The 103016-nt window shown below is 51.7% G+C and carries 99 protein-coding genes; 55 read left to right on the forward strand and 44 right to left on the reverse strand.

Going from position 1 to position 103016, the window contains the following annotated elements:
• Positions 1 to 570: 570 nt before the first annotated feature.
• From ACO0LN_RS23525 to ACO0LN_RS23555, 7 genes are all read left to right on the forward strand, one after another.
• Positions 571 to 1275 carry a SapC family protein gene (locus tag ACO0LN_RS23525; protein ID WP_422950020.1) on the forward strand — a complete coding sequence of 235 codons (705 nt, stop codon included), beginning with the start codon at positions 571 to 573 and terminating at the stop codon, positions 1273 to 1275.
• An 85-nt stretch (positions 1276 to 1360) separates the two neighbouring features.
• Positions 1361 to 1954 carry a class I SAM-dependent methyltransferase gene (locus ACO0LN_RS23530; RefSeq protein WP_422978040.1) on the forward strand — a complete coding sequence of 198 codons (594 nt, stop codon included), beginning with the start codon at positions 1361 to 1363 and terminating at the stop codon, positions 1952 to 1954.
• A gap of 30 nt (positions 1955 to 1984) precedes the next feature.
• Positions 1985 to 3622, forward strand: a complete 1638-nt coding sequence (locus ACO0LN_RS23535) for a tetratricopeptide repeat protein (protein ID WP_422978042.1) — start codon at positions 1985 to 1987, stop codon at positions 3620 to 3622.
• A gap of 101 nt (positions 3623 to 3723) precedes the next feature.
• Positions 3724 to 5031, forward strand: coding sequence for a glycosyltransferase family 4 protein (locus ACO0LN_RS23540; RefSeq protein WP_422978044.1), 1308 nt, complete (start codon positions 3724 to 3726; stop codon positions 5029 to 5031).
• A gap of 742 nt (positions 5032 to 5773) precedes the next feature.
• Positions 5774 to 7570, forward strand: coding sequence for a type I secretion system permease/ATPase (locus ACO0LN_RS23545; protein ID WP_422978046.1), 1797 nt, complete (start codon positions 5774 to 5776; stop codon positions 7568 to 7570).
• A 2-nt stretch (positions 7571 to 7572) separates the two neighbouring features.
• Positions 7573 to 8928: an HlyD family type I secretion periplasmic adaptor subunit gene (locus ACO0LN_RS23550; protein ID WP_422978048.1), complete on the forward strand. Its 1356-nt coding sequence runs from the start codon at positions 7573 to 7575 to the stop codon at positions 8926 to 8928.
• A gap of 2 nt (positions 8929 to 8930) precedes the next feature.
• Positions 8931 to 10298, forward strand: coding sequence for a TolC family outer membrane protein (locus ACO0LN_RS23555; protein WP_422978050.1), 1368 nt, complete (start codon positions 8931 to 8933; stop codon positions 10296 to 10298).
• 131 nt (positions 10299 to 10429) lie between these two features.
• On the opposite strand, the gene gatB is transcribed toward ACO0LN_RS23555, so the two are convergent.
• The 3 genes from gatB to gatC all read right to left on the reverse strand — a co-directional run bounded on the left by gatB (position 10430) and on the right by gatC (position 13766).
• On the reverse strand, positions 10430 to 11905 hold the full coding sequence (gene gatB / locus ACO0LN_RS23560) for an Asp-tRNA(Asn)/Glu-tRNA(Gln) amidotransferase subunit GatB (protein WP_422978203.1): 1476 nt from the start codon (positions 11903 to 11905) through the stop codon (positions 10430 to 10432).
• An 89-nt stretch (positions 11906 to 11994) separates the two neighbouring features.
• Complete coding sequence (gene gatA, locus ACO0LN_RS23565) at positions 11995 to 13449, reverse strand: Asp-tRNA(Asn)/Glu-tRNA(Gln) amidotransferase subunit GatA (protein ID WP_422978051.1); 1455 nt, start codon at positions 13447 to 13449, stop codon at positions 11995 to 11997.
• 14 nt (positions 13450 to 13463) lie between these two features.
• Complete coding sequence (gene gatC, locus ACO0LN_RS23570) at positions 13464 to 13766, reverse strand: Asp-tRNA(Asn)/Glu-tRNA(Gln) amidotransferase subunit GatC (RefSeq protein ID WP_422978053.1); 303 nt, start codon at positions 13764 to 13766, stop codon at positions 13464 to 13466.
• Between the two features lie 280 nt (positions 13767 to 14046).
• Between gatC and ACO0LN_RS23575 the strand changes: the two genes are divergently transcribed.
• From ACO0LN_RS23575 to ACO0LN_RS23600, 6 genes are all read left to right on the forward strand, one after another.
• Positions 14047 to 15090, forward strand: a complete 1044-nt coding sequence (locus ACO0LN_RS23575; RefSeq protein ID WP_162061166.1) for a rod shape-determining protein — start codon at positions 14047 to 14049, stop codon at positions 15088 to 15090.
• A gap of 166 nt (positions 15091 to 15256) precedes the next feature.
• A complete protein-coding gene (mreC, locus tag ACO0LN_RS23580; RefSeq protein ID WP_422978055.1) occupies positions 15257 to 16303 on the forward strand; it encodes a rod shape-determining protein MreC in 1047 nt (348 codons plus the stop codon).
• Positions 16300 to 16818, forward strand: a complete 519-nt coding sequence (gene mreD, locus ACO0LN_RS23585) for a rod shape-determining protein MreD (protein ID WP_162061164.1) — start codon at positions 16300 to 16302, stop codon at positions 16816 to 16818. Before mreC ends, mreD begins: the two co-directional genes overlap by 4 nt.
• Before the next feature lie 89 nt (positions 16819 to 16907).
• A complete protein-coding gene (mrdA, locus tag ACO0LN_RS23590; protein WP_422978057.1) occupies positions 16908 to 18911 on the forward strand; it encodes a penicillin-binding protein 2 in 2004 nt (667 codons plus the stop codon).
• On the forward strand, positions 18908 to 20026 hold the full coding sequence (rodA, locus tag ACO0LN_RS23595; RefSeq protein WP_162061162.1) for a rod shape-determining protein RodA: 1119 nt from the start codon (positions 18908 to 18910) through the stop codon (positions 20024 to 20026). The genes mrdA and rodA overlap by 4 nt, the downstream gene beginning before the upstream one ends.
• Entirely contained in the window at positions 20023 to 21213 is a 1191-nt protein-coding gene (locus ACO0LN_RS23600; protein ID WP_422978059.1) for a septal ring lytic transglycosylase RlpA family protein, read from the forward strand. The genes rodA and ACO0LN_RS23600 overlap by 4 nt, the downstream gene beginning before the upstream one ends.
• Before the next feature lie 23 nt (positions 21214 to 21236).
• Here ACO0LN_RS23600 and rsmI read toward each other — a convergent pair whose 3' ends face one another.
• Positions 21237 to 22151 (reverse strand): 16S rRNA (cytidine(1402)-2'-O)-methyltransferase, encoded by a 915-nt coding sequence (gene rsmI / locus ACO0LN_RS23605; RefSeq protein ID WP_422978061.1) that lies wholly within the window; start codon positions 22149 to 22151, stop codon positions 21237 to 21239.
• A gap of 59 nt (positions 22152 to 22210) precedes the next feature.
• Here rsmI and ACO0LN_RS23610 point away from each other — a divergent pair, with 59 nt between their 5' ends.
• The 5 genes from ACO0LN_RS23610 (at position 22211) to ACO0LN_RS23630 (ending at position 25264) form a co-directional block, all read left to right on the forward strand.
• Positions 22211 to 22609, forward strand: a complete 399-nt coding sequence (locus ACO0LN_RS23610) for a YraN family protein (protein WP_422978063.1) — start codon at positions 22211 to 22213, stop codon at positions 22607 to 22609.
• Between the two features lie 222 nt (positions 22610 to 22831).
• Entirely contained in the window at positions 22832 to 23428 is a 597-nt protein-coding gene (locus ACO0LN_RS23615; RefSeq protein WP_422978065.1) for a phosphoheptose isomerase, read from the forward strand.
• Positions 23421 to 24074, forward strand: coding sequence for a BON domain-containing protein (locus ACO0LN_RS23620; RefSeq protein ID WP_422978067.1), 654 nt, complete (start codon positions 23421 to 23423; stop codon positions 24072 to 24074). Before ACO0LN_RS23615 ends, ACO0LN_RS23620 begins: the two co-directional genes overlap by 8 nt.
• 55 nt (positions 24075 to 24129) lie before the next feature.
• Positions 24130 to 24726, forward strand: a complete 597-nt coding sequence (locus ACO0LN_RS23625; protein ID WP_422978069.1) for a LemA family protein — start codon at positions 24130 to 24132, stop codon at positions 24724 to 24726.
• Positions 24727 to 24754: 28 nt separating this feature from the next.
• Entirely contained in the window at positions 24755 to 25264 is a 510-nt protein-coding gene (locus ACO0LN_RS23630; RefSeq protein WP_422978071.1) for a DinB family protein, read from the forward strand.
• A gap of 23 nt (positions 25265 to 25287) precedes the next feature.
• On the opposite strand, the gene ACO0LN_RS23635 is transcribed toward ACO0LN_RS23630, so the two are convergent.
• From ACO0LN_RS23635 to ACO0LN_RS23655, 5 genes are all read right to left on the reverse strand, one after another.
• A complete protein-coding gene (locus ACO0LN_RS23635; protein WP_422978073.1) occupies positions 25288 to 25713 on the reverse strand; it encodes a BLUF domain-containing protein in 426 nt (141 codons plus the stop codon).
• Positions 25714 to 25725: 12 nt separating this feature from the next.
• A complete protein-coding gene (gene folE, locus ACO0LN_RS23640) occupies positions 25726 to 26433 on the reverse strand; it encodes a GTP cyclohydrolase I (protein WP_422978075.1) in 708 nt (235 codons plus the stop codon).
• Between the two features lie 81 nt (positions 26434 to 26514).
• Positions 26515 to 26736 (reverse strand): cysteine-rich CWC family protein, encoded by a 222-nt coding sequence (locus ACO0LN_RS23645; RefSeq protein ID WP_422978077.1) that lies wholly within the window; start codon positions 26734 to 26736, stop codon positions 26515 to 26517.
• Positions 26733 to 26963: a zf-HC2 domain-containing protein gene (locus ACO0LN_RS23650; protein ID WP_422978079.1), complete on the reverse strand. Its 231-nt coding sequence runs from the start codon at positions 26961 to 26963 to the stop codon at positions 26733 to 26735. The genes ACO0LN_RS23645 and ACO0LN_RS23650 overlap by 4 nt, the downstream gene beginning before the upstream one ends.
• Positions 26964 to 26973: 10 nt before the next feature.
• On the reverse strand, positions 26974 to 27558 hold the full coding sequence (locus tag ACO0LN_RS23655; RefSeq protein WP_162043763.1) for a sigma-70 family RNA polymerase sigma factor: 585 nt from the start codon (positions 27556 to 27558) through the stop codon (positions 26974 to 26976).
• A gap of 100 nt (positions 27559 to 27658) precedes the next feature.
• Between ACO0LN_RS23655 and argB the strand changes: the two genes are divergently transcribed.
• The 5 genes from argB (at position 27659) to ACO0LN_RS23680 (ending at position 31359) form a co-directional block, all read left to right on the forward strand.
• Positions 27659 to 28591 carry an acetylglutamate kinase gene (argB, locus tag ACO0LN_RS23660; protein ID WP_422950043.1) on the forward strand — a complete coding sequence of 311 codons (933 nt, stop codon included), beginning with the start codon at positions 27659 to 27661 and terminating at the stop codon, positions 28589 to 28591.
• Positions 28592 to 28624: 33 nt separating this feature from the next.
• The gene (locus tag ACO0LN_RS23665; RefSeq protein ID WP_422978081.1) at positions 28625 to 29323 is read left to right on the forward strand and encodes a pyrimidine 5'-nucleotidase; all 699 of its coding nucleotides are present in this window, start codon (positions 28625 to 28627) and stop codon (positions 29321 to 29323) included.
• 121 nt (positions 29324 to 29444) lie between these two features.
• A complete protein-coding gene (gene slmA / locus ACO0LN_RS23670; protein ID WP_422950045.1) occupies positions 29445 to 30020 on the forward strand; it encodes a nucleoid occlusion factor SlmA in 576 nt (191 codons plus the stop codon).
• 81 nt (positions 30021 to 30101) lie between these two features.
• Positions 30102 to 30875, forward strand: coding sequence for a helix-turn-helix transcriptional regulator (locus ACO0LN_RS23675; protein ID WP_422978083.1), 774 nt, complete (start codon positions 30102 to 30104; stop codon positions 30873 to 30875).
• 40 nt (positions 30876 to 30915) lie between these two features.
• Positions 30916 to 31359, forward strand: coding sequence for a DUF962 domain-containing protein (locus tag ACO0LN_RS23680; protein ID WP_422978085.1), 444 nt, complete (start codon positions 30916 to 30918; stop codon positions 31357 to 31359).
• Between the two features lie 36 nt (positions 31360 to 31395).
• On the opposite strand, the gene ACO0LN_RS23685 is transcribed toward ACO0LN_RS23680, so the two are convergent.
• A complete protein-coding gene (locus tag ACO0LN_RS23685; protein ID WP_422978087.1) occupies positions 31396 to 32679 on the reverse strand; it encodes a diguanylate cyclase domain-containing protein in 1284 nt (427 codons plus the stop codon).
• Positions 32680 to 33126: 447 nt separating this feature from the next.
• On the opposite strand from ACO0LN_RS23685, the gene pabB reads away from it, so the two are divergent.
• From pabB to ACO0LN_RS23720, 7 genes are all read left to right on the forward strand, one after another.
• Positions 33127 to 34998, forward strand: a complete 1872-nt coding sequence (gene pabB / locus ACO0LN_RS23690) for an aminodeoxychorismate synthase component I (RefSeq protein WP_422978089.1) — start codon at positions 33127 to 33129, stop codon at positions 34996 to 34998.
• 247 nt (positions 34999 to 35245) lie between these two features.
• The gene (locus tag ACO0LN_RS23695) at positions 35246 to 36409 is read left to right on the forward strand and encodes an ABC transporter substrate-binding protein (protein WP_422978091.1); all 1164 of its coding nucleotides are present in this window, start codon (positions 35246 to 35248) and stop codon (positions 36407 to 36409) included.
• 100 nt (positions 36410 to 36509) lie between these two features.
• A complete protein-coding gene (locus tag ACO0LN_RS23700; protein WP_422978093.1) occupies positions 36510 to 37559 on the forward strand; it encodes a branched-chain amino acid ABC transporter permease in 1050 nt (349 codons plus the stop codon).
• Complete coding sequence (locus tag ACO0LN_RS23705) at positions 37559 to 39388, forward strand: ABC transporter permease subunit (RefSeq protein ID WP_422978095.1); 1830 nt, start codon at positions 37559 to 37561, stop codon at positions 39386 to 39388. The genes ACO0LN_RS23700 and ACO0LN_RS23705 overlap by 1 nt, the downstream gene beginning before the upstream one ends.
• Positions 39388 to 40191, forward strand: coding sequence for an ABC transporter ATP-binding protein (locus tag ACO0LN_RS23710; RefSeq protein WP_422978097.1), 804 nt, complete (start codon positions 39388 to 39390; stop codon positions 40189 to 40191). The genes ACO0LN_RS23705 and ACO0LN_RS23710 overlap by 1 nt, the downstream gene beginning before the upstream one ends.
• Before the next feature lie 23 nt (positions 40192 to 40214).
• Positions 40215 to 40580 carry a hypothetical protein gene (locus ACO0LN_RS23715; protein WP_422978099.1) on the forward strand — a complete coding sequence of 122 codons (366 nt, stop codon included), beginning with the start codon at positions 40215 to 40217 and terminating at the stop codon, positions 40578 to 40580.
• Positions 40581 to 40632: 52 nt separating this feature from the next.
• Positions 40633 to 41025 (forward strand): VOC family protein, encoded by a 393-nt coding sequence (locus ACO0LN_RS23720; protein ID WP_422978101.1) that lies wholly within the window; start codon positions 40633 to 40635, stop codon positions 41023 to 41025.
• Between the two features lie 3 nt (positions 41026 to 41028).
• Here ACO0LN_RS23720 and ACO0LN_RS23725 read toward each other — a convergent pair whose 3' ends face one another.
• From ACO0LN_RS23725 to gpmA, 7 genes are all read right to left on the reverse strand, one after another.
• The gene (locus ACO0LN_RS23725; RefSeq protein ID WP_422978103.1) at positions 41029 to 43218 is read right to left on the reverse strand and encodes a S41 family peptidase; all 2190 of its coding nucleotides are present in this window, start codon (positions 43216 to 43218) and stop codon (positions 41029 to 41031) included.
• A 182-nt stretch (positions 43219 to 43400) separates the two neighbouring features.
• Positions 43401 to 44195 (reverse strand): spermidine synthase, encoded by a 795-nt coding sequence (locus tag ACO0LN_RS23730; RefSeq protein ID WP_422978105.1) that lies wholly within the window; start codon positions 44193 to 44195, stop codon positions 43401 to 43403.
• Between the two features lie 9 nt (positions 44196 to 44204).
• Positions 44205 to 44849: a glutathione S-transferase family protein gene (locus ACO0LN_RS23735; RefSeq protein ID WP_422978107.1), complete on the reverse strand. Its 645-nt coding sequence runs from the start codon at positions 44847 to 44849 to the stop codon at positions 44205 to 44207.
• A 69-nt stretch (positions 44850 to 44918) separates the two neighbouring features.
• Positions 44919 to 45677 carry a HesA/MoeB/ThiF family protein gene (locus tag ACO0LN_RS23740; protein WP_422978109.1) on the reverse strand — a complete coding sequence of 253 codons (759 nt, stop codon included), beginning with the start codon at positions 45675 to 45677 and terminating at the stop codon, positions 44919 to 44921.
• 56 nt (positions 45678 to 45733) lie between these two features.
• Complete coding sequence (locus ACO0LN_RS23745) at positions 45734 to 47254, reverse strand: S41 family peptidase (protein ID WP_422978111.1); 1521 nt, start codon at positions 47252 to 47254, stop codon at positions 45734 to 45736.
• Between the two features lie 14 nt (positions 47255 to 47268).
• The gene (locus ACO0LN_RS23750; RefSeq protein ID WP_422978113.1) at positions 47269 to 48612 is read right to left on the reverse strand and encodes a murein hydrolase activator EnvC family protein; all 1344 of its coding nucleotides are present in this window, start codon (positions 48610 to 48612) and stop codon (positions 47269 to 47271) included.
• Positions 48613 to 48622: 10 nt separating this feature from the next.
• Positions 48623 to 49369 (reverse strand): 2,3-diphosphoglycerate-dependent phosphoglycerate mutase, encoded by a 747-nt coding sequence (gpmA, locus tag ACO0LN_RS23755; RefSeq protein ID WP_422978115.1) that lies wholly within the window; start codon positions 49367 to 49369, stop codon positions 48623 to 48625.
• A 97-nt stretch (positions 49370 to 49466) separates the two neighbouring features.
• On the opposite strand from gpmA, the gene ACO0LN_RS23760 reads away from it, so the two are divergent.
• From ACO0LN_RS23760 to ACO0LN_RS23780, 5 genes are all read left to right on the forward strand, one after another.
• The gene (locus ACO0LN_RS23760; RefSeq protein WP_162043741.1) at positions 49467 to 49874 is read left to right on the forward strand and encodes a rhodanese-like domain-containing protein; all 408 of its coding nucleotides are present in this window, start codon (positions 49467 to 49469) and stop codon (positions 49872 to 49874) included.
• A 14-nt stretch (positions 49875 to 49888) separates the two neighbouring features.
• On the forward strand, positions 49889 to 50155 hold the full coding sequence (grxC, locus tag ACO0LN_RS23765; RefSeq protein ID WP_162061134.1) for a glutaredoxin 3: 267 nt from the start codon (positions 49889 to 49891) through the stop codon (positions 50153 to 50155).
• A gap of 163 nt (positions 50156 to 50318) precedes the next feature.
• Positions 50319 to 50795, forward strand: a complete 477-nt coding sequence (secB, locus tag ACO0LN_RS23770; RefSeq protein WP_422950062.1) for a protein-export chaperone SecB — start codon at positions 50319 to 50321, stop codon at positions 50793 to 50795.
• Between the two features lie 60 nt (positions 50796 to 50855).
• Positions 50856 to 51305, forward strand: coding sequence for an SH3 domain-containing protein (locus ACO0LN_RS23775; RefSeq protein WP_422978117.1), 450 nt, complete (start codon positions 50856 to 50858; stop codon positions 51303 to 51305).
• A 109-nt stretch (positions 51306 to 51414) separates the two neighbouring features.
• Positions 51415 to 52413, forward strand: a complete 999-nt coding sequence (locus ACO0LN_RS23780; RefSeq protein WP_422978119.1) for an NAD(P)H-dependent glycerol-3-phosphate dehydrogenase — start codon at positions 51415 to 51417, stop codon at positions 52411 to 52413.
• 43 nt (positions 52414 to 52456) lie between these two features.
• On the opposite strand, the gene ACO0LN_RS23785 is transcribed toward ACO0LN_RS23780, so the two are convergent.
• From ACO0LN_RS23785 to ACO0LN_RS23835, 11 genes are all read right to left on the reverse strand, one after another.
• The gene (locus tag ACO0LN_RS23785; RefSeq protein ID WP_422978121.1) at positions 52457 to 52636 is read right to left on the reverse strand and encodes a hypothetical protein; all 180 of its coding nucleotides are present in this window, start codon (positions 52634 to 52636) and stop codon (positions 52457 to 52459) included.
• A 221-nt stretch (positions 52637 to 52857) separates the two neighbouring features.
• The gene (locus tag ACO0LN_RS23790; protein ID WP_422978123.1) at positions 52858 to 53367 is read right to left on the reverse strand and encodes a GAF domain-containing protein; all 510 of its coding nucleotides are present in this window, start codon (positions 53365 to 53367) and stop codon (positions 52858 to 52860) included.
• 18 nt (positions 53368 to 53385) lie between these two features.
• Entirely contained in the window at positions 53386 to 53601 is a 216-nt protein-coding gene (locus ACO0LN_RS23795) for a hypothetical protein (protein ID WP_422978125.1), read from the reverse strand.
• A 38-nt stretch (positions 53602 to 53639) separates the two neighbouring features.
• Entirely contained in the window at positions 53640 to 54977 is a 1338-nt protein-coding gene (gene hslU, locus ACO0LN_RS23800) for an ATP-dependent protease ATPase subunit HslU (protein WP_422978127.1), read from the reverse strand.
• Between the two features lie 13 nt (positions 54978 to 54990).
• Positions 54991 to 55527, reverse strand: a complete 537-nt coding sequence (gene hslV / locus ACO0LN_RS23805; RefSeq protein WP_162043733.1) for an ATP-dependent protease subunit HslV — start codon at positions 55525 to 55527, stop codon at positions 54991 to 54993.
• Positions 55528 to 55706: 179 nt separating this feature from the next.
• Positions 55707 to 57098, reverse strand: coding sequence for a hypothetical protein (locus ACO0LN_RS23810; protein ID WP_422950069.1), 1392 nt, complete (start codon positions 57096 to 57098; stop codon positions 55707 to 55709).
• 296 nt (positions 57099 to 57394) lie between these two features.
• Positions 57395 to 59434: a TonB-dependent receptor gene (locus ACO0LN_RS23815; protein ID WP_422978129.1), complete on the reverse strand. Its 2040-nt coding sequence runs from the start codon at positions 59432 to 59434 to the stop codon at positions 57395 to 57397.
• A 123-nt stretch (positions 59435 to 59557) separates the two neighbouring features.
• Entirely contained in the window at positions 59558 to 59956 is a 399-nt protein-coding gene (locus ACO0LN_RS23820; RefSeq protein WP_422978131.1) for a hypothetical protein, read from the reverse strand.
• A gap of 248 nt (positions 59957 to 60204) precedes the next feature.
• Positions 60205 to 60609, reverse strand: a complete 405-nt coding sequence (gene dksA / locus ACO0LN_RS23825; protein ID WP_110256573.1) for an RNA polymerase-binding protein DksA — start codon at positions 60607 to 60609, stop codon at positions 60205 to 60207.
• A gap of 206 nt (positions 60610 to 60815) precedes the next feature.
• The gene (locus tag ACO0LN_RS23830; protein ID WP_422978133.1) at positions 60816 to 61919 is read right to left on the reverse strand and encodes a CobW family GTP-binding protein; all 1104 of its coding nucleotides are present in this window, start codon (positions 61917 to 61919) and stop codon (positions 60816 to 60818) included.
• Positions 61920 to 62151: 232 nt separating this feature from the next.
• Positions 62152 to 62652: a Fur family transcriptional regulator gene (locus ACO0LN_RS23835; RefSeq protein WP_422950073.1), complete on the reverse strand. Its 501-nt coding sequence runs from the start codon at positions 62650 to 62652 to the stop codon at positions 62152 to 62154.
• Positions 62653 to 63061: 409 nt separating this feature from the next.
• Between ACO0LN_RS23835 and ACO0LN_RS23840 the strand changes: the two genes are divergently transcribed.
• Together ACO0LN_RS23840 and ACO0LN_RS23845 are read left to right on the forward strand one after the other, a co-directional pair.
• Entirely contained in the window at positions 63062 to 65038 is a 1977-nt protein-coding gene (locus tag ACO0LN_RS23840) for a PhoX family protein (protein WP_422978135.1), read from the forward strand.
• Positions 65039 to 65214: 176 nt separating this feature from the next.
• A complete protein-coding gene (locus ACO0LN_RS23845) occupies positions 65215 to 66276 on the forward strand; it encodes an OmpA family protein (protein ID WP_422978137.1) in 1062 nt (353 codons plus the stop codon).
• Positions 66277 to 66288: 12 nt separating this feature from the next.
• Here the strand turns inward: ACO0LN_RS23845 and xerC are convergent, their stop codons facing one another.
• From xerC to ACO0LN_RS23865, 4 genes are read right to left on the reverse strand one after another with little or no spacing between them, the layout of a single operon-like run.
• Positions 66289 to 67218 carry a tyrosine recombinase XerC gene (xerC, locus tag ACO0LN_RS23850; RefSeq protein WP_422978139.1) on the reverse strand — a complete coding sequence of 310 codons (930 nt, stop codon included), beginning with the start codon at positions 67216 to 67218 and terminating at the stop codon, positions 66289 to 66291.
• Between the two features lie 11 nt (positions 67219 to 67229).
• Positions 67230 to 67889 (reverse strand): DUF484 family protein, encoded by a 660-nt coding sequence (locus ACO0LN_RS23855; RefSeq protein ID WP_422978141.1) that lies wholly within the window; start codon positions 67887 to 67889, stop codon positions 67230 to 67232.
• A complete protein-coding gene (gene dapF / locus ACO0LN_RS23860) occupies positions 67889 to 68749 on the reverse strand; it encodes a diaminopimelate epimerase (RefSeq protein WP_422978143.1) in 861 nt (286 codons plus the stop codon). Before dapF ends, ACO0LN_RS23855 begins: the two co-directional genes overlap by 1 nt.
• A 46-nt stretch (positions 68750 to 68795) precedes the next feature.
• The gene (locus tag ACO0LN_RS23865; RefSeq protein WP_422978145.1) at positions 68796 to 71126 is read right to left on the reverse strand and encodes a methyl-accepting chemotaxis protein; all 2331 of its coding nucleotides are present in this window, start codon (positions 71124 to 71126) and stop codon (positions 68796 to 68798) included.
• 391 nt (positions 71127 to 71517) lie between these two features.
• On the opposite strand from ACO0LN_RS23865, the gene ACO0LN_RS23870 reads away from it, so the two are divergent.
• On the forward strand, positions 71518 to 75102 hold the full coding sequence (locus ACO0LN_RS23870; RefSeq protein WP_422978147.1) for an indolepyruvate ferredoxin oxidoreductase family protein: 3585 nt from the start codon (positions 71518 to 71520) through the stop codon (positions 75100 to 75102).
• 153 nt (positions 75103 to 75255) lie between these two features.
• Positions 75256 to 75627: a DUF423 domain-containing protein gene (locus tag ACO0LN_RS23875; RefSeq protein WP_422978149.1), complete on the forward strand. Its 372-nt coding sequence runs from the start codon at positions 75256 to 75258 to the stop codon at positions 75625 to 75627.
• Here the strand turns inward: ACO0LN_RS23875 and ACO0LN_RS23880 are convergent.
• A complete protein-coding gene (locus tag ACO0LN_RS23880; protein WP_422978151.1) occupies positions 75624 to 76967 on the reverse strand; it encodes a reverse transcriptase family protein in 1344 nt (447 codons plus the stop codon). The genes ACO0LN_RS23875 and ACO0LN_RS23880 overlap by 4 nt on opposite strands.
• 255 nt (positions 76968 to 77222) lie before the next feature.
• The gene (locus tag ACO0LN_RS23885) at positions 77223 to 77834 is read right to left on the reverse strand and encodes a glutathione S-transferase family protein (RefSeq protein WP_422978153.1); all 612 of its coding nucleotides are present in this window, start codon (positions 77832 to 77834) and stop codon (positions 77223 to 77225) included.
• Positions 77835 to 78025: 191 nt separating this feature from the next.
• On the opposite strand from ACO0LN_RS23885, the gene ACO0LN_RS23890 reads away from it, so the two are divergent.
• A complete protein-coding gene (locus tag ACO0LN_RS23890) occupies positions 78026 to 79741 on the forward strand; it encodes an alkaline phosphatase D family protein (RefSeq protein ID WP_422978155.1) in 1716 nt (571 codons plus the stop codon).
• Between the two features lie 50 nt (positions 79742 to 79791).
• Here the strand turns inward: ACO0LN_RS23890 and ACO0LN_RS23895 are convergent, their stop codons facing one another.
• On the reverse strand, positions 79792 to 80253 hold the full coding sequence (locus tag ACO0LN_RS23895) for a GNAT family N-acetyltransferase (protein ID WP_422978157.1): 462 nt from the start codon (positions 80251 to 80253) through the stop codon (positions 79792 to 79794).
• Between the two features lie 217 nt (positions 80254 to 80470).
• Between ACO0LN_RS23895 and ACO0LN_RS23900 the strand changes: the two genes are divergently transcribed.
• Both ACO0LN_RS23900 and ACO0LN_RS23905 read left to right on the forward strand, forming a co-directional pair.
• Positions 80471 to 81931: a hypothetical protein gene (locus ACO0LN_RS23900; protein WP_422978159.1), complete on the forward strand. Its 1461-nt coding sequence runs from the start codon at positions 80471 to 80473 to the stop codon at positions 81929 to 81931.
• Positions 81932 to 82069: 138 nt separating this feature from the next.
• Complete coding sequence (locus tag ACO0LN_RS23905) at positions 82070 to 82921, forward strand: EamA family transporter (RefSeq protein WP_422978161.1); 852 nt, start codon at positions 82070 to 82072, stop codon at positions 82919 to 82921.
• A 5-nt stretch (positions 82922 to 82926) separates the two neighbouring features.
• Here ACO0LN_RS23905 and ACO0LN_RS23910 read toward each other — a convergent pair whose 3' ends face one another.
• Complete coding sequence (locus ACO0LN_RS23910) at positions 82927 to 83490, reverse strand: YceI family protein (RefSeq protein ID WP_422978163.1); 564 nt, start codon at positions 83488 to 83490, stop codon at positions 82927 to 82929.
• Positions 83491 to 83565: 75 nt separating this feature from the next.
• Complete coding sequence (locus ACO0LN_RS23915; RefSeq protein ID WP_422978165.1) at positions 83566 to 84360, reverse strand: class I SAM-dependent methyltransferase; 795 nt, start codon at positions 84358 to 84360, stop codon at positions 83566 to 83568.
• Between the two features lie 186 nt (positions 84361 to 84546).
• Between ACO0LN_RS23915 and ACO0LN_RS23920 the strand changes: the two genes are divergently transcribed.
• Both ACO0LN_RS23920 and ACO0LN_RS23925 read left to right on the forward strand, forming a co-directional pair.
• On the forward strand, positions 84547 to 84750 hold the full coding sequence (locus ACO0LN_RS23920) for a DUF4124 domain-containing protein (protein ID WP_422978167.1): 204 nt from the start codon (positions 84547 to 84549) through the stop codon (positions 84748 to 84750).
• 66 nt (positions 84751 to 84816) lie between these two features.
• Positions 84817 to 85578 (forward strand): head GIN domain-containing protein, encoded by a 762-nt coding sequence (locus ACO0LN_RS23925; protein WP_422978169.1) that lies wholly within the window; start codon positions 84817 to 84819, stop codon positions 85576 to 85578.
• A 49-nt stretch (positions 85579 to 85627) separates the two neighbouring features.
• Here ACO0LN_RS23925 and ACO0LN_RS23930 read toward each other — a convergent pair whose 3' ends face one another.
• From ACO0LN_RS23930 to ACO0LN_RS23945, 4 genes are read right to left on the reverse strand one after another with little or no spacing between them, the layout of a single operon-like run.
• Positions 85628 to 86338 (reverse strand): YoaK family protein, encoded by a 711-nt coding sequence (locus tag ACO0LN_RS23930; RefSeq protein WP_422978171.1) that lies wholly within the window; start codon positions 86336 to 86338, stop codon positions 85628 to 85630.
• A gap of 43 nt (positions 86339 to 86381) precedes the next feature.
• Entirely contained in the window at positions 86382 to 86792 is a 411-nt protein-coding gene (locus ACO0LN_RS23935) for a hypothetical protein (RefSeq protein ID WP_422978172.1), read from the reverse strand.
• A complete protein-coding gene (locus ACO0LN_RS23940; RefSeq protein WP_422978174.1) occupies positions 86789 to 88666 on the reverse strand; it encodes an amidohydrolase in 1878 nt (625 codons plus the stop codon). Before ACO0LN_RS23940 ends, ACO0LN_RS23935 begins: the two co-directional genes overlap by 4 nt.
• A 59-nt stretch (positions 88667 to 88725) precedes the next feature.
• Complete coding sequence (locus ACO0LN_RS23945) at positions 88726 to 89382, reverse strand: hydrolase (protein WP_422978175.1); 657 nt, start codon at positions 89380 to 89382, stop codon at positions 88726 to 88728.
• A 141-nt stretch (positions 89383 to 89523) separates the two neighbouring features.
• Between ACO0LN_RS23945 and ACO0LN_RS23950 the strand changes: the two genes are divergently transcribed.
• On the forward strand, positions 89524 to 90432 hold the full coding sequence (locus ACO0LN_RS23950; protein WP_422978177.1) for a LysR substrate-binding domain-containing protein: 909 nt from the start codon (positions 89524 to 89526) through the stop codon (positions 90430 to 90432).
• Here the strand turns inward: ACO0LN_RS23950 and ACO0LN_RS23955 are convergent.
• Genes ACO0LN_RS23955 through ACO0LN_RS23965 form a run of 3 tightly spaced genes read right to left on the reverse strand, consistent with a single transcriptional unit; the run spans position 90429 to position 92443 of the window.
• Positions 90429 to 91301 (reverse strand): AraC family transcriptional regulator, encoded by an 873-nt coding sequence (locus ACO0LN_RS23955; RefSeq protein WP_422978179.1) that lies wholly within the window; start codon positions 91299 to 91301, stop codon positions 90429 to 90431. The two genes, ACO0LN_RS23950 and ACO0LN_RS23955, sit on opposite strands and share 4 nt — an antisense overlap.
• Positions 91302 to 91327: 26 nt before the next feature.
• Positions 91328 to 91798: a GyrI-like domain-containing protein gene (locus tag ACO0LN_RS23960; protein ID WP_422978181.1), complete on the reverse strand. Its 471-nt coding sequence runs from the start codon at positions 91796 to 91798 to the stop codon at positions 91328 to 91330.
• Positions 91799 to 91831: 33 nt separating this feature from the next.
• Entirely contained in the window at positions 91832 to 92443 is a 612-nt protein-coding gene (locus ACO0LN_RS23965) for a GyrI-like domain-containing protein (RefSeq protein WP_422978183.1), read from the reverse strand.
• A 99-nt stretch (positions 92444 to 92542) separates the two neighbouring features.
• Between ACO0LN_RS23965 and ACO0LN_RS23970 the strand changes: the two genes are divergently transcribed.
• From ACO0LN_RS23970 to ACO0LN_RS24015, 10 genes are all read left to right on the forward strand, one after another.
• Positions 92543 to 93085, forward strand: coding sequence for a GNAT family N-acetyltransferase (locus ACO0LN_RS23970; RefSeq protein WP_422978185.1), 543 nt, complete (start codon positions 92543 to 92545; stop codon positions 93083 to 93085).
• 239 nt (positions 93086 to 93324) lie between these two features.
• On the forward strand, positions 93325 to 94059 hold the full coding sequence (locus tag ACO0LN_RS23975) for a hypothetical protein (protein WP_422978187.1): 735 nt from the start codon (positions 93325 to 93327) through the stop codon (positions 94057 to 94059).
• A 70-nt stretch (positions 94060 to 94129) separates the two neighbouring features.
• Positions 94130 to 95827, forward strand: coding sequence for an OmpA family protein (locus tag ACO0LN_RS23980; RefSeq protein WP_422978189.1), 1698 nt, complete (start codon positions 94130 to 94132; stop codon positions 95825 to 95827).
• Positions 95828 to 95832: 5 nt separating this feature from the next.
• Positions 95833 to 96630: an ABC transporter permease gene (locus ACO0LN_RS23985; RefSeq protein WP_162061095.1), complete on the forward strand. Its 798-nt coding sequence runs from the start codon at positions 95833 to 95835 to the stop codon at positions 96628 to 96630.
• Positions 96612 to 97526 (forward strand): ABC transporter ATP-binding protein, encoded by a 915-nt coding sequence (locus ACO0LN_RS23990; RefSeq protein ID WP_422978191.1) that lies wholly within the window; start codon positions 96612 to 96614, stop codon positions 97524 to 97526. Before ACO0LN_RS23985 ends, ACO0LN_RS23990 begins: the two co-directional genes overlap by 19 nt.
• 35 nt (positions 97527 to 97561) lie before the next feature.
• Positions 97562 to 98455, forward strand: a complete 894-nt coding sequence (locus tag ACO0LN_RS23995; protein WP_422978193.1) for a hypothetical protein — start codon at positions 97562 to 97564, stop codon at positions 98453 to 98455.
• A 33-nt stretch (positions 98456 to 98488) separates the two neighbouring features.
• Positions 98489 to 99346, forward strand: a complete 858-nt coding sequence (locus tag ACO0LN_RS24000; RefSeq protein ID WP_422978195.1) for a hypothetical protein — start codon at positions 98489 to 98491, stop codon at positions 99344 to 99346.
• Positions 99347 to 99434: 88 nt separating this feature from the next.
• Positions 99435 to 100151 carry a PspA/IM30 family protein gene (locus ACO0LN_RS24005; RefSeq protein ID WP_422978197.1) on the forward strand — a complete coding sequence of 239 codons (717 nt, stop codon included), beginning with the start codon at positions 99435 to 99437 and terminating at the stop codon, positions 100149 to 100151.
• A gap of 74 nt (positions 100152 to 100225) precedes the next feature.
• Positions 100226 to 102055: an ATP-binding protein gene (locus ACO0LN_RS24010; protein ID WP_422978199.1), complete on the forward strand. Its 1830-nt coding sequence runs from the start codon at positions 100226 to 100228 to the stop codon at positions 102053 to 102055.
• 26 nt (positions 102056 to 102081) lie between these two features.
• Positions 102082 to 102531: a TerB family tellurite resistance protein gene (locus ACO0LN_RS24015; protein WP_422978201.1), complete on the forward strand. Its 450-nt coding sequence runs from the start codon at positions 102082 to 102084 to the stop codon at positions 102529 to 102531.
• The last annotated feature ends 485 nt before the right edge of the window (positions 102532 to 103016 follow it).

Below are 103016 nucleotides of genomic sequence, written 5' to 3' on the forward strand. Positions count from 1 at the left end.
TTCGCCAGCTCTTTGGCCAGCGCCTGCAGTTTGCTTCTTTCCATTGCGTTTGTCGTCATTTTGGCAATTCCTCATTATAGGAGCTTCATCTGCCAGAATTACTTACACACTTTTATTTACAGGCTCCAGAACATGGATTTAGGTCTTTGCAATGTTTGCCACAGACCATCAGAATGGAAAATCTGCAGGCCATTCCAGGCTATCTGCTGATATGGCGTAAGCGTTAGCATTGGCGACTGGGCTGTTATGATGTCATTACCGCTCTGGAAAAAATCAGGCATTGACCGTTTCTATTAATAAAGTCGCACCCGCAACCCTGGTCTGCTTTGATTTTGCAGCACGCATCTCCCCGAAACTGCCTGTATGCTGAAAAAAGCGCCATCGCTTTAAGCTGCTGATACAATACTGCACTTGATTTTGACCAAAACGTCTTCATTTCAATGTAAGTAGTCGCTTTTTGCGTGTTTTGATCAAAATAAATACTGATTTGCGATTTAATGTCATCTAAGCCTGGCGCTTAACCCATGCCGTCAATGGAAATGGGCTTTTTCTAGTTATTGGAGTTTTACTATGTTTCAAAATGCTCAAACCCTGGACAAGAACCTGCATGCCTCTTTGCGCTTTCAACCAGCTGCTGACTTTGCTTTTGCCCGTAGTCTGACGACTGCCCCACTGGCACCGACAGAAATTCCTGAGGCAGCACAGTTTTATCCAGTCTTGTTCTCACAATCCGGCTTGCTCAATCCGATTGCCGTGCTGGGTTTGAGAGAACGCAACGTATTCCTGAATGAAAAAAATCAATGGACTGAGGCCTATGTACCAGTTCATGTACGTCGCTACCCGTTCATCCTGGGCCGTATTGGTGATACTGATGACTATGTGCTGGCTGCTGATATGGATGCGCCACAGTTCAACACCAAAGAGGGTGAACTGGTGTTTACAGACAAAGCAGAATTCAATCCTAGCTTTGGTAAGGTACTGGAACTGCTGAACAGCTATGAGAAAAACCTGCGTGAAGGCCGCGTCATTCTGAATGAATTGGAAACCACAGGCGTATTGGTTGCCAAAGACCTCAACTTCCGTGAAGGCGATGAAGTTCACCTGATCGGTGGCTTCCGTATTGTCGATCGTGAAAAAGTCCTGGCACTTGATGATGCAACACTGGCGCGTTGGGTGCGTAGTGGTTTGATGTCCCTGCTGGAATTGCACTGGGCGTCTTTCCGTCACCTGCCTAAAGTGGCGCTGGCTTCTTCACGTCCAGATCAGGTACAGTAATCTGTATTTGACTTGATATAGAGTGTGAATGGAAAATGGGGCCTGTGCCCCATTTTCTTTGGGATCAAACGACAAGGTGAATGCTTTGAAATTATTACACGTAGGCTGCGGCCCTCAAAACAAGTCAGGCACCACGCCTTTTTTTCAGTCAGATGATTGGCAGGAAATACGCTTTGATATTGATCCTACCGTCAATCCTGACATACAAGGCACGTTGACGGATATGAGTGCCGTTGAAACAGCCTCTATCGATGCGGTATATTCTTCGCATAATATTGAACATCTGTATCCGCATGAAGTACCACTGGCTCTCAAGGAAATCTTGCGTGTCTTGAAAGACGATGGGATATTTGTAGTGACCTGCCCCGACTTGATTTCTGTCTGCAAGTTGGTCGTCGAAGATAAATTGCTTGACCCAGCCTATGTATCACCAGCAGGTCCGATTTCTCCCCTTGATATCTTGTATGGTCATCGTGCTTCCATGGAAAGAGGTAATCTGTTTATGGCGCACCGATGTGGCTTTACCCAAAAAGTACTGATGAATACTCTGGCAGGGTCCGGTTTTAAGACGGTTGTAGCAGCAGCTAGGCCATCCGCTTTTGATTTATGGGCGGTGGGGACAAAAAATGCGAGAACTGAGGAAGAAGTCAGGGGTCTGGTAATGGCGCAGCTGAAATAATACTTGCTGTAGCAAATGTATAAAAAGAAAATGCCAGGTAATTCACGACAGGTGAAATCTGTTGCAGGAAGTACTGCGGCAGAAGCCGAAGCGGCACAATTAATGCAAAAGGCCTTGGTGCTGCATCAGACTGGAAAACTGGCTGATGCTGCCGTCTTGTATCAACAGATACTTCAGATTAACGCCAGGCATTTCGACGCTTTGCAATTTCTGGGCATGATCAAGCGTAGTACGGGTGCTCTGCAAGAGGCGCTTGATCTACTGACTTTGGCAGCCTCCATCAAGCCAGCCAATACCATCATACATGCCTCACTCGGCAATGTTTTAATGGACCTTGAGCGCCACGCTGATGCCATTGTCAGTTATGACCGTTTCTTGTCGGCCACGCCCGACTTTGCCGAAGTTCTCAACAATAAGGCGAATGCATTAAGTGCCTTGGGACGCGAAGCAGAGGCCATGTCATGTTACGAGCATGTGCTGCGCCAACAGCCAGATTTTTCTGATGCGCATTTTAACCGCGGTAATCTGTACATGGACATGCGCCAGTATGCGCAGGCCCTGGCTGACTATGAACATGTGCTGCGTAGTCATCCTGGTCATTTTCAATCCTGGAATAATCGTGGTAACGCGCTGCTGAAACTGGAAAGACTGCCTGAGGCGAGGCAAAGTTACCAGCAGGGATTAAGCATCGCCCCCGACAATCCAGAATTGCACGCTTGCCTGGCTCACGCCTATAAAATCACTGGCCAGTTAAATGAGGCGGTTCAGCATTATGCCAAAGTGCTGGAACTGACCACGACCGGTTTTCCCAGACAAAATGCCGCATTACAATTGGCGATCCTGCACTATGTCTTTGGTAACCAGGCGAATGTAGATGCTTTGTTGCAAGTGGCAAAGGACATGCTGGGCAATGCGCTGATTAAAGACAAGGGTTCTTTGATTTACTGCGCCTTCATGTTGAAAATCCAATTATGGTGGCAGATGTACAGGCAGCAGGTACAAAACCCGCAAGCGCAAGGCACGCTGTATGTCATAGGTGAGAGTCACATCTTGTCGGCCCATAATCTGCTGGTCACTTATCAGGGTCAACATCTGCAATGCAAAGGGCTATGGATAGAAGGCTGTACACAATGGCAAATCGGTAAAGTCGAAACCAATCATTACCAGCAACTAATGCAGCATTATCTGCAGGCCTTGCCTGTCGCATCCAGCGTATTGATTACCGTAGGCGAAATTGATTGCCGCATTGATAGCGGCATCCTGAAAGCCAGTAAAAAAACTGCAAACACCGACACTACTGATGCCCACAACGCCCCCAACATCAGCCTGGCGCAGCGGGTGCAGGATGTCATAGTGGCCTTCCTGGATTTTATTGTTGCCTATGCGCGGCCGCGCCAGCTAAAGCTCATCATCAGCGGTGTTCCTGCCTATTTAATCAATGAAAATGGCTATACGGCAGACCAGTTGCAGGAATTTGGTCAGTTTTTGACATTGTTCAATACCAGTCTGAAGCAGCAGGTAGCAGAGCGGGGTCTGGATTTTCTCGATGTGTTTACCCTGACCGATGGCGGTGGTGGTAAATCGAATCAGCAATGGCATATAGACGAGCATCATTTACGTCCGGACGGCATTATTGAAGCATTCTCCCGTCATTTGCTCACTTCCTGAGATTTGTCTGCAGCATGAGTGCATCGGCACGACTCTGTGCTGCCGAATAGCGTTTATACTGTAGCAATTTACGAAGTTCGTATTCCTACTCAATTTGCGCTATGAAAATCCTGTTCGTTCACCAAAATTTTCCAGGTCAGTTTGTCCATCTTGCGCCAGCCTTGGCTGCAGACCCGGCGAATGAAGTTGTCGCACTGACCATGCAAAAGGCTGCTCCGGCGCTGTGGAATGGCGTCAAGGTATTCTCATACCAGGTTGCACGTGGCACCAGTGCTGAAACCCATCCCTGGCTGGCCGATAGCGAACCCAAGGTCATCCGTGGTGAGGCTGCCATGCGTGCCGCATTGCAGTTGCGTGAGCAGGGTTTTGTGCCTGACGTGATTATCGCCCATCCAGGCTGGGGTGAAAGTCTGTTCCTCAAAAAAGTATGGCCCACGGCCAAGCTTGGTATCTATGCAGAATTCTTTTATCACGCACAAGGAGCGGATGTCGGGTTTGATCCTGAGTTCTCTTCCAATGCGATTGAGCAAGCCTGCAAGATACAACTCAAGAATATCAATAACCTGCTGCATATAGAAATGGCGGATGCTGCCATATCTCCTACGCACTGGCAGGCAAGCACCTTCCCCAGCGCCTTCCGTGAGCGCATCAGCGTTATTCATGACGGCATCAATACGGATATGGTCGCTCCCAACCCCGGTGTTGCCCTGGCTCTGGGTGGGGGATTGAAGTTGACGCGTGATGATGAAGTGATCACCTTCGTCAACCGCAATCTCGAACCATATCGCGGCTATCATATTTTCATGCGTGCCTTGCCGCAGATACTGGCACAGCGCCCCAATGCCCACGTACTGATGGTGGGTGGGGATGATGTCAGTTACGGTGCCAAGTCTGAAACCGGGAGGTCCTGGAAAGAGATCTTCCTCAGCGAAGTCAGTCCGCAACTACCGGAAAGCGCGCGCGAACGCATACATTTCCTGGGGAATATCCCTTACCAGCATTTTATTCCCTTGCTGCAATTGTCGCGTGTTCATGTCTATCTGACTTATCCCTTCGTCTTGTCATGGAGCCTGCTTGAGGCCATGAGCGCAGGATGCGCCATCGTCGCGTCGAATACCCAGCCTTTGAGAGAGGCCATACGTCACAATGAAACGGGCAGGCTGGTCGATTTTTTTGATGTGGCTGCACTAAGCCAGGAAGTCTGTGATTTATTGGATCAACCAGAAGAAAGGCAGCGTCTGGGTGAAAATGCCCGTCGTTTTGCCTGTGAATTTTATGACCTGCAAAAAGTGTGTTTGCCAGCGCAAATAGAATGGGTTTATGGTCTGGTTGAAGACACAAAAGTTAACCTAAAAAGTGAGATATCTGCACAAGCGCTGGTAAACACGGTAGTAATTGAGTTAAAATAATATCGTAGCCAGCAAGACCATTAAGAACTCGGCGCCCCGCAACGGATATTGCGGGGCGTTTTTTTTCGCATACCACTTCGTGCGCTCGGCTTTACGCATTCTTATTTAAGCATTCTTACTTAAGCATTCCTAAACTTCTGTAGTGCACATCCCTGTTTAGCCTCAAAACACGACCACTCTGCACAAGGTTCCAATGCTGGTAAGGCTTCACCAAGTGAGAATCCTGGCTACGTCACAGCAAATTGCAGCATTTCAAGTGAGATATATTCATTCAATAAGCTTCAACGAAGTGCCGGATGTGCATATCTGATTGTAAATCAACAGCATTTTATGTTTAAAAAGCATGTCAATTGAGCATGCAATGCAATTGGCAAAAATTTTTGCGATACCGATATATGGGGAGTATTCCGGGAATATCAATAGCGCCGCAGAGAGTATATGGAGATTTTTGATATACAGGAGGGGGTATGCGAAATATATCGGCTTCGATACACGAAACACGTTTTAAAAGCGTAAAACTTGTGTTACGCTTTCGAAAAATGTGATGTACGTCACATTTAATTGAGTTGTGAACAGGGATAATGCCGCCTTGCCCTAAAAATGCCGATGAACTCCTCCTCCAAAGAGATTACTCATCAAGCGGCCACCTATTATATTGCGATGTTTTTAGCACTTCAGTGTGCAAAGAATACAAATGATCTCGAAACTAAAACTTCCACAAACTGAAATTGCACAGGTTCTGATGACCTTTAAAAGTGCCTTCAGAACCGTTGGCATCTTCAGTGCCATCATCAATCTGTTGATGTTAGCACCTTCCCTGTATATGTTACAGGTTTACGATCGTGTTTTGCAAAGCCGCAACGAAATCACTCTGTTGATGTTGACATTGTTGATGCTGGGTGCGTATGCCTTGATGAGTGCACTTGAATATATCCGTAGTTTTGTATTGATACGTCTGGGCGCCAAGCTCGACATGCAAATGAACAAGCGTATCTACACTGCTGCATTTGAACAAAACCTTAAGCGTGGTGGCGGTAATGCCGGCCAGGCTTTGCAGGATTTGACGCAAATCCGTCAGTTTCTCACAGGTGCGGGCTTGTTTGCCTTCTTTGATGCACCATGGTTCCCGTTCTATCTGGCCGTGATCTTCATGTTTGACACTTACCTCGGCTTGTTTGCGCTGGCTGCGGTGATCGTCATGGTGATCCTGGCGTACGCCAATGAAGTGGTTTCCAAAAAACCTTTGACTGAAGCCAATACCATGGCCATCGTCTCCAGCAATCTGGCGACGAATAATCTGCGCAATGCCGAAGTTATTGAAGCCATGGGCATGTTGCCTAACCTGATGTCGCGCTGGTTCAAGTTGCATGGCCGCTTCCTGCAATTGCAGGCAGAAGCGAGCGAGAAGTCAGGCATTATCACTGCTTTGAGTAAATTTGTACGTGTCTCAGTACAGTCACTGGTGCTCGGTTTTGGTGCCTTGCTGGTGATTGAAGGCAAGATGTCGCCTGGTATGATGATTGCTGGCTCCATCCTGTTGGGTAAGGCAACTGGTCCTATCGATCAACTGATCGGTGTATGGAAACAATGGAGCACAGTTAAAGGTGCCTATGGTCGTTTGAATGAATTGTTGGCATCCAATCCACCACGTCAGGCTGGTATGGACTTGCCTAAACCGCTGGGTGCTTTGTCTGTTGAAGGCGTGACTGCAGCACCTCCGGGCTCTACTGTTGTTGTTGTCAAAGGCTTGTCCATGGCTTTGCAACCAGGTGACGTGCTGGGCGTGATCGGCCCATCAGGTTCCGGTAAATCCACACTGGCACGTTTGCTGGTAGGCGTCTGGCCAGCTGCGGTTGGTAAAGTGCGTCTCGATGGCGCTGATATCTACCAATGGAACAAAGATCAACTCGGACCAAATATTGGTTACCTGCCACAAGACATAGAATTGTTTGGCGGCACAGTAGCAGAAAACATTGCACGCTTTGGTGAAGTTGATTCTGAAAAAGTCATTATGGCTGCCAAGCGCGCCGGTGTGCATGAAATGATTTTGCATTTCCCTCAAGGATACGACACCCGTTTGGGTGATGGCGGTGCCGGTCTGTCTGGTGGCCAAAAGCAGCGTATCGGTCTGGCCCGTGCCATGTATGACGATCCATCCCTGCTGGTACTCGATGAACCAAATTCCAATCTGGATGATATCGGCGAACAGGCTCTGGTCGTTGCTGTGAATGATTTGCGTCAACGTGGCAAAACTATCGTGTTGATCACTCACCGTACGACGATTCTGGGTGCCACCACCAAGCTCTTGTTGTTACGCGATGGTGTAGCCCAGGCCTTTGGTCCGCGTGATCAGGTATTGGCCGCGCTGAATCAGGCAAATCAACAACAGGCACAGCAGATGCAACAAGCTCAGCAAGCTGCGGCAGCACAACAGGCTGCCCAACAAGCACAAGCTCAGGGCGGTCTGCAAGCAGCAGCTACAGAGCCACCAGCAGATACGCAGCAAAGAATTAATGCTACAGCTGCACAAGAGGAATAATCATGAAAAATGCATTGGTCAAAAAAGGTGATGTCACGGACGTGGCAACTCACAACGTAGAAATACTCGAAGTCAATACAGATGCACGCGGCTACTCCCGTCTGGGCTGGATCATCATCCTGATCGGCGTGGTCGGCTTCTTGCTGTGGGCATTCACGGCAAAGCTCGATAAGGGCGTACCCATGAGCGGTAACGTGGCCGTGGCCTCCAGCCGTAAAGTCATACAGCATCAGACTGGTGGTACGGTTGATGAAATCCTGGTCAAGGATGGCGATGTCGTTAAAGCAGGTCAAACCTTGCTGAAAATGAACTCTGTCAGTGCCAAGTCAAATGCAGAAATCACCAGGGTACAATTGTTTACAGCCCAGGCGGTAGAAGCAAGATTGCTGGCTGAACGCGTAGGTGCAAAGTCCATCAGTTTTCCCAAGGAACTGGATGAGGCAAAAAGCGATCCTCGCGTTGCTAACGTCATTTCGCTGCAACAGCAACTGTTCACTACACGTCAGATTTCCATACAAAGTGAGCTGGGTGCGGTGGATGAAAACATCGCTGGCTTGAAATCGCAACACAAAGGCCTGGAAGAATCCATGGTCAGCAAAAAGCAACAGCAACAGTTCCTCAAGGAACAACTTGATGGCATGCGTGACCTGGCCAAGGAAGGCTATATTGCCCGCAATCGTCTGCTGGATCTGGAACGTACTTATGCGCAGGTGAACGGCAGCATCTCTGAAGACCTGGGTAATATGGGCCGTGTCTCACGCCAGATCATGGAAATGGGCTTGCGTAAGTCACAGCGTCAGCAAGACTATCAAAAAGAAATCCGCACACAATTGTCCGATGTCCAGAAAGAAGCAGAAGCCTTGCAAAACCGCCTGACTGCACTGGATTTTGATCTGAACAATGTCGCAGTGAAAGCACCTGTGTCAGGCACCGTGGTAGGCCTGAATGTATTCACCAAAGGTGCGGTTGTGCCTAGCGGTTTCAAATTGATGGAACTGGTTCCGCAGGATGATGCGCTGATCGTCGAAGCCAGCTTGCCAGTCAACCTGGTAGATAAAGTGCATGCCGGTTTGAAAACAGAATTGATTTTCTCTGCCTTCAATACCAATACCACGCCGCATATCCCAGGCATCATTACACAGGTATCCGCTGATCGTACGGTCGATGAAAGAACCGGCCAGGCCTTCTATAAAGTCCGTGCAGAAGTAGCACCTGAAGGCAAAAAAATGATTGCCAACCTGAACATCCGTCCTGGTATGCCTGTTGAAATGTTTGTCAGCACCGGTGGCCGCACCATGATGAACTACCTGTTGAAACCAGTGATTGACCGTGCCCATTCTGCAATGACTGAGGATTAATGATGAAAAAATCATGGAAGCGCCTTAATCTGATCGCAGCTGCCTGTGGCATCCTGGTGATGTCGGCAGGCCAGGCTCAGGCCATGGGCCTGTTGCAGGCCTATGAAGCTGCATTGATCAATGATCCGACTTACCGTGCTGCAGTTTCAGAGAATATCGCGGGTAAGGAATACCGTAATATCGGTCGAGCCGGTTTATTGCCAACCATACAGTATGCTTATGGAACAGGTAAAAACCGCGCAGAAATCACCTCGCCGGCGACCAACTTTTTGGGTCAGCCAACTGGCGGTGTGGCGGTCAGTAATTACGATTACACCAGTATCACCAATTCTGTTTCCTTGCGTCAGGTACTGTTCAGTCTGGATACGGCAGCGCGTTACAAGCAAGGCATAGCGCAGACCAACTATAGCGATGCTATCTTTTCTGCACGTAGCAAAGACTTGATTATCCGCCTGACAACTGCTTATGCAGATGTCAAATTCTCTGAAGATCAGGTAGATTTGTTCCGTGCCCAAAGAGATGCTTATGCCGAACAGAAACGCATCAATGAGCGCATGTTTGAAAAAGGCGAAGGTACCAAGACCGACATGCTGGAAACCCAGGCAAAGCTTGATGTTGCCGAGGCTCAGGTGATAGAAGCGCAAGATAATTTACTGAATGCAAAGAATGCTTTTTCTGCCATCATTGGCAGTGAAGTAAATCAGCTTGATGGCTTGCGCCCAGAGTTTACCGTGATGCCTGTTGCCCTCTCCAGTTTTGAAGAATGGATGACGATCGCAATAGAAAGCAATCCTGAAATTGCAGCCGCCAAATATTCTGTCGAAGCTGCGGAGCTGGAGATCAGCAAAAGTAAAGCAGGCCATACACCAAGGCTGGATCTGAATGTTGGTTACAACCGTGGTTTGTCTGACAGTATCACGACACGTACTCAAGATCAAACGATCAAGAGCATAGGCGTACAATTGGTGATACCGATTTATTCTGGTGGTTATGTCACCGCAATCAGTAATCAGGCCATCGCCAACCGCGACAAAGCCAAGGCTGATCTGGACGCAACCAAGAACAGGATTTCGATAGAATTGCGTAAGCAATTTAATGCGATACAAACCAGTTTGACAAAAATCAGTGCATTGCAGAAGTCAGTTAATTCCGCGACTTTGCTGGTTGAAGCAACCAAGCAAAGTGTCAAGGGTGGTGTGCGTATTAATCTTGACGTGCTCGGTTCCGAGCAACAACTGGTCGCCGCCAAACGTGACCTGGCGCAGGCCAAGTACAATTACCTGATCAGCTACCTCAAACTGCGCGTCACTGCAGGTAATATCAGTGTGGATGATGTACAGACAGTAGCTGCTTACTTTGCGCCGAACTGATATCGATGGAGAATGCTGTCGGGAATTGAAGCAGACACCAAGCCAGGCACTAAAAGCCAGACATTAAATCAGCAGGTATAAAAAAACGGCACATCTTTACAGATGTGCCGTTTTTTATTTTCAGACGGGAATTAACCAGCCAGTTTTTTCTTCAGCAATTCATTGACCTGAGCCGGGTTACCCTTGCCCTTGGTTGCCTTCATCGCCTGGCCAACAAGAGAGTTGAATGCCTTCTCTTTACCAGCGCGGTATTCATCAACAGACTGTTGGTTCGCGGCCATGACTTCGTCGATGATTTTTTCCAGCGCGCCAACGTCAGAAATTTGCTTCAGACCTTTGGCGTCAATCACCTGATCTGCCAGATTTACAGCTGCAGATGGTGCCTGCCACATCGCTGCAAACACTTCCTTGGCAATCTTGTTGGAAATCGTGCCATCAGCAATGCGCTGTAACAATACGGCGAGCTGAGCAGCGGTGACCGGAATAGCGCTGATATCCAGGCCTTCACGGTTCAGTGTCGCTGACACATCACCCATCATCCAGTTTGCAGCGGGTTTGGCTTGTGCGGTACCAGCGGCAGTCACCACCGCTTCAAAATAAGTAGCCATGCCTTTGGACTGCGTCAGGATGGTCGCATCATATTCAGTCAAGCCCAATTGCTCGATGAAACGCTGGCGCATCGCAGATGGCAGCTCAGGCATGGTGGCGCGAACTTGCTCTACCCATTCGCGGCTGATTTTCAACGGCGGCAAATCAGGGTCGGGGAAGTAGCGATAATCCATCGAATCTTCCTTGCTGCGCATCGAGCGGGTCTCTTTTTTGTCCGGATCATACAGGCGAGTTTCCTGGATGATAGGGCGACCTTCTTCAATTTCGTTGATCTGACGACGGACTTCAATATTGATCGCTTCTTCCAGGAAACGGAAAGAGTTCAGATTCTTGATTTCGCAACGTGTGCCAAATTCTTTTTGACCGACAGGACGCACAGAAACGTTGGCATCGCAACGGAAAGAACCTTCCTGCATATTGCCATCGCAGATATCCAGCCAGGTCACCAGCGAGTGCAGGGCTTTTGCATAGCCAACGGCCTCAGCAGCACTGCGCATCACAGGTTCAGTGACAATTTCCAGCAAGGGCGTGCCTGCACGGTTCAGGTCTATGCCTGTCATGCCCTGGGCTGCGCCATGGGTGGATTTGCCAGCGTCTTCTTCGAGATGAGCGCGTGTCAGTTGTATATTCCTGAACTCAGTCTTGCCATCTTTTTCAAACACGCAAGGCACGAAGCCGCCCTGTACTACCGGGATCTCAAACTGGCTGATTTGATAGCCTTTGGGCAGGTCAGGGTAGAAATAATTCTTACGGGCGAAGATGGATTCAGGCGCAACCACGGCACCGACGGCCAGGCCAAACTGTATGGCTTTTTCTACCGCACCTTTATTCATGACCGGCAACACGCCAGGCAGGGCCAGATCAACCGGGCTTGCCTGGGTATTGGGTTCGGCACCAAATTGTATTGAAGAGCCGCTGAAAATTTTTGAGTTGGTCTTGAGTTGCGCATGCGTCTCAAAACCGATAACGACTTCCCATTGCATAATATTCCTCGTTATATCTTTGTTTATTGCCTCTGCTTTTTTATCGAAAGCAGCACATCAATTCCATGTCCATGATCTTTCATTCCCTGCCAGAGGGAAGAGACTCATGCCGGTGTGCGTGTATGCCAGTCTGTCGCTTGCTGGAACTGGTGGGCCACATTCAGCAATTTCGCTTCATCATAATAATTGCCGATGATTTGCAAACCTACCGGGCGTTTCGCATTCTTTTCACCTTGGCCAAAACCACAAGGGATGGACATGCCTGGCAAGCCTGCCAGGCTGGTCGAGAGTGTGAAAATATCAGCCAGATAGTTGGCTACCGGATCATCCGCTTTCGAGCCCAGGTCCCATGCCACGGTTGGCGCCACCGGCCCCATGATGACATCGCATTTCTCGAAAGCTGCTGCAAAGTCCTGGGCGATCAGACGGCGGATTCTTTGTGCCTGCAAATAATAGGCATCGTAGTAACCGTGTGACAGTACATAGGCACCAACCAGGATACGGCGCTTGACTTCAGCACCAAAACCTTCGGCTCGCGACTTCTTGTACATTTCTTCCAGTCCATCGTAATTGGCTGCACGATGACCATAACGCACGCCATCAAAGCGGCTCAGATTGGAGGAGGCTTCTGCCGGTGCAATCACATAATACACAGGGATGGACAATTCGGTTTTTGGCAGGGAAATTTCTACCAGTGTCGCACCCAGCTTTTCATATTCAGCCAGCGCAGCACGTACGGCTTGTTCTACGTCGGCAGCCAGACCAGCAGAGAAAAATTCCTTGGGTACGCCTATGCGCAGACCTTGCAAAGATTTGTTCAGGTCACGGTTGAAATCTTCTTTCTTGCGTTCGAGAGAAGTCGAATCTTTCTCATCAAAACCTGTCATCGCATTCAGCAAAATGCCGCAGTCTTCTGCTGTCTGGGCAATAGGGCCACCCTGATCCAGTGAAGACGCAAAAGCGATCATGCCGTAACGCGATACACTGCCATAAGTTGGCTTGATACCGGTGACGCCGCAAAACGATGCCGGTTGGCGGATAGAGCCGCCAGTGTCAGTAGCCGTCACTGCCGGTGCCAGTCGCGCTGCAATCGCGGCTGCCGAACCGCCAGAAGAACCACCAGGTACGGCAGTCTTGTCCCAAGGGTTTTTCACCGCACCAAAATAAGAATTTTCATTCGATGAACCCATGGCGAATTCATCGCAATTCAATTTGCCCAGGGTGACGGTACCAGCCTTGTTGAATAGCTCAACCACGGTGGCGTCGAAAGGGCTGACATAATTTTCCAGCATGCGTGAGCCTGCTGTAGAGCGCCAGTCGCGTGTCACGAAAATATCTTTATGGGCGATAGGTACGCCCGTCAATACACTGGCATCACCAGTGGCCAGACGTGCATCGGCTGCGGCAGCCTGTTGCAAAGTCCATTCAGGATTCACATGCAGGAAGGCATTCAGGTCACTGGCAGCAATCCGGTTCAGATAATGCTGGGCAAGTTCGGTGGCGGAAACCTGCTTGCTTTGCAGCAGGGCGGATAATTGCGAAATTGTCTTGGTATGCATGAGGACTCTATTGCTTAATCAATAACCTGAGGTACGAGGTAAAGGCCATCTTGTGTCGCTGGCGCTGGCTTTTGATAATCTTCGCGATGATTGCTTTCAGTAACCACGTCTTCGCGCAGGCGCAAAGCCATTTCTGGCAATAGGGCGGCGATAGGGTGACTCAGAGGCGCCACACCCGTGGTATCGACGGCTTTCAACTGCTCGACCAGCGAGAAAATACCGTTCAGTTTCTCGAGTGTGGAAACTTCTTCTTCGGTCGAGGTTTTTAATTTTGCCAAATTGGCAATTCTTTTCACATCTTCAAGTGTCAGTGACATAGTTCAGGGGCGCATTTTTACGCGAAAAAGAGTGTCAAAAAATACATAATTCGACATACCACCAAAAGCATAATTTAGGTGTTGGTATCGAATAAATTTAAACAGATTATAAGGTAGAATGGCGGGTTAATGCCCTAAATGGCTTGCTAAATCCCCTAACATGCTTGGATTGCGAGATGGCTGCTCAGTTTTTACTGGAATCAGTCAGGGTTAAAAATTCGGTAGCGCAACCCGGCAGAGCGGGTTGAGCCCACAATCAGTTAAATACAGGACAATATACATGTTTGGTTTTTTACGTAGTTATTTTTCAAATGATCTGGCGATCGATCTGGGAACAGCCAATACGCTGATTTATGTACGTGGGCAGGGTATCGTGCTTGATGAACCATCCGTAGTAGCGATCCGCCAAGAAGGCGGCCCTAACGGCAAGAAAACTATCCAGGCAGTAGGTAAAGAAGCCAAGCAGATGCTGGGCAAGGTACCTGGTAATATTGAAGCCATCCGCCCAATGAAAGATGGTGTCATTGCCGACTTTACCGTCACCGAGCAAATGCTCAAGCAATTCATCCGCATGGTGCATGACACCAAGTTCTTCAAACCATCCCCGCGCATCATCATTTGCGTCCCTTGCGGTTCTACTCAGGTAGAACGCCGTGCGATTCGTGAATCTGCTTTGGGCGCCGGTGCTTCTCAGGTGTATTTGATTGAAGAACCGATGGCTGCGGCAATAGGCGCTGGTTTGCCAGTGTCTGAAGCGACCGGTTCCATGGTGGTCGATATCGGTGGTGGTACGACAGAAGTCGGTATCATTTCCCTTGGTGGCATGGTCTATAAGGGTTCTGTCCGCGTCGGTGGTGACAAGTTTGACGAAGCGATTGTCAACTACATCCGCCGCAACTACGGCATGCTGATCGGCGAGCAAACTGCTGAAGCCATCAAAAAAGCCATCGGCTCTGCTTTCCCGGGTTCTGAAGTCAAGGAAATGGAAGTCAAGGGACGCAACCTGTCCGAAGGCATACCACGTTCATTCACGATTTCCAGCAATGAAATTCTGGAAGCGCTGACAGATCCGCTGAACAACATCGTTTCTGCCGTCAAAAACGCGCTGGAACAAACGCCACCAGAGCTGGGTGCCGACATTGCTGAAAAAGGCATGATGTTGACCGGTGGTGGCGCGCTCCTGCGCGACCTTGACCGTTTGTTGATGGAAGAAACCGGTTTGCCTGTCATCGTTGCAGAAGACCCGCTGACTTGCGTAGTCCGTGGCTCTGGCATGGCGCTGGAGCGTATGGATAAGCTGGGTTCGATTTTCTCTTACGAATAATAAGACCGGGTACCATCGTGGGAAAACAGTCAGCGCCGATGTTGGCTGTACTTCCCGTATTTGATGAAGCTGCATCTTCCTGGCTACTGATGCGCAGGAAGCATAGCTGATTTGATTGCACATTAAAATGCTTGTTGCGCTGTTCATTGAGAAACACCGGTAAAGTATGGATTACAGCCCGCCACCACTCTTCAAGCAAGGCGCTTCTGCGCGCGTGAGGGTGGTTTTCTTTGCCGTCCTGGCGATTTTTCTATTAGTTGTTGATTCCCGTCTGAAGTCTCTGACTCTGGTCAGGCAAATCCTCGGCAGCGTGCTGTATCCGGTGCAGATGGTCGCCGTCATGCCACGTGATACCGTCAAGCGTGCTTCTGATTATTTTGTGTCGGTCGCGACACTGGAAAAAGAAAACACGCAATTGAAGCACCAGCAGACCCAGAATGCCGATACCCTGCAGCAAACCGGGCACTTGATGGCAGAAAACACCCATCTGCGCAAATTGCTGGACGCACGTGAGCGTCTGCAAGTCAAGTCTGTCATGGCAGAGATCATCTACGATGCCCGTGACCCTGCCAGCCGCAAGGTCATCATAGACCGTGGTATCAAGCATGGCCTGACCTTGTCCCAGCCAGTGATTGATGACAAAGGTGTGGTCGGCCAGGTGACCCGGGTATTCCCGCTGACAGCAGAAGTGACCTTGCTGACCGATAAAAACCAGGCCATCCCCGTGCAAATCCTGCGGAATGGCTTGCGCAGCGTAGCTTATGGCCGCGGCCAGTCCAGCTATCTGGACATGCGACTGACCACCAATGCCGATATCCAGAATGGCGATCAACTGGTGACTTCAGGTATCGATGGTATCTATCCGCCAGGTCTGGCAGTTGCCAAGGTAGTACAGGTAGAAAATAAGGCCAATACCACCTTTGAAAGCATTTTGTGCGTGCCGACTGCGGGCATAGACCGCAACAAGCAGTTACTGGTCTTGCTGGTATCTGCAGATAATTTGTCGCGCCCGGATACCGAAGATGTGCGTGCCAAGAAAGAAAAAATCAATCGCAAGGTAACCCGTGAAGCGGCAGCACCTACATCTGATACCAAACCTGTCGATCAGCCCATGAAAGATTTGCCGGTCAAAGACGGCGCTGTGAAAGAAACTCCGCTCAAAGATGCGCCAGCCAAGGATGCACCTGCAACTGCAAGGGAGCCCAAAACATGAATAGCCCGCACTACATCTTATTGCCGGTCAATCCGCTATTTATCGCCATCAGTTTCGCCGTCGCTTTCTTCCTCAATTTCTTGCCATGGGGTGGCTGGATAGGTGTACCTGATTTTGTTGCCCTGGTATTGGTATTCTGGACCATACATCAGCCGCGCAAGGTCGGTATAGGTGTGGCGTTTGCCATGGGGCTGCTGATGGATGTGCATGACTCCATCTACATGGGTGAGAATGCACTGGCTTATACCCTGTTATCGTATTTTGCCATCATGATACACAGGCGTGTGCTGTGGTTCCATCCACTGACACAAACCCTGCATGTGTTTCCCCTGTTTTTGTTTGCACAGCTGGTGCAGCTTGCTGTACGCATGCTGGTGGCACCAGATGCGCATTTTCCGGGTTGGGCTTATTTTACCGTCAGCCTGGTGACGACTGTGTTGTGGCCGTTTGCAACTTTGCTCTTGCTGGCACCACAAAGACGCGCCAAAGATAAAGACCACACCCGTCCTATCTGAGTCCGCTGTATTTCTGATTGCTGACTGTTGTCTGTTGTTTGACCTGATTAGTCTGCTTCATCTGCGCCACCTGCTTCACTTTTTTCACTATGACAGAACTTAAAAATACGGAACGCGAACTGCATTATTTCCGCATGCGCCTGATTTTCATCGGCGTATTCGTATTTCTGTGTTTTGCTGCACTGATTACGCGCTTTGTCTGGCTGCAAATCATCAAGCATAATGATTATGCCTTGCTGGCAGATGAAAACCGCATAGACATCGTCCCGGTTGTTCCTAACCGTGGGCTGATCACCGACCGGAATGGAGTCGTCCTGGCACGTAATTATTCTGCCTATACGCTGGAAATCACGCCCTCAAAAATCAGCAAGGACATGGATGTTCTGATTGATGAGCTGGCGGTGCTGGTGGATATACAGCCCAAGCACCGCAAGCGTTTTCGCAAGTTGCTGGAAGACTCCAAAAGTTTTGAAAGTCTGCCTATCCGTACCCGGCTTACGGACGATGAGGTTGCCAGATTCACAGCCCAGCGTTTCCGTTTTCCTGGTGTCGATATCCAGGCTCGCTTGTTCCGTCAATATCCGCAGGGCGATTCAGCTTCTCATGTGATTGGCTACATAGGTCGTATCAGCCCCAAGGATGCCGAGATCATTGATGAAATGGACGATGCTGCCAACTACAATGGCACCGACTACATAGGTAAGGAAGGCCTGGAAAAAAGCTACGAAAAAATCTTGCACGGCAGCACAGGTTTTGAAGAAGTGGAAGTCGCAGCAGGTGGCAGGGCTGTGCGTGTGCTGTCCCGTACGCCACCAACTTCAGGCAAGAACCTGATCCTGTCGGTCGATATAGAACTGCAAAAAGTCATAGAAGAAGCCTTTGGCGACAGGCGCGGTGCGCTGGTCGCCATCGAACCTGAGACCGGTGACGTGCTGGCTTTTGTGTCAAAACCTACCTATGATCCCAACCTGTTTGTCGAGGGCATAGACCAGCAAAGCTGGAATGAACTCAATACGTCTGAAGACAAACCCCTGTTAAACCGGCCATTGACAGGTGCGTATCCACCAGGCTCCACCTACAAGCCTTTCATGGCGCTGGCTGCATTGCAGTTGGGTAAACGTACTCCTTCCCAGGCAATTGCTGATCCTGGTTATTTTACTTTTGGTAACCATACCTTCAAGGACGATAAAGCGGGCGGGCATGGCATGGTCGATATGTACCGTTCCATCGTGCAGTCCTGCGATACGTATTACTACATGCTGGCCAATGACCTGACGGTAGATGTCATGCATGATTTCATGAAACCTTTCGGCTTTGGCCAAATCACCGGTATCGACCTGGAGCATGAGCGATCAGGCTTGTTACCATCGACTTCCTGGAAGCGCGAAGCCTTCAAGAAAAAACCGGCACAACAGCGCTGGGTATTGGGTGACACCATTTCTCTGGGGATTGGTCAGGGACAAAATACTTTCACTCCTTTGCAAATGGCGCACGCCATGGCGACACTGGCAAATAACGGCATCATCATGAAACCGCATCTGGTCAAGATGACAGAAGATCCGCAAACCAGGCAAAGGGTGTTGACCGTTCCCAAAGAGACGGCCCGCATTCCCCTTAAACAGGAAAATATAGATTTCATCAAAAATGCCATGGTCGGCGTCACCAAAGAGGGTACTTCTGCCAGGGTGTTCCAGGGAACTGAATATGTTTCTGGTGGCAAGACAGGTACAGCGCAGGTGGTGGGTATTAAAAAAGGCGAAAAATATAATGCCAAGAACATGGCTGCGCGCCATCTTGATCACTCTCTGTATACTGCCTTCGCCCCGGCTGACCATCCCAAAATAGCGATCGCCATTATTGTAGAGAACGGCGGCTTTGGTGCCGAGGCGGCTGCGCCCATCGTGCGCAAGGCACTTGACTATTACTTGCTGGGCAAGCGTCCGCAAGACAAGGGCAGCAAGGATCAGGTACCACCACAACCCAAGCCGCAAAGCGACATGACCCTGTACCGCTCTGATGCTGAAGTCAAGGCACCGGCTGAGCCTGATCCAGGTCCCAAGCCTGGTGGCGAAACTACAGGCAATAAGGATTGAAAATGCAAAAGAATAGTATTAACTGGCATTTTATCCGCTCGCACATCTTTGTCTTTGATGCGACCCTGGCAATACTGGTATTCCTGATCATGTCGATCGGTATCATGACCCTGTATTCTGCGGGCATGGATTTTCCTGGGCGTGTTGAAGGCCAGATCAGGAATATCATGGTGTCTTTCTTCATCATGTGGGTCATGGCGAATATCCCGCCGCAGACCCTGATGCGCTTTGCCATACCGATTTACACCTTTGGTGTTGCTTTGCTGATTGCCGTTGCCCTGTTTGGCCTGGTAAAAAAAGGTTCACGCCGCTGGCTGCATGTGGGTATAGACATGCAACCCTCAGAGATGATGAAAATCGCCACGCCGCTCATGCTGGCCTGGTATTTCCAGAAGCGCGAAGGTGCCTTGCGCTGGCGTGATTTTGTGATTGGTGCCGTGATTCTTGGCATACCCGCAGCACTGATCGCCAAGCAGCCTGATCTGGGTACGGCCATGCTGGTTACTGCGGCAGGTTTTACCGTGGTTTTCCTGGCTGGCTTGTCCTGGAAGTTTCTGATTTCATTGATCACAGCGGCGGCGATTATTATCCCTACTGTAGTCTGGCCATACATGTTGCATGACTACCAGCGTGACAGGGTATTGACCATGCTGGACCCTAATCGTGATCCCCTGGGCAAGGGCTTCCACATCATCCAATCGACCATCGCGGTTGGCTCCGGTGGCTTGCATGGCAAGGGTTATATGAAAGGGACGCAGGCCCATTTGGAATTCATCCCCGAACATACGACAGATTTTATCTTTGCCGTATTCTCTGAAGAATTTGGTTTTGTCGGTAATGTGATATTGGTTACCCTGTACTTTTTATTGATACTGCGCTGTCTGGTGATTGCCGCTAATGCGCCCACGCTATTCTCCCGTTTGATGGCTGGTGCCGTGACTATGATATTCTTTACCTATGCCTTTGTGAACATGGGCATGGTCATAGGCATAGTCCCCGTCGTCGGGGTGCCTTTGCCTTTCATGAGTTACGGCGGCACTGCACTGGTGACGCTGGGTATGGGATTAGGGATAATGATGAGCGTACAGCGTAACCGAAAACTGGTGCAGACATGACATCGCGCATGTCGGTCATGCGCGCCCGTTATGGTCACCTGCCATTGCTGGCAGCCAGCGCAGTATTACTGGCTGCATGCGGCAGTGCACCGAAGAATAACGTCATTACTGCTGATAACCCGCGTCCTGCCGGCGGCACAAAATCCAGTCCGTCTCAGACAGCAGCCTTGCCCAAGGCAAATTCTGGCAAAGGCGCCTATTACAAGGATGACGGCCCTGGTGACAACATACCCGAGGGCCTGGAAAATACAGTAGATCCCATTCCCACACTGGAAAATTATTCGCGCTCTGGTAACAAGCCCTATGTAGTATTTGGCAAAACCTATACGCCTATCGCTGACAGCACTACACCATTTGTGCAGCGTGGTGTCGGCAGCTGGTATGGCAAAAAATTCCACGGGCAAAAGACTTCATCCGGTGAGCTGTATGACATGTACAAGATCACTGCTGCCCATCCCATCCTGCCTATACCTTCTTATGCGCGGGTCACGAATATCAGCAACGGCAAGCAAATCATCGTCCGCATCAATGACCGCGGGCCCTTCCATGCCAGCCGTATTATTGACCTGTCTTACACCGCAGCACTGAAGCTTGATGTCATAGGCAAAGGTAGCAGCCAGATCGAAGTTGAGCGTCTGCTACCTGCTGACATAGAGAGAATGGCCGAGAACCGCAAAAATCAACCCTCTCAACCTTCGCAGGCCGCCCAAGCTATCCAGCCTGTGCAAGTCGCAAGGCAGGACACAGCCATCGCGGTCACCACTCCAGTACCTGCCCGAGAATTGCCTGTTGTGCGAACCAATCCCGTCGCGACCATGAGCATGGAAGAATTGCTGGCATCCCAGGACAGCAAGCCAGTAGAAAAATTTACCCCGCCGGTGGCTGCTACTGGCACGGTCAGTACATCAGCTAATGCATCAGCTAATTCAGCAGGCAATACCACAGCGTCGGCAACTCCTGGCTACTACATACAATTCGGTGCTTATGCAATACGTGCGAATGCAGAAGCCATCATGAACCATCTCAAAGGCAGGGCGACCAGCCAGTTGCCAGGTTTTGATATTGTCCAGCAAGGCAGCTTGTATCGCCTGGTCAGTGGCCCCTTTGCCAACCGTACAGAGGCTGCTGCGGCAATCTCCCAGGCTGGCGATCTTGGTGTAGGCAAACCCCTGGTCGTGCAGCGCTAGTGAATTGTTGCAGTTACCAAGGTTTATTCTTCGTCTGCCTGCTTCATTTCCAGCGCCATTTGGTAAAGAGCATTTTTCTTTTGCCCGGTCAGTTGCGCTGCCAGACTAGCTGCCTGCTTGACTGAACATTCTTCCAGCAAAATTTGCAAGACCCGGCGCGCTTCGAGCTCCTGATCATCTACTGCGGCTGCGGCGGCTTCGACGAGTATCACGTATTCGCCTTTTTCCCTGTGGCTGTCCGCCGCCAGCCAGGTCTCTGCTTCAGCCAGGCTACAGCGATGGATTTCTTCAAACAGTTTGCTGACTTCACGCGCCAGCACGATACGGCGAGCGTCACCAAATACTGCCCGCATGGCGGCTACCGCTTCGATGATACGGTGCGGTGCCTCATAAAAAATCAGACTGGCTGGTATGGCTTGTACTTCCCGCAAGATACTGTCGCGTTGCCCGGCCTTGGCTGGCAAGAAGCCGACAAAATAAAAACGATCATGGATAAGGCCGCTGGCTGACAGGGCGCTAATGGCAGCCGAGGCACCCGGTAAAGGTGTGACCGGCAAGCCTGCCAGTTTGACGGCATCAACGATCTTGGCACCCGGGTCTGACACACCGGGCGTACCGGCATCAGACACCAGTGCGATGCGCTCGCCAGCCTGCAGGCGTGCCAGTATTTTTTCTGCCACTTCGCGCTCATTATGCTGGTGAGCTGCGATCAGGGGTTTGCTGATACCATAGCGCGATAGTAATTGGGCAGTATTGCGGGTATCTTCGCAGGCAATCGCATCTGCCAGCGACAGCAGGTGCAGGGCACGCAGGGAGATATCGGCGACATTTCCTATGGGGGTGGCGACTACATATAAGGTCGCTGCCGGATAATTTTGCCGGGTGACTGCCTCGATCACGGTCGCACTCGTGAACAGTGCCTTGTCGGTGGTGCTCATGCCTGTTCCTTTATGTAGTATGCAAATTAAGCAAATGAATTAGCCGAGATTGTACGCCAATGAGACTAGCAAAGACCGCAGAAACGCCAGATAGCAAATCGGGAGCTGACCAGCGTACCAGCCGCCGCCGTACCGGTGACGAGGCAGAAAGCCTGGCAATGCTGTATTTGCAAAAAGCTGGCTTGAAACTGATACAACAAAACTTTTTATGCAAAGGTGGCGAAATAGACCTCATCATGCAGGATGGTGCTGTGCTGGTCTTCGTGGAAGTCAGAAAGCGTAGCTCAATGCAGTTTGGTGGTGCCATTGCCAGCGTCACACCAGCCAAACAAAGGCGCATGGTGCATGCTGCGCAGGTCTATTTGTTAGCAAAAAAGACCCAACCCGCTTGTCGTTTTGATCTGGTGGCCATAGATGGTGAGCAGATCAACTGGCTAAAGAATATTATCGTCGCTTGAGAATATGACAGGATAGGAGACTGGAATAGTGAAAGCTGAAGTGAAGGGCGCGTGCCCGGCGTACCAGGGCAAGGCGCAAAGCGGATTGATAGCGGGCTATCGAGAGCATTTGCAACGCAGCCATGGTCGGTGCGCACGTGACAGGCACTCTGCTTTCACTGTTACAGTCCACTAGTGCCCCGCCTGCCGTATAATCTGACGCAATCATACTAAGTAAGCATTATGACAAATCAACGCATATTGGCGCACTTCCAGGAAAGTGCAGAATTAAAGATGCGGGCTGGCACAGAGCTGGCCCAGCCTATTTCAGAAGCGGTGGAACTCATGTTCTCGGCGCTGTCTAATGGTAACAAGATACTCGCCTGCGGGAATGGCGGTTCTGCGGCTGACTGCCAGCACTTTGCTGCTGAGCTGGTAGGACGCTTTGAGCGCGAGCGCCTGCCTTTACCGGCAATGGCACTGACGACAGATACATCGATTTTGACTGCAGTCGCCAATGACTATAGTTTTAATGAAGTATTTTCCAAGCAGGTACAGGCGTTTGGGCAGTCTGGCGATATCTTGCTGGCCTTATCCACGTCAGGCAATTCGCTGAGCGTGGTGAATGCCATCAACACTGCACTTGAGCGGGATATGCGCGTCGTGGCGCTGACCGGCAAGGGCGGCGGAGAAATTACGAATATCCTGACTGAGGCCGATGTCCATATCTGCGTACCGCATGACAGGACAGCGCGCATACAGGAAGTGCATTTATTAACCATACATTGTTTGTGTGACGGCATTGATGCCGCATTATTCGGAGGGGATGCTGATGATTAAGAAATCCTGGAGCAAGCTGGGCAAATCTGCTGCAGCCATAAGTTTCAGCTGTGTTGCGGCCTTGAGTTTGCAAGGCTGCGTGGAAATGGTCGTAGGCAGTGCTGTAGTAGGTACTTTTGCAGCAACTGACCGCCGTACCTTTGGTGCACAAACCGAGGACAAGGCCATCGTCATCAAAGGCGAAACCCGTATCTCCCGTTTGCTGGATAAGAATGGTCATGTGAATGTTAATGCATTTAACCGCCGCGTCCTCTTGACAGGTGAAGTGATCGATGAAAATGCCAAATCAGCCGCCGAGCGTGAAATGCGTGCCGTTGAAGGTGTAACTGCGGTCACCAATGAACTGATCATAGGGCCAGTCTCCAATTACACAGCCCGTTCAAATGACACCCTGCTGACTACCAAGGTCAAAGCGACCTTTGTCGATGCCAAGGAAGTTTCAGCGAACGCCTTCAAAGTCGTGACCGAAGCCGGTGTCGTCTTTTTGATGGGACGTGTCACCCAGCGTGAAGGCAACCATGCCGCTGACCTGGCCAGCAGCATCAGTGGCGTGCGCAAGGTCGTCAAGGTATTTGAATATATTACAGAAGAAGAATTGAAGACTTACCAGACCACACCAAATAAAAATCCTCCCAACGACAATTAAACCAGCATGACCGGCAATCTGATATTTGGCCGGTCTTGTTTTTTCTGGAGACATCATGATTGCAATGATCGTGTTGGCGGTCATCTTCGCAATACTGGCATTCTGGGTGCTGGGCATACAAAAACGCCTGCTGAATTCTCGCAGGCGCATCAAATATGCATTTTCGCAAATGGATATACAGTTCAAACGCCGCTATGAACTGATACCCAACCTGGTGGAGATTGCCAAAGGCTATATGAAGCATGAGCGCGAAGCGCTGGAGGCCATCATCACCGCGCTCAATGAGGCTGTGTCGGCCAATGCCATGGCTTGTATTCATCCCCTGGTTGGCATTGCGATACTGCATCTGGCCGCGACGGAAGACAGACTGACCGTGACATTAGGCAGGATGTTCGCGATTGCCGAAGCCTGCCCCGATTTGCAAGCCAATGAAAACATGCAAAGGCTGAGCACGGAATTGAATGATGCTGAAAACAAGCTCATCTTCGCTCGCCAGGCCTACAATGATTGCGTGGTGCAATATAACCAGAGCATGGAGCATTTCCCCGGCCCAGCCATTGCCAATATCTTCGGTTTCCATGCGGCAGAATTAATGCAGGTGGCAGAATCTGATGGCGGCCTGGTAGCGCAGCTTGCTGTTGCATCTGTGTAGTGACCAGTAACAAAGGAGATCCGCGACTATGGATAGTATTCTTGTTTCACTCTTCAGTTACAAGGCCTGGGCCAATGTGGAAATGCACGCCGCCCTTGCCAGATTTGATGCCCAGCGACACCCTGATCAATTCCAGGCCATGTTGCACACGCTGGATCATGTCAACGTCGTGGACAGGATATTCAAGGGGCATCTGAGCGGAACGGGGGCTGCTGGTTTTACATCGACTAATTCCGAAACAATACCGGATTTATCTGCATTGCGCGAGATCGTCAGTGCGACCGATAACTGGTACCTCGATTTTGTATCCGGCCTCAGCACCGAGCGTCTGAAACAGCGCCTGCAATTTAGCTTTACTGACGGCGACAAGGGCACCATGTCGTGCGAAGAGATGTTGCTGCATGTGATTACCCACGGTGGTTATCACCGTGGTTGCGTGGGGCAGATTCTGGAAGACATGGGCATCAGTTCTCCCCCTGATTCCCTGACAAAGTTTTTGCACAGGCATGAGCCTGAGCGGCGCCTTCATCATTTATAAACCGGGGCTGGGGCACATCTGGATCAGGTGCGTCCAACGATAGACGCTGTCGCCATCAGTTCGTCGATCAGGGCCAGCAATATCTTGCCAGACATGCGGTGTGGGTCGAGCACAGGCAAAGGAGAATACTTCAGCAAAATCGAAGGATTGATCTTGCCCATGTTTGCCTGTCCCATGGTCCAGCCCGCATAGCGGCGCTCCAGGATTTCTTCATAATCGAGCAAGATCACGTCTGTATGCCGGGCATCCCGCAGGATGTGGCTGTACAGGGTATTGACAGCTTCGCGGCCACCTTCCAGTACCTGCATGAAGACCTGGTCGCTATGGCAAAGTACGCCGGTGATGCCGTGCTGCGGATTGTGCTGACGTGACTGGCTGACGATGGATTGCACGATGTCACACATTTTTTCATCGATGACACGGCTGGCGTAAAGTAAGCGTACTAGCATGGCAAGTCCTGGTTAGCGTTTGATCAGGGATAAGAATTCACGGCGCAGGTTCGCGTCCTTCAAAAAGGAGCCATGCATCACACTGTTAATCATGGCTGTCTCCATGTCTTTGACACCACGCCAATGCATGCAAAAATGGTCAGCTTCCATGACGACTGCCAGGCCATCTGGTTGCATTTTTTCTTGCAGGGTATCGGCCAGTTGTACTACGGCTTCTTCCTGTATCTGTGGACGGCTCATGACCCATTCAGCAATGCGCGCATATTTCGACAGGCCGATCAGGTTTGAATGTTCATTCGGCATGACACCTATCCAAACCTTGCCAATGATAGGGCATAGATGATGTGAGCAGGCGCTACGTACCGTGATCGGACCGATGATCATCAATTCATTGAGATGCGAGGCATTCGGAAATTCGGTGACCGGAGGCATAGGCACATAACGGCCCTTGAATACTTCCTGTATGAACATCTTGGCGACGCGGCGTCCAGTATCCTGGGTGTTATGGTCACTCTCGGTGTCGATCACTAGGCTTTCCAGCACGGCACGCAGTTTTTCCTCGACTTCTGCCTGCAGTTCATCCAACTCGCCTGCTTCGATGAAACGGGCGATGTTGTCATTCGCGTGAAAACGAGTCTTGCTGGCCGTGATGCGTTCACGTATGCGCTGCGAGACAGGGATATTGACAGCTTTATAAGCTAAGGGCGTATCGTTAGACATGCTGAAAACCGGGATGTAAAAAGTCTATGGTAACTGAATTGTCAAATTGGCGTTGCGGGTAGCTTCTCCATGCATTGTTGCCTAAGCCTCAGGCTGCACATTGTTACGCTGGTATTCTGCTTCACGTTCTGCCTTCCACTGTGGCAGGCAATGCGGACAAAAGCAACTGGCATCCATCTTCAACTCACCGTCAGGTAATTTTTTAAATGCAATCTGGGGCAGGGCCGTACACCAGCATGCCTGGCCGGTATTGTCTGCCATTGTGCAGGTAAACACAGCCTGACAACGGGGACAAACGCTCATGTTGCACTACCTGTGCCACCAGTATTATCAGTTTCTGTGGGCAAACCTTCGCTGGCAGTCTGTTTCATCGCCTTGCGCAAGAATGACATTTGCCCATTAAAGCCGGTACAGGCGCGGCAAATTGCCAGGTGCATTTTTAACTGGGTGCGCTCAGACAGGCTGAGCGGACGGTCCAAACCCTCAGAAATAAGCTGATGTGCTTGTTTGCAAACAATAAAGACACTCATATTAAGACACTCATATTTTTTCTCCTGATGACACTCTGCCAAACCAGTTCAGGTCCAGGCATTCACGCAGGCGTAATCGCGCACGATAGAGCACCACCCATAGATTAGACGTACTCAGCTCCAATTCCTTACAAATTTCTTCAGTTTCCAGTTCCAGCCATTCCCGCATCATGAAGACACGGGCAGTTTTGGCGGGCAGGTTTTCCAGGCAAACTTCCAGCACGCGGAAAAAATCTTTTTGTTGCAATGTTGCTTCAGGCGCACCCCAGGCGGTTGGCATACCTATCACGTGGCCGTTGGCATTAAATAAACTGTCTATCAAATCGTCTTCAGATTCATCATCCTTGATTTCCAGCGGTTTTTCTTTTTTCAGTGAGCGCAGGTGGTCGATGATCTTGAATTTCAAAATGCCTGTCACATAGGTGCGTAGCGAAGAATTACCGGCAAAACTATCCGGCTTTTCGAGTACGGCCAGCAAGGTCTCCTGCACGGCATCTTCTGCCGCACACTCATTGCGCAGTTGTAATTGTGCAAAGCGATACAGGCCGGGGCGCAGGTTTTCCAGTTGTTGATGTAAATCTGTAATCGATGTCATAAGTCTGGTGACTGAATTGGAAAAGCTTTCGCTGCAAATCCTGTAAAATTCAGGCTTGATGAAATAACCCACTATCATACCTTCAGGATATACCGTCATTATGAGCGATTTGAACGCAAACACGACAGAAGAACTTGCACCGGAAGACCGGTTGGCAGGTGTGGAACCAGCCATCAAGGCGGAAATTCTGGCGGAAGCCCTGCCTTACATCCGTAAATTCCATGGCAAAACCATCGTTGTCAAATACGGTGGCAATGCCATGACAGAAGAACGCCTGAAGCACGGCTTTGCCCGTGATGTCATTTTGCTCAAACTGGTCGGCATGAACCCGGTCGTGGTTCATGGTGGCGGCCCGCAAATTGATAATGCGCTCAAGAAAATGGGCAAGCAGGGTACCTTTATTCAGGGTATGCGCATCACCGATGAAGAAACCATGGAAGTCGTTGAATGGGTACTCGGTGGTGAAGTCCAGCAAGATATCGTCATGCTGATCAACCACTACGGTGGCCAGGCAGTAGGCCTGACCGGTAAAGACGGCGGCCTGATCCGCGCCCGCAAGATGATGATGCCTGACCGTGAAAATCCGGGTGCCATGCTCGACATCGGTTATGTTGGTGAAATTGATGCCATCAACCCGGCGGTTGTCAAAGCACTCCAGGATGATGCTTTCATCCCTATTATTTCCCCTATCGGTTTTGGTTCAGATGGTCAGGCGTACAACATCAATGCCGATCTGGTCGCAGGCAAGATTGCCGAAATCCTGAAAGCTGAAAAGCTCATCATGATGACGAATATCCCTGGCGTGCTTGATAAACAAGGCAATCTGGTGACCGATTTGTCGGCCCGTGAAATCGATGAAATGTTTGCCGACGGTACTATCTCTGGCGGCATGTTGCCAAAAATTTCATCCGCACTCGATGCTGCCAAGTCCGGCGTGAATACCGTGCATATCATTGATGGCCGTATTGAGCATTCGCTGTTGCTGGAAGTGTTGACCGAACAAGCCTTCGGTACCATGATACGCAGCCATTGATGAATCAATATCAGCTGGTGGAGCGCCTGCCTCATGCGTAGGCGCTCAAAGCCCTTGTGGCTGTTTGATCTGGACAATACGCTGCACAATGCCTCACATGCGATTTTCCCTGTCATCAGCCAGAACATGAATGCCTTCCTGGCACGAGTGCTGGGGGAAGATGGCAAGCCGGCAGATGCCGAGCGGGTAAATTCCATCCGTCAGCAATACTATGCCCGCTATGGCGTCACCATGCTGGGCATGGTCAGGCACCATGGCGTCAGGGCAGATGAGTTTTTGCAAGAGGTCCATCATTTTGATGACCTCAGCGCGATGATCAGGTATGAGCGCGGTTTGAAAAAACTGTTGCGCCGCCTGCCAGGTAAAAAGATTTTGCTGACCAATGCACCGCGCGTGTATTCAGGCCGGGTACTCAGGCACATGGGTTTGCACAAGCATTTTGATGCGCATATCCCGGTGGAGGCCATGCGCGTGCATGGGCAAATGCAACCCAAGCCTTCGCGCCCTTATCTGCGCAAGCTGCTGGCAACTTATGGCAAACAGGCAAGAGACTGTATTTTGGTAGAAGATAGTGTGGAGAATTTGCTTGCTGCAAAGCAAGAAGGTCTGCGCACTGCCTGGGTCACAGGCTATACTCCTGCCCATCAGCGTAAAAGAGCTGCTGCCTGTGCCGACGTCAAAGTAAAATCCGTCCTACAACTCGTCCGTCACATCCATCGTCTGCGCGCCTGAGCTCACGCAGTGTAGCAAAATGTGAAGGGGGATTGCGTACTGGGCGGCTGGTCTTTAGAATCTCGCCCCAGCGCGACTGAATTGCCTGCTCTCCTTTTTTGAATTCACTTATTTAACACCTATGGCCAGCACCAAACCCGGCGAACGTAAATTACAGATACTCCAGACGCTGGCGGCGATGCTTGAGCATCCCAAAGGTGAAAAGGTCACGACCGCTGCCTTGGCCGCCAAAGTAGCCGTGTCTGAGGCCGCGCTGTACCGTCATTTCGCCAGCAAGGCGCAAATGTTTGAAGGCCTGATTGAATTCATCGAGTCTTCCATCTTTGGCCTGATCAACCAGATCAATGAAAGCCAGGAAGATGGCATGGTGCAAGCCCAGTCCATCATCAACATGCTGCTCAATTTTGCCGAGCGTAATCCCGGCATGACCCGCGTGCTGATTGGTGATGCCCTGGTGAACGAAGATGAACGCCTGCAATTGCGCATGAACCAACTCGCTGAAAGACTGGAGATGGCTTTCCGCCAGTCTTTGCGCCTGGCTGCCAGCCAGGGGCATTTTGCTGAAGAAGAAGCGCAAGCCCGCGCCAGTCTCTTGTGCAGTTTTGTCATGGGACGCTGGTTGCGCTTTGCCAAGACCGGTTTCAAATTGCTGCCGACTGAACAGGCAAACATGCACATTGCTTTGCTGTTGCGCTAATCATCAAGTCTGATTGCACTTCATCGCTAGCTGACGCATCATAGCCCTTGTTTGATTCACACAAGATGCCGACTGCCATTGATGAAGCTGCCCCAGCAACCCGGACGTTTATTTTTATGGCGCGGAGCCGCCCTGGTGGTGTCACCCGGCATAGATTCGTCCCTGCATACCCATTTTGCACTGCAACTGACTTATGGCCTGGAGCGGCCATTCCGTGTCCGCCTGCAGGCAGATCATGACTGGACAGAAACCCGCAGTGCCAGCTTTGCGCCGCATGATGCTCATCAGATAGACAGCGATGGTGGCATGCTGGCGCATCTGTTCCTGGAGATGCCGGAGGCAGTGAAGTGGGGTGGGACGGATTTGCAGGCGGCATTCGGCGCCCTGCCAGAATTTCAGGTGCTGGCGGCCAGTCTGGCCGACAACCGCCATCAGTCTCTGGACATGGCAGCAGCCCTGCATATACGCCAAATCTGGCAAGCCTGTGCATTGCCAAACAGCCAGAACAACAGCTCGCTTGATAGCCGTATTCTCAGCGCACTGGATGCGATTTCTGCCAGCCATGGCGCAGATTGTAGTGGCGAGAGCCTGGCCACACTCGTGCATTTATCTGAAAGCCGCTTCACCCATTTATTTCGCCAGCAAACCGGCATGTCGCTGTCACGCTATCTGCTATGGTCGCGCATGGTGGATGCCGTAGCGGCGGTTGCGCAGGGCAATAACATGACAGCGGCTGCGCATGCGTCCGGCTTTGCCGATCTGGCGCACATGAGTCGTACCTTTCGCAGCATGATGGGGGTAGCACCCTCAGAATTGCACAGGATGGCGATTGCGTTCAAGCAGGATGTCATTTGATGGATTACTCTGGGGGTATAACAATATCCGGGAGACCCTCATGCAACAAACAAACCAAAGACAGATAGAGCAACTACTGGCGAAATATAGCGAAAGCCATTTGAACCCCACCAATGAACTGATCCACTTTGTCTGTGTGCCCGTGATCGTACTGTCTTTCCTTGGCCTGATCTGGGCTGTGCACCCTATGGCGGCACTTGCTGTTACAGTCATCTCGCTGATTTATTACACGACACTCTCGGTGCCGTTTGCCGTAGGCATGCTGGGCATGTCGGGTACGATGCTGTGGATACTCTCGCAACTGCCACAACACCTGATGTGGCAAATTTCACTCGGTATTTTTGTGGTCGCCTGGATAGGCCAGTTCATCGGCCACAAGATAGAGGGCAAGAAACCATCTTTCTTTGATGACCTGCGCTATTTGCTGATAGGCCCCTTGTTTGTCCTCAGCTTTTTATACCGTCGCCTGCATATCGCGTATTGAGCATCCGATCAGCATCAACTCAGCATCAGATGAGCATCAGATGCTGAGTTGCACCGCCTGAGAAGTCTTGGGCAAGTCTTTGTTGTACAGGCGCCAGGTATTGCGGCCAGCGGCCTTGGCGGCTTTCAGTGCAATATCAGCATGATGCAAAAATAGCCGCTGCTCTTTGGCATGCAGGGGGCAGCAGGCTACGCCTACACTGGCGCTCAGCAAGATTTGCTGGCCGCGCAAGGTCATAGGCTGGTTGATAGCCTTGACCAGCCGGTCTGCCAGTTGTTCTACTACTTCCAGGCTACCCACATTGGGCATGATGGCAGCAAATTCATCGCCATCGACACGGCAAAGCGTATCAGTACTGCGCAAGACACCGCACAGTCGGTTGGCCATGGTCGCCAGGATCAGGTCACCGGCATCGTAGCCAAAGCTTTCGCTAAGCCCCTTGAAGTGGTCCAGGTCGATAAACATCAGGGCAGCTATTTCATTATTGGTGACAGCATCTTCGAGACAATTGCTGAGCAATCTGTGGAAGTAATGGCGGTTAGGCAGCTTGGTCAGACTGTCATGATTATTCAAAATGGCCAGGCGGCTATCGGCTTCGCGCCTTTCCCTGGCTTCGCTTTGCATATCGTTTTCCCAGGCTTCCATCCTTGCCAGCATGAGATTGAAATGCATGTTCAGGCTGCCCAGTTCATGCTCAGGGTCTTGCGGTGCACGCAGACTGTAATCGCCCAGTGTTGCCACTTTTTCAGCAATGACGCTTAATTCCATGATGGGTTGCATGGAGCGCAATTGCTTATTCGTCAGCCAGTAGGCTGCCAGTACAGTGATAAACACCGACAGAAAAGCCGCAATCAGCAAGAACAGCAGGATATGCTGGTACAGCGGCCAAGTACTGATTTGCAACTGTACCTGACCTATCACCGTGGTGCCGCTCAGCACCGGGCTGATCGCGTTGAAACTGCCGGGGTGAAAATCCACCGTATGGTGCCGCAGCAAAGTCGTGGCTTCTACGCCACTGGTCTTGATCAACTGGCCCTGGGGATTCCAGGCCAGTATGGGCTGGCCATGCCTGTCATAGACATTGGCAGTTTGCATGTCTGGCGTATTGGTGGCATTCAGCAACAGGCTTTGCAATTGCCGCATGTCATTGGCGATCATCGCATCTGCCATATTGCTGGCGAGGATGTCAGACTTATACAGGGCTTCTGAACGCAGGTTTCTTTGCAAAAGATAAGCAGACAGTACCAGTCCCAAGATCAGGGCAGCCAACATCGCCAGCGCGATTGCCTGCAAATTCTTGCGAAAAATGCGTTTTGCCATTGGTAACCTGAAGTAAGTGTTTTGCATGAGAAATATTGCGAATTGCCCTTTGGGAAGTACTGCTGTAGTGAATATCAGCGACTATACCTATGTGCCAGAATCATGTCATAAAAAAGTGCCATGGCACCAGAACTCATTTCATAAATGGGGGTGAGTGCGAACAAGACGATTTGGAATGCAGTGCAAGGCCTAAGGTGTGTACCCTGTACAGCTAAGGCTCCTGCCTTAGCAAAGGTTGCAACGCTGCAAAGCGCCCAAATCGTCAGTTCCCGGAGGGTTTGCCTCATAACGCGCGCTGGACTGCGTTATAAGGCAAACGCATCTCATCCTTAATTATGAAATGAGTTCTATACTTCTTTCTTGATTGGCGTCTTTGTGCATCGCTTTATGCAGAAGCAGGCATCTGCGGGTAAACTGCGGCACATCTTTATGTTAGTTTGAATCCGCGTGTCAGATTTTTCCAACAATCCTGTCCTGCCATTTCCTCTGCCCCGGGCCGGGGAATGCTTTGCCCTGCTTGATGATGCTCACGCAGAGCAGGCACAATCGCGCTACTACCATGACCTGCAGGCCGTACTGACATGCAGTACGGCGCAACAGTGGCCCGCCTTATGGCGTGATGCAGAGCAGGCTTTGCAACAGGGCAGTTTTGCGCTGGCATTGTTGTCGTATGAAAGCGGCGCGCAATTGCAAGGTATTGCTGAGCACACTACAGCCGCTGTGTCGCGCATACTCCTGTTCCGGCAATGTCATATTTTGGATAGCCAGCAAGTCACTGCTTTTTTGCAAGCGCAAGAAGCACCGCAAACCATTGCCGGAATAGCAGGTATACAGCCCAGTGTCGATGCCAACCAGTTTGAAAATGGCATAGCCAGGGTCAGGGAATATATCGCTGCCGGTGATACTTACCAGGTCAACTACACATACCGTCTGCATTTTGACAGCTACGGCCCACCCGCCGCACTCTACAGCCGCTTGCGCCAGCGCCAGCCCGTGCCTTACGGTGCGCTGATCTGCTTGCCTGATGGCGAGGCAGTCGTTTCGTTGTCACCAGAATTATTCGTGCGCCAGCAACAGGGTAAATTGCTTGCCCGCCCCATGAAGGGCACGGCAGCGGCAACTGGCGATGCAGAGCAAGACCAGCGTCTGGCGGCAGAACTTGCTGCCGACAGCAAGAACCGCGCAGAAAATCTCATGATCGTTGATTTGCTGCGTAACGACCTCGGGCGCATCGCCAAAACCGGCACGGTCAGGGTGCCCAAATTATTTGAGGTCAAGCGCTTTTCCAGCGTGCTGCAAATGACTTCTACTGTCGAAGCCGATTTGCAGCAAGACCTGAATCTGGAACAGATACTGACGGCCCTGTTCCCCTGTGGCTCGATTACCGGCGCACCCAAGCACCGCACCATGCAGATCATCCGTGAACTGGAGACAGAGCCGCGTGGTCTGTATACCGGTGCCATAGGCTGGTTCGATCCGCCAGCAGAGCCAGGTACATTGGGCGACTTTTGCCTGTCTGTACCTATACGTACTCTGCAACTGCAAGCTCCTGTTAATAATGCAGAGCCAGTCTTGCGCCGTGGTGTGCTGGGAGTAGGCGCCGGCATCGTATATGACAGTGTGGCCCAGGACGAATATGCAGAATGCCATTTAAAGGCACGTTTTCTGACCGGACTGCCACCTCAGTTTGAACTGTTTGAAACCATGTACGCAACACAGGAAGAAGGTTGTCGCCATCAATCACGGCATCTGCAGCGCCTGCAGGCATCGGCACAGTATTTTGGCTTTGTCTGGGACCAGCAGCAGATCAGACTGGCATTGCAGCAAACATGCGATGCCCTGCCTGCCAGCCTGCCACACAGGTTGCGCCTGGCACTGAAGCCGGATGGCAAACTTGAGGTGCGAACAGCGCTGCTGAGCAGCATGCCAGAACAGCCCAAGGTCATGCTGGCGACAACTGCCAGTGATAGCCGCAATCTGTTCCTGCGCCATAAGAGCAGCTTGCGCCAGCAATATGACCAGGCCTGGCAGGCAGCAGAGCAACAGGGCGCATTTGATATGTTGTTTTTTAACGAAAAAGGGCATTTGACCGAAGGCGGGCGCAGTACAGTCTTGCTGAAACTCAATGGCAAATGGCTGACACCGCCACTCGAAGATGGTGTCTTACCCGGCATCATGCGGGCGATATTGCTGGAAGACAGGCGTTATCAACTGACTGAGCAAGTCCTGACGCTGCCAGACCTGCAGGCCGCAGAGCAAATCATGTTGTGCAATTCCCTGCGTGGTGCTTTTGTTGTTGATTTGATTAAAATGGATTAACTAAGTGCATGCAAGACTTGTTTTTCTGGCAAGAAAGCTGACATGACTTGCCTATCTGAAGTATAAAGATAAACTCCGCTCACAAATTTGGTCTGGAAAATTGATCCAGCTTAAATATTGTGCCTGCACGAAGGAAAGGTTACACTGGAAAAAAATTAACCGACCAAGCGGTCGGCAAATTGCATTCTTATTCATATTGTTTGGTAATGATTAATATTGCAGATAATCGCAAAACAGGAGACTACCCATGAAGAAACGGTTTTTACTGGCGGCCTTGCCGGCCATGTTATCGCTGGTACTGGCAACAAATGCTTATGCGCAGATCAAGGTTGGCGTCAATGTGTCGGCCACCGGCCCCGCCGCTTCTCTGGGCATCCCTGAAAAAAATACCTTCGCCCTGCTGCCCAAGGAAATCGCCGGCAAGAAGGTGGAATACATCGTACTGGATGACGCCTCTGATACCACGACCGCTGTCAAGAATGCCCGCAAGCTGATAGCCGAAGACAAGGTTGATATCCTCATCGGTTCTACCATCACGCCTAATTCCCTGGCCATGGTCGATGTGGCAGCAGAAAATGAAACGCCAATGATTTCGATGGCGGCTTCTTCGGCGATTATTTCGCCTATTGATTCCAAGCGTTACTGGGTATTTAAAACGCCGCAAAATGATTCACATATGTCCACGGCGATCACCGGGCACATGAACGATGCCGGCGTCAAGACTGTTGCATTTATTGGCTTTGCCGATGCCTATGGCGAAGGCTGGTACAAAGAATTTTCCAAGATTGCTGAATTGCGCAAGCTCAAAGTGGTTGCTAACGAGCGCTTTGCCCGCAGTGATACTTCAGTCACTGGCCAGATCCTCAAAATCCTGGCGACCAATCCTGATGCAGTCTTGATTGCCGGTGCCGGTACACCAGCAGCCCTGCCACAAAAGACTTTGAAAGAACGCGGCTACAAGGGCAAGATTTACCAGACCCACGGTGTTGCCAATAACGACTTCCTGCGCGTCTGCGGCAAGGATTGCGAAGGCACCTGGTTGCCAGCAGGCCCACTGCTGGTGGCTGAGCAATTATCCAATGATAATCCAGTCAAAAAATCTGCCATGCGCTATGTCAAAGCGTATGAAAAAGAATATGGCGCAGGTTCTGTCTCCACCTTTGGCGGCCATGCCTGGGATGCCAGTCTGTTGCTGGAATCTGCCGCGACTGTGGCGTTGAAAAAAGCCCAGCCAGGTAGCAAGGAGTTCCGCGCAGCCTTGCGTACCGCGCTGGAAAATACTGTCAACTTGCCGGTCTCGCACGGTATCGTCAATATGACGGATACTGATCATCTTGGTTTTGACCAGCGTTCCCGCGTCATGGTGCAAATCGTCAATGGCAAATGGAAATTGATCGGTCAGGCTAACTGATGTATTGATGAAGTAATCAAGGGAGCTGCGGCTCCCTTTTTGTTCGGCCCAAAGTACTGAGGGCCATGCTTGAACTAGTAAGCAAGAAAGTCAGGTTTACATGGATTTTTCAATTGCCGCCATCCTCGCTCAGGACGGTATTACCAGTGGCGCCATCTATGCCTTGCTGGCATTGGCGCTGGTGCTGGTGTTTTCCGTCACACGGATTATCTTCATACCGCAAGGTGAGTTTGTCGCCTTTGGTGCACTCAGTCTGGCTGCCATACAGTCTGGCAAGTTCCCGCATTCTGCCAGCCTGTTACTCGCTTTTGGCTTGCTATGCCTGGGCAAGGAAATTTATGCGCAACTGCGCAGCAAGCAAGCTGTGAATGCCAGGGCCCTGGCTTTATCGGCTGGCAAGCTGTTGCTGTTTCCACTGGCTGTCTGGCTGCTGGCACGCAATGTCAACGCGCAGGAATGGCCCTTGTTCGCCCAGGTCCTATTGGCACTGGCGATAGTCGTGCCCATGGGGCCCATGATTTACCGGCTGGCTTACCAACCTCTGGCGGAAGCCAGTACTCTGGTCTTGCTCATCGTTTCTGTTGGTGTGCACTTTGCGTTGACTGGCATGGGCCTGGTCATGTTCGGTGCTGAAGGTTCACGCACCACCGCTTTCAGTGACGCCCGCTTTGAACTTGGTGCCATGCAGATATCTGGCCAGAGTCTGGTAGTGATTGCTGTCTCTGCTCTGTTGATCGCTGCGCTGTATTTTTATTTTGAACGCAGCCTGTCTGGCAAGGCTTTGCGTGCTACTGCCGTCAATCGCCTCGGTGCGCAACTGGTCGGCATAGGTACCACGCAAGCTGGCCGTCTGGCATTCACCCTGGCCGCAGCCATAGGTGCCTTGTGCGGTGTCTTGATCGCACCGATGACTACGGTGTATTACGACGGCGGCTTTTTGATTGGCCTCAAAGGTTTCGTTGGCGCCATCGTCGGTGGTCTGGTGTCTTATCCGGTGGCAGCAGCGGGTGCCTTGCTGGTGGGCTTGCTGGAATCGTATTCATCTTTCTGGGCCAGTGCCTATAAGGAGGTTATCGTATTTACCCTGATTATCCCGGTCTTGCTATGGCGTTCACTCTCCAGCAAACATACTGATGAGGATGAAGAATAATGAAAGCACTCCTCACCAACGGCATCAGACACGGTAAATGGATATTGCTTGCGCTGGTCTTGCTATTCCCCCTGGTGCCGGTACCTGAATTCTGGATCACTCTGGCCAACTACATCGGCCTGTATGCGATCGTCGCGCTGGGCCTGGTTTTGCTGACCGGGGTAGGCGGCATGACCTCTTTTGGCCAGGCAGCTTTTGTTGGCCTCGGCGCTTACTCCACAGCTTATCTGAGTACGGCCCTCGGTTATTCACCGTGGCTGGGTTTGCTGGCTGGCCTGGTGCTGACCATGGTGGCAGCACTGGCGATAGGCCTGATTACCATGCGCCTGTCCGGCCACTATCTGCCACTGGGGACTATTGCTTGGGGTCTGTCACTGTTCTTCCTGTTTGGTAACCTGGAATTTCTCGGCAAATATGATGGCCTGAATGGCATACCTCCCATAGAAATCGTGGGACTTAAACTCGATACAGGCCGCAGCATGTTTGGCCTGATCTGGGTGATATTGTTGCTGTCTATCGTTGCGGTACAAAACCTGCTGCAATCACGTCCTGGCCGTGCCATACGCGCACTCAAGGGTGGTGGTGTCATGGCAGAAGCCATGGGTGTCAATACGGCGCGCATGAAGGTCATCATCTTCGTCATCGCTGCCATGCTGGCGAGTGTTTCCGGCTGGCTGTACGCGCACTTGCAACGCGCCGTTAATCCCACACCATTTGGCTTGAATGCCGGTATTGAATACCTGTTCATGGCCGTGGTTGGCGGTGCTGGTCATGTCTGGGGTGCCTTGTTGGGCTCAGCCCTGCTGACGCTGCTGAAAGACAAACTGCAAAGCATCTTGCCTGCATTGCTGGGGGCGAATGGCAATTTTGAAGTCATTGTGTTTGGTGTCCTGCTGGTCTTGCTGTTGCAACGCGCGCGTGATGGTGTCTGGCCATATTTGGCCAGCTGGAGCAAGCGCCTGTTTGCCAAATGGTTGCCAGAAGATAAGGGCATACAGGTCGCAGCAGATGCCGCCGTATTGCCAGTACGTGCCAAACCGGCAGCCGATACCGTCATCCTCGAAATCGACAAGGCGCGCAAGCAATTTGGTGGTCTGGTTGCTGTCAATGACATGCAGTTCACCGTAAGCGCAGGCCAGATCGTCGGCCTGATAGGCCCGAATGGTGCGGGCAAATCGACGATGTTCAACTTAGTCACCGGTGTCTTGCCTTTGACCAGTGGTGCCGTGCGTTTTTACCGTGATGGCACATTGCAGGATATCGCCAACCTGCCTTCGCGTGAAATCGTCAAGCTGGGCATAGGCCGCAGCTTCCAGCATGTACGCCTGCTGGCCAGCATGACGGTACTCGAAAACGTCGCGATAGGTGCACATCTGCGCGCCAAGGGTGGTGACGTCATGGAAGTCATTGCCAGTATCTTGCGCCGTGACAGCAAGGTAGAAAATTCCCTGCTGGCCGAGGCAAAAAGGCAGTTGGAACGGGTAGGTCTGGCACATCTGATCAATGAAGAAGCAGGCAGCCTGGCCCTAGGCCAGCAACGCATACTGGAAATCGCCAGAGCCTTGTGTTGTGATCCTAGTTTACTGTTGCTGGATGAACCCGCCGCCGGTTTGCGTTATAAGGAAAAACAGGAGCTGGCAGAACTCTTGCGCAAGCTGCGTTCAGAGGGCATGAGTATCCTGCTGGTTGAGCATGACATGGATTTCGTCATGAATTTGACGGATCAACTGGTGGTCATGGAATTCGGCACCAAGATTGCCGAAGGCTTGCCGCAAGACGTACAACAACATCCGGCTGTGCTGGAAGCTTATCTGGGTGGGATAGATTGATGACGATTACAAATTCTGCAGACACCACGCCAGTCATCCTGGCGACGGCATCCTTGTCTGAACCGGCCTTATTGCAAACCAAGGACCTGCAAGTATTCTATGGCAAGGTCGAGGCTTTACAGCCTGCCAATATACGTGTCGGTGTCGGGCAAATCGTTACCGTCATCGGCCCGAATGGTGCGGGAAAATCGACGATGCTCAATGCCATCGCCGGTGCCCTGCCTGCCAGTGGCAGCATGCGCGGTCAGATATTATTGGCTGATAAAAACCTCGCCAGCGTTAGCATAGAAAACCGCGTTGCCCAGGGCATGTCACTGGTGCCAGAAAAACGCGAGCTGTTCGCCAGCATGAAGGTCGAAGACAATCTTTTGCTGGGCAGTTACCGCCGCTACCAGGCCGGTGAAAAAAATTATGCTGACCAGCTCGATGTCGTCTTCGATCTGTTCCCGCGCTTGAAAGAAAGACGCACTCAGGAAGCGGGTACATTGTCAGGCGGTGAACGCCAGATGCTGGCAGTAGGCCGCGCTCTCATGGCCAAGCCGCAATTGCTGATGCTCGATGAGCCCAGCCTCGGCCTGGCACCACTGATCGTCAAGGAGATTTTCCATATCATCCAGCGTCTCAAGCAAACCGGCGTCGCGATTTTACTGGTAGAACAAAACGCCCGCGCCGCCTTGCAGGTGGCTGACTATGCCTACGTGCTGGAAACCGGGCAGATTGCGCTGGAAGGGGATGCCGCAGAATTGGCGAATGACCAGCGCGTGATAGATACATACTTAGGTCTTGCCAAGAAAAATCATTGATGCGGCTGTGTTAGACTTTTGGTATGAGAGTATTAATTACAGGTGCCACTCAATGGGATAGCGCGGCCGCAATACGCCGTGAATTGGCTCATCTTTCGCTAGACACCATCATCGTCACAGGTGATACGCCCGGCATAGATGCCCACGCCAAAGTAGTCGCATCGGAATTTGGTTTTGCTATCGAGGCCATGAAAAAGACCAATGCCGATTACCGGGCTTTTCCTGGCGAGGGATGGAAGGGCTTGAATGTCAGGATGCTGGCCACAGGTATAGACCTGGTGCTGGCATTTCATGCTGACTATGGCAAGCCAGATTGTGCCCGTGGTACGCAGCATGTCGTAGAACTTGCTCATCAGGCGCAGATACCGGTCCAGATTTTCACACAATAAGTGACACGGTTAGTGTCACAATAAACGACACAATAAGCGCGAAGGAAAAACCATGATCTCCCATGTGTTCATAGGTATCCACGATTTCGACAAGTCCTATGCGTTTTATTCTGCACTGATGACTGAGCTCGGCCTGGTTCTTAAATTCAAGGATGCCGCAGAACCCTGGGCAGGCTGGATGGCTGCTGACCAGCCACGCCCGCTATTTGTCATCGGCAAACCCTACAATGGCGAAGCAGCCCAGCATGGCAATGGCCAGATGGTGGCCTTGCTGGCGGCATCACGCACTATCGTGCAGCAAGCCCATCAAGCAGCGCTGGCAAATGGTGGCACTTGCGAAGGCCCACCGGGCCTGCGCCAGCACTATCATCCCGATTACTATGGCGCCTACTTCCGCGATCCTGATGGCAACAAGCTTTGTGTGTGCTGCCATCATGCCGAGTAGCTCTTACTCGCCCGTCTCTAAAAAGCGCATCGCTCTTTCCAGCACTTCATCTTTTCCTGATCTTATGCCAGCCAGCGTAGGGGCGACCTTGATATCTGGTTGTATTCCTGTGCGTTGCAACTGACGGCCATCGGCATGTCGCACGTCATGACCAGAAAAAGCAAAATATAAGGCCCCCGGCAAATACGCGCCGGTAATGTCACCATTGGCACCAGCGCTATGCGTGCCTATAAAGGTCAACGGTGCGACTGACTCTAAGATCAAACCCGTATGTTCGGCTGCGCTTTGGGTTTCTTCATTGATCAGCATAACCAGTTTGCCATGATACAAGTCTGGTGCTTTTGTATTGATGGTTTGTTCAAAGCTATAGTGACCACCACTCTGGTCACCTTCAAAAGCCGAGACCATAGGACGGCGGAACTGGGCCACTACACGTGCCTGCTTCACATTCAGCCTGGGAGCTATTTTCCATACTGAGCCACGTGGATAGCCTCGCATGTCGAGTATCAAGGCCTTGCTGTCTTTGATGGCCTCAAACATGGGGTTGACGTTGGACCCTTCTAGCTGGTCCAGGTCCACATAGGCAATATCTTGGTTGAGCATTTTAAATGCTGGCGCGGTATTTTCAGGAGCTTCAGTATCATTAAAGCGTGGCAGATGTAGCTCGCGCTGATTGCCTGCGCTATCTGCGATGAGCAAGCTTGCCACACTTTTTTCCTGTCCTGCCAACAGGTCGTAAAGTGCATTCCTGATTTTGGTTTCCTGATTCGATGCAGAGATGGTCTTGGCGAGCTGTTCAATTTTATCCGCGACAGTTACGCCATCTACCTTGAGGATGATGTCGCCCACATGCAAGTCAGGGTTTTGCAACAGACGTGTGTCGTTAATCTTATTGATGACCACTTGCCCATCTATCATGAGCAGATGCATGGGCAGCCAGGCCTTGCCAAGATATTCCGTACTGATGCGGTTTCTGACATAGACATGGCTATCCTGGAGATGGCTGGCCATCTCAGCCATCGTCAAGGCATATTCCAGGGCGTTGTTGACTTCAGCAATACGCTTCAGATAGATGGGTAACTGGTCTGACCATGCTTGGTCCATCAAATGCTTATAGGGGAAGAAAGTCTCGGCAATCGCCCATAATTTAATGACCGCCAATTGTCGCCAGGCCAGGTCAGGATAGCGCATTTCACGATAGGGGAGCTCCAGCGTCCTTACGGCCACGCCAGAACTCGCTTGATAGTGTATCGCCGCACCGGATTTGCGCTTGCTATGGAGCAGGGCCAGGGCTTTGCCGATGCTGGTACTGGTTTTGGCGGTTGATGTATCTGGCGCTATCTCTGCATCGGCAGCAAAGCCGGTAGTGCCATCGGCATGGACCAGTTCTGCATTGCTGTATATGACTTTGACTTCGCCAGCGATGATATGACGTTTGGTAGGGATAAACCAGCCCGGTGTAGCCTTGCCTTGCGCCAGTATCCAGGCTTTACCGGTTTTTTGCAGGGCCAGTACAGCAGGTGGAACTAGGCTGGCCTGGTTAATCATGAACACCATGGGCAGTGCTTTAGCAGGCTGAGCCAGAGGCTGGATGATCTCAGCCTCCATGGTTTGGAAAGCTGAAAAATAACCGCCGCTGTTCATACCCTTTTGCGGAGCAAAGCCCGAGTGCACGCGTACCCTTTCAGTCGGCAGTATCAGTGGTGCAGCAATCCAGTGTGCCAGCAGGGCATTCAGATTTTCAGCCTCATACCAGCCAGACTCTGCAGGCCGCAAATCGATGATCAGACCCTTGGCCCGGCTTTTGATAGCGTCCCTGGCTTGCGATAGCTTTGCATGCTCAGGATGATCGCTGCTCATGATCTGCACTTGATGCAGATGCAGCAGGGCGATATCCCCATGCAGCCATTCCAGCATATCCTGATTTGCTGGCACTATCAGTTGATTTACTTGATCCGCCGTAACATGCTCATCTACTATGGAAATGTCTACCGCTGGGTCATGCAGGGCAAGCATCATAGTGGCAAGGGCATCACGCAATTCATGTTTGGACTGCGCAGCCTGCACCTTGGGCAAGGCAGCGACCAAGGCTTTATCCCAGTCTACATTACCTTTGGTCAGCGCAGGGTGGCGCCATTTTACGTCGCGCCATAGTTGCGCAAGATCACGCAAGCGTGTTTCTTGCGGATCCATGGTTTGCGCATGCACAGGCAGGCAAAAAAATTGCAGGGCACATACAAATAAAGCGAAAAAACGAGCGTAGCCCTTCGCCGTAAAAATTAAACGCATAGAAAAATGGTGTTGAAAAAGATGGGGTGTGAGATGAAATTAATGACGATAAAGCCGGGCGCAAATGCGCACCGGATTATTGCACATTATGCATGCTCCATCATCCATTCTTTCAAACCATTCACCCATTTCGCTGCAGGTAATTTACAGGCCAGGCGTATTGCCGTTGCGCGTTCATACAAGTCTTCAAAATCCACTGAAGGGGCTTGTTTGAAGGCGATGGCAACGGTGTTTGCATCATGTACCAATGGTAGCCAGACGACGGCATCGAAAGCCTCTTGCAAGGCAGCGATATTGGCATTGCAGTTGGCGCGGTAATTTTGTGGATTGCCAAACAGGTTCACAGTCAGCATGCCATCTTCGCTGAGACAATTGGCACAGGCTTGGTAGAACGCGGCGCTGCCGAGTGCCGGGGCTTCGGCGGCGGCGTCATACAAATCAATTTGCAAGATATCTGCCTGACCATGGTTGGCGCTGTCGTTGACATAGTCCAGCGCATTCATGCACAGCACTTGCAGGCGTTCATCATTGACCGGTAATTTGAAATGCTGGTGGCAGCTAGCGATGACCCTGGGGTTCAGTTCTATCGCAGTGACCCTGGCCTGTGGAAAATTACGGTAGCAAAACTTGGTCAGCGCGGCTGCACCCAGGCCCAGTTGTACAACGTGTTGCGGTTTATATTTGAACAGCATCCACATCATCATTTGCTGCACATATTCCAGTTCTATCTGGTCAGGCATGGCCGTGCGCATGGCACCCTGTATCGCATCAGAAGACAGATGCAGGGTGCGTACACCAAGGTGCTCGGCGATGGTGACCTCGGGCAAGTCCATGGTCGCTGCCTGAGTCGCCTTGTACAGATTAAGAGCAGTCTTTTGCATGCTGGGGAATTATGTACTGGTTTTAGGCCAGGTTTCCAGGCCTTCGATTTCTACCATCTTTTGCCAGCTCGGGCGGGCGATAATCAGTTGCGCGAGTTTGTTCAGGGCTGGCCATTGCGTTGCCGGACGTGGCATATTGCGTGACCAGCGCATCAGCATGGTCAATTGCAAATCTGCGCCGGAAAAAGTCTCGCCGAGCAGATAGGGGCCATTCTTGCTCAGGTGCAGGTCAAGCTGATCCCAGATGGCAGCGATACGTTTTTGCAAGGCCGCTTTGCTGGCTTCACTATGCTCTGCAATACCCAGTTCGGCCGGATAAAACCAGGCACGGAAGGCCGATTGCAGGCTGCCACTGATGAAGACTATCCATTGCCGCCACAGATCGCGTTCAACGGTGCCAGCGGCAGGTGCGAGGCCAGCTTGCGGGTGGCGTTCTGCCAGCAACATCAGCAAGGCGGCGGATTCCAGATAAGGGCGGTTATCGATGACCAGCGTAGGCACGACACCATTCGGATTCAGGCGCAGATAATCGGGATCTTTTTGCTGGTTCTTTTCTACATCGACGAGTTTCAATTCATGGGCAGCACCAATTTCCAGTAGTGCCAGATGAACGACCATGCTGGCGGTGCCAGGGCAATAGTAAAGAGAGTACATACAGTCCTTGATGAATTTTGAAGTGTAGTTATGAGGTGTAGTTTTAAGCTGCAGTTGTAAAGCACAGGTTTAATCCGGATGAGCTTGCCCGCAAACTGAGCATTGCATATTTTTGCTGATGCCTATGCTATTCCATTCCATGCGCAAGGCATCCAGCAACAACAGGCGGCCTGACAATGGCTGGCCTATGCCCATGATGACTTTCAGGGCTTCGGCGGCCTGCATGCTGCCTATGATGCCTACCAGCGGTGAAAATACGCCCATGCTGGAACACAACACTTCTTCAAAAGGCTGGTCAGGCGGGAACAGGCAGGCATAACAGGGCGAAGCCTCGTCACGGCTGTCAAACACGCTGATCTGCCCATCAAAACTGATGGCCGCGCCAGATATCAGCGGTACTGCAAATTTGACGCAGGCCGCATTCACGGCATGGCGGGTAGCGAAATTGTCGCAACAGTCGAGCACGATGCTGGCCTGGCTGACCAGTTCTTCCAGCCGGGCATTGGCAGCCCGCTCTTGCAGGGCAATGATATTTATTTCTGGGTTGATGGATTCCAGCGTGTGTTTGCCTGAGCCAACCTTGGCCATGCCCACGGCTGCCGTGGTATGCATGATCTGTCTTTGCAGATTGGTCAGATCGACGCTGTCATTATCGACCAGAGTGATTGTGCCCACACCGGCGCTGGCCAGGTACATGGCCGCAGGTGAACCCAGACCACCAGCACCGATGATGAGTGCATGTGCTTCCGTGATTTTTTGCTGACCCTCTATACCTATCTGGTCCAGCAAGATGTGACGGGAATAGCGTAAGAGTTGCTGATCGTTCATCGTCGTAAAAAAGGCCGCTGTTGAGGTGAGCGGCCTTTTTATTCAAGTTTCAGGGTTTATTTTTTCTTGCTATCTGTTTTGTGCTCGGTCTTGTGATCAGCTTTGTCAGTTTTAGCTGGCTTGTCAGCTTCTTTACTGCTGTCTTTGCCTTCCTTGCCTTCTTTATCAATAATCTTGGCTTCGGTAACCTTGACTGGCAGACCTTTCAGGTGGTTCAGGGCCTGGGCCAGCTGGAAGTCTTCGGCACCGCCGTATTCCAGAGGCTTGCTCTTTTTCGCCAGCGCGATCAGGCGTTGCTCTTCTTCGGCTTCATCGACTTTAGGACGGGCGACTTCTTTTTCCTTGTCGTTTGTCAGATGTTTTTGCAAGTCAGCTTCACGCGCACGCAAGCCATTGAAACCATCGCCATCTGCTGTTTCTTCGACGTTCAGGTCAGGGACTATGCCTTTGGCCTGGATGGAGCGGCCATTCGGTGTGTAGTAGCGCGCAGTGGTCAATTTGACGGCAAAGTCTGGATTGCTGCTATTGAACGGGAAGCGGATGATCGATTGCACCGACCCCTTGCCAAAACTTTGCGTGCCCAGGATGGTCGCACGTTTATAGTCTTGCAAGGCACCCGCCACGATTTCTGAGGCAGATGCAGAGCCGGTGTTGATCAGCACGACCATTGGTACTTTTTTGATTGCTTCCGGCAATTTGCTCAGAGGGTCGCTCAGCGTTGCCCTGTCGTAGTCCTGGCGGCGGGCAAAATAAGTTACTTTTTGATCTGCCATCTGACCATTGGTGGATACCACCGGTACTTCCTTGGGCAGGAAGGCGGCAGACACGCCGATAGCACTATCAAGCACACCACCCGGGTCATTGCGCAAATCGAGTACCAGTCCCTTCAAATTCGGGTCTTGTGCATACAGGCCCTGGATTTTCTTGGACATGTCGTCGGTGGTTGGTACCTGGAACTGAGAAACCCTGATCCATGCATAGCCAGGCTCGACTATTTTTGCCTTGACGCTTTGCTGCTTGATCAGTTCACGGGTAATCGTGACGACGATGGGTTTTTCTTCGCTCTTGCGGTAAATCGTCAGCGTGATCTTGGTATGCGGTTCGCCGCGCATTTTTTTAACGGCTTCATCCAGTGTCAGGCCTTTGACTGGCTCAGAATCAAGCTTGGTAATCAAGTCGCCGGATTTCAGATTCGCGCGGTAGGCAGGAGAGTCCTCAATAGGGGAAATGATTTTCACATAGCCGTCTTCCATGCCGACTTCTATGCCCAGGCCGACAAACTTGCCCTGCGTGCTTTCATTCAGTTCCTTGTAGGCTTTCTTGTCCAGATAGACTGAATGCGGGTCGAGGGAACCGACCATGCCGGAGATGGCATCCTTGATCAGTTTTTTGTCTTCGACTGGCTCGACATAGGCAGATTTGATCAATCCGAATACGTTAGTCAGGTCTTTTAGCTCGTCGAAAGGAAGTGTCTCCGCAGTGCCTTTTTGTGCCACTGCAGAAAACTGCATGGACACTGCCACACCGGCAATCATGCCGAGTCCAATTAAACCGAAATTCTTGAATTTGCTGCCCATGATTCACCTAATGCCTATTTAGAGATCCAGTTGAGAGGATCAAATACACGTCCTTGATGACGTACTTCAAAGTATAAACCTGATTCTTCATTACCGCCGCTGTTTCCGGCACTGGCAATGACATCACCTGTTTTTACCACATCGCCGACATGCTTCAATACTGCCTGATTATTGCCATACAGGCTCCAGTAGCTGCCGCCATGATCAACAATCACCATATTCCCATAGCCCTTCCACCAATCGGCAAAAATCACTTTGCCCGGGGCGATGGTCTTGATTTCTGCACCTTCATTCGCCTTGATGAACATGCCTTTCCAGCTGGGGCCATCAGCGCGTTTGCTACCAAACCGGGCAAGAATTTCACCTTTCACCGGCAAGCGTAATTGCCCTTTCAGCTTGTCAAATTCACCTGCAGGTGGGGTAGCCACCTTGGCTTGCCTGGGTGGTTCGTCATCATCAATCGCATTAGGGTTGGTGATTTTCGCTGGTTTCTTGCCCTGTGCCGCCTGTCTTGCTCTTTCTTTCTGTGCTGCTGCAATTCTTTCCTGGCGTTGTTTTTCTTCCAATGCCGCTTTGGCCGCATCTGCCTTGGCTTGCTCTTCAATCAGTTTATTTAATTGTGAGACCAGATTGGAGAGCCTTTGTTCATCTTTTTCGAGACTATCAGCCTGTTTTTTTTGTATATATAATTTTTCTGCCAACTGACTTACCAATGTGGCATGTCGTTTTTTCTCTTTTTCCAGTGCCAGCTTATGGCTTTTTTCTTCATCAGCTATTTCGTCGAGTTCTGCCTTGGCTTCTTTCGCTTCTTCGGCATTTTTTTCCACAGCTTGAAGACTGATGCGCAAACCATCTATCAGTTTGGCCTGGGTTTGCGAGACATAACTCATGTACTGCAGTTCGCGGTTGATACGGTTGGGGTTGTCACCCGACAGCAGCAATTTGATGCGATCACTGTCGCCGCGCATGTACTGGCGGCGTAAAAAATTCGAGAGTTGTGTTTTTTGTTTTTCAACTTTATCAGTCAGGGCTTGCTGCTGCTCTGTCAGTTGTTTGACTTTGGCTTCAGTCTGCGCCTGTTCGGCCTGCAAGTCGCGCAGGGAACGGTTGGCTTCAGAAATGGATTTTTCTGATTCGGCCATCGCATCGCTGGCATTGTCCTTGGCCGTTTCAGTTTTATTGATATCGTTTTTCAAGGACTTCAGGCGGTTTTGCAACTCCGCCCGGTCTGCTTCTGCCTTGTTTTTCTGCTGGGCGCGCGCATTGCTGGCGGCCATGGCAGACGTTGCTGTGCCTGCCAGAGTCAGGCACAGCAAACTTGCAATTAAAAACGGTGAAGACTTGTTGTTAAATGGCATTCAATACTTATTATTTGGACTTGCCCTGGCTGGCCACAGCTTGCAAGGCTACGGCGATAGCTTCCTGGTCACCCAGATAATAATGTTTAATTGGCTTCAGGTCGGCATCAAGTTCATATACCAGTGGCTGGCCATTCGGGATGTTCAGGTTGACAATGTCGTCATCACTGATACCGTCGAGCATCTTGATCAGGGCGCGCAGGCTGTTGCCATGGGCAGAGATCAGGATGCGTTTGCCAGCGCGTATGGCTGGTGCAATGCTGTCGTCCCAGGCTGGCATGACGCGGGCAACCGTGTCTTTCAGGCATTCTGTCAGCGGTATCTGGCTGCGATCCAGACCTGCATAGCGCGGGTCGTTGAAGGAAGTGCGGTCATCATCTTCTGCCAGCGGCATAGGTGGCGTGTCGTAGCTGCGGCGCCATACCAGCACTTGCTCGTCGCCATATTTGGCTGCGGTTTCTGCCTTGTTCAAGCCTTGCAGCGCGCCGTAATGACGTTCATTCAGACGCCAGTCATGGATCACTGGCAACCACATCAAGTCCATTTCATCGAGTGTGCCCCACAGTGTACGAACTGCGCGCTTGAGTACCGAGGTATAGGCCAGGTCAAAAGTAAAACCGGCTTCTTTCAATAACTTGCCAGCCTGGGTGGCTTCAGCCACGCCTTTTGCTGTCAGATCGACATCAGTCCAGCCGGTAAAACGGTTGTCCAGATTCCAGGTAGATTCGCCGTGGCGCATTAAAACGATTTTGTACATAGTGTGCGAGAAGTAGGGATGAGTGATTTAGTATGCGATTGCGGCATCTATTTTATAATGACGCGCTTCTGATAACCATTTTTACTACTGGAATCCTGTGAATTTCATTCTTACCAACTACAATTATGTGTGGTTAGCCCTTGCCCTGATTAGCGGCGGCGCATTGTTAATACCTGCCTTACAAAGACGTGGTGCCAAGGTATCGCATTTTCAAGCCACACAATACATGAATCAGGGCAAGACCCTGGTGCTGGATGTGCGCAGCGCTGAGGAATTTGCCGCCGGACATTTGCCAAATGCCAAACATATCCCGCTGCCAGAGCTGAATGACCGTCTGAAAGAGATAGAAAAATCAAAAAGCAATGTGGTTATTACTGTGTGTGCTTCAGGTGTTCGTTCTTCCAGCGCCGCCGGTTTGCTCAGCAAAGCCGGTTTTACCCAGGTATTCAGCCTTGACGGTGGTATAGATTCCTGGAAGTCGCAAGGCTTGCCAACAGTAAAGTAAAGCAGGAGAGCATCATGAAAGCCCATGTAGTCATGTATACCACCGCCGTGTGCCCCTATTGCACGATGGCAGAACGCCTGTTGAAATCCAAGGGTGTCGAAGAGATAGAAAAAATCCGTGTCGATCTGGAACCCGGTGTGCGCGAAGCGATGATGAAAAAGACCGGTCGCCGCACCGTGCCGCAAATCTATGTAGATGACACTCATGTGGGTGGCTTTGATGACCTGTCTGCCCTCGACAGGGCGGGTAAACTTGATCCTTTGCTGAATCCGGTTGATTAAAAGCAGGTTTTTGCCGGATTTTCTACGGGTTTTGCAGCAAAATTGCTGTTTTTGCAGACTACTTGCTACAATAGCGCGCTGCGATCTTGAAATGGCTGGAAACGGCCCTATCTGCCAGTCTCGCTGTTCATTATTAATCTTTTAGAATTTTAGAAAGTTTCACATGTCTGACGAAAATCTGCAGCCCGTATTCCAAATTCAACGCGTTTATCTGAAAGATTTGTCGCTTGAACAGCCAAATTCCCCAGCTATTTTCCTGGAACAAGAAGCTCCAGGCATCGAGGTTTCTGTCGATGTAGGCTCTGAAAAACTGGCTGATGGCATCTACGAAGCCACAGTCACAGTGACTGTTACTGCAAAAGTCGGCGAAAAAGTTGCTTTCCTGGTTGAAGGCAAGCAAGCTGGTATTTTCGAAGCGCGCAATATCCCTGAAGATCAGCTCGATCCTCTGCTGGGTATCGGCTGCCCTAATATCGTTTATCCATACCTGCGTTCCAACGTAGCAGATGCGATCACACGTGCTGGCTTCCCTCCTATCCATCTGTCAGAAATCAATTTCGAAGCGTTCTACGCGCAACGTCTGACACTGGCTGCTGAACAGGCCAATGCCACTACTGAAGCGCCTACGACTATTCAGTAATCCTCTTCATGATGATGGGCTTGGTTCGGTTTTGGCCGGATCTGCCTGATGAAAGCAAACATGCGACGTCTGCTGATGCCTGTGCCCCTGTTGTTATTGACGCTGCTTGCGAGTAGTGCGGCGCAGGCTTTGGAATTTCGTTCCGTCGGCGCTTCGCCAGTCATCCTGTACGATGCCCCGTCTGCCAAAGGTGCGAAGCTGGCAGTGGCTCCGCGTGGCATGCCGCTGGAAGTGGTATTTACTTCTGGCACATGGAGCAAGGTAAGAGATGTCAGCGGTGAAATGAGCTGGGTTGAATCCAAGGATTTGATCACCCGCCGCAGTCTGGTAGTACGGGCCGCAAATGCCAAGATCAGGGCAGCGGCAGACGAATCTGCCCCGCTGGTCTTTAGTGCCGACAAGCATGTCTTGCTGGAAATGGCCGAGCCTGCTGCTGGTGGTTGGGTCAAAGTGAAACACCGTGACGGCCAGTTAGGCTTTGTCAAAATCAATGAAGTCTGGGGCTTGTAGTGTCCGGGCTGAATATATAGGCAGATGACAGTTTGCAAAAAAGGACAGCCCGCTGTCCTTTTTTTACATCTACCCCGGTTATTAAAATAAGCAGGAGTCAGGGACAAGCATGAATATCAGCGTATTGGGCGCAGGTGCCTGGGGCACTGCCATGGCAATTGCCTTTGCTGCAAAAAACAATGTTTTGCTGTGGGGGCGTAATCAGGCTGCGATGTCTGCCATGCAGGCAGACAGGCAAAATAATGATTATTTAAGTGGTTTCCCTTTTCCTGACAACTTGCAGGTGACGGCAGATTTTGCCGCTGCCATGGCACATGCCGCTGGCGATGACGACTTGCTGGTAATTGCCACCTCAGTCTCTGGCTTGCGCCCCACTCTGGAAGCCTGCCGTGCTTACCAGCCCAGGAACATCATCTGGCTATGCAAGGGCTTTGAAGAATCCACGCAGCTTTTGCCACACCAGGTGGCAGAGCAGGTGCTTGGACAGGACACTGCCTTCGGTGCCTTGTCTGGCCCCTCGTTTGCACAGGAAGTAGCCAAAGGCTTGCCTTGTGCATTGACGATTGCCTCAAAGTCCAATGAACTCAGCAGCCTGGTGGTACAGGCCCTGCATGTGAATGCCATGCGGGTGTATTCCAGTGACGACGTGGTAGGTGTTGAAGTCGGTGGTGCAGTCAAAAATATTCTGGCGATTGCGACTGGCGTGGCCGATGGCCTGGGTCTGGGCCTGAATGCGCGGGCTGCGCTGATCACCCGTGGCCTGGCAGAAATCAGCCGTCTGGGCGTTGCTCTTGGGGGACGTTCAGAAACCCTGATGGGCCTGACAGGTGTAGGCGATTTGATACTCACCTGTACCGGTGATTTATCGCGCAACCGCAAGGTTGGCCTGGCGCTGGCCCAGGGTAAATCCCTGGACGTCATTGTGCATGAACTCGGCCATGTTGCAGAAGGCGTGCGTTGTGCGCAGGCAGTACGGGCGCTGGCTCAGCAACTGGGCATACAGATGCCGATTACCGATGCGGTGTCAGGTGTCTTGTTTGACGGGATTTCATTACAGGAAATGATCAGCCGCTTGCTGGCCAGGGATGCGAAGCAGGAAACGCATTAGTAGTGTTATTAGAAATGCCATCAGTAAACGCATTAACAGCATCTCAGTAGCGCCGCCTGTATTCGGGCGAGTGCAGGACGCGAGTGATGACTGTATCAGGCACATGGTGCCTGCGCAAGAAGTGCATGGCCTTGGTCAGCCCCAGTACTTCAAGATAGTGGATGCCGAGATCGACCATGAAGCGCGTCATCACATCACGCCTGCGCAAAGGCTGCTTGTGCATGTGTAGCATTTTCCGGCGTCTGCATCCTGCCATGATGCCATCTCCCTGGGTCTTCTGAATTTTGCTCAATTTCAATGAACTCAGTGTAGAGCGACAAAGACCGGGCAAAGACAGAAATTAGGCAGTTTTGACATAGCTTAACAAAAAAGACCATGGTAGCCATGGTCTTTGTCTGCCACTCGCCACATTCTTGCTGATTTCACAGGGCACTGGTATTGCTATTATTTAAAATCTGTCGCAGCCGTAAAGATGGCGAGCAGGTTCTCAAGACCCAACTGGTCTTCTGCATCGAAGCGTTTCAGGCGCGGGCTGTCGATATCAAACACACCATAAATCTCGCCGTCCTTGATCAAAGGGATGACTATTTCAGAGTTGGATGCTGAATCACAGGCGATGTGTCCCGGAAATGCATGTACGTCTTCCACCAGCACGGTACGTCGTTCTGCTGCGGCCGTACCGCATACCCCGCGTTTGAATGGAATGCGGGTGCAGGCGACCTTACCCTGGAATGGGCCCAACAGCAGGTCATTCGGGAATTCTGCATCTGGCTTGCTGGCCGGTGCGCACAGGTAAAATCCAGCCCAATTCAAATCTGTGATGCTGCTGTAAATGAAGGCAGAAAACTGCGCGGCATTGGTGATCAGATTGCGTTCACCTTCGAGTACGCTGGCCAACTGGCGCGCCAGCATGGGGTAATCGGGTTTGTCGCTGGCAGCCGGAGTGCTAAACATGGGTGTATTCCTGAAGGTTTAATTTTCTTGTTGTTCGTCTGTACTGCTTGCGGTGTTTGCCGCAGCAGTAGCAGGCAGTGACAGAGATTTGGTATTTCTTTTCGCAGTCAGGTAATCAGGCAAGACTTTCCTTACCTGATTAGCGCTGCCTTTGGCCGAGGTCCGGGTCGGGATTTGAGAGGGCTCAACGCGAAACTGCATGCGTTGTCGTGTTGCCAGCGCCTTGTTAGCCATCTTGAATCCCAGATTGCAAATTTAAACTAAGACTAAAATTACAGCACGTAGCGTGACAGATCTTCATTGACTGACAAGGCTTCCAGACGTTCATTGACGTAGGCAGCATCGATAGTGACAGTCTTGCCGCTATTCTGGTGAGCATCGAAAGAAATCTCTTCCAGCAGCTTTTCCATGACCGTATATAGACGGCGGGCGCCGATGTTTTCTGTCGTTTCATTGACAGAATAAGCGATGCCAGCCAGGCGCTCAACGCCTTCAGGCGTGAAGTCTATCTGCACGTCTTCGGTTGCCAGCAAGGCCTGGTATTGACGTGTCAGGCAGGCATCGGTGCCTGTCAGGATACGTTCAAAATCAGCGATGGACAAAGATTCCAGCTCCACGCGGATAGGGAAACGGCCCTGCAACTCAGGTATCAGGTCGGACGGCTTGGCCAGATGGAAAGCGCCAGACGCAATGAACAGGATATGGTCAGTCTTGACCATGCCATACTTGGTATTGACGGTTGTACCTTCTACCAGTGGCAGCAAGTCACGCTGTACACCAGCGCGTGAGACTTCTGCACCGCCAGTTTCTGAACGTGAGGCGATCTTGTCAATTTCATCGAGAAAGACGATGCCGTTTTGCTCTACATTGCGGATCGCATCCTGTTTCAGTTCTTCTTCATTGACGAGTTTGCCCGCTTCTTCTTCAATCAGGAACTTCATCGCTTCCTTGATTTTCAGCTTGCGTGATTTCTTGCGGCCATTACCCATGCCCGAGAACATGGTCTTGATCTGCTCGGTCATTTCTTCCATGCCCGGCGGTGCCATGATTTCCATGTGGGTGACGCCTTCGGCCACTTCGATTTCAACTTCCTTGTCATCGAGTGCACCTTCACGCAGGCGCTTGCGGAAAGTCTGGCGGGTGGTGTTGTCTGGCGTTGCAGCTTCGGTTTCAGTAGGCTGGAAACCAAAGTCGCGCGCCGGTGGCAACAGGATATCGAGTATGCGGTCTTCAGCCGCATCCTCCGCACGGGCACGTACCTTGCGGGTGGCTGTCTCGCGGGTTTGCTTGATGCCGATATCGACGAGGTCACGGATGATGGTATCAACATCGCGGCCTACATAACCAACTTCAGTAAATTTGGTCGCTTCGATTTTGATAAAGGGTGCATCTGCCAGTTTGGCCAGGCGACGGGCGATCTCGGTTTTACCTACGCCTGTCGGGCCTATCATCAGGATATTCTTGGGTGTGATTTCATGGCGCAGTGGTTCCTGCACCTGTTGACGGCGCCAGCGGTTACGCAGGGCGATGGCGACGGCGCGCTTGGCCTTGGACTGGCCAACTACATGTTTATCGAGTTCAGAGACGATCTCTTGCGGGGTCATGTTCATTGCGTATTCCAATTCATTCCAGTGTTTCTATGGTGTGCGACAAGTTGGTATAAATGCACAACTCACCAGCAATAGTCAGGGATTTCTTGACGATGTCGACAGGTGACAAATCGGTATTTTCAAACAGGGCAATCGCGGCAGACTGGGCGAAAGTGCCGCCAGAGCCGATTGCGCCTATACCCTGGTTGGGTTCCAGTACGTCACCATTGCCGGTGATGACCAGTGTCGTATCCTTGTCCGCGACCAGCAACATGGCTTCCAGGCGGCGCAACATGCGGTCGGTGCGCCAGTCCTTGGCCAGTTCTACCGATGCGCGCATCAGGTGACCCTGGTGCTTTTCCAGCTTGGATTCAAAACGTTCTATTAATGTAAAAGCGTCAGCCGTGCCGCCAGCAAAACCGGCCAGCACCTTGTTGTGATACAGCTTGCGTACCTTGCGTGCAGTGCCCTTCATGACGATATTGCCCAGTGTCACCTGACCGTCGCCGCCCAGGGCAACAAGGTTGCCGCGTCGCACCGTCAAGATCGTGGTGCCGTGAAATTGTTCCATATGAACCTCAAAAAATAATGCCATTCCTGCACGCGAACATGGATCATGAACGGGCAGTATAAGCAGGCCAAATTGCCTGATTCGTAGAAAATGGGGTGTTTTTTCTGAATTGCAAGCGTGAACAAACCACGTGTATATATGACAGCAAATGGGCGGGCAAAAGCCCACCTTGCTGCAGTTTAGTGCTTGCGGGGGATAATGCTGGCGATGTTTTTCAGGCCCATGGCATTGAACAACATCATGACCAGATAATTGACGCCTTCAAAGCGTATATTCATGCCGGCTTTGCTGGCGATAGGCGCCAGGCCATTCAATAATTGTGCAGACGCACCGAATTCCACACGTTCAAGACGGGTGCAATCAAGAATCAGCGGATTGTGCTGTTCTGCCTGCATGGCAATATTGGAAATCAGGAATTCTGTCTTGCCTTCAACCACTTTGGGCATCATGTAGCGGTCAGATGCTTCTTCCTGCGCCGGAGCTTCAGGCAGGGCGCTGGTGACATTGTTCTTTGGCGCTTCAAACGATGGCGGCGACACTTCGAAAGTAATACAGTAATCCATACTGACTTCTTCGAAGGCTTGCTCAAAATGCAGTAATTGCAGGATTTCAAGCAACAAAAGCCATGGTGCCTCAGTTTCGTCGCGGCGGCCTACCAGCAAGATACTGCGGATTTTATCCGCCAGGTCTTTGGCGCCCACCAGTAACAGGTCATGGCCGGATTTCTTCAAACCCTTGAGGGCGCGCAATAACAAGCCGCAACCTATGGGATCAACTTCCTTGACGCGGGAAAAATCCAGGCGCAGGCTTTTACTCTTGCCTGCCGCTATCTGCAATTTCTCGAGTGATTTGATGGTAGTGCTATCAAGCTTGGCCGGGAAGCTGACATTCGCTACGGTGGTGTCGCCCTGGGCTTCAGCATCATTATCATTGGCAGTCTGGTTTTCTGGCCACAGTGGCGGCGAGGTTTCAAACTTGTTGGCGTAATCAAGCGACAGGCTTTCAAACTTGTGCTGGTCGTTCGTGATGCGGTACAGGTCAAACAGCATTTGCCAGCCAATTTCCGTGGCGCCACCGAGTTCATGGTTATGCACGGCAGACGCCAGCATCTGTTCAGCAACTTCATTCTGGCCACTGGCAAACAGGATGGCTGCTTCTTCCAGTACAGGCACGGTTTCGCTGTAGGCGAGGGCAGAGGCCGACATTTCCGAGTTTTGCCCTAACAGATAATCTGTAGGCATCATCATCGGCAATGTGGTCTGGAATTCTACCGGCGGCGCTTTTCTTTCCAGCGGCTGGGTGGGGGCACCCAAATCGGTTTTGGTAATGGTCGGTGGACGGGTCTTGACGATGTCACGCGACATTTCAAATTCTATGGCGTCAATTTTTCTCTCGGTAGCACGGGCGATATGGCGCTGAGCAATAATCGAATTGCTAAAAACCTCACTGTCCTGGAAACCGCCAATGACGGTATTACCATTCTTGGAGCGCGTCTTTCTCGAAGAAGATTTCTCGGTGGAGCGATCTTCTTGCTTGACACCTTTTTTACCGAAAAGAGAAAAAATCCCCACTTTGTTCCCAAATAAGAATAGAAGCGCTGACCACCCGGTAGCGAATTTGACGAGTGCTTAGTATATTCTGATTTCCGTTCCAATGGTTGACTGGGCTCAACTAGTCCAGACAGTTTTTCTTGAAATGTTCTTTTAATTGCTACGCAAGATCTGTGAAAACCTTGCAAAAAAGCAGCTTTTTTGCAGGAAATGGGGGCGGATGCCGCCTCCCATACCTACAGCTTATGAATTAATAACCTAAACGTCAATTACATCTGCTTACATTTTTCTTGCAATTCTTAGCTGATTTTTTAACATTAAAAGCTGACACGCAGTCCTGCCAGCACATTTCTGCCGGGCTGAGGCAGGGTTTCTTTCAAAACTGAAGTAGAAAGACGGATATCCTGATTCAGCAAATTCTTTGCCATCAGGAACCAGGTCAGCTGCATGTTCTGATAAGGATGGGTATAAGTCAGGCTGGTATCGACCTTGGTATACGCTGGTGTAACAAAACCTTCAAAACTGGCCAGCCTGTCCTGGCGCAAGGCATGCAAGACATCCACGCCAGCACGCCATGCACCAGTGCGGTAGCCAATGTCAAAACCGGTACGTGTGGCTGGTTGTAATGGCAGGTTGCCCATATTGTCAAGACTGCCACGAGAGTAATCGGCAAAAGCGCGGCCCGACCAGCCTTCACCCAGCAGGTTGTAACTGATCTCGGCTTCACCGCCACGTATGGTGGCAGATGCCTGCGACCAGTTGCGCAGCGTAAATTCTGCATCAGCATCAGGGATACCTGCTTCATCAACCTTGATGCCATTGGTATGGCCGTAGATGTAATTATTGACCTTGTTCAGGAAGGCATTGATCTTCCAGCGCAGCAGACCATGGGTTTTTTGTATGCTGAACTCCAGATTGCGCGAGGCTTCTTTTTTTATGTCGGCATTGCCAATATCAAAAGTCGCAGTCGATTCATGTGGCCCGGCGGAATACAATTCTTCTGTCGCCGGGGCACGTTGCGCCCATGACAGGCTCAGGCCTGCGCCATAAGATTTGTCGAATTGCCACAAACCACCGACAGAAGCCGAGAATAAATTGAATTCACGCGCCTTCAGGCCAGTGCTTGCATCCGGTGTGCGCTTCACATTTTCAAAGCGCATACCTGTGCTGGCCATGACATCGGCAATCTGTTTTTGCTCGACAAAGAACAGGGCAACTGAATTGGACTTGGTACTTGGCACCGTATCAGCGCGGCCAGTCGTTGCAGACAAGGCAGAAAACTTCACCTGTTCAGTCTGCAGGCCCCAGCTACCTTGCCAGCCCGCCCAGGATGGGTGAGACAACAAAATACGGCTTTCCAGCATCTGGTTTTTGAAGTCAGTAACGGGTGTACCGTCCTCGGCTTTTTCTGTGTGCTTATAGTCGGTGGCGCTGAATTTGTATTTGAGCGTATCGAAACCAGACAATGGTGAATTGAGCAAGCCATCAATGTCGAGACGGTTTTGCTTCAAATCGATGAAGGAACGTTCTGCCGTTGGAATACCATAGTGGTCATTAAGGGTTTGGACTGCAGCACCGACATAGCCCCAGGGCTGGATGACAGACGCGCCCAAAGCCAGCGAAGATTCACGGGTAAAGCTGGATGGCACACGGCCACTGCCTGAGGCGGGGTCGCTCAAAGAGATATTGCCTGGTATTTTATAATTGCCCGTTTCGCGGCTGGCACCGTCTGCATGCAGGCCGATCACGCCGCTGGAACCATCCAGCGAGAATGACAGACTCTTTTCTGAATTGACACTGCCGAAGCGAACTTCGCCTTCACCCGTCATTTTCTTGTTCAGGATAGTCGGTATGCGGTTGTCGATGACATTCACGAGGCCACCAATCGCACCACTGCCGTATAGTAAGGCAGCAGGGCCACGCAAAACTTCTATCTGTTGGGCAGTTGCGCTTTCACTGGCGACTGCATGATCATTCGACAGGCTGGATACGTCCGCCACACCCATGCCATTTTGCAGGATTTTGACACGCGGGCCTTCCAGACCACGGATGATGGGGCGGGATGCGCCAGCACCAAAACCGGATGCAGATACGCCGAGTTCAGCTCCCAGGGTGTCGCCCAATGAGGTGCCGATCTTGGCCCTTAGCTCTGGTCCTGACAATATCTTGGCTGGAGTGAGCACTTGCATATTCTCATCCGAGCTGATCGGGTTGGAAGTGACGGTCACTGTATTGATGGTGCCAGATGCAGAATCGCTGGTGGAGCTTGTCTGGGCATATGCCTGAGAGGCGGGTGTCAGTACAGGCGTCAAAAGTGCCAGCACTGCGCTGGTGATCAGAGTGCGTTGAAAAACCATGTTATTTCCTGTTTGCAATGTAAACCAAAGGGTGGCACGCAAAGAGCGGCGACCTTCCTGATGTAAAAAATACATCAGGAAAATATGATAGCCAGAGCACCACACAGGGTGTTCTGGCGCTGGTCAGGCAAACAGGGAAGGTGGGGCGCGGGAAGAGAAAGGAACTTGCAGCAGGGCATGCCAGCTCAGCATCGCAGGGCTGGGGCCAACGACAGCCTTGCCAGCCAGCAGTTTTATGGCATCTGGTATATGTTGCAGGAATTCAGCGGCACTGACAGCATCGTACAAGGCACAGGAGTGCAGGGTATTGCCATTCTCATCCTGGCTGCCAGACTGAAAAAGGAAGGTCCCCAGTTGTGCACTTTGCTGCAAGCCACCAGTAACTATCTGGCTGCTGGCGCCATCTGCATGTGAGATACGATGTGCGAGCCCCAGCCATTGCGTAAATAACAGCGCAGGCAGCAGAACACACAGCAACCATTGCTTGCTGTTTTTCATGCTGGTCTGGGTGGGGCGTAACATCTTGGGATTACTTCCAGTTAATACCGGGTCAAATTCAAGTCAAAAAATTAATCAATATCTGTAGCAAAAAACCGACAATACACCCGTATTATGACAGCAGGATGGCATGGTCTTGCATGACTTGGAAACAATTATCTGATAAAAGTTCAATTGAATGCAACATGGTTGCATTCAATTCCAATAAAAAAGCGCGCAGTTGCCACCGCACGCTTTTGCGAATCAGAAGCGCAGGACATTGATGCTAAAGCTCAGTCACCGTACAGCTTTTGTTTCATTTCACGTCTTTGCTGTGCTTCCAGCGACAGAGTCGCTGTTGGACGCGCCAGCAGGCGTGGTACGCCAATTGGTTCACCGGTTTCTTCGCACCAGCCGTAATCGCCTTCATCAATACTATTGATGGATTGCTGTACTTTTTTCAGCAATTTGCGTTCACGATCGCGGGTGCGCAATTCCAGCGCATGTTCTTCCTCTATCGTGGCACGGTCTGCCGGGTCTGGTACTAATACGGTTTCACGAAGATGCTCGGTGGTTTCGTCGGCGTTCTTCAATAAATCCTTCTCAAGCTGCTGCAAACGGGCCTTGAAAAATGCCAGTTGTGCAGCGTTCATATAGTCCTTCTCGCCCATCTTGAGGATTTCTTCCTCGGTGAGCAGAGCTTCGGGTGCGCTGACTGTAGCAGTCGATTTAGATGATTTAGTTGCCACTTCGCTAACTTTCGATACGACGGGTTAATACATAGAACAAATCTGAAACAACATTTGTCCCAGACAATTATCCTCCCCTTATTGATAAAGTAAATGACATTTGCATGAATGCCACTTGCACGACAGACAAGGTCTGACTTCAATAGCCCGCTAGTTTATACCAAACAATGCTCCAAACCTTGAATAAATATGTCTTTAGGTAGATTTTTGCCAATAAATACCATCTTGCTTTCACGCAATTCGTTTTCTCCCCACTTGGCACCCACATCAGTTCCCATGATTTGATGCACACCCTGAAAAATGACTTTGCGGTCTGCGCCTTCCATCAGTAATACGCCTTTATAGCGCAACATGCGCGGGCCAAAGACTTGCACCAGGCCACCGAGGAATTCATCAAGCTGCCCGGTGTTGAAGGGGCGCGTGCTCTTGAACACAAAGGCGGCGATATCGTCAGAATGATGGGCGTGATGGTGGTTGTGTACATGCGGGGCTTGGTCACCGTGCTCAGCATGTTCTGTATGTTCGTTATGATGATGGTGTTCATGCGTGCAATCTGCATCGCAAGCTTCATGATCGTGATCGTGCTCATGTTCTGCTTCTTCAGCACGCAGGAAGTCGGGGTCGAGATCAAGCTTGGCATTCAGGTTGAAGCCTTTCAGGTCCAGCACTTCGCTGATGGCAACCTTGCCAAAATCGACTGCCGCGATGGGCGCACGCGGGTTCATGCGGGTCAGGCGGGCGCGCAATGCGGCTACTGCTTCGGCATCAACCAGATCAGTTTTCGATAACAGGATTTTGTCGGCAAAGCCAACCTGGCGCTGGGCTTCTTCATGTTCATCGAGTTGCTGCATGCCATGGCGGGCATCAACCACCGTGACCACCGCATCGAGCATGTAATATGTGCCGACTTCTTCATCGACAAAAAAAGTCTGTGCTACCGGGCCAGGGTTGGCCAGGCCTGTGGTTTCTATGATCACGCGGTCAAAACTCAGTTTGCCTTCATTCTTTTGCTGTATCAGCTTGCTCAACGCGACGATCAGGTCGCCGCGCACCGTGCAGCAGACGCAACCATTATTCATTTCCACGATTTGCTCGTTGCTGTCCTGCACCAGAATTTCATTGTCTATGTTTTCCTGGCCAAATTCATTCTCGATAACGGCAATCTTGTGACCGTGATCTTCCTGCAGGATACGGTTCAGCAGCGTGGTTTTACCTGCACCCAGAAAACCGGTCAGGATAGTGGTAGGGATTAGTGCCATGATTTTCTCTAATACTTAACAAGTTCTTGTACTGTTTAGGAATTACGAAAAATTGTCCCAGCAAGGCCGTTGCTTCAAGAAACATCCCTTGCAAGGGATGTTCGTTACGTCGGCGGACAACATGTTGTCCGAAATCCCGACTTCACCGCAGCGACGAAGACAGTACCTTAGTACAAGGTCTTGTAAACTGCAGGAGCTGCAACGCAGCTGGGGCGATTTTTCGTAGTTCCTCCTATTTAGCGCAGTCGGCGCACCAGCCTTTGATGGTCAGCTCTATGTCATGACTTTTAAAACCGCGTCCCAGTGTGGTCTGCAAAGTAGCCTGCAATTGCTCGCGCAGGCCAGGCGGCTGTTTGGCGTCATCGAGACAAAATACCCGTGCGCAACGCGTGCATTTGAAATGCCCGTGTTGATGCTGGGCCGGATGGTCCTTGTTGCCAGCTGTCTCACTACCTGTGCTGTAGCGGAATACCCTGTCATCGCCAGAAATTTTATGTGCCAGCCCGGCATCAGTCAGGCAATCCAGTGCCCGGTACAGGGTAACCCTGTCCATGTCAGGCAAGGCATCCTGCACTTCCAGGTGCGACAGTGCGCGCTGGCTGGACAAGAGTTCAGACAAGACATTCAGGCGTGCATCAGTCACACGCACGCCAGCTCCCGACAGCAGGATAGAGGCTGCGCCCTGATGATGGGCAGTTGTGGCAGGTTTGGCTCGGGTAGAGGGTGATTTCATAGTCATTCCATCGTTTGCTGGCAGGCGTAAGAGCATGCTGCTTACTGTCCAGGTGCAGTTTAAGTACGGTGTACGTGCTGTCTCTCGTCTGCCTTCTATATATGCTTATTATGCCTCAAAAATGCAATTCAGTTGCAAAAGTGTTGAACAGCGATGCCGGAATTGAGCAGGGCGGGATTTGTGCAAAGAATTTTCCGGCCAGGAGTAGCAAGCGATTTGGGTGTCTGGCGCAAGTGTAGTAAAGAAAAAATCCCGCGTTTCACTTGCCTGTCATATTCACTTCTTATACTCCTGCCCGAACTTGCCCATACTCATAGCAAGGTTTTAATCGCAAATTCAGGCGCGCAATTGGTGACCAGTAGTCTCCGGTTGGCTCATTTTGTCGCAATCAACTTTTGGAATTCGAATCATGTCAGATCAACCTCAAGCCGGTCGCCGTCAGGCACTTAAATTCCTCGCTGGCGCTCCTTTGCTGCCGCTGGGCGCATTTTCCACGGCCTCATTGCTGAGTGCATGTGGTGGTAGCTCGACAGCAGCAACACCTGCGACGGTAACGCCAGTCGCAGCGAATTTTGTTGGCGCAGAATTTACGGCGATGCCAGCACCATCTCTGGCAAACGCAGCAGCAATGGCGACCACGACTGTGGGTTCGACACTGAGCGTCAACTTCAGCGACAATAGTTCGCAAACTTTCAAGCTGGCTTACCAGCCTTTCTTCCTGACTGGCGACCTGGTGCCAAATGGCAGCGGCGGCACTATCCTGGCGGGCGGCTACTACGATATTAATAACAAGCCTATCATCGACAAGACAGTAGCTGGCAAAGAACGCCAGTTCTTCTCTGATTCTCCTGACGGCACATCCCTGCTGGCAGTGGCAAACCCGACAGTTACAGGTATCAAAGGCAAGGCAGTATTCGCTGTTGTGCAGTTTGAATACACGACCTGGGCGCAGGATGGCACGACAGATATGTATGGCAAACTGCCTTCCCCTATCGCCGTGCTGACACTGGATCAAGACCAGGCTACCGGCAAACTGAGCCTGGTGAAATACCATAACGTAGATATGTCCAAGGTCAACGGCCTGTGGATTACTTGCGGTGCGAGTTTGTCCCCATGGGGCACGCATCTGTCGAGTGAAGAATACGAGCCTGATGCATTCACTATCTCCACCAATACCCAGTTCAAGGCCTATAGCACGAACTTGTTTGGTGACGAGAATAAGGCTAACCCTTACCACTATGGTCACATGCCAGAAATCACTGTCAATCCTGACGGTACTGGCACAGCGAAAAAACATTACTGCATGGGCCGCCTGTCACATGAGCTGGTACAAGTCATGCCTGACAACCGCACTGCACTGATGGGTGATGATGCCACTAACGGTGCTATCTTCATTTTTGTGGCCGACAAAGAAAAAGACCTGTCTTCCGGTTCACTGTATGTTGCCAAAATCGGTGCCGGTTTCTCTATCGACCCAGCTGCTGCCGGTGCTGCTCTGACCTGGATCAAGCTCGGCTCTGCCACCAGTGCAGAAATCGAAGCCATGGCAAATACTCTCAAGCCTGCCGACATCATGGAAGTGGCAACAGCCGATCCTAAAGATGCGAGCTTCACCAAGATTTACTACAGTGGCAAAGTGCAGTGGATCAAGATCAAACCAGGCATGGAAAAAGCAGCAGCCTTCCTGGAAACCCACCGCTATGCAGCACTGATGGGTGGCAGTATGGCCCTGACCAAGCTTGAAGGCACGACAGTCAATGCCAAGGACAAGATCGCTTACTCCGCTTTGCAAAACATGCAAAGCTCCATGGTGCGTGGCAATGCCGCCTGGAATGAAGCCTTTGGCGTGACGCTGGAAAAAGCAGTGAATGCCGGTGCAGTATTGGCGCACACACTGGCTGGCGGCCAGAAAGATACAGCTGGTGCCGCCATCAACAGCGACTGGGTACCAACAGTAACCAAGACCCTGCTGATCGGCGAAGATATCACTGCTGATGCGCTGGGTAACCTGGCTAATCCAGACAAGATCGGTGCACCTGACAATCTGAAGTTCTCAGAAAAACTGCGCACTCTGTTCATTGGTGAAGACAGCAGCTACCACGTGAACAACTTCTTGTGGGCTTATAACGTCGATACCAAGAAGTTGTCACGTGTTGCCTCCATGCCTTCGGGCGCTGAAGCTACCGGCTTGTCAGTCGTCGATGACCTGAATGGCTGGACTTACATCACCAGCAACTTCCAGCACGCGGGTGACTGGCTGGCGATTCATTCCATCGTCAAACCAACGCTGGACCCACTGGTACGCGCCAACTACAAAGACCGTTTTGCTTCTGCAGTCGGTTACCTGACAGCGGATGTCAGCAGTGTCAAGCTGGCTAAGGCATAAAAAAGAGCCTTGTTGTTGAATCAGGAAAAGCAGCGGATTCGCTGCTTTTTCTTTTTCTGGCGCTGAATTTGTAACTAAGTTTGCTGGCAGGTATCACTACCCACTTTCCAGAAAAATCCTGTGCTACATTAACAAGCTATTGTAGAAAATGTCATTTCTCAGGAGCCTGGAATATCATGCACAATGCGCTGAAGTCATCCCTGCTGGTCCTTTCCCTGTTTGCCAGTTCCATGGTGTTGGCAGCCGTCAATCCTGCCTATGAAAAAGTATTGACGACGGATGCACCGAATGCCAAGGACCATCCCCTGACAGGCCGTTACCAGGGCTCCAGTATTCTGCTGCAGACGCAAAAAGCCTATGATGAAATTGTCTTTGCTGCTGGCCCGGCGACGGAGCCAGATTACAGCAGCAACAAGAAATTTTCCAAGATACAAAGAGCTGAGGGTGCGCTGACGCGTACTGTCTATGTTTCTCCCAAAGGACGGTCTTCGCTGGAAGTGTTCCGTAATTTTAGTGATAGCCTCGGCAGCAAAGGCTTCAAACCCATATTCCAATGTGATAACGATAGCTGCGGCCCATCCTTCAAGAGCCTGAAATACAACTGGAATGAGAAACGCACCCATGTGCAGGGCGAGGGTTATGATGTAAATCGGAATCGCTATGTTCAGGGAGTTTTCGATGGCGCCAAGGACATCCGTTATGCGCTGCTGCAAAAAGGAACTGGTGCAGCGACGACTTATGTCGGGGTGTATGCTGCACTCAATTCTGGTGGCAGCATGGGGGACCTGAGTGAAAGCCTCAATGACAGGGTTACTGTGCTGGTGGAAGTGCTGGAACCAAAAGCCATGGAACAGAATATTGTGACCGTTGATGCCGACGCCATCAGCAAGGAACTGGCTGCAAATGGTGCAGTCAGTTTCTATGGTCTGTATTTTGATACCGACAAAGCCGTCATCAAACCAGAATCCAAACCCCAGCTTGATGAAATGGCCAAATACCTGAAAGCCAATAGCGCTGCCGTGTATATCGTCGGCCATACCGACACCCAGGGTGTGCTTGACTACAATATGACACTGTCAGGCAAGCGGGCTCAGGCGGTGGTCGAAGCACTCAAAGGCTATGGCATTGCCGATGCGCGTCTGATCGCCAAAGGCGTAGGCCCACTGGCACCGCGTGCTTCCAATGCTGCAGATGCTGGCCGTGCCAAAAACAGGCGTGTGGAAATGGTGTTACGTTAAGCTAATTACCGCTTATTTCTTGGCGCGTGGATGCGTCTGGTCATAGACCTTGGCCAGATGCTGGAAATCCAGAGAGGTATACACCTGGGTTGCTGCGATAGAGCTGTGGCCCAGCATTTCCTGGACGGCGCGCAAATCACCGGAAGATTGCAAGACATGTGAGGCAAATGAGTGCCGCAACATATGTGGATGCACATTCGCCGGGATATCCAGGCTTTGCGCATGTGCTTTCAGGCGCAGTTGTATCAGGCGAGTGGAAATGCGGGTGCCGCGTTCTGTTAAAAACAGTGGGTGCGGGTCAGCCTTGACCAGGCTTGCGCGTATCGCCAGCCAGTCCTGCAAGGCAGCCAGCGCGGGTTTGCCTACCGGGACTATGCGCTGCTTGCCGCCTTTGCCTGTGACGCGGACCTCGGCTTCCTGCATATCGACCCAGCCCGCCGAGCTATGGCCGGATTCTGTGACAGCCGCCACATCCAGGCTGGCCAGTTCAGATACCCGCAAACCACTGGAATACAAGAGTTCAAACATCGCACGATTGGCGCGTGCGGTAGGCTGGTCGCCGCCCTTGTGAGCCACCAGGCGCACCGCATCATCCGCTCCCAGGGCTTTGGGCAAGGGCTTACTTTTCTTGGGGGCGCGTACGCCTTCAACCGGGTTGGCCGCCAGATCGCGTTCTTCTGTCAGCCAGCGGTAAAAGCCGCGCCAGCTCGACAGCTTGCGGGCGATGCTGCGGGCGTTTTGTCCACCCGCATGCATTTGCGCAGCGAAGCGGCGTATGTGATGGGTAGTTAGGCTGGCCAGATCGGTTTTCCCGGCCTGGTCAGCGAGCTTGATGAGCTCGCGTAAATCCAGCAGGTAACTGTCCAGCGTGTGTGGTGATAATTGTCTTTGACTACGCAAGACTTCCAGGTAAAGGCTCAGATAATCGTCTTGCGTATTCATATACGGCTTACTTAGATATCGACCAGGCAGCTCAGCGCAGCGCTACTGGTGTCGGCAATCTTGCTAAGGAAATCCGTTGCCATATCCTTGGTATAGCGGTTGGGGTCAGGTGAGCCCAATACCAGCAAGCCAAAAGTTGGGCCATTGCCAGACAGGCGCAAAGGGAGCATGGCCAGTGATTCAACCGGCTGCTCTGTCTCTATCCAGCCAGCGGCTTCAAAATCATGGTTTTTGCCGCAATAAGGCGTGGTCAGGCCCTTGGCAAACAACTGTGCATCATCGCTGGTGCTGCTGGCAAACCAGGTATGGGCAAAATCCTCAGCCACACCCCACAGGCGCAGGGTGGCATGTGGCAGGTTGAAAATATCCTGCAAGCCCTGGGTCAGTACATGAGGTAAATCGACGTCGTTGCGGGCCAGCAGCAGGGCACGCGTCCAGCTCTGGAATTTTTGGCTGATGTCATGGTTTTCTTCGGCGATGCGCAGCAAGTCTGCCATGCGCAATTCCAGGCTGCGATATTTTTCGCGTACGACTTCCATTTGCCTTTCCTGCAAGGAAATGGCACGCCCCATGACAGGGCTGGTCAGTTTGATGGAACCCAGCAATTCTGCATGTTCTTCAAAAAAATGCGGATGCTGTATCAGGTAGGTGGCGATATCAGTGGAATTCATTATGTTTCTGTTAAATTAATTTCGCCTTCAAAGACGGTCACTGCCGGACCGCTGAGGAATACTGGCTGGCCTTCACCCTCCCAGGCGATGGAAAGTTCACCACCGCGCATGCTGACACGTACCGGGCTATCCAGCAAGCCCCGGCGCAGGCCAGCCACAGCGGCGGCACAGGCACCGGTACCACAGGCCAGGGTTTCACCGGCACCACGTTCAAACACGCGCAGGCGTATGTGCTGGCGATCCACAACCTCCATGAAGCCAGCATTGACGCGGCGTGGGAAGCGGGGGTGATGCTCTATCAGCGGGCCATCGACAGCGACCGGGAAGTCATCGACCAAGGCTACCACCTGTACTGCATGCGGATTACCCATGGAAACAGCAGAAATCCAGACCTGTTTTCCATTGATGTCCAGTGGCCACAAGCTGTCATTTCCTTCAGGCCTGGATTCCAGACCTTCGGCATTGAATGGTACCTGCGTTGCTACCAGTATGGGTGCACCCATATTGACCGTGATTTTGCCATCTGCCCCCATGCGCGGCTCTATGATGCCGGACATGGTCTGGACACGTATGGTCGATTTGTCCGTCAGGCCTTTTTCGATGACAAACTGCACGAAAGCGCGCGAGCCATTGCCACATTGTTCGACTTCACCACCGTCAGCGTTATAGATGCGATAGCGAAAATCGACGTCCTGACTTTCAGGTCGTTCTACCACCAGGATCTGATCTGCCCCTATGCCAAAGCGGCGGTCAGCAATCAGCCGCCACTGCGCAGACGTGAAATTGATGTCCTGGTTAATGGCATCGATAACGACAAAATCATTACCGGCGCCATGCATTTTGGTGAATTTGAGTTTCATGCTGTGATTATAGCCTCAGACAGCACAGGTCATGGCATTCCATGCCTTACTCTACCTGATACACGCCACAACCCAGCACCAGATTATCCTCGACCGCCTCTATATAAGAGGTTTTTGCTTCCGTCTTTTTTGAAACAGGGTTGACGATGGTGTAATTGATCCAGCCACCGCTTGCTGGAAGGGCAAAAGCTTCCCTTACCAGCTTGTGGCCATCCAGGCCATCGACATGAAACAGATTGACCTTGAGTTTGGCCGCATTGCCGGCAAAAGCCAGGTATTGGCCATTGCGGTCAAAGGCAAACACATACATGTCGCGGTCGGCATATAGCTTGTCGGCATTGGCCGTGATGATTTGTAAGGCCTGTCTGCCTCTGGATTGATACACCGCGACGGCTTTCTTGACCAGCACATAAGCCTCGTCAGCTGTACCTTGCAATAATTTAAAGGCAGATGCCGCTCTGGTCAGGGCATGGGCCTTGTCCTCAAGGCTGATGGATGCATGTTTGGCCTGTTCTGCCATCTGCGCATTGCTCTGGGTGATTTCATCCAGATGGCGCAAGGCTTCCGAGATTTGTGACAGGCCATTGCTTTGTTCACTGGAAGCGACGGAAATCGCATTGATGTTATTGGCCAGTTCGCGGATGCCACCAACGATGTCAGTCAGTGTCATGTTGACATTGTTGATCTGGTTGACGCCCTGATCCACCCTTTGTACAGAATCATCAATCAAGCGTCTAATCTGGCGCGCAGAGTCAGCACTACGTTGCGCCAGACTGCGCACTTCACTGGCAACAACGGCAAAACCACGGCCATGCTCACCAGCACGCGAAGCCTCGACTGCCGCATTCAGCGCCAGAATATCTGTCTGGAAAGAAATGCCATCGATAAGGCTGACAATTTCCTGCACCTTGCGGGCGCTCTGGTGTATTCCATTCATGGAATCGACGGCGGCACGCATGTCGTCGCCTGTAGATTCTGTGATCAGGCGCAGGTTTGCTGCCAGGTTATCGACAGCCCTGGCGCTGTCGGCATTCTTTTTGACGGTATCGGCCAGGTCATCGACACTGGCTGATGTTTCTTCCAGGCTCGATGCCTGTTGCTCAGTTCTGACTGTCAGGTCATTGATGTTGGTCGCCAGACCCTCACCGAGTTGCGCCACCATGCTGGCATTGCTGCGTACATTCGCCACCAGTCTGGACAAGTTGCCATTCATGCTATCGAGCAAGTTGCCGGTTTTTGCCAGTTCATCCTTGCCAGTGATGCGTATATGATTGGTCAGGTCACCAGCGGCTACTGCTTGGGCAGAGCGCCCGACCTGATTCAGGGCAGACATGAAGCCGCGGTAAAACCCCAGCGCCAGATAGCAACTGAGGATGACGATGATGCCCGTGCCCAGGCTTACCAGGTTCTGATACAAGTCCATCTGGCTGCTACGGTCTTTTAATATTCCTGTCAGTTTGGCCTGCATCTGGGTCTGTAATGCCAGGGTTTTTTCTATGGCTTGCGTGCCTTGGGCAAAATAGGCACTGGCATCTCCACTGATGCTTTCTGCCAGCAGGTTTTTCCTGGCGAGTGCAGCAAAGGACTGGGCTGCTTCGATAGCCGCCTGTTCTGCAGTGCTGACGTCGACACCAGCCCGTTTCATTGCCTCATCGAGATCGGTCACTCCATTCATTGCTGCCTGCAAGGCATCAAGGCGCGAAATCACGCCCGCTTTTTCCGGGAATTCCATAGACCCTGTCTTGATATAACTGGCGCCCAGGCCGCGCAGCAGCGCCACATGCTCTATCCATACAGGTAACTTGCGCAGGGAGATATCCAGCAAAAGAAAGTTGGCGCTCTGGGTATCTGTCAGCAGACCGGTTTTTTCACTGAGCAGGGCAGAGAATTGCAGGCTTTGCCTGATCAGGCGGCTGTGCTGGGCGACATTGTCTTTGACATTGGCGGCAGTCTGGCCCGCGGCCAGTTGCTGCAATTCATCAGCACTGGCTTTCCAAGGACCTTGCAGGCCCAGGTCTGCATGATTAAGCAAGAACTGGTCGAGTTGGGTCAGACTGTTTTTCAGCTCAGTCCGGGTTTTTGCCAGATCATCATCCAGCTTATCTCCGGCAAGCTTGAGATTGACCTGGCCACGGTGCTTTTGTGTCTGGATGACTACGTTCATGATCAGGCCATTTGCCTCCACACCGGCCAGGCCATTGTGGGCATTGATGGCATCAGTCCGTATCTGGTTCAGGGAAAGGCTGGCAAAAAACAACAAAGGCAGTAGCAAAATAATAAATATACCCAGCAACTTGGTGCGCAAACTGAGTTTGCTCATCAAGACTGTACAGGGATACATGATCTTATCTATCAGTGTTGCTTTGTTCCCGGACATGATTTTCCTTGCCTTTGTGGTCTGACGCAAAACCGCTCCTGCGGCGCAGTCCCCGTCTATCTTGTGGCTGCTTTTAATAAAACCTATTCTCCCAGATTCCAGTCATTGATACGATAGAAATCAAATGCATAAAAAGCAAAATTTTGATTGTATTCAGACTGGCCAGTACACTTTTGAGAAGTGTCAGTCATACTGTACTGGTCTCTTTGTGCGGCACTGTCCATTGGGACTGGCAATACAGCGTGTTAATGTGCGACCCGTATCATGGTAGCTTGAAGTCGCATACCCATTGCAATACCAAGCTACACTAATAAGTATATGATTCACTCACAAGGTGATTCTGTTTTGTTGCGCACACCATTGCCAAACGATAAAAAAGCACGGAGACCCCATGAACGCACCCCTCAAAGCCGAGCAGCAGGCGCTGATCGACAACAATATTTCCCTCGACGACAAATTCACGCTGGAGCGCGGCCGCGCTTTCATGACCGGCACCCAGGCCCTGATACGTCTGATGATGTTGCAACGCCAGGCCGATGAAAAAGCGGGCTTGAATACCGGCGGCTATATCAGCGGCTATCGTGGTTCACCGCTGGGGAATGTTGACCTGACCGCCGCCAAGGCAAAAAAACATCTGGCCAAACACCACGTCAAATTTCACCCGGGCGTGAATGAAGACCTGGCGGCTACGACAGTCTGGGGTACGCAACAGGTAAATATGTTCCCTGGCGCTAAGTATGATGGTGTGTTTGCCATGTGGTATGGCAAGGGCCCGGGCGTGGACCGTTGTGGTGACGTGTTCAAGCATGCGAATCTGGCAGGTACTTCAAAACACGGTGGTGTACTGGTCGTGGCCGGTGATGACCATGCTGCCAAGTCTTCCACAGCAGCGCATCAGAGTGAACATATCCTCAAAGCCTGTGGTATTCCGGTCTTGTATCCATCCACCGTGCAAGAGTATCTGGACTATGGCCTGCACGGCATCGCCATGTCGCGTTATACCGGCCTGTGGGTATCGATGAAATGCGTGACTGACATCGTCGAATCTGGTGCTGTCGTTGATATCGACCCTGACCGCGTAAAACCGATTATTCCTGAGGATTTTGTTTTGCCCGCCGATGGCGTGAACATACGCACACCAGACCCGGTGCTGGCGCAAGAAATCCGCATGAATAACTACAAATGGTATGCGGCGCTGGCCTATGCGCGTGCCAACAAGCTCAATAAAATCATCTGGGACAGTCCACATGCCAGGATAGGCATCATCACTGCCGGTAAATCCTACCTCGACACCCGTCAGGCACTGGCCGACCTGGGCATCGATGAACAGGTTGCCAAGGACATAGGCATACGCCTGTACAAGATAGGCCTGACCTGGCCGCTGGAATCTGAAGGCGTGCGTGAATTTGCTACCGGCCTCGAAGAAATCCTGGTAGTTGAAGAAAAACGCCAGATTCTTGAATACGCTTTAAAAGAAGAACTGTACAACTGGGAAGACAAAGTCCGCCCACGTGTGGTCGGCAAGTTCGACGATAGTGGCGAATGGAGCAACTTGCATGGTTCTGGCCATGGCGAATGGCTGCTGCCTGCGACTTATGAACTGAGCCCGGCACAGATCGCCCGTGCGATTGCTTCGCGCATCAGCCGTTACTTCGCTGGTCATCCGGTAGAGCAACGCGTCAAAGAACGCGTGGCTTATCTGGAAGCCAAGGAATCCATGCTGAATGTGATTTCCAAGCCTGATCCCAACAAAGACCGCGTGCCGCATTTCTGTTCCGGCTGCCCGCACAATACTTCCACCAAGGTACCCGAGGGCAGTCGTGCCCTGGCCGGTATTGGTTGCCATTACATGGTGACCTGGATGGACCGCGAAACTTCTACATTTACCCACATGGGCGCTGAAGGCGTGACCTGGGTAGGCCAGGCACCATTCACGACTGAAAACCATGTGTTCTGTAATCTGGGTGATGGTACTTACTATCACTCGGGTTTGCTGGCTATCCGTGCTGCGGTATCCGGTGAAGTCAATATCACTTACAAGATCCTGTTCAATGATGCTGTCGCCATGACAGGCGGGCAGGAATTCGATGGTCCGCTGGACCCTGGCATGATCTCGCGCCAGATCGCTGCTGAAGGCGTAGGCCCTATCATCGTCGTCACTGACGAGCCAGAAAAATATGGCGCGAATTATCCATGGGCTGCAGGTGTCACCGTGCGCCACCGTAGCGAACTCGATGCCGTGCAACGCGAACTGCGCGTGGCCAAGGGCGTATCTGCGATGATTTATGATCAGACCTGCGCGTCTGAAAAACGCCGCCGCAGGAAAAAAATCGACAAGGATGGCAAACCTGGCTTCCCTGACCCTGCCAAACGTGCAGTCATCATTGAAGCAGTGTGTGAAGGTTGTGGCGATTGCTCAGTGCAATCCAACTGCCTGTCAGTCGAGCCGCTGGAAACCGAATTCGGTCGCAAGCGCCAGATCAACCAGTCTTCCTGCAACAAGGACTTTTCCTGCGTTACAGGTTTCTGCCCCAGTTTTGTTACTGTTGAAGGTGGCAAACTCAAGAAACCGGCAAAAACCAAGATAGAACCAGGTAATGCACTCGACGTGAATGCCTTGCCTTATCCAGCCCTGCCTGATACCAAAACACCTTTCGGTGTACTGGTGACCGGTGTTGGTGGTACTGGTGTCATCACCATAGGCCAGATCATGGCCATGGCTGCGCATTTGCAGGGCAAAGCCTGTTCCGTACTGGACATGACAGGCCTGGCGCAAAAAGGCGGCGCAGTGATGTCACACGTGCGCCTGGCTGACCATGCGGACGACATACAATCGACACGTGTAGGCACAGGCATGGCTGATCTGGTCATAGGCTGTGACCTCATCGTGACAGCAGGCAAGGATGCGCTGTCACGCATGGGTGAAGGCCGTACCCACGCCGCCATCAATGCCAATGGTTCGCCAACTTCTACCTTCATCAAGAATCCTAACTGGCAATTCCCTGCTGAATCAGCCGAAGGCGATATCCGCAAAGCCTGCGGTGCCGACCGTGTCGATCTGATTGATGCAGCTTCGATAGCCACGGCCTTGATGGGTGACAATATTGCGACCAATATGTTCATCCTAGGCTATTCCTGGCAAAAAGGCTGGGTACCACTGGAAGAAGTTGCCCTGATGCGTGCGATAGAACTCAATGGCGTATCTATCGACTTCAACAAGCAGGCATTCAACTGGGGCCGTCTGGCTGCACATGATCTGGCAGCTGTACAGCGTCTGGTGACACCGGCGCAAGTCATAGAACTGAAACGTGCTCCTACGCTGGACGACACCATCAACAAGCGCGTGGCTTTCCTGACTGATTATCAGGACGCCGCTTACGCCAGCCAGTACAGTGAGTTTGTTGCGCAAGTCAAAACAGCAGAAAGCAAACTCGTCGATGGCAACAAGCCTTTGCGCCTGACTGAAGCGGTCGCCAAATATCTGTTCAAGCTCATGGCTTACAAAGACGAATATGAAGTCGCGCGTCTGTACACTGACGGCAAATTCCAAAAGAAAATTGCCGACATGTTTGAAGGTGACTACGCCATCAACTTCCACCTCGCACCGCCACTGCTGGCCAAGCGCGATGACAAGGGCCATTTGATCAAGCAGCAGTTTGGCCCATGGATGATGAAAGCTTTTGGCGTACTGGCCAAGTTCAAGTCCCTGCGTGGTGGCACATTTGATATTTTCGGTTACACCGAAGAACGCAAGATGGAACGCGCCTTACCGGTCGAGTATAAACAAACCCTGAACAAATTGCTGCCTTCGTTGAATGCAGATAATTTGTCCAAGGCAGTAGCGATAGCCAGTATCCCAGAAGACATACGCGGTTATGGTCATGTCAAGGAAAGGCATTTCAAAGCTGCCAAGGCCAAGGAAGCAACACTGATTGCCGAATTCAATACGGCACAGTCTGCGCAAAAAGCTGCGTAATCAAGTTTCATAACCAAGTTCTTAAGTAATTTTAAGTTCCAAGTTTTGAAAACGCCATGTTTTACATGGCGTTTTTTTATGTCTGACTCTTTGCTCAGCCAGCAAAGCCACAAGGCTTTAAAATAGCATTTCTCTTTTAGCCTGGAACTCATCATGCAAGCACGTTCTTTCATCGCCACTGCTGCCATCCTCATGTTCATAGGCGTTGCTGCCGGTGCCTTTGGTGCGCATGGCTTGAAGCAAATGCTGAGTGCCGACATGCTGGCTATCTGGCAAACGGCAGTGACTTACCAGATGGTGCATGGACTGGGCATGCTGGCGCTGGGCATCATGTTGCAGCAACAGGATAATGCCCTGTTGCGCAAGGCAGCGTGGGCCATGCTGGCCGGGGTTATCATTTTCAGTGGCAGTCTGTATGCGCTGGCACTGACGGGTTTACGCATACTGGGTGCGATTACACCCATAGGTGGTGTCGCATTTTTGGCCGGTTGGGCGATGCTGGCGTGGGCGGCAATCCGTCGTTAATTCATAACTGGTGTGTCTGACCAGTTAATCTGCTCAAACAGGGTTTGCAGCTTTGCCGTGCGTGCCGGATTGATCATGCGCATATAGGCGAGTTTGCCTGCCAGATGAGCGCGAAAATTAGCATGTCCTTCGCGATTTTGCGACGCTGGATTGTGGCGCAGGCAGTTGGTCAGTATGGCTTTCAGGGTATCAAAATCGCTGCGCTTGATATTGCAATGGCTGTTCACAACGATACCTGTAACTTGCTGTCTGCTTGAGGCCCGCATGATGCGGGTCTTTTTGTAATTCAATACAAAACCTTCTTCCAGTGCGATGGCCGCCACATGTGGGATAAAACGGCGCAGGCTTTGCTCAAATTCTTCGTCACCAGAAAATGTCAGGTCATCTGCATAGCGACTATAACTGGCCTGCATGTTGTCCGCCAGGGCCTGCAGACGCATATCGAGCCGGTAAGCACACAAATTGGCGAGGGCGGGGGAGGTTGACGCACCTTGTGGCAGATGTGGACTGCGCAATAGATGAGCAGCGCTGACTGGAGCAAATGGGTAGCGGCTTTTGTCTTTGACGATAGCTGTGGGTGTGCGATTGCTGCATAGGCGTGCCAGCGTACCCGCCACTTTTTCTGGATAGCCCAGTTTGGCGAACAGGGCATGCAGCCGTGAACCTGGAATACTTATAAAAAAATCTTTCAAATCCAGCCTGACCACGACACGTTTCCCCGTGTGCTGTGCCGCATGGCTGATACTCGAACGGCCTTGCTGAAATGCCTGTGCCGCTGCATGTGGCGGTACTCGGTTCAATAGTTGTTGCAGGATTTTGCTTTGTATATTGCGCAGGCGTGACTTGGGTATTTCCAGCAAGCGCCAGCCGCCGCTTGCTTTTTCCAGCCAGTGGTAATGATAGTGTCCGAGTTGTGGTGCTGCCTGCGCATCCTGTCGCCATTGATCAGCAAACCAGGCCAGTTCATTGACAGTCAGGTTCAGGTGTCTGGCCAGATCAGCGGTGTTATTAAATTCAGGCAAAACCAGGGCTTGCAGCCATGCCGGTTTTTCTGGGGCGATCGCTGGTTGCAGGCAATACTGTTTGATTTGCGGTTTTTCCCCGTCGCGCCAGGCACTGTAGTAGCCATGGTCATCGAGTATCAATGCAGCCATTTCATGGCGGCTGTAATGATAAAAATGTGGGTCAGCATGCTGTTCAATTTTTTTACATAGCGATGGTATCCACGGCCATTTCCTGCCCAATACCCAGCTCATGTTTTTCATCAGGGCGATATGGCTGCATTCACCTGCCAGTAAGGCGTCAGCGATGGCTAAGGCGATCTGTTTGGGAATGTCCATGAGTGAAGGCAGTGGTGTATGATCGTCGGCAGCGGGGCGGCGGAGAGCCTGCAACCAGTCTCGTGCAGTGTGAGCCTGTCTGCATGGAATGCAGGGCGGCTCACGCGATGAAATACCAGGTAAATGTATCCCGCGGGGTAACCCCGCAGAGGCACTATGGACTTGCGTCTGAGCGCCAGCTTGCAGGGTCCGCCGCAATGCGAAGATAGAGCATGTAATCGTAGCTGTCAATCCACGTACTGCAATCTAAAGCGATTACTCGCTGTATTTTTCTACTGCTCTTTGATAAGCGGGACGTGCCGCTACCATATCGACAAAGCGTGTCAGGTTGGGGAAGGCTTCACGGCCAGCACCGCGCACGGCTGACTGTACGGCGAAAGACAATTGTATGTCTGCGCCCGTCAGGCTGTCGCCAACGAAGTAATCACGGCCTTCCAGCTCCAGGTTCAGGTAGCTGAAATGGTTTGCCACTTCGCTGCTGATACGTGGATGCAGCGGTGCACCGGCGTCACCCAGGCGACCTACATACAACTTCAACAGTAGCGGCAACATGGCTGAACCTTCAGCATAGTGCAGGAACTGCACATAGCGGTTGTAGTCAGTCGTGCCGACTGCAGGTGCCAGGCGGCCATTGCCATAGGTGCGGATCAGGTATTCAATGATGGCACCGGACTCTATCAGTGTCTGGTCCTTGTCACGGATGACAGGGGCTTTGCCCAGTGGGTGTATCTTTTGCAGCTCAGGCGGCGCGAGGCGTGTTTTGGGGTCACGGTCATACGAAATGACGGTGTAATCCAGTCCCAGTTCTTCGAGCAACCAGGTAATACGGCGTGAGCGTGATTCTTTTAAGTGGTGGACTTCTATCATGGCAGCCTCGTGGTGTGGGAAAATGAGAAAATCGGAAAAACTCATTATGCCCAGTTTTTGCAAAGCCTGCGCCGACACTTTTTAATTCGCTAGAGTGCTCACTCTAGACTTTCTTTAAAGAATCGTCGCGAGCGTCACATCCCTGACATAAGGCCGCCCTACTATCTCTCATTTTCCAGGGGAGTAGCCAGATGCAAAACGATCAGAAGAAAAATTCAAAAGCACCAGCAAATATCGCCAGACGCGGCTTTGTCATCAAGATGTCTTCCGTTGCTGCTGTCATGGCATCTGGCGGTGTTTTGACTGCCTGCGGTGGCTCCTCTCCAGAGCTGAATGGCGAGATGGCTGCCTTCAATTATGGCGTTGCCAGCGGCGATCCTCTGGCAGACCGCGTGATCTTGTGGACGCATGCAAAGATATCGACCGATGCCAGTGTTGATCTGACCTGGCAAATGGCAGCAGATGCCAGTTTTTCCAGCGTGCTGTTCTCGGGCAGGACGACAGCAAGTGTAGCCACAGGCTTTACTGCCAAGGTTGATGCGACTGGCCTGGCTGCGAATACAGAATACTACTATCGCTTCGTCGCACCAAATAATAGCGTTTCGGCCGTAGGCCGCACCCGTACCCTGCCAGTTGGCAATGTCGATCAGGTCAAGCTGGCGGTGTTCTCTTGCAGTGATTATCCTGCCGGTTACTTCAATGCCTATGACAGTGCAATCTCTTCCGGTGCGCAGTTCGCCCTGCATCTGGGTGATTATATTTATGAATACAAGGATGGTGTTTATCCACCAGCTGCGTCGCAAGTTGCAGGCCGTGTTTCTGCACCCGCCAGTGAGATTGTCACCGTCGCTGATTACCGCGCACGTCATGCCCTGCACAAGGCTGATCCTTACCTGAAAGCCCTGCATGCACGCATGCCGATGATCGCCATCTGGGATGATCATGAGTTTGCCAACAATGCCTGGATGGATAGTGCAGAAAATCATAATCCTGCTACGCAGGGCACCTGGGCAGCACGCAAGGCAGCGGCCAGCCAGGTTTATCATGAATGGATGCCGATACGCTCGCCAGATTCTGCCAATTTGCTGAAAATCTACCGCTCGTTTGACTTTGGCAATCTGTTGTCGCTGCACATGCTCGATACCCGCATGATAGGCCGTGAACAGGCGCCAGACCGGATGCTGGATGCGCAAGGCCGTGATGTGGCTGATCCCAAGTTCTTGCCCTACGCCTTCAACAAGAACAAGCAATTGTTGGGCACCACGCAGCAAGCCTGGTTGGATACGCAAATGACATCGTCCAAGGCAACCTGGCAGGTGCTGGGCAACCAGACTGTCATGGGCCGCGTGCAGTTGCCGGCATCGACACTGGTTTCCAATCTGAGCGCAGACTCAGTGACTGCTTACCTGACTGCCAAGGCAACGCCGGCAGCGGCACAGACACAGGCACAAAAAGATTTGCTGGATCCTTTGAAAAACCCAAAAATTTCCTACAACTTCGATAACTGGGAAGGTTATCCGAATGCCCGTGATACCGTCTTTAACTCCGCCGCGAAACTGAAAACGGCAGGCAAAAAATTCCTGGTTTTGTCTGGCGATAGCCACAATGCCTGGTTCAATAAACTGACCCTGGCGGATGGTACGCAGGTGGGTGCAGAATTTGCCGGCATGTCGGTTACTTCGTCCGGTTTTGAAGGCGTATTCCCTCCCTCAGTAGTGCCGCCTGCGACACTCGCAGGTACCATCAAGGCGCTGGTCGATGACATCACTTACATCGACACCTACCGTCGCGGCTACATGCTCATTACCGTGACACCGGCGCAGGCCAAGGGTGAATATGTGTATGTCAGTACCGTCACCAGTTCCAGTTATACCACCAGTGTGGATACTTTCACATACGCTGGCTAAGACAGGTCAGGCAGGAGCAAGAGAGCCAGCGATTGCTGGCCTCTTACTCTTCAAACCTGGTATTCCATGGCCAGCACTTCTTCATTTGAATCATTCTCGACAGCCACAAATCCCAGTTGGCAGTACAAATGCAGCGCCCCTTCATTATCACGGTATACCCGCAAACTGAGCACTGGTGAGCCAGTCTCGGCTATGGCACGTCGCATCAATTGTTCACACAATACCCTGCCATAACCCAAACCGCGTGCTGCAGGGGAAACGATGATACGGCCCAGGTGCGTGCGGCGCTCGTCCCGTTGCCAGAATTGGGCAAATCCGACCACATCCTTGTTCACATCAATCAGAACCAGGTCTTGCGCCTGTGGCTTTGCCAGCAAGGCTGGCAAGTCAGCACTGGCAAATGGAAAGGGTAACTGCGGGCCCGCCCAGCGGGTACAGGCCTGTATATTGTTTATCCAGGTGGCGATGACTTCATAATCATCCGGGAGGGCGCTGCGTAAAAGTGGCGACATGTTCATAGAGGATTGGGGGTATGCTTTTTTAAAAAAACAGCTATGCTCATGTAAACGGTATTTATTTTACAATTTAACCGTGGACGAAGTGCAATGAGATAAAGATAATCCGCACGTGGTTTGTATATGCTTAGCTCTGTTCAGAATCAGGTATTCGTCTAAATGTCTTGATAAATGTCTTGATAAGCGCCTTGATTAACCCACTCGAAAATCATCTATGTCAAACGCGCTTGCTGGTAATAACGGACAATTCAATCCGGCTCATTTCCAAAAACTGAAAACGGTGGGACGCTGGGCGCTGAGAATTTTCCTGGCTATCCTATTGATTATTGTATTGTTAGTGGCGGCACTTGCCGTCATCAACTGGAAAGACGAAGCCTTGAATCCAGAAGCGCAAGCTTTTCTGCATGACCAGCAATACCGCGTGCCCGATGCGCAGAATGGTTTTTATATCATGGAGGCAATGAATGCTCCTTTGGGTAGCGATCTACTAAAAACTGGCATAGAGAGTATCAAGGCTGAACAGGCCTTATACCAAAAAGATAAAGCCGCTTATGAAAGCCAGCACCATCCCGAGCACAGGGGAGAATATGTAAAGTTTAGCTGGAACAATAATCGCTGCAGGAAAACCATACAAAACTGCGTGAAGCTGGATTTGGAGAAACGCGCTGAACTAACTACGAAAATAACCAATAATCTGTTGCTGGCAGAGCGTTACGCATTGATGCGAAAAATGGGGAATTATGAAGAACATCTCATACCGTCTTTCAATGCAAAATTACCAGCCTACATCAACTTAAGCCATGCAATAGATTTGTTATTGACGCAAGCCAGTTTTCATGTCGCAGACGGCAAACTGGATGCCGGTTTGCAACTGCTGGAAAGCAATGACTCTTATCTCAGGTTGATGTTGAAAAACAGTTCCAGCCTGATTTCTAAAATGGTGCTGCAGGCGGCGATACGCAAGCAGGCGCGTACAGTAAGTGAACTGTTGGTGTTGTATCCGGCGCTGCTGGAACAATATGCAGAACGCATCACCAGTCTGGTGCGACCCATGACTGAGGAGGAGAAGAGTCTCGAGCGCCCGTACTTGTATGAGGCTGGAGTGCAGGTGAATTTTTCCCAGCATTTGCGTGCCAGCCTGGCGTTGACGAAAGATAAATCAGATAATCCTCCCTGGCCTTTGAATTTGCCGGGTGAACTCACTTTCCAGCCGAATGCAACATCCAATATGGTTGCCAGAAACTGGGCATTGATCATCGCTGCGGCAAAAAATCCATCTTCTGATGCGAGCGACACAAAAAATCGTTTAATCAGCTTGAATCAAGAGTTAAGCGGCAGCGGTATTACTTACTACCTCAATCATGCCTATAACCCTGCAGGAAAAATGCTGATGCAAATAGGTGTGCCAGATTATGCTGGAACCTATATTGATAGAAGCCGAGATACCGACGCCTATTTACGCATGGTCAGCTTGCAAGCCGATATCTTGCGCAAAAAAATTCCTGATGCCGACATTCCAGCATACCTTGCCAGTGCACCAGATGCATTGCGTAACCCTTATGATGGCTCTGCCATTGGCTGGGACAAGAAGGCCGGACAATTGAAATTTACTGGTCATGAAAATGCCAATAGTAATCTGGACGGGGGCAAGTTGAATATCGTCGTTCTGCGTTAGAGTTCTAAATGCAGAGCGCATCTTCAGTAATTCACCGCAGACGATGTTGGTTTACAATGCCCCTCATCCCTTATAGATGAAATGTTTGCGTATGTGTTTTGACCCAAGCTATTCACTACTCAGCTTGCTTGAATTTTCATGTCAAGCCTAGTTGTCGCTATTGTCTTGTTCGCCGCCTTCCTGCATGCCGCCTGGAATGCAGCGATCAAGGTTGGCACCAACAAATACTTTAATACAGTATTGGTGACCTCTGGTGCCGGCCTGGTTTGTGCGTTAGTGTTGCCTTTTGTAAGCCAGCCAGATGTGGACAGCTGGGTGTTCATGCCGGCTTCGGTAGCCTTGCAAGTGGTGTATTTCTATTTGCTGGCAGCAGCCTACCGGCAAGGGGACATGAGCCAGGCTTATCCTCTGATGCGTGGCACCGCACCGCTACTAGTGGCCCTGGTCAGTGCCAGTGTGATCGGTGAAGCTGTACCCACTTTGCGCTGGCTGGGACTGGGTATGCTGGTGCTGGGCATACTGGGTTTAAGCCTGTCTGGCCAGACCAGCGCAAGTGACAAACCCCAGGCATTGGCAAGCCGTGGTTTTGCCTTGCTGAATGCCTGTTTCATTGCCGGATATACTGTTGTTGATGGCATAGGCGTACGCAAATCTGGTGCACCCGCTGCCTATACCATGTGGATTTTTTTGCTGACTGCACTGGTGTTGTTGGCCGTCGTCATGCTCAGGGACAGACAGGTATTTTTTGCTTACATCAGGGGTAAATATTTTCTCGGTGTGGCTGGTGGTACTGCTTCAGTCGCTTCATATGGGCTGGCATTGTGGGCCATGACCCTGGCACCTGTGGCCGCCATTGCTGCCCTGCGTGAAACCTCGATACTGTTTGCCACCGCGATTGCGGCCTGGGTACTGCATGAAAAAATCTCAGCCCGGCGGCTGACGGCTATTTTGCTGGCGGTAGCGGGTGCCATCGTCATCCGCTATACCTGACAGACCTACTCTTTGATCGCCTCAACACTGAACGACAAAGTCACTTCATCACTGACAAAGGGAACATAGCGGCCTACACCATAATCGCTGCGCAGTATTTTGGTGTAACCGTTCGCGCCGCAGGCACGCTTGAGGTAGATGATCATGAAACGGCAATCAAACTGGGTGATATCTACCTTTACCTTGCGGGTGACATCCTTGATGGTCAGGTCACCCTCCACCTGCACCAGTTTGTCTTCACTGAAGACCAGCTTGTTCGACTGAAAAAAGATCTTTGGGTATTTCTCTGCATTGAAAAAACTGGCTGATCGCAGGATATTATTGAATGTATCTGAACCAGTATTGATGGAGTCTGCCTCAATGGCAATCTGCAGGCTACCGGTCTTGTTCTCCATATCCAGTTCTATGCTGCCGCTATTCCTGTCGAAACGGCCGCGCTGCAAGGACAAGCCCCAGTGCTTGTATTCAAAATTGCTGTATGTGTGTTCCTGATCAACGATGTATTTGTCTGCGGCATATCCGCTCATGCCAGTACAGCACAATATCAGCAGCAGGCATTTTCTGAACATAGCGGTTCCCAGAAAAAAGGCGGTAACAGCCATCATAAACTGTTACCGCCAGACTTACCAGTTGCGCTTAGCGTCTTAAGACTTGACGAACTTCAGTGTCATCCTGTCACTCTCGCCTATGGCTTCGTACTTTGCTTTGTCCTTGTCCTTGTTGGCAAAGGTTGGTGGCAAAGCCCAGACACCATTTTCATGCTCTGCATTGTCTTTAGGGTTGGCATTGACTTCAGATTTTCCCGCGAGTTTGAAGCCCACGCTCTCAGCCAGTTTGATGACATAGCTTTCATGCACATAGCCAGTGCTGGCTTTCTCATCCTGCGTCTTGCTGCTTGGCAGACGATGCTCAACTACACCAAATACACCGCCTGGTTTAAGGCTGTCATAGGCATTCTGGAACAGGGCTTTCATCGCTGGTTCACCATTGCCTATCCAGTTATGGATATTCCTGAAAGTCAGTATCATATCGACGCTGCCCTTGGCCGCGTATTCCAGTTTGGCAGGGGGGGCAAACACACCCATCTGTACTTTGCCATAGATGGCCGGGTTGGCATCCAGTTTTTGCTTGAAGCTGGCAGCACCCTTGCTGACAGCGGGGTCGCCCAGCGCAGCAATCATCTTGCCATTGTCGCGCAGATACGGTGCCAGAATTTCTGTGTACCAGCCACCACCAGGTGACAGTTCAACTACGGTCATGTTTGGTTTGATGCCAAAGAAAGTCAGGGTTTCATACGGATGACGCGCACCGTCACGTACAGCATTGGCTGGCGTGCGTTGTTGTCCGGCGATGGCAGCCTTCAAGGCATCATCGGCCAGCGCTGCCTGGCTGGATGCCAAACCTGTGATCAGGCTCATGGCGAGCAGAAATTGTTTCATACAAAGTCTCCTTAGAAAAAGAGTTGAGACCGCCAGGCCGGACAAACGTTCCATGGCGGAGTAATTGTTCATCGTGCAGCGCATCATAAGCGGTTTTCAAGAAGCCGCGGTAAATGTCATGGAGATGTAAAAAAGAAAACAGAATGCAGGGTATAATCATGCATGTATTTCCTCACTAAGCGTTTCATGAAAAAATCTCTCCTCCTGGTATTACCTCTGTTGTTTCCTGTCCTGTCTTTAGCACAAACACCCGTATTTCGTTGTGAAGTTGATGGCCGTGTGGTCTGGTCAGACAATCCATGCAAAAGCAAGGGCAAGGTAGTGACCGTCAAACCCCTGAAAACCCAGCCAGCAAAAAACGATAACGCACCCAAGTCACAGCCTAAATAAGTTTCCTTTTCAGGAACTTCGCTAATTAGTGATGGTCTCAAGGCAACAATTATTAAAGAGACTATGATGAAAAATCCGATTTCCCGCCGCTACATTCTGGGTGCCTTGCTGGCATTGGCCAGCCTGCCTGCTGCCGCTGACTGGTCAGATGGCTGGTTCAAAGGAAAGGCCGTAGAAGGTTCAGGCAATATCCAGAAACAAGACCGTTCTGCCACTGGTTTCTCTGGCATAGAGCTGGCTTTGCCCGCCAGACTGGAATTGCGCCAGGGCGATAAAGAAGGCGTACAGGTTGAGACTGACGACAATCTGCAGTCGCTGGTAGAAACCGTGGTTGAAAGCGGGCACCTGAAAATCCGCAATGCCGAAAAAAACAGTTACCCTAAAACCAGGACCATGAATATCGTGGTCTATTGCAAGAATCTGGACAAGATCGCCGTCAGTGGTTCAGGCAAGGTCTGGACTGACAAATTTGCCAGCAAAGAATTGCAAACCAAAATAGGTGGTTCAGGCGATGTGCAGATCAAGCTCTTGCAGGCAGACAGCCTGAGTGTGGTCATAGGCGGCAGCGGCAATTTCGTGGCTGCTGGCAACGTTAATGACGTGGCTGGCACGATTGGTGGATCTGGTGATATAAAAGCCGGCAGGCTGGAAGCGCGCAATGTCAAAATCAAGATAGGTGGTTCAGGCACAGCCCAGGTATGGGCCAGGGACAGGCTGGATGTCAGCATAGGCGGCTCTGGTGACGTCAGCTATTACGGCGATCCAAAAATCAGCAAATCCATAGGTGGTTCTGGCAAAGTGACGCGCAAGGGTGACGTGCCTGGCTAGGCAATGTGCCCGTAGTCTGCAATCAGCATCCGGAAATCATCCTCGCAGATTACTGGCGCGGGTCCGCAAGGCGTATCAACACCAGCAACACTGCAATGACGGGCAAGACGGCCACAAAACCCAGCCCGATGTAAGCGAAGGCACCGCCGACCGCACCTACTACAAAACCTGCAACCGCAGGTATGAAGCGGCGTATGCGTTCGCGCGCAATAATGTTACCTGATGCAGCATCGACGAGGTCAATCACTATCTGTGTCACATTACCGGTCATGACCGTCGTGGGTACCAGGCTGGACAGACTCAGGCGGCTGGTGCCATTCTGCAAGCCCATCGCCAGCGCACCCAGCATGCCGGTGGCGATGGCAGTGTATCCGGGGTTGGCATCCAGGTCAGGCCGCAGCAAAATACCTGTCATGGCAAAGGCAAACAGGAACAGGGCTTCCAGCGCCAGTAAGATTTTTAATACCCTCGTGCTGCCACGTGCGCTCAAAAAGCCGTGCGTCCATTTGGCCGCCAAGACACCAGCGATGAAAGCCGGGAAAGCCAGGAACTTTAAAGTCATGCCACTACCACCGTGTACAAAGGCGGCACCTATCAGGACAAAGTTGCCCGTGACATGGGCAGTGAATAGCCCGAACAGGGCGATGAAACCCAGGGTATCCACGTAGGCAGCGACCAGGGCCAGCAGGGGAGCTATCCACGCATTAAATGCCGGTGCGGGGTTGTTGGCTGATGCTGTTGTAGAAATGTCGGTTGCCATGTTTATTGTCCGTTTCGAATAGATACGATTCAGCTTGGGTGATTCATGCTGTCAGTAAAAGCGTGGCTGCCAGTAATAGGCCACCTGCCAGAGCAAGGTGTTCCAGAAACACGGTCAGCATGCGTCGCCTATCCCTGGCATTTGTTTCCCGCCAGAAGGCATGAAATAGCAGCGTTGCCATACACGTGAAACCAGCCAGGCCAAGCGCTCCCCAGCCGCCCAGATAACGCAGCAGGGGTTGCTCGGGAAAGAAGGCTGCTGCCAGCAAGCACAAACTGCCAGCAGTCTGCAAGAACACGGTACCGCATAATAAAATCAAAGGAGCAAAAGGCAGTTGTGCACGGACTTCAGCAAGCCCGTCTTGCCAGTGCAACAGTTTGTCAGCGGCACTCCAGGCGAACACACTCGCCAGCATAGCCAGGGCCAGCGTGTGCATGGAAGAGGGCAGTGTCATAGCCAGCACCCACAACCTAGTGCGCCCCAAAAACTTTTTTCATCCGATACCGGCACGGGATTGAGCCAGCTGGACGTATGGCCATGCCCATGAACCTGGCAGGGTTTCGCACAGCAGTTGGCATGCTGTACAGGTTTTTGCAGATGACCGGTTTTGTTTTTTTGCACCAGCGGTTCGCGCCAGTAGCCACCAAAGACATTGGTCGGTGCCCAGTCATTGGCTGCGCTTGGCATCGGTGGGGCGAGATCAGAAAACATGTCGTCACCATGCACGATCTTGCCGCCAACCACAGTCAGGTGCGACACCAGGCTGGCGATGTCCATTTCAGGAATTGCAAACAGATCGGCTGATGGTACGATGAAGTCCGCCAGTTGTCCGGCCTTGATCTGCCCCTGTCTGCCATCTGCATTGGCAAACCAGGCACTGCCTGTAGTCCACAGGCGCAAGGCGGTTTCCCGGTCCAGCAGATTATCTGACTGATACAGCTTAGTACCACCGACGGTCCTGCCAGTGATCATCCATGCCAGGCTGACCCAGGGGTTGTAGCTGGCGACGCGGGTGGCATCAGTACCACCGCCGACTGGAATACCGGCATCAAGCATGCGCCGCACCGGCGGTGAATGCGCAGCTTTCTGGCTGCCGTAGCGTTCTATGAAATATTCACCCTGATAGGCCATGCGGTGCTGTATTGCGATACCGCCGCCCAAGGCCCTGACGCGGTCTATGTTTTGCGGGCTGATGGTTTCTGCATGGTCAAAGAACCAGTGCAGATTGTTGAATGGAATATCGCGGTTCACACGCTCAAAGGTATCCAGTGCCCGGCTGATGGTTTCGTCATAGGTCGCATGCAGGCGGAAAGGCCAGCGTTTTTCTACCAGCAGGCGCACCACGCGCTCCAGCTCATCTTCCATGCTATCGCCAGGAGTTGGGCGCGGTTCACGAAAATCTTCAAAATCAGCCGCAGAAAATACCAGCATTTCACCCGCACCATTGTGGCGGTACATCGCATCGCCGGAAAGGGGCGGCAGCAAATCACTCCAGGTCTGGAAATCTTCTACTTCCTGCTTCGGTCTCTGGGTAAACAGGTTGTAGGCGATGCGCACTGTCAGCTCGTCTGCCTTCTGCAGTTTCTCTATGATGCGGTAGTCATCCGGGTAATTTTGAAAACCGCCACCCGCATCAATGACTGAGGTAATGCCGAGCCGGTTCAACTCGCGCATGAACAGCCGGGTAGAAATCTCTTGCGCATCCGGGTCCAGTTTGGGCCCCTTTGAAAGGGTTGCATACAGGATCATAGCGTTTGGTTTGGCCAGCAGCAGCCCGGTTGGGTTGCCCTGTTTGTCGCGCTCGATTTCACCACCTGGCGGACTCGGTGTGTCTTTGGTATAGCCGACTGCACGCAGGGCAGCGCCGTTGAGCAGCGCACGGTCATACAGGTGCAGGATGAACACCGGCGTATCAGGTGCTGCAGCATTGATTTCTGCCAGCGTTGGCAGTCTTTTTTCTGCGAACTGATGCTCAGTGAAGCCACCAACCACCCGCACCCATTGTGGGGCCGGGGTACGGGCAACCTGCTCTTTCAGCATACGCATGGCATCTGCCAGGGAGGGCACGCCATCCCAGCGCAATTCCATGGTGTAGTTCAAGCCTGCCCGTATCAGATGGGTGTGGCTGTCGTGCAAGCCGGGGATGGCGGCGCGGCCTTTGAGGTCAATTACTTTGGTGTGTGCGCCGATGTGACGGCGCACTTCTGCTGCATCGCCGACGGCGATGAATTTGCCATCAGCAATCGCTACCGCATTTGCCTGAGGGTTTTGTTTGTCCAGGGTAGTGAAACGGCCATTCAGGTACAGTGTGTCGGCGATAGCGATCATGATGTCAGTTGTCGTTAAGATTGATCATAGGCTGCATTTCGGGTGCTACTTATTGTCACTCAATGTGCGACTTTGCGTGCAGCCATTTTGTGTACATGTGTGATTGCATAATCTATGCCAGAACCATAGGCGCCGCTATGCTCAACCACCACGCCTGTCGTGCCTTCGTAGGTATCTTTCCTGGCCCAGTCGCGTTGCAGTTCCAGCAGGTACTGCTGCCAGGTCATGGGCACGGCACCAGCCTGTATCATGCGTTGCAAGGCCATGTTATGGGCAGCGGCTGAGGTGCCGCCAGAGGCGTCTTCAACGAAATACACTTCATAGCCATCGCGCATGGCTTCCAGCACCGGGAAGGTCAGGCAGACTTCAGTCCACAATGCGGCAAACACCAGTTTTTTGCGGCCAAATTTTTTCAACTCGGCTTTGACGGCTTCATCATCCCAGGTATTCATCGAGGTACGTTCAAAAATCTTGTTGTCTGGCAGCTCGGCCAGCAGTTCAGGCCAGATTTCACCGGAGAAACCGGCAGTTTCTACCGAAGTCAGCACGGTCGGTACCTTGAATACCTTGGCAGACTTGGCCAGGCCTATCACATTGTTTTTCAGCAGTTGGCGGTCTATGCCGCTGGCAACGCCGAAGGTCATTTGCGGCTGATGATCGATCAGGATCAGGCTGTGGTTGGTGGCTGTCAGTAAATCCAGTTTTGGGTTGCTCATGATGTGTACTCCGTTAATTTGAAATGCAGGGTTTTTAGGGGCTTGCTGGTTTGTGTCCAGGCATGTGTACTGTAGATTGTTTCCATAATGTGCACTAGATAGTAAAATGTCTTCATTAAGTATCCAGATTGGAAACATTGTATGGACAGACTCGATGCCTTTCGCGCTTTTGCCCTTTCCTGGCAGCATGGCAGTTTTGCTGCGGCTGCGCGTGAAATGGATGTGACGCGCTCACAGGTCAGCAAGCTGGTGGCCTCGCTCGAGGCAACTTATAACGTCAAGCTCCTGAACCGTACCAGCCGCGCTTTGTCATTGACCAGCGCAGGTGCCGAACTGCATGAATACGTGCGCTCTATCCTGGCATTGTCAGATGAAGTAAGCCTGGCCCTGACCGAAAGACGTACCCAGGCTGTTGGCAAGCTGGTGGTGAATGCACCCATGAGTTTTGGTACCATCATGCTGGCACCGCGCATGAGTCAGTTTTTGAAACAGCATCCGCGTGTTGAATTGCGCATGGACCTGAACGACCGCATGCTCAATCCCATAGAAATGGGTTTTGACCTGAGCCTGCGCATCGCCCATGTGAGTGATTCCAACCTGGCAGCACGCCGCATCTGTGCCGTGAAGCGTTCGCTGTATGCCAGCCCAGCTTATCTTGAACAACATGGCATACCCGAAGAGCCAGCACACCTGGCCCAGCACAGGTGCCTGAATTATGGGCATAACCTGACCGGGGCGGAATGGCTGCTCAGTGATGGCCGTAGTGAAAAACGCGTACGCGTAGGCGGTGCCCTGTGTTCGAATAATGGCGAGATGCTGGCGCAAGCCGCCGCCGATGGTCTGGGCATAGTCTTGCAGCCGGATTTCATCACCCAACAATGGGTAGCGCGGGGTGAACTGGTCCAGATACTCTGTGAGTGGCAAGAGGCTCCGCTGATCAGCCTGTATGCATTGTATGTGCCGTCCAGCAGGTTGCCCATGGCGGCCAGGGCCTTCATTGATTTCCTGGTCAGGGAATTCAATGACGAAGCGCTTTCACCATTCGCTTAACGCAAGGGCATGTAGATATTTGTCAGTAGATCTGCCGGTGCAGTTTCACGCGGGTTGTTCAGGTATTCTTCAAACGGCGGCGCATCGTCTATCTCTTCACCGGATGCAGGTAGCCAGACGCCAAAGAACCAGCGATATACTGGTTGCATGTCCGAGTAGGGGCCTTTGTAAGTAAGCACGGCATATTTGCCACCGCGCAGCTCCGTCAAAGACAGGGGTTCTTGCAATGCCTGTTCCGGCAACGCCTGAGGCGCGCTGATGCAGGCTTTTGAGCGCAGCTTGTCCTCATCCACTGTCATTGCATCATCGTAGTAAATGCCTATCCAGCGCGTGTCTTTACTGAACAATTGTCGTGAGGCTGCGCAGCCATTCAGGATATCAAAGGTCTTGCTGATGCTCATATAGCTGCCGGTATTGTCTATGCTTAGTAATTGCACCGGGGCTATGCTGGTGATTCTGACCGGGAAGTGCAGGTCAGCACTGAGTTCATCTGGCAGAGGGAATTGCTGGTGGCTGCCTTCCTTGCGGTAACGCGCCGGTGGTTGCCCATACACAGACGCAAAAATACGGGTGAAAGATTGCAGGTTGGGGTAGCCGGAAAATTCTGCGATTTTATCTATCGTCATATCGCTACGCGCCAGCAGGGTTGCCGCTCTTTGCAGGCGCAGGCGTTTGACGGTTGCCACCACGCTCTCGCCATGGATGGCACGGTAGATGCGGTGCCAGTGGTAGGGCGACATACAGGCAATTTCGGCCAGCTTGTTCAAATCCAGGTCTTCATCCAGATGCGCATGCAGGTAATTGGTGACGCGGGAAAGGCGGCGTTCATAACTGATTTGCAGGGCTGGATTGGTGGACAATGCGGACATGCTGGCCTCATGTAATAAAGTGGCGCTTATTTTATACCGATGTAGATCGCCGCCTGAGTTGGCCCCTGATACTCTTCAAAGTCAGTCAGATAGCTGCGCTGGTATTCTGCCTGACCCGAAAAATATGACCAGACCTTGCCCCAGCCCTCTATGATGGCAGCAGGCATTTCACCTTCACATTCAAACACCATATAGCGCCCGGCAGCAATGCTGACATTGGCCAGTTCTGCCGACGCTGCCATGACGGCGACACCGGCAGTCACGTTAAACAAGCCATTCGCATCACTCTCATAATTTGAATACACGCCATAGATTTTTCCATCGCCAGTTTTCGCTGGCAAGGTCTCAGGCAAATTTTTGGCAAAGAATTGCCCCCACATAGGACCTATCTTGCCAGTAGCATTATCGGCTTCATCAGCATTGCGGGTGCGTACTTGCAGGCCACTGACCTGGAAGCTGCTTATTTCTACAACTTTTTCTACGATTTTTGTTTGCATGTTTTTATCCTGTTCTTGAATTGTTGAGGGGTCTTACTTTTTCATGGGTTGACGGATGATGGTCTTCCAGTTTCCTGGCGCTGCCTTACGTATGTCACTGAGATAAATCTCATGATGCTTGCCTGCCAGCTCGCCGTGGGTATTGATGTACTGATGCAGGCGGTCTATAGTCGGCCCTTCTTCGCTGAAAGGGCCTTTGTGCAGGATTTGTGCGCAATGCCCTTCATTGAAACTTTCAAAACGTAGATCCTGCAATGCTGGCAGAGTTTTTTTCTTTTCTGCTGCAACGATGGCGGCTGCTACCATCTCTGCATTGATAAATTCGGGCTGCATGATCATCATGGTCCATTGCCATTCGCTTTTGCGGTCCGCAACAAATGCTGCCATGTCCTCGGCCCACCACAGACCTTCCAGCGGCATGACGGCATAATCAATTGCCGCGCTGCTCTTCCTGACCATGAACTTGAGGGTGTAAGCTACGGTAAACAGGGCTTCCACAGCTGCCGCATAATGACTGGATGAATTTGGATCACCCTGGCCATCTATCATGAGAAAATGAAAGTCAGGTACATCCACTTCAGCCACCACAGTGGCAGATGCCTGATATACAGATTTAAATTGCTTCTTCAAATCCAGCTTATCCATGATTAAGAAATGCCCTAGTCAGCGAGGTGCTCACCTTAACATGAAGGGATTTGACAAATCTTGCGGACTTGCATTGCCAGGTCTGGAAAAGGAAGAGTGATGAATGACAATGTGAAGATACGCTGTGCTACGGAAGCCGACATCACCGCCATGCAGGCCCTGATCGCCCGCTCGGCAATACAGCTTAGCGCATCCTTTTATACGCCTGAGCAGGCGCAGGCCTTGTTGACACACGTGTTTGGTGTCGATACCCAGCTCATCCATGACCAGACTTATTTTGTCATCGAAGAGCAGGGTAGCATGCTGGCTTGCGGCGGCTGGAGCAAGCGCAAGACCCTGTTTGGCGGTGACCAGGCCAAGCAGGGTGTGGATAATCTGCTTGATCCGGCTAACGATGCGGCACGCATACGGGCTTTTTTTGTCGAGCCCAAGGCCGCGCGCCGTGGCCTGGGCAGCCTTTTGCTCGAACATTGCAGCACCCAGGCACAGGTGGCGGGATTCAGGGTATTGGAGCTGGCCGCGACCATGTCCGGTGAACCGCTTTACCTGGCTTGTGGTTTTACGGTATTTGAGCGCTTCGATCTGGATTTGCCTGGCGGCGTAGTTGCACCATTAAGTCGCATGCGCAAGCAACTGGTTTAGCTTACTTGCCATTGGGAAATTAAAATAGCCTGTAGAAAAGTATATTGTGAAATAGCTATTGAATTTCCGGTGCAATCCCATACATGGTGCACTACTCGCGCAATGGACAGATGATACTGTGTTCTCCCAGAGACAAATAGCCGGTTTTCAAGCGACCGGCACATGCAATCAAAGTGGCAATTTATGCCAGCCTGTTGTATCTTGTTGCACACATAGATTTTTCTGAAGAGGTAATTCGCGTGAAAGGTATCCTGAAGTTTCTGGCTGCTGCCAAGCTGGTCGAGTTATCTGATGAAGAAAAATTGAGATTGCATGGTGTGGCGCCGGGCGACGAACTCCTGATAAACCAGGCTGCCAGCGAATTTACTGATGAAACTGCGGCTACCAATCCGCCGCCATTGCCAAACACCAGTGATGCTGGCACTTCCTTGGCCCCACCTATCAATTCACCCATCGCCTACGCGGCGGCTGATGTCGCCGGTGGTAAATCTTTTGAAGATATCTTCAAAAGCGCCCAGATACCAGATTCCCCTTTCCCGGCTGAACGCCTGCTCAGGCTGCTTGACGGCCTGCGCGCCATGGATGAAGCCACCCGCAAGGCAGCAGTGCATGCCATGGATGCGGCTGACGATAACTGGACTATCGACGATTCCATCATCGATGCGCAAAGAAAAATCGCCGCACTGGAAGACTATCAAAAAGCACTTGAATCGCAGCTCACCGCCAACCAGCAGCAGGTGATTGCCGAAGTCGCTGATTTGAAGGCAGCAGAAGAAAGAGCCGTCACAGAAATCCGCAAGCAGATCGCTGAAATGGAAAGACTGCTGGCACGCGAGATACAAAAAACCGCAGAACAGATCACCAATCTGGAAGGTGGTCAAAAAGCTGCGCAGGAAAACTGTGAGCGCGAAGTGAAGCGCCTGCAGACAGAAGTAGAAAGATTGCGCGAAATCCCTGCGCAATTTTCACACTGAGTTCTGAACAATCCAGACCGAACTTGCACCGACCTCACACTGACTAACAACACATCATCAAGGAATGACCATGGCTACAGCTAGCCCTCTTGCTAAAGGACTTATTGCAGTGATTATCCTCGGAGCCGCAGGCTCTGCGGCCTGGAATCTGGCACTCAAGGACTGGTGGGCCAACCGGGCTGATGCAAAATCCGGTACGACAATTTCCGCCAGTGCACCTGCAAGCGGCAAAGCCAATGGCGTGACGCCTTCTGGCAAGCCTGCTCCTGCGCCAGTATCGGGCAGCGGGCCACTCGGTTCTAGTGGCAATCCCTTGAAGGTCAGTATCGTCAGCTTCCATGGTTATGCACCTGCGCTGGTTGCCAATGGCAACAGCCTGACTACCCAGCCCAATTCTGTATATGCAGCCAAGGGCGTGAATATGCAATTCGTCATCCAGGATGACATCCCGGCGCTGGCAACCGTGTTTGAGTCTGGCGCTGCGCAATGCGCGTGGCGCACGTCTGACTCCTGGGCGCAGGAACAACCTAATCTGCGCAATGCGGGTCTGGATGCGCGTGCCGTGATGGTCGTTGATAATACCCAGGGTGCTGACGCTGTCATCGCCAAAGACGGTAGCATACGCACAGTGGAAGACCTCGCTGGCCATTCGGTCGCCGTACTGCAGTTCACCCCTTCGCATGGCATGCTGATTGATGCGATAGAAAATTCTTCGATGACTGCGCGCAAGAAAGAAAGCGTCAAGTTTGTCTTCATCAATGCTGATGAAGGTACGGCTGGCGTGCGCGCTGCGCTGGAATCAGGCAATGTCGATGCAGCGGCTCTGTGGGACCCTGACTTGTCACTGGCACTGCGCAATGTCAAAGGTGGCCATGTCGTGTATTCGACCAAGACTGCTACCAACCTGATTTTTGACATCATGGTGTGTGACAGCCGCGTACTGGCAAAAGAAGAAAACATCCCTGTCATCCAGAAATTTGTGGAAGGCTGGATGGAAGGCGTGACACAGGCAAGAGCAAAACCTGACAATGCCGTCGAAGCCCTGGTGAATACGGAAGAATTCTTCAAACTGCTGGCCAAGCAGGAAGGCAAGCCTTTCATCAAATCCCTGTTCAATAACCTGGTATGGACAGGTCTTGAAGACAACGCCCGCATCCTTGGTCTGGTCGGTGGCACCAATCACTATGACCGCGTATATCGCCGTTTTGATGCGATCTACCGTGCGGCGGGTGCATTGGCTAATCCAAAATCGCCAGTCGTCAATCCGCAAGAAAGCTTTGACTACCGCTTCATCAAGGCCATGCTGGCCAAGAATACTGCAGTGGAAACAGCGGCAGCCAAACCGCAATACCAGTTTACAGAGACTGCGCAAAAAGTGGCTACTCAACAGGCAGCCAGCGTCACCAAGCCAGTCACCGTCGGTTTTGCTACCGGTAGTGCTGAACTGACGAAGAAAGCCCAGCGCGTCGTTGATACCGAGATGGTGCCCTTCATAGAAAACAATGGCAGCGCTTATTTTGAAGTCAGTGGTAATAGCGATGGCGTTGGTGCGCGGGACTCCAACCTGCGCCTGTCGCAGGCACGTGCTGCGGCCGTGGTGAAGTATCTGAATGAGCAATGGGAATTCCCTAAAGCACGTTTCAAGATCGTTGGTAATGGCCCTGACAAACCTTTGTGTAATGAAGCTAATCCGGCAGCGGATGGCCTGGCGCTGGAAGATTGCCGCGCCCTGAACCGCACTACCCGTATCGGCGTTTTTGCACGTTAAGCATCATGACGACATTCTGGAATCCCTATGCCGTCATGTCGCCTGGCTTGCGGCGCCAATTGGGCATCGCATCTGTGGCCACGGTACTGGTGTTGTGGGCTGTGCTCGCAGCATCAGGCGCGGTTAGTCCGACAAGATTGCCATCGCCGTGGGCAGTGGCACAGGCCATGCTCTACCTGTCATGGAATGAGGGTAACAGCATGTTGTTCAATGCCACCCTGTGGTCGGCTGGCCGGGTATTTGCCGCCGGCCTGCTGGTGATCGCGATCGGCATCCCTGTCGGTGTCATGATGGGCGCGGCACCGCGTTTGAATGCCTTGCTATCGCCACTGATTGACCCTTTCCGTTCTGCACCAGTGGTTGCCTTGCTGCCTATTCTCGTCATGTGGCTGGGTATAGGTGAGGTGATGAAGATCGCCTTCCTGTTCATCGGTGCGGTAGTGTATCTGGTGCCCATGGTGCGCGATGCCATACAGGCTGTGCCGCAAAGCTATTACATCAGTGCCCGTGACCTGGGTGCCACGCCTTGGGAATGCATCACAAAAGCCGTGCTGCCCATGGCCATGCCGCGTATTGCTGACGCTGTGGTGGTCAGTATTTCGGTCATGTGGACTTATATTACCGTGGCTGAATACGTTAATGCCCGCGAAGGCCTGGGGCAACTGATACAGAATGCGCGCCGCTTCAGCGCCATGGATCAGGTGTTTGCCGGCATCATCGTCATCATCGCCCTGGCACTGGTGACTTACCAGTTGATGCGCCTGTTGAAAAGAAAACTCTATCCATGGGAAACCTCGCAGTGAATATGGATACCAAGACGGATACCAATACGGATACTATGGCAGACACCAGCCCGGCAAGCACAATGACGACCAGCACCGACATCAGCCTGCAACTCAATGAAATCGTGCAGGAATATGCCAATGCAGATGGCCCTGTGACCCGCGTGATTGATGGCATCAGCCTGTCTTTTGACAAGCCCACCATCAATATGCTGCTGGGCCCATCAGGCTGTGGCAAAAGTACTTTGCTGCACATGATGGGTGGTGTGCGTCCTTTTGGCGTGCAGTCACCCACCTCCGGTTCTGTGCACATCAATGGCGAAGTCTGTGATGGCCCACATGATGATGCCGTCATGGTATTCCAGCGCTACGCCAACCGGCCAGACCTGACCGTTTATGAAAATGTCGCTTTCCCGTTTCGTCTCGGTTTGTGGAAGAAAAAATTCCCCGAAGCTGAATGGAAAAAACGCGTAGATGACATGCTCGAAGCCGTCGGCCTGACAGACAAGAAAAACCTGTCGTCCGCACAATTATCCGGCGGGCAAAACCAGCGCGTCGCTTTGGCACGGGCACTGGTGTTGCGGCCACGTATCCTGCTCATGGATGAACCTTTCGGCGCACTCGATGCACAGACCCGTGAAGAAATGCAGCAACTGCTGATTACCCTGCACAAGACCAGCCCCTGCCTGATCGTCTTCGTCACGCATGATGTGACTGAGGCCCTGTTGCTGGGTGACCGTGTCATCGTGCTCTCTACCCAGCCCGCCAAGATTGCGGACGACTTTGAAATTACCGAGAGCCGCCCGCGCTCAGCCGTATGGCAGCGTTCTACCGAGGCAGTCACCATGCAGGAACGTGTGCTTTCCCAATTACACAAATTCAGCGCCGGACGCGGTACGCTCAGAGTCACCATTTGAAATAACGAATTGAAATAAAGAATTGAAATAAAAACGTGCAGATCAAACAAGTTTCATATGTGAAGGAAATGCTGTACAGCCAGGGCAATATCTTTGCCGTGCTGGGCACGGTCGCCGCTAGCGTCTTGATATCCATACCTTATGGCTTCAATGCCGCGCTGATACCTCTGATAGGCCTGGTGGCCGGTGAAACCATTGCCGCCATGTTTATTCCGTATTCAGAAAATTTCCGCGCTGCCGTCGATAAGAAATACCGCGAGCAGGAGAGGGCCGCTTCCAGACAGCACTTCCTGGAAGAAATCCATAAGCGTGAAGGCATAGCCTTCAAGGTATTTGGCTCCATGGATGCCTATCAACGCATGCTGCAGCATGTCGCTTCACTTTACCAGTATGCCAGCGACAGCCGCACCAGTCTGTCCATGAACGATGTGGAAAAACTTGATGATGCCACCCTCGATTACCTGAGCATGTGGCTGGCATTGACGGTCATAGAAGAGCGGGCCAATTCGGTCAACATGAAAGAAGTGGAAACGCGTTTGGAACGCATAGACCAGGATCTGGCAGATATCAAGCCGGGCATGGATCAGTTGCAATTGCAAAAGGCGCGCAATGATTATCTTTCCCTGATCACGCGCCAGCGCCGCATGTTGAGTCGCAAGGCGGCGATAGAAGCCGCCATCATTTCCATGCCCGACCAGATGGATGAAATTTACCAGACCATCATGACCGCACCGACTTCATCCGATGTTGATTCCAAACTCGCAGAATCGATAGCCAAGCTGGGGCTGGAAGAAGACCTGGAAGCTGAACTCGAAGGTGCCTTGCGCGATACCATGCCAGTAATTTCGCAAGAACTCGAAAACCGCAAGCAAAGCCGTGTTGCAGCCGGTGTGAAAGTACAGCCGCAGGCACAGAAAAATACACAGTAAAAAATATGCAGTAAACACTGGAAAGCGAAGATCATGGAATACAGCATCATCACGCAGGAAGATTTACAGGGGCTGGCAGATTTCGAGCTGGCACAGTCAAGGGTAAAAAATGCGCTGAATCTCGCTGGCGCAGAAGGTGCGGTAGGCTTGCTGCGTTTCTTTGCCCGTTATACCAGCTGGAATGGTTTTTTTGGTTCTGGCGTGGCCTCACTTTCTGGCAAGATAGGCCGTTCGCGCACCATGTTCGTCGATCAGACCGTTGCAGAGCGTTTGCTGAATGACCGCAGTGTCTTTATCGCGAGTTTTTTCTTTGATGCTGCGCGTGATGAATTCGATGACCGCGATACCGAATATCGCGATACCCACCGCTGCCTCGCGCAGGCAACCCTGGCTGGTTTACTGCGTTACGCACGTCAGCGAGGCTATGCCGCTTCCACTGCAGATCTGAATAAAATGCTCAACGAGCCCGCCTGGTTAAAGACCCTGAATGCCAAGGTCGCGCAGGGTTATGGCAATGGCAGTGAAGACAGCAGGGACACCATCATGGCAGCGATAGGCTACCATCTGGGTTCAGAAATTCTGGCGGACCGCGAGTTCTCGATGATAGATGAATACCTGCGCAAGGAACAAAAAGAAGTGACACGATTCCTGAAAAAGGCCAAGCAGGAAATCGCCGGTCAAAGCCATCCATGTTATCAATGGTTGCAGATACATAGTGGTCATGGCGGCGCAGCCGAGGCTGACCATTTTGAATGGGCTACCAAGGGTGCAGAACTGGCATTTACCTATAGCCCCAAAAAAGAACATGCAGCCATGCGTGCCAGCCTGGATCATGGCTTCCAGACTTTTGCCAAGCATCACAAAACTTTTTTCGAAGCGATAGTTCGATAACACGATCAACTCATGATCAACTTATAGCCAATTCAAGCTCAATTCACGCTCAGTTCACGCGTAGTTATTTACCTAAAAGAGGATCAACATGTCTGACAGTAATTTCATCGCCCGCTTATCCAATCTTTGGTCAGGCTTCGTCTCATTGTGGATTACCGATGTGGAAAAACGCCACCCGGAAATCGCCTATCAGAATTCCATCGATTCCATGATCAGTAAATATACCAAGCTCAAGGCGGCGACCGCTGCCATCATACGCCGCCGTCAGGACGTAGAAGCGCGCCTGAAGGCGGAGCAGGGGGAGCTGGCATCCATCACTGCCGATCTGGAAGGTGCAATAGCCACCAACCAGGATGATCTCGCAGTCGTGTTAATACAAAAGAAAAATGCCCTGGATGCCAGCGTCGCAGCCTTGCAGGACGACATGAAAATCGCCCAGACCGATGCTGACGATGCCAAGGACTCGCTGCTGCAAGTCAAAGGCGAGATCGATAAACTCAAGGCAGAAAAAGACCGCATGCTGGCGCAGATGCACAGCGCACAAGCACGGGTGTCGATACAGAACCAGCTCGAAGGCCTGTCTGTGGATGCCGAAGTCAAGGCGCTCAGCAATGTGCGCGACCATATCAAGAACACCGTGGCTGAAGCCAATCTGGGTCAGGAATTGCGCAGCTCTGACCTCGACGTACGTTTGGCCAAACTCCGCCAGAGCAGCGGTGCAGTAACAGCCAAGCAGCAACTCGAAGACATGAAAAAAGCCCGTGCTGGCCAGGCAGAAGCCAACAGCGGTGGCAAGACCATGTAATTGGTTTTGGCAAGGCTTGTCAACATCCGGCATCACCAGTGAATAATTAAAGCGAAGAGACAGAGCAGACATCCATGAGCGAAACTGGCACTAGCAAGCGCACGCTGCCCGTCTGGGCAGAACAGCTTAGACAGAAATATCTGGCAGGCGAAGCCTCGGTCTTCGTCTTGTATGGCAATGTATTTGACCGCTACCTCGTCGATGGCGTCGCCCATGGCATGACTGAGTTCCTGTCCCAGGTCCTGCTGAAGGAAAACAAAAACCGCATCATGGAAATCAGCCTTGACCGCGGTGTACGTTTCCTGCAAGGTGCAACGACAGAAGAGAAGGAAGTCTTGTACGGCTATTTGGCTGACAAGGGTTTGCCGGGCATCTTTGAATCGGTAGAACGCCGCATGCGTGAACATGCTTCGAATGCCGTGATCTTCCCTTATGCAGGCACCATCTTCCCGAATGGCGACCCGCAAATGATGTCGCTGGAAGACCGCATCGCCTTCACCACCCTGCATCGCTGGTCACTTGATGATGCACTGGCGCAAAAAGACAATGTCGTCATCCTGCTGTGCGAGTCACTGGCTGAAATCAATCAGGCCATCATGTCCAATCCCAAGGTGGCGGCAGTAGAAGTGCCGATACCGCAAGAAGCTGAACGTGAAACGGCAGTCAGGCATTACGCCCCCAGGATGGAAGAACAGCAAGTCAAATTGCTGGCCAAGCAAACTGCTGGCTTGCGCTTGATACAGCTGAGCAGCATCGTCGCGGCAGAAGGCCCTCAAGGCTTGCGTGAAGCAGAACGTACCAAGCTTATCGCCAGCCTTTTGCAAGGCCAGGCCAATGCAGAAGACCGCGCAGCAAAACTATCAGCCATCACGGCCGGCATGACACCGGAAGAAATCGCCCATTTGATAGACCCCGGCAAGACCTTATCGGTAGATGTCGATATTGACCCCTATTCCGAAATGATGGAAATAGTACGCAAGCGCAAGCGCGAACTGATAGAAAAAGAGTGTGCTGGCCTCATCGAGTTTATTGAACCCAAGCATGATCTCAGTGCGGTCGGTGGCAATGAAAACATCAAGACAGAATTGATGGAAATTGCCAAGGCCATCAAGTCTGGCGACAAGGCAAGATCACCCATGGGTTTGCTGGCAGTTGGGGCGATGGGTGCAGGTAAAACCTTTGTCATCAAGGCATTCTTGAAAGAGGCTGGATTATCGGGCGTGAGTCTGAAAAATTTCCGCTCCAAATGGGTGGGTTCGACTGAAGCCAATCTGGAGCGTGTACTGAACGCAGTCAAGGCCATGGGCCCTATTGCCGTGGTCATCGATGAAGGTGACCGCAGCTTTGGCAAGCAGGGCGATGACTCTGACGGCGGTACTAGCTCACGCGTGATTGCCCGCCTCAAGGAGTTCATGTCTGATACCGAGAACCGCGGCAAGGTCTTGTTCATCCTCATGACCAACCGACCGGACAAGCTCGATACTGACATCAAACGCCCTGGCCGCCTCGACAGGAAAATCCCTTTTTTTTATGCCGACACTGCCACTGAACGCGCTGACATCGTCAAGGCCATACTCAGTCGTTACGACGTCAAGTGTTCGATAGACTGGGCCAACACGCTACCAGTATTTGATGTCTTGCGCGGTTATTCGAATGCCGATCTGGAAGCAGTAGCCTTGCTGGCGCTGGAATTTGCCAAGCGTGGTGACGGTGAAATTACGTCAGCAATTTTCAAGATGGCCGTAGCTGACTTTATGCCACCGCAAGAAACACAAATGATCGCCTTCATGGAAATGCTGGCCGTGTTTGAAACTTCACGCCGCTCCATGTTGCCTGACCGCTTCAAGAATATGACACCGCAAGAAGTGCAGCAGCAATTGCAAGTCCTGCGCAACGCGATTTAAATTTTATCCATATCCAGGAGAAAACCATGTTTCCATTTTTCGCACCGCAATCCCTGAGTGATAGCGCTGTTATCGCTGCCAGCAAAATCATGTTGCAGGTAGCAAAAACAGATGGCATCCACCCCGCGGAAGTTGCCCTGATCAAGAGTTTTTACGAAGGCAGCATCAGTGCGGCAAGCCACCCTTCTTTCGATGAAGTATTGGCTGCATCTGCAGATTACACACTGGCAGCTACAGATTTTTCTAATGAGCAAGAACGTGAAATGGTCGTGGCATTGAGTGTCATGACAGGCTTCGCCGATGGTACATTCAGTGATGCTGAAACAGCGACAGTGCGCGCCATTGCTGCCAGTTTGAATGTCGCACCCGCTCGTTTTGATGAAATCAATGAAACCATCAAAGACCACATGCTGGCACAATTGTCCCATTTGCCAGATGCCGGATCAGTGGCTGTAGTGGCAAAAGAATTGGGCTGATTATTTTTCTATATCGCATGCCTGCTGTTGCATTCTGCGCTTAAAGTCCCTCCAGTGAAAGCTTGGAATGGTGATGGGTATTCGTAGCAATTTCATTGCCTTCAATTGATCGAAGTCCATCTCCATGCACAAAACTGAGGGCTGGATGTATGAGCTCACACCCGAAGTAAGCGCATGGCCGTAAACGCAAAAAGCCCACCAAGGGTGGGCATTCCATTCATTCCGGCAAACTGACAATAACCTATGCTATCTGCATAGTGCCACTGTTTGGTGCATCACCCGTGCTATCTGCGCGGTGCAATGTGGGGGTGTTTGCCTGTTCCTGCTGGTCCGCTATAGTTCGGTCCACGACAGGAGGTACCACGAATGAGATCCTTCAACACTTCACTACACCATTTCCCGGTTCGCATGTCATGCAAATCCAGCCGGTGAGAATGAAGGCGCTTTGGAGTAGGCTGAGCTTACTCTGCGGTCTTGTGCACAGG

Source organism: Undibacterium sp. TC9W (assembly GCF_049339865.1).
Taxonomy (GTDB): domain Bacteria; phylum Pseudomonadota; class Gammaproteobacteria; order Burkholderiales; family Burkholderiaceae_D; genus Undibacterium.

Excerpts from the sequence above, each read along its gene's own strand:
- ACO0LN_RS23970 (WP_422978185.1), top strand. The coding sequence starts at position 92,543 with ATGAATGACAATGTGAAGATACGCTGTGCTACGGAAGCCGACATCACC.
- ACO0LN_RS23775 (WP_422978117.1), top strand. The coding sequence starts at position 50,856 with ATGCGACGTCTGCTGATGCCTGTGCCCCTGTTGTTATTGACGCTGCTT.
- ACO0LN_RS23865 (WP_422978145.1), bottom strand. The coding sequence starts at position 71,126 with ATGTCCGGGAACAAAGCAACACTGATAGATAAGATCATGTATCCCTGT.
- ACO0LN_RS23870 (WP_422978147.1), top strand. The coding sequence starts at position 71,518 with ATGAACGCACCCCTCAAAGCCGAGCAGCAGGCGCTGATCGACAACAAT.
- ACO0LN_RS23740 (WP_422978109.1), bottom strand. The coding sequence starts at position 45,677 with ATGAACGATCAGCAACTCTTACGCTATTCCCGTCACATCTTGCTGGAC.
- ACO0LN_RS23945 (WP_422978175.1), bottom strand. The coding sequence starts at position 89,382 with ATGAGCAACCCAAAACTGGATTTACTGACAGCCACCAACCACAGCCTG.
- ACO0LN_RS23735 (WP_422978107.1), bottom strand. The coding sequence starts at position 44,849 with ATGTACTCTCTTTACTATTGCCCTGGCACCGCCAGCATGGTCGTTCAT.
- ACO0LN_RS23890 (WP_422978155.1), top strand. The coding sequence starts at position 78,026 with ATGCAAAACGATCAGAAGAAAAATTCAAAAGCACCAGCAAATATCGCC.
- ACO0LN_RS23725 (WP_422978103.1), bottom strand. The coding sequence starts at position 43,218 with ATGGATCCGCAAGAAACACGCTTGCGTGATCTTGCGCAACTATGGCGC.
- ACO0LN_RS23650 (WP_422978079.1), bottom strand. The coding sequence starts at position 26,963 with ATGAGTGTCTTTATTGTTTGCAAACAAGCACATCAGCTTATTTCTGAG.
- ACO0LN_RS23920 (WP_422978167.1), top strand. The coding sequence starts at position 84,547 with ATGAAAAAATCTCTCCTCCTGGTATTACCTCTGTTGTTTCCTGTCCTG.
- ACO0LN_RS23875 (WP_422978149.1), top strand. The coding sequence starts at position 75,256 with ATGCAAGCACGTTCTTTCATCGCCACTGCTGCCATCCTCATGTTCATA.
- gpmA (WP_422978115.1), bottom strand. The coding sequence starts at position 49,369 with ATGTACAAAATCGTTTTAATGCGCCACGGCGAATCTACCTGGAATCTG.
- ACO0LN_RS23930 (WP_422978171.1), bottom strand. The coding sequence starts at position 86,338 with ATGGCAACCGACATTTCTACAACAGCATCAGCCAACAACCCCGCACCG.
- ACO0LN_RS23985 (WP_162061095.1), top strand. The coding sequence starts at position 95,833 with ATGACGACATTCTGGAATCCCTATGCCGTCATGTCGCCTGGCTTGCGG.
- ACO0LN_RS23705 (WP_422978095.1), top strand. The coding sequence starts at position 37,559 with ATGAAAGCACTCCTCACCAACGGCATCAGACACGGTAAATGGATATTG.
- ACO0LN_RS23615 (WP_422978065.1), top strand. The coding sequence starts at position 22,832 with ATGACAAATCAACGCATATTGGCGCACTTCCAGGAAAGTGCAGAATTA.
- ACO0LN_RS23905 (WP_422978161.1), top strand. The coding sequence starts at position 82,070 with ATGTCAAGCCTAGTTGTCGCTATTGTCTTGTTCGCCGCCTTCCTGCAT.
- ACO0LN_RS23630 (WP_422978071.1), top strand. The coding sequence starts at position 24,755 with ATGGATAGTATTCTTGTTTCACTCTTCAGTTACAAGGCCTGGGCCAAT.
- ACO0LN_RS23965 (WP_422978183.1), bottom strand. The coding sequence starts at position 92,443 with ATGGATAAGCTGGATTTGAAGAAGCAATTTAAATCTGTATATCAGGCA.
- ACO0LN_RS23960 (WP_422978181.1), bottom strand. The coding sequence starts at position 91,798 with ATGCAAACAAAAATCGTAGAAAAAGTTGTAGAAATAAGCAGCTTCCAG.
- ACO0LN_RS23935 (WP_422978172.1), bottom strand. The coding sequence starts at position 86,792 with ATGACACTGCCCTCTTCCATGCACACGCTGGCCCTGGCTATGCTGGCG.
- ACO0LN_RS23795 (WP_422978125.1), bottom strand. The coding sequence starts at position 53,601 with ATGGCTAACAAGGCGCTGGCAACACGACAACGCATGCAGTTTCGCGTT.
- ACO0LN_RS23840 (WP_422978135.1), top strand. The coding sequence starts at position 63,062 with ATGTCAGATCAACCTCAAGCCGGTCGCCGTCAGGCACTTAAATTCCTC.
- ACO0LN_RS23555 (WP_422978050.1), top strand. The coding sequence starts at position 8,931 with ATGAAAAAATCATGGAAGCGCCTTAATCTGATCGCAGCTGCCTGTGGC.
- ACO0LN_RS23845 (WP_422978137.1), top strand. The coding sequence starts at position 65,215 with ATGCACAATGCGCTGAAGTCATCCCTGCTGGTCCTTTCCCTGTTTGCC.
- ACO0LN_RS23540 (WP_422978044.1), top strand. The coding sequence starts at position 3,724 with ATGAAAATCCTGTTCGTTCACCAAAATTTTCCAGGTCAGTTTGTCCAT.
- ACO0LN_RS23855 (WP_422978141.1), bottom strand. The coding sequence starts at position 67,889 with ATGAATTCCACTGATATCGCCACCTACCTGATACAGCATCCGCATTTT.
- ACO0LN_RS23710 (WP_422978097.1), top strand. The coding sequence starts at position 39,388 with ATGACGATTACAAATTCTGCAGACACCACGCCAGTCATCCTGGCGACG.
- ACO0LN_RS23940 (WP_422978174.1), bottom strand. The coding sequence starts at position 88,666 with ATGATCGCTATCGCCGACACACTGTACCTGAATGGCCGTTTCACTACC.
- ACO0LN_RS23685 (WP_422978087.1), bottom strand. The coding sequence starts at position 32,679 with ATGGCAAAACGCATTTTTCGCAAGAATTTGCAGGCAATCGCGCTGGCG.
- hslV (WP_162043733.1), bottom strand. The coding sequence starts at position 55,527 with ATGGAACAATTTCACGGCACCACGATCTTGACGGTGCGACGCGGCAAC.
- ACO0LN_RS23785 (WP_422978121.1), bottom strand. The coding sequence starts at position 52,636 with ATGCACAAGCAGCCTTTGCGCAGGCGTGATGTGATGACGCGCTTCATG.
- ACO0LN_RS23925 (WP_422978169.1), top strand. The coding sequence starts at position 84,817 with ATGAAAAATCCGATTTCCCGCCGCTACATTCTGGGTGCCTTGCTGGCA.
- grxC (WP_162061134.1), top strand. The coding sequence starts at position 49,889 with ATGAAAGCCCATGTAGTCATGTATACCACCGCCGTGTGCCCCTATTGC.
- ACO0LN_RS23895 (WP_422978157.1), bottom strand. The coding sequence starts at position 80,253 with ATGTCGCCACTTTTACGCAGCGCCCTCCCGGATGATTATGAAGTCATC.
- ACO0LN_RS24010 (WP_422978199.1), top strand. The coding sequence starts at position 100,226 with ATGAGCGAAACTGGCACTAGCAAGCGCACGCTGCCCGTCTGGGCAGAA.
- ACO0LN_RS23915 (WP_422978165.1), bottom strand. The coding sequence starts at position 84,360 with ATGAAACAATTTCTGCTCGCCATGAGCCTGATCACAGGTTTGGCATCC.
- ACO0LN_RS23695 (WP_422978091.1), top strand. The coding sequence starts at position 35,246 with ATGAAGAAACGGTTTTTACTGGCGGCCTTGCCGGCCATGTTATCGCTG.
- ACO0LN_RS23990 (WP_422978191.1), top strand. The coding sequence starts at position 96,612 with ATGGGAAACCTCGCAGTGAATATGGATACCAAGACGGATACCAATACG.
- ACO0LN_RS23645 (WP_422978077.1), bottom strand. The coding sequence starts at position 26,736 with ATGAGCGTTTGTCCCCGTTGTCAGGCTGTGTTTACCTGCACAATGGCA.
- ACO0LN_RS23700 (WP_422978093.1), top strand. The coding sequence starts at position 36,510 with ATGGATTTTTCAATTGCCGCCATCCTCGCTCAGGACGGTATTACCAGT.
- ACO0LN_RS23550 (WP_422978048.1), top strand. The coding sequence starts at position 7,573 with ATGAAAAATGCATTGGTCAAAAAAGGTGATGTCACGGACGTGGCAACT.
- ACO0LN_RS23900 (WP_422978159.1), top strand. The coding sequence starts at position 80,471 with ATGTCAAACGCGCTTGCTGGTAATAACGGACAATTCAATCCGGCTCAT.
- ACO0LN_RS23715 (WP_422978099.1), top strand. The coding sequence starts at position 40,215 with ATGAGAGTATTAATTACAGGTGCCACTCAATGGGATAGCGCGGCCGCA.
- ACO0LN_RS23665 (WP_422978081.1), top strand. The coding sequence starts at position 28,625 with ATGCGTAGGCGCTCAAAGCCCTTGTGGCTGTTTGATCTGGACAATACG.
- ACO0LN_RS23950 (WP_422978177.1), top strand. The coding sequence starts at position 89,524 with ATGGACAGACTCGATGCCTTTCGCGCTTTTGCCCTTTCCTGGCAGCAT.
- hslU (WP_422978127.1), bottom strand. The coding sequence starts at position 54,977 with ATGAACATGACCCCGCAAGAGATCGTCTCTGAACTCGATAAACATGTA.
- gatC (WP_422978053.1), bottom strand. The coding sequence starts at position 13,766 with ATGTCACTGACACTTGAAGATGTGAAAAGAATTGCCAATTTGGCAAAA.
- ACO0LN_RS23750 (WP_422978113.1), bottom strand. The coding sequence starts at position 48,612 with ATGCCATTTAACAACAAGTCTTCACCGTTTTTAATTGCAAGTTTGCTG.
- ACO0LN_RS23610 (WP_422978063.1), top strand. The coding sequence starts at position 22,211 with ATGAGACTAGCAAAGACCGCAGAAACGCCAGATAGCAAATCGGGAGCT.
- secB (WP_422950062.1), top strand. The coding sequence starts at position 50,319 with ATGTCTGACGAAAATCTGCAGCCCGTATTCCAAATTCAACGCGTTTAT.
- slmA (WP_422950045.1), top strand. The coding sequence starts at position 29,445 with ATGGCCAGCACCAAACCCGGCGAACGTAAATTACAGATACTCCAGACG.
- ACO0LN_RS23885 (WP_422978153.1), bottom strand. The coding sequence starts at position 77,834 with ATGATAGAAGTCCACCACTTAAAAGAATCACGCTCACGCCGTATTACC.
- mreD (WP_162061164.1), top strand. The coding sequence starts at position 16,300 with ATGAATAGCCCGCACTACATCTTATTGCCGGTCAATCCGCTATTTATC.
- mreC (WP_422978055.1), top strand. The coding sequence starts at position 15,257 with ATGGATTACAGCCCGCCACCACTCTTCAAGCAAGGCGCTTCTGCGCGC.
- ACO0LN_RS23730 (WP_422978105.1), bottom strand. The coding sequence starts at position 44,195 with ATGCAAAAGACTGCTCTTAATCTGTACAAGGCGACTCAGGCAGCGACC.
- ACO0LN_RS24000 (WP_422978195.1), top strand. The coding sequence starts at position 98,489 with ATGGAATACAGCATCATCACGCAGGAAGATTTACAGGGGCTGGCAGAT.
- ACO0LN_RS23575 (WP_162061166.1), top strand. The coding sequence starts at position 14,047 with ATGTTTGGTTTTTTACGTAGTTATTTTTCAAATGATCTGGCGATCGAT.
- mrdA (WP_422978057.1), top strand. The coding sequence starts at position 16,908 with ATGACAGAACTTAAAAATACGGAACGCGAACTGCATTATTTCCGCATG.
- ACO0LN_RS23625 (WP_422978069.1), top strand. The coding sequence starts at position 24,130 with ATGATTGCAATGATCGTGTTGGCGGTCATCTTCGCAATACTGGCATTC.
- ACO0LN_RS23535 (WP_422978042.1), top strand. The coding sequence starts at position 1,985 with ATGCCAGGTAATTCACGACAGGTGAAATCTGTTGCAGGAAGTACTGCG.
- ACO0LN_RS23830 (WP_422978133.1), bottom strand. The coding sequence starts at position 61,919 with ATGGCACTAATCCCTACCACTATCCTGACCGGTTTTCTGGGTGCAGGT.
- argB (WP_422950043.1), top strand. The coding sequence starts at position 27,659 with ATGAGCGATTTGAACGCAAACACGACAGAAGAACTTGCACCGGAAGAC.
- ACO0LN_RS23790 (WP_422978123.1), bottom strand. The coding sequence starts at position 53,367 with ATGTTTAGCACTCCGGCTGCCAGCGACAAACCCGATTACCCCATGCTG.
- ACO0LN_RS23910 (WP_422978163.1), bottom strand. The coding sequence starts at position 83,490 with ATGTTCAGAAAATGCCTGCTGCTGATATTGTGCTGTACTGGCATGAGC.
- ACO0LN_RS23635 (WP_422978073.1), bottom strand. The coding sequence starts at position 25,713 with ATGCTAGTACGCTTACTTTACGCCAGCCGTGTCATCGATGAAAAAATG.
- ACO0LN_RS24005 (WP_422978197.1), top strand. The coding sequence starts at position 99,435 with ATGTCTGACAGTAATTTCATCGCCCGCTTATCCAATCTTTGGTCAGGC.
- ACO0LN_RS23720 (WP_422978101.1), top strand. The coding sequence starts at position 40,633 with ATGATCTCCCATGTGTTCATAGGTATCCACGATTTCGACAAGTCCTAT.
- ACO0LN_RS23675 (WP_422978083.1), top strand. The coding sequence starts at position 30,102 with ATGAAGCTGCCCCAGCAACCCGGACGTTTATTTTTATGGCGCGGAGCC.
- dapF (WP_422978143.1), bottom strand. The coding sequence starts at position 68,749 with ATGAAACTCAAATTCACCAAAATGCATGGCGCCGGTAATGATTTTGTC.
- ACO0LN_RS23545 (WP_422978046.1), top strand. The coding sequence starts at position 5,774 with ATGACCTTTAAAAGTGCCTTCAGAACCGTTGGCATCTTCAGTGCCATC.
- rsmI (WP_422978061.1), bottom strand. The coding sequence starts at position 22,151 with ATGAGCACCACCGACAAGGCACTGTTCACGAGTGCGACCGTGATCGAG.
- ACO0LN_RS23680 (WP_422978085.1), top strand. The coding sequence starts at position 30,916 with ATGCAACAAACAAACCAAAGACAGATAGAGCAACTACTGGCGAAATAT.
- ACO0LN_RS23525 (WP_422950020.1), top strand. The coding sequence starts at position 571 with ATGTTTCAAAATGCTCAAACCCTGGACAAGAACCTGCATGCCTCTTTG.
- ACO0LN_RS23745 (WP_422978111.1), bottom strand. The coding sequence starts at position 47,254 with ATGGGCAGCAAATTCAAGAATTTCGGTTTAATTGGACTCGGCATGATT.
- ACO0LN_RS23815 (WP_422978129.1), bottom strand. The coding sequence starts at position 59,434 with ATGGTTTTTCAACGCACTCTGATCACCAGCGCAGTGCTGGCACTTTTG.
- ACO0LN_RS23655 (WP_162043763.1), bottom strand. The coding sequence starts at position 27,558 with ATGACATCGATTACAGATTTACATCAACAACTGGAAAACCTGCGCCCC.
- ACO0LN_RS23980 (WP_422978189.1), top strand. The coding sequence starts at position 94,130 with ATGGCTACAGCTAGCCCTCTTGCTAAAGGACTTATTGCAGTGATTATC.
- ACO0LN_RS24015 (WP_422978201.1), top strand. The coding sequence starts at position 102,082 with ATGTTTCCATTTTTCGCACCGCAATCCCTGAGTGATAGCGCTGTTATC.
- ACO0LN_RS23880 (WP_422978151.1), bottom strand. The coding sequence starts at position 76,967 with ATGGACATTCCCAAACAGATCGCCTTAGCCATCGCTGACGCCTTACTG.
- ACO0LN_RS23835 (WP_422950073.1), bottom strand. The coding sequence starts at position 62,652 with ATGAAATCACCCTCTACCCGAGCCAAACCTGCCACAACTGCCCATCAT.
- ACO0LN_RS23780 (WP_422978119.1), top strand. The coding sequence starts at position 51,415 with ATGAATATCAGCGTATTGGGCGCAGGTGCCTGGGGCACTGCCATGGCA.
- gatA (WP_422978051.1), bottom strand. The coding sequence starts at position 13,449 with ATGCATACCAAGACAATTTCGCAATTATCCGCCCTGCTGCAAAGCAAG.
- xerC (WP_422978139.1), bottom strand. The coding sequence starts at position 67,218 with ATGAATACGCAAGACGATTATCTGAGCCTTTACCTGGAAGTCTTGCGT.
- ACO0LN_RS23955 (WP_422978179.1), bottom strand. The coding sequence starts at position 91,301 with ATGTCCGCATTGTCCACCAATCCAGCCCTGCAAATCAGTTATGAACGC.
- ACO0LN_RS23600 (WP_422978059.1), top strand. The coding sequence starts at position 20,023 with ATGACATCGCGCATGTCGGTCATGCGCGCCCGTTATGGTCACCTGCCA.
- ACO0LN_RS23820 (WP_422978131.1), bottom strand. The coding sequence starts at position 59,956 with ATGTTACGCCCCACCCAGACCAGCATGAAAAACAGCAAGCAATGGTTG.
- ACO0LN_RS23620 (WP_422978067.1), top strand. The coding sequence starts at position 23,421 with ATGATTAAGAAATCCTGGAGCAAGCTGGGCAAATCTGCTGCAGCCATA.
- folE (WP_422978075.1), bottom strand. The coding sequence starts at position 26,433 with ATGTCTAACGATACGCCCTTAGCTTATAAAGCTGTCAATATCCCTGTC.